This is a genomic window from Rhodococcus sp. NPDC057297, assembly GCF_042667435.1.
In the GTDB taxonomy this organism is placed as follows: Bacteria; Actinomycetota; Actinomycetes; order Mycobacteriales; family Mycobacteriaceae; genus Rhodococcoides.
Genome location: NZ_JBHUZE010000001.1, coordinates 423322 through 533338 on the forward strand (window position 1 = coordinate 423322; position 110017 = coordinate 533338).

Genomic DNA, 110017 nt, shown 5'->3' on the forward strand with positions numbered 1-110017 from the left:
GAGCGAACGTGCCGTTTGGTCCGTCTGACTGACTGGAGCTCACTTTCGCTCCGGGGCGGGGGCGGGGCGGTGCACGGCGGGGTGTTACGGGCGGAGTGGGGTGGAGTGGGCGGGTGCAGAATCGGGCGGAATGCGGCGAAACCGGGCTGACGCCTGGTTTTGTGAGTGTTCCCAGACACTGTGACGTGAATCACTGGTTTGTTCACTTCGCATTTACTCAACACGCCCGAGTTGTCAACTTGGGCGACACGCCGCGCAATAATTCATACACAGGACAGAAAGTTTATGTACACCCTTTGAGCTGGCGAAATGGTCGATATTCGGAAAGTTATACCCAGGTTATCCCCAGATGGTCAACACGGTTGTTCAGCACTATCCACATTCGATCCACAGTTTCATCCACAGCCTGTGTTGTGACGGGAAACGATTACGCCTAACGTCCCAGCAGCGTGTCTCCACCGGCAGAAGGGGTGACGCACGGAAGCGCCCGATCGCTGGTGCGCGTGCGGGATTCTTGTCGGTGGCGAGGGGTAGAAATTGTGTCGGTACGTAGTCGTGCGGTAGTCGGCTGCGAGGTTTCGTACGGGGAAAGGACGGTCGACTTCACGTGGCAGTTGTGGACGATCGAGGGCAATCGGACTACTCCTCCGAGCCGCCGCCCAGTGAAGCCCCGGGCGAAGATTTCGGTCGTCAACCCCCGCAGGACATGGCTGCGGAGCAGTCGGTGCTGGGCGGCATGCTCCTCAGCAAGGACGCCATCGCCGACGTGCTCGAGGTGCTGCGTCCCGGTGATTTCTACCGCCCGGCGCATCAGAGCGTGTACGACGCGATTCTCGACCTCTACAGCCGTGGAGAGCCCGCTGACCCGGTGACTGTCTCGGCGGAGCTGGATCGTCGCGGTGACCTGAAGCGGATCGGGGGTCCTCCGTACTTGATCACGCTCACGCAGACTGTTCCTACTGCAGCCAACGCCGGTTACTACGCGGAGATCGTGGCCGAGAAGTCGATCCTGCGCAGGCTCGTGCAGGCCGGCACTCGCATCGTGCAGTTCGGGTACGCGGGTTCGGACGGCCAGGACGTCGCCGAGGTCGTGGATCGTGCGCAGGCAGAGGTGTACGAGGTCACCGAGCGTCGTACCTCCGAGGACTTCCTCCCTCTGGAGGAGCTGCTGCAGCCGACGATGGACGAGATCGACTCCATCGCCAGTCGCGGCGGTATCTCCCTCGGTGTTCCCACCGGATTCGCCGAACTCGACGAAATCACGAACGGTCTTCACCCTGGTCAGATGATCATCGTCGCGGCGAGGCCTGGTGTGGGCAAATCGACCCTGAGTATGGATTTCATGCGGTCGTGCTCGATCAAGCACGGTATGCCCAGTGTCATTTTCTCGCTGGAGATGAGCCGCACCGAGATCGTGATGCGTCTGCTGTCGGCGGAGGCCAAGATCAAGCTCGGTGACATGCGTTCGGGAAAGATGACGGACGACGACTGGACCAAGCTTGCTCGACGGATGAGCGAGATCAGCGAGGCGCCGCTGTTCGTCGACGACTCCCCCAACCTGACGATGATGGAGATTCGCGCCAAAGCTCGGCGTCTGAAGCAGCGCAACGGTCTGAAGTTGATTGTCGTGGACTACCTTCAGCTGATGTCGTCGGGCAAGAAGGTCGAGTCGCGTCAGCAGGAAGTCTCGGACTTCTCCCGTCAGCTCAAACTTCTCGCGAAGGAACTCGAATGCCCGGTGGTTGCCGTGTGTCAGCTCAACCGTGGTCCTGAGCAGCGCACCGACAAGAAGCCGATGGTGTCCGACCTCCGTGAGTCCGGATCGCTCGAGCAGGACGCCGACATGGTGATCCTCCTGCACCGCCCCGACGCCATCGAGCGCGACGACCCCCGTGGCGGCGAGGCCGACCTCATTCTGGGTAAGCACCGTAACGGTCCGACGGCGACCATCACGGTGGCTCACCAGCTACACCTGTCGCGTTTCGTGGACATGGCGAGGGGCTGATCGCCGCGCTGGGTGTCTAGCTGGATGGGCCGTGGTGGCACACGAGCATCTGTGTGGCGCCCCGTTGGAACTCGTAGTCGACGTCTGCTGTGCGGCAGTGAATGTTTCGGTTGCGCAGTTCGTCGAGCATCTCGACGAGCCGAGGATAGGGCTCCGACGACCCGACCGGGACGAGCGGAAATATTCGCAGCTCGTGGGACGTGACTCGCATGAGTTCGACGATCGTGTCGAGGTGGAACGTGACGTCGAGGCTGTCGGCGTAGCTGAACAGTAGGTGGGAGCTGAGCACCAGATCGAAGCTGGCATCGCTGAACGGCAACGACGGTAGCCGCCCGGGAACGTACCGGCCGGGGTGTCGCTGTATATCGGCCGAAAACTGTTGCGCAGCGGTGTGTCTGGCGAGTCGGTGTTCGTCGGGTCCAGCGAAGAACGTCCATGCGTAGTGGTCGGCGTGCGCGAGTACGTATGCGTGCCCGCGATCAGTCTCGGACAGTGCAACGGACGCGAGTTCCTCCGGGTCGTCCGCGAAATACGCCACGTCGCAGGCTGTTACGTCGCCTCCGCGGTCGGTTGCCTCGCAGGTGAACCCGGAGGCGCCCGCAGGGCAGTCGAGGATGCGACGGGACAGATCGGAGTCGGTCAGGCCGAACATTGCACGATATTCGTCGAACGATCTGGCGGTCATCACTACGTCGAGGGTCATGGGGTGGTCCTCTCGGGATGGGGGCCACCTCGGGCGTCGACCACGAACGATGTACAGGTGAGAATCGTCGGCCGACATGAGGCGGCCGAAGGAGTGCACAGGTCAGGGCCGCGGGTTCAGGGCCGCCACCGAAGCTGTACGAACGTGATCACCTGATCAGTGAAACACATCAGCGCGTGAAAAGGCCCGACACGGATTGCCCGATACGCGGCCGAATCGGCGGGATCCCGTCGAACAGGCGAAGTATCGGGCAATCCATGCCGCTGCCCAGCCCCTGACCCCTATGCATCGACGGTGGCACGCCCTGACACTCGGGTTGCAATAGCGTCGGCGATGGCGTTTACCTCGGCGGCAAGGGTTTCGCGACTCTTGGTTTCGGATTCGTGGAGGAAGGTCGAGGATCCGAGTGTTGCGCCGACGTATTCGACGATGCCGCGCTCGATCTGGATGGCGAAGGCTTGGTCGATGCCGTGGCGCCCGAAGCTGTCGGCGTCGTCGGCTGCGACGGTGACGAGGTGCATGGTGAGTCGACCCAGTTTCTGGACGAACCCGGTGTCGGGGCTGTCGTCGAAGGCCCATCCGTTGATGAACACGCGGTCGATCCAGCCTTTCAGCTGAGCGGGCATGGACCACCAGTACATGGGGAAGACGAGGACGAGGTGGTCCGCACGGTCGACGCGGGCCTGCTCGGACGCTATATCGGCGCCCAGGGTTCCGGTTCCGCGGAAGAGGTCCAGGTCGGCCCGGGTGAAGCGGGGGTCGAAGTTCTCGGCGGCGAGGTCTGCGAACTCCACCGTGTCGCCCGCGTCGACGAGCGCGTCGATGGTCGAGCGTGCGACGTGGTGGGTGAGGGAGTTCGGGTCGGAATGGGAGACTACGACGAGGCTGCTCACGGAGATCCTTTCGTTGGGCGAAGAACGCTATGTACCAAAGGTAGGTTACTGTTGGTACATAGCGCAAGGAGGTGTGTGGATGGCTCGGACCAGGTTGTCGCGTGCCGAGAGGTACGACCAATTGATCGAGGTGTCGTGGGCGCTCGTCCGCGCAGAGGGCGCCGACGCCCTCACTCTCGGCCGGCTCGCGGAACGGGCGGGAGTTGCAAAACCCGTGGTGTACAGCCATTTTGCGTCCAGGGCAGTGCTGTTGGCCGCGCTCTTCCAGGAGTTCGACGACCGTCAGGCGGCCATGCTCGAGGAGTACCTCGACAACGCAGAAGCGACGCTCGACGGCCGGGCCGCGGCCATTGCCAACTCGTACGTCGGGTGCGCGCTCGCGCAGGGCCGTGAACTCACCGGAGTACTGGCTGCCCTGGAAGGATCTCCGGAGCTGGAACAGGTCAAACGCGCTGCAGACCAGGCTTATTCGCAACGATGCCGCGAGATTCTCGCCCCGTTCGTCCAGTCGTCGACGGGGGTGTCCGTACCCTCGATCACCGCGATTTTCGGCGCGGCAGAGGCGCTGTCTCGTGCGGCGGTGACGGGTGACCTGTCCCCGGATCAGGCCACGGGTGAACTGGCCGAGACCATCGTCGCTGTCGCCGGCAGGAGCGGGGCATAGAGCGGGTGGATTCCCGCGCTCGACGTGACATGCCGAGAAGCTTGTACTGTTGTCTCGGCGACGCGAACGTGAGGTGAGTGCACGTGAAGTGGAAGAAACGGCCCGGTGACGCAGGCATCGCTCTGGGCCCGAGCATCCCGATTCTTCGCATGTTCGACGACGCGGCTACGCGGGCGTTCTACATCGATTATCTGGGTTACGACGTGGAGTGGGAGCACAGGTTCGAGCCCGGGATGCCGTTGTACATGAGGGTTCGTCGTTCCGGTTCGGTGCTCGATCTGTCGGAGCATCATGGAGATGGAACACCGGGGACTGTCGTGTGGATTCCGGTTGAGGACATTCGGGCGTTCCATCGGCAGCTCGACGCCGCCGAGTATTCGTCGATGCGGCCGGGTCTGGACACCGATGCGCCGGGTGGGCCGACGGTGACCGTGATCGATCCGTCGTCGAACGTGCTGCGTTTCTGCCAAGTAGAGGACCCGGACGAGTACTTCGACCGGTGACACCGTTCACGGGTCGTAGCGTCGACGGCGCTGTTTGCGGGCAGGTACTTCCAGTGTCGGCATCGTTCGTAGCAGAAAACTCTCGAAGTGCGGTGTGGTGAAGACCGATTCGTTGTTCTTCGTGATGTGCAGCAGCCCTCTGTTCACCAGTCCCGCTCGCGTCTCCGCGCACTGCGCGACGGTGCGTTCGAGGGCTCGCGCGGTGTCGATCTCGGCGGGAGCATCAACGACGGCGCGCAGGTATGCGAGGTCCAATTCACCGACACGAGGGAGGTTTCGGCGGAAGAATGTCTTGTCCACGAACTTTTGGTATTCGGGGACGGCGGTCTCGACGTCGGCCTCCGTGACGGCGTCATTATTCTGCGCGTCCCAGACAACGAATCCGAGGGCGTGCAGCAACGCCGGAAATCTCCCGGTGATCGTCGACGCGGCCAGGACCGCTCCGTCCGTCCACGACCCTCCACTGCGCAGCGTCGCGGCGGCATCGGCGTCGGCGAGAGCACCGAGAACCGGGAATTCGAACAGGCGGTCCGCGCGCGATCGAACCTCGTCCACTGTCGGTCGGTTCGGCGGCTGCGCGCCCTCTGGTATCTCGTCGACGGGATCGGTGAGCCCTGCACCGACGACCGTGAGCGGCAGTTCGCGAAGGTAGCAACGATGGAACGCGTCGATCAGTGCGGAGAGCTGTGCCGAGGTGAGCCGCTGTAGCTCGTCGATCACGAAGACGATGCCTGTGTCGTGGGCACGCGCGGCCTCTCCCAGCGCCAGGAAGGTCGCCGTCGTGTCCGCGGCCAACTGCCCGGTGTCGGCTGCTCCGGGCGTCGTCTCGGTCCAATCCGCGGTGAGGGGACTGCTCGGTCCGAGCACGGAGGCAAACGAGCCGAGCACACCGGACGCTCTTTTGGCCTCCGATCCCCAGTGCCCGCGGGCGGACACGGCCAGCAGGGCACTGCGGCATTCGAAGGCCAGTTGTCGTCGGAATCCGTCGTCGTCCCGTCGGACCGCATCGATGTCGACGATCGCCCATCGTCTCGACCGCGCGATCGAGACGTACTCGCGGAGCAGTACGGTCTTACCGGTGCCGCGCATGCCGGTGATCAGCTGCGACCGTGCGGTGTGACCGCGTTCGAGGCCGTCGAGCAGAGAAATGAACGCCGACCGGTACTTTTCGCGTCCCGCCAGTTCCCTCGGCACCTCGCCCGACTCGGGTGTGTAGGGATTGTTCATAGGAAGAGTTATAGGGGCACTCGGCAGGTAAGTACATCGCTGCGAGAAACTCTGTGACATGCGAGAAAAGTGAGGTACCCCGGCCGCACGGATCGGTTATTGCACACTTCGGCACTTCGGTCTACTCTCGACGGTCTTCAACCGACGGATGGTGGCAGACCGCGCTGTCCCACTGCCGATCACCGAACGATCGGAACCCGCCATCCCTCACCGCCCACCAGGTTGGGTCCGACGCGGTTTGTCGGACCTCACAGTGCCCTGACCGGAGGTCACGAACATTTCCACGACGGTAGACGTCCGAACCGACGAACCATCGGTCGATGCGAGCCTCCCCGGAACACTGCAAGCGTGCTACTCGATCGAGTTGGACAAGTTCGTGTGGTGGGGCACGGACGCGCCCTCTCATGACGCCGCCGAGGCCGGACTACCTTCGGGAACTCCGGCGTCGTTGACCATCGCTTTGCCCGACGCCGCCGCCGAATCGGTGCACGCGCGGTCGGTTCCGGTTGCATTGGTGGACACGCAGGACGCGCTCACTGCGCTCACCACGTGGCGACCGGGAGATCACGCGAGTCGGTCGCTGCGGGTCTGGGCGCGGATAGCAGTGGTGGCCGCGGCTGGTGGGAACGTGGAGGGACTTGTCTCGTCGCTCCCGGTTGCAGGACACGCGGCGGTCGGTCTCGACACGACGACGATCTGGTCCGCGATGTCCACAGTCGACGCAGCGCTGCATCGGCGGCCGGGTGAGCCGACGCTTCTGCGGGCAGAACTCCGGCCCTACCAGCGGGCAGGCGTCGCGTGGATGAATGCCGTTGCAGCGAGCGGCGGCGGAATCCTGGCCGACGAGATGGGCCTGGGAAAGACTGTGCAGGCGATCGCGGTCTTCACACTGCGCTGCGCCGCGCCGCATCTGGTCGTGTGCCCGACCTCGTTGGTCGGCAACTGGGCTCGGGAACTGGCCAAGTTCGCGCCGGGTGTCGAGGTTCACGTTCATCACGGGCCGTCGAGGTTGCGGAGCCTCGCGCACGTTCGGTCGGGTTCCGTCGTGATCACCAGCTATCCGACGCTCCGGAGCGATGCGGAACTGCTCACGGAAGCAGGCTGGGACACAGTGGTTCTCGACGAGGCACAGCAGATCAAGAACTCCGATTCGCAACAGGCGCGCGCGGCCAGGAGGCTGCACGCGCAACTGCGCATCGCGATGACAGGTACTCCGGTGGAGAATCGACTCGACGAACTCTGGTCCCTGATGGCGTTCGCATCGCCCGACGTTCTGGGAGCACGCGCGCGCTTCCGTCGCCGCTTCGTCGTCTCCATCGAGCAGAAGCGGTCCGATGCCGCCGCCGGCCGGCTTCGGGAGCTCGTGGGGCCGCACATTCTGCGGCGACGCAAGGTCGATGTTGCACCCGAACTTCCTGCCAAGGTGATGAATTCGGTGGTCTGCACGCTCACCCAGGAGCAGGAGCGACTGTATCGGCGTCACCTCGACAGCTCGTTGACCGAAGGATTCGGGACGGGGATCGGACGCAGGGGACGGATCCTGACGTTGCTCACTCGCCTCAAGCAGATCTGCAATCATCCCGAGCTCGTCGACGGCACCGGCGCCGAAATCCAGGGCAGATCAGGCAAACTCGATCGGGTGACGGAGATGCTGTCGGAGATCGTCGACGACGGGCAGGCGGCGCTCGTGTTCACCCAGTATCGCGGTACCGGCGAGTTGTTGTCCCGTCATCTCGGTGACGAGGTCACCGGACATCCGGTGCCGTTCTTGCATGGCGGTCTGTCCACCGCGGCCCGCGAGACGATGGTCGACGACTTTCAATCGGGCGACGGCCCACCGATTCTGATCCTGAGTCTGCGCGCGGCCGGGTTCGGCCTCAACCTCACTCGTGCGTCCCACGTCGTTCATTTCGATCGCTGGTGGAACCCGGCCGTGGAGAGCCAGGCGAGCGATCGCGCCCACCGAATCGGGCAGACGCAGACCGTCACGGTGCACACGTTGCTCACCGAACGAACCCTCGAGCAGTCGATCGACGACATGCACGGACACAAGCGTGACCTCGCGGACATCGCGACCAGCGAAGCGGCGCTCGACATCGGTGGCGATCTGGCGAAACTGTCGGACGGTCAGCTTCGCGAGCTGCTCGAGATCGGAGCAGGCCGATGAGTGACGATCTCGGAGTCACTGCGTGGGGGCGTGACTGGGTACGGCTGGCGCAGCCGACGTCCATCACCCGACCGAATCCCGCGCTTCCTCGGGCTCGATCACTGGTCCGAAACGACAAGGTCGGCGACGTCGTCATCGCGGCCGGGTCGATCACGGCAACCGTGTTCGGGGCGCGTGACCAGCACGTCAGCCTGCACTGTCCAATCTGGGCGGACGACGCTGCGAAGTCTGCCCGAGCAGCGCTGCGCGGTCTACCCGCCGGCGACGTGCCGGATTCAGTCCACGCCGATTGGTCGAAGGCAGGCATGCCCGCCGGTCCGAGTCGTGACGAGCTGACCGCCGACTGCGACTGCCCGCAACGAACTCGTCCCTGTGTGCACGTGCTCGCGGTGTTCTTCGAGATTGCTCGACGCATGGACGAGCGCCCGGTGTCGGCGATCGAGTTGCGCGGGGTGAGTACCTCGCCCGACGCCGATGCGGCTCGGCTGCCGATCGACGGCCTCGACCCGGCGACCTTCTACGGGTAGGACAGCGCATCTACTCCGGCCACGGCAGAACCGTCAGATGCGGCCAGATCGACGTCCACCGGGCGGCCTTCGACTCGTAGACGTGCCGCATCGGAAGCAGCGGGTTCGGCCTGATCACCCCGGCGAACACGTCGTCGAATCCGTGCGGTGCATACACCGTCGTCGTTCCGTCGTTCTCGCTGCGTGCCCCGAAACAGCAGGTGGTGGACACGAAGTGGTCGATCCCGTCCTCCGTGCTTCGGAACGGCTTCACCGGTGCGCCGAAGCGATCTTCGTACCAGAGATGAACGCGGGCTTGGTTGCGGACCTCGACGTCGACTCCCAGATCGGCGAACAGAGTTTCCGCATGTCGAATGACGCGATCCTCTGATTCGTACGACAGGTCCGTGCCGTCGTAGTAGAGAAAGTCGTAATCGCGTATGCCGGCTCGAGGATCGGAGCCGGCGACGTGGTTCCAGACGGTCTGGAACAGGCCACCTGCCGTCAGATACCAGTCGGTGAGCCCGAGTTCTGGTCCACGCTCGAGGATCTCGACGACCACCGGATTGGTTTCGATTGCCGTCAGAAAGTCGTCACGCCCCATTCGTCCGATCGTGCCACAGCACCCGAGGTCGGGGTCGAGTCGTTCCGAAGGTGTACGGAATGTACATCGCAACGACGATGTGTGACGGCGCCTGCGTTCGTAGGGTGGAGTGCACATCACCGCTTCGACGAAAGGAACGTTCGATGTTGCTGGAACTCAGCGCGCAGGACGACACGGCCACCACGGTTTTCGGCCTCGGTTTCGGGGTTCTGATTCTGATCCTTGTCGTCGCGGCGTTCGCGTTGTTCGTCGCCGCCCTGGTCAGCATTCTGCAGTCGAAGAACTACACGACCGCGGGCAAAGCGATCTGGGTCCTGATCGTGCTGGCGTTCCCGTTTCTGGGGACGATCGTGTGGTTCGTCTGGGGTCGCGGTTCGAGTTTCACGACCGACCGTCCGCGGTAGAACGCATGGACTGCGCCGACGTGGCGTGCGACGCTGGTCTCATGCGTACGGGGCGGATCGCAGGGCGAGTCGTGTTGGTCGGCGCCGTGGCGGCAGGGTTGGCGACCGGCATCACTCCCCCCGTCGCGCAGGCTTGCACGTGTGCCTACGGCCTGTCTCAGGTGAGCGACCGTGTTCGACAGCACTCGTCTCCCGACGGCGCGGTCTTCGTCGGGGTGGCGACCGATGTCCGCGACGACGGCAGCACACTCACCTACAGCGTTCGGGTCAGCGAGATCTACGACGGCGACGTGGATGCCGACGCCGTGGTGTCGACGGCCGCGGAGTCGGCCGCGTGTGGCTCGACGCTGGCGGTTGGTGACGAATACATCTTCTTCGCCCAACGCGGTGAGTCGTCGCGGGATCGTTTGCAGGTCAACAGCTGTTCGGCCACGGCGCCGGGGACCGATCGTACGACGCGCGACGCTGCCGAGCGCTCCTACGGCACTCCGACCCTGCTGGAGGCCGATTCCCCTCCGATCGGTGCGACGCTGTGGCTCGGGGTCGCCGGAGTGGTCAGCGTGGTCGTTGCCGTCGGCGGGGTTCTTCTGCTGGGTAGGCGTCGATCCTGACCTTCGGTGAAGCGGGAGTGGAGGATGAAGTGGAAGAGAAGGGGATGTGATGACGCGATTCGGTGTTGTGCTGAGACCGGAGCTGCCGCCGGAGACCATCGTCGACGCGGCGCGTGCGGCCGACAAGGCGGGGGTGGACGAGATCTGGCTGTGGGAGGACTGTTTCTTCTCCGGGGGAATCTCGATGGCCGCAACTGTTCTCGCGGTGACGCCGCGGGTGAACGTCGGGATCGGAGTCCTGCCCACCCCGCTGCGGAACGTCGCGTCCACGGCGATGGAGGTCGCTGCTCTGGCTCGGCTGCACCCGGGACGGACGCGGGTCGGGCTCGGTCACGGTGTGCAGGATTGGATGGGCCAGGTCGGGGCGCGAGTGCAGTCCCCGCTGACTCTTCTTCGCGAGCAGATGACGGCACTGACTAGTCTGCTGGCAGGTGAGACGGTCGACGTTCGAGGCCGCTACGTCTCGTTGGACAACGTCCGCTTGGATTGGCCGCCGGCGGAGCCTCCGCCACTTCTGGTCGGTGCGACGGGACCGAAAACCCTTGCTGTGAGCGGCGAGACGAGCTGCGGGACGATCCTGACGAGTTCCACGACGCCGCAGCAGGTCCGCGACGCCATCGGCCACATCGGCGGTGGGCCGGGCCACGACATCGTCGTGTACGTGTCGGATCAGGTGGATGACCTCGACGAGTACGTCGAGGCCGGTGCGACCACTCTGGTCCTCGAACCAGGCCCGCAGACAACCGATCTGGACGGTGTGTTCCAGCGCGCCGTCCACCTCGCCTCCGGGGGACCTCCCCGGTGACGACGGTCGACGTGCAGAACGCACGAGTGCGGAACGTTCACCTCGACTTCGATCTGAGTATCGGCTTCGACGACGGTTCGGCGGTGGCGTTCAGTCAGCTCGACTTCGGTGGCACATCGTTCGACGAGGACAACCAGTTCGAGGGGCTGCGTGCACTGACGTCGCTGCTGACCGCGCAGTGCACGGTGTCCGAGTTGGCTGCGGACGGCACGCTGACGCTGCGGTTCGACGATGGAACTGCCGTCACCGCAGCCCCCCGGGAGGAAGTCGAGTCCTGGGAATACACGGCGCCGGACGGTGCGACGGTGCTGTGCCTTCCCGGCGGCATCATCGAGACGCTGGACGCGCCTGAAACGTCCGCCGCGCCTGCGTCACCGACCGGTTCACCGGCAATCGGCTCGACCGTCGTGCGTGTTTCGTCCGGTGAGCACGGTGGGATTCAATTCTCGGACGGTACTGTGCTGGCGACGAATGTGGATCTGGAGTCGGCCTATCTGATTCTGCGCGAGAGCGTCGTTCGGGTCGGGCGGGGTATCGAGCTGTCCTCGGGTCATGTTCTCTGACATCGGAGTCTCGGGTAGGCCGGCTCCGAGCGCTCAGGGTCGAACGATGAGCTGCTGCGCGTGGTGGGTGACATGACGATGGAAGTGCGCGACGGGAGCTGTCGGTCGGCGTCGACCCGTCGCCAGCCCGACCGATCGAGTGCGGTCACCGGTCAAGGGAACGGTCGTCACTCCGGCGACGGTGACCTCCGGTTTGGGTAGCAGCGCGACCCCGAGCCCGGCTCGTACGAGTGCCTCGATGGTGTCGATCTCACTGATCTCGAAGGGAACCTGCGGGACGAATCCGGCTTCCGCGCACCACGTGTCGAGCAGGGTGCGGAGCTGGAACGACGGTGGACTGGCCACGAAGGCTTCGTCGGCGAGATCCTCGACCGCGAGTGCCCGACGAGACGCCAACGGGTGTGTGGCCGCTACGTGGACGAAGATCTGCTGGCTGCCCAGCACCGTCACGTCCAGATCGTCGGGCGGAGGAATCATGACGGCGAGATCCAATCGGCCGTCGCGAATCATGTCCGCGAGGGCTTCGCCGTGTGCTTGCACCAGTCGAACCCTGACGCGGGGAGCGACTGCATGAAAGTCCGTCAGAAGGGCGGCCACCGAGCGGGATCCGAGCGTCAGAGGGAATCCGAACCCGACGACTCCGCTGTCCGGATCGGCGTCGGACCGCACTGCGGCGACAGCGTCGTCGAGTTCCCGCATCACATGGTGGGTGCGGTCGAACAACTCCCGGCCCGATGCGGTCAGAGTGACCCCGCGACCCACCGGTTGTATCAGCGCCAACCCGAGGATGCGCTCGAGGCTGTGCACCCTTCTGCTGACCGAGGATTGGGGCACGTCGAGCCGGGCGGCCGCGCGGGTGACGTGGCCTTCCGCGGCGACGGCGTCGAAGGCGGCGAGCAGGGGCGCTACGGACTCCGGGCGGTCGAACAAGTAGTCATCCATTTCCGGATGATAATTGCTCGAACTTCTCATTGGACGGAACGGTCCCGTCGCCGCCAGCATTGACGGCATGACATCACACGCGGAAATCCTGGACGTCGCGCTCGTCGGCGGCGGCGTCATGTCCACGACCCTCGGAACGCTGATCCAGAAGGTGCTGCCGGACAGGTCGATCGCGTTGTTCGAGCGACTCGACCGGCTGGCCGGCGAGAGCTCGGGTCCGTGGAACAACGCGGGTACCGGTCACGCAGGTCTCTGCGAACTCAACTACATGCCCGACGCCGACGACTCGTCCCGGACCGAGCAGATCGCGCGGCAGTTCGCGGTGTCGAGGGCATTCTGGGGCTCGCTGACGCGGAGCAGTGACCTCGATCCGTCGTTCCTGAACGCAGTGCCTCACATGGACGTGGTGTTCGGCGATGTCGATGCGGACTACCTGCGAGTCAGATGGGAGACGCTGAAGTCGAACCCCCTGTTCCAGGGTATGGAGTATTCCGAGGATCGTGATCGAATTCGCGGCTGGGCGCCGTTGCTCGTCGACGGTCGCGCGCCGGACGAGCGGATCGCGGCGACCTGGGACGCCGGTGGGACCGACATCGACTTCGGCGCGCTCACCGAATCGCTCGGCCGGACGATGGAGGCGAGCGGGTGCTTGATCCGCACCGGCCACGAGGTGACACGTCTGCGCCGCACGTCGGACGGTCTGTGGCATCTTTCGGGTCGAGTCCGGTCGACCGGGCGGGTGTTCGAGGTTCGCGCGCGGTTCGTGTTCGTCGGCGCCGGCGGTTACGCACTGCGTCTGTTGCAGAAGGCTCGTGTTCCCGAAATCCGCGGGTACGGAGTGTTTCCCTTCGGCGCCGAGTTCTTGTTCACCGATGCCCCGGAGGTCGTCGCGCGGCACGGTGTGAAGGTCTACGGTAAACCGTCGCTCGGTGCACCCCCGATGTCGTTGCCGCACTTGGACAGAAGGCATGTCGACGGCATGACGTCGCTCATGTTCGGACCGTACGCGACCTTCAGCACCCGCCTGCTGAAACACGGGCGCCTCCGCGATCTCTTCGGTACCGTCCGCCTTCGAAACCTTCCCGTTCTGTTGTCGGTCGGTATCCGCAACCTCCCCCTCGTCCGTTATCTCGTCGGGCAGGTTCTGGCGTCGTCGAAACGAAAGTTCGCTGAACTCGAAACGTTCTACCCCGACGCCGATCCCGCGCACTGGCGACTGATCCAGGCCGGTCAGCGAGCTCAGGTGATCAAGCCACGCAGCAGATTTCGCGGCGATCTGATGTTCGGCACGGAAATCGTCACCGGCGTTGGCGGATCGATCGCGGGCCTGCTCGGTGCCTCGCCCGGCGCGTCGGTTGCGCCCGCAGCGATGATCGAGGTGTTGACGAGATGTTTCGCCGACGATCGAACCGAGTGGCAGCCGCGGCTCGACGCGATGCTGGCTGCTCCCGTCCCACGGCATGACGCACTGCAGGAACAATCCGACAGGTATGGTTTTCGGTGACGAGTGTCGCCGGCGGTCTGGGATGAGGTGGTGGAAGCGGTGAAGAAGGTTGTCGCGCCTGTGCTGGTCGCTGTGGCTGCGATCGGCGGGTGTGCCGCGCCGCAGCCGGGCGACCCCAGTTGCAGCGACGCGGTGGCGTCGGATCTGCGTGTGACTGGGGAGACCGCTCCCGAGTGGGCCGACGAGTGGCTGTCGCAGGCGGGTGGTGCGCTCGGCGGAGGCTGGGTGGACCCGGAGGGCGACGTCTTCGCGCGGGTCTACTCGTGTGTCGGGTTGGACTCCATCTCATTCCGGGAGATCACCGGTGCAGGAAAGAAAGCAGAGCAACGTGATGTCCGGGTGGGAGTCGCCGACTACCTCTATCGCGCCGGTGATGTGAGCACCCCGGACGGTCGATACTCGGTCGACATCGCGGTGTCGCGGTCCGAGCCGGGCCCGGTTCGGTTCGGGGTCGCGTTCTCGCCGCATCAGACGGAACGGACGTACATCGACGTCTACTCCGGGGCGTTCGTCGTGCAGCAGATGCGCGAGTCCGGCATCCTGTGACACGGCGCGTCAGAGCGGTACCGGCGACGGCGCTGTATCGGCAAGTGCAGCAATGAGATCCCGCTGAATATCCGTCGGAGGGATGGACGAGTCGACCACCGCCGAGACGGGAAGTTTCAGCCTGCGCTGCGCTTCGGTGCGGAACACCAGCCCGGTCTTCGGAGTGCTCTCGGCCGTGCTCGCGTAGATGATGGACCAGCATTCAGGGTGGTTGAGCAGTTCAGCGCTTGCCGTGTGGTCCATGGCGATAGGTGGGCCGAAAGCCAGGCGTCGACCACTTCTTTTCATGGCTCCTTCGATCACCCGATGCAGCAGGATCTGCTCGCTACGCTTGGGTAGGAGCAAAGGGTACTGCGCGAGCTGCTCGAGTCGAGGATCCGGCCCGGATGCCAGCGGGTGACTGTCGGCGAGAACGACGACCAGGTTCTCCTTCCACAGTTCGGTGACTTCGAGACCGGAGCGCTCGACGTTGCCTCGGATCAAGGCCACCTGGCAGTCGCCCGACGTGACGGCTTCGATCTGTTCGGCGAATCGTTTCAGAACGAAATCGATCTCGGCTTCCGGATGCCGCTCGCGTACTTGGACGATCGCGGCGATTGCGTTGGCCGCGAACGTCATGTTGCCGGTCAGTCGCAACTGGTTCCGGCGCCTGGCCGTCAACGCGAGCGCGGACTGCTCGAGCTCGACCATGTGACGTGCGATGGACATCAATTGTGTTCCGACAACGGTCAATCGGACCGAGCGCGACGACCGTTCGAACAGTGACTCGCCCATCTCGCGTTCCAGTTTGCCGATCTGGAGGCTGATCGCCGACTGCGAGACGTAGCACCGTTCGGCGGCGCGCGAGAAGCTCAACTCCTCGCCCACGGCGAGGAAGTACTTCAGTTGCCGAAGTTCCACAGCGCTCCATTCATGAGTTTTACTCATCGATACTATTCCAAATTTCCCGTTGATAGACCACTGGCCGGGGCGTTTCATGGAGTGTGGTTGCTCGATTGGAAAGGAAAACCAGTGGATACGTACGAGGTCGTCATCGTTGGATCGGGATTCGGAGCGTTGGCTGCGGCCAAGTCTCTGGGCAAGGCCGGCGTGAAGTTCTCGCTCATCTCCAGCACGACGGAGCACCTGTTCCAACCGCTTCTCTACCAGGCCGCGACCGGCATGCTGTCGACGGGCGAGATCGCTCCACCCGTCCGGCGTATCCTCGCCCGCTACGAATCGGCCGACGTCCGGCTCGGCAAGGTCGTCGACGTCGACCCCGAGTTGCACCAGGTCACCTACATCGGGGCAGGCGGTAGCCACACCATCGGGTACGGCCGACTGATCGTGGCGACGGGTGCGACGCAGGCGTACTTCGGACGCGACGAATTCAAGGACCGCACCTTCGCGCTCAAGACCGTCGACGACGCCGTCGCCCTGCGCGAGCAGATCCTGAGCTGCTACGAGACTGCTCACCAGACTTCCGACCAGGAGGCGAGGAAGGAGCTGCTCAGCTTCGTCGTGGTCGGCGCCGGTGCCACCGGTGTGGAATTGGCCGGGCAGATCAGGGATCTCGCTCAGCGGTACTTCGCCGGATCCTTCCCGGACATCCATCCGGACGACGTGACGGTGACGCTCGTCGACGGCGTCAAGGACGTGTTGCCCGCATTCGGCGGCAAGCTCAGCACCTACGCCCGCGCGAAGTTGGAGAAGTCCGGCGTGGAGGTTGTCACCGGAGCCATGGTCACCGACATCGTCGACGACACGGTGACGGTTCAGGACGTGGACACGAAAACGTCGCGGACCATCGCCGCCAAGACCGTCATCTGGTCGGCCGGCGTGCAGGCCAGCGATCTGGCGGCCACCGTCGCCGAACGCACCGGCTGCGAGACCGACCGCGCCGGAAGGCTTCTCGTCCACGACGACCTGACCGTCGGTACGGCGAAGGACATCTACGCGATCGGCGACGTGACATCGTTGAACGGTCTGCCCGGTCAGTCGCCCGTCGCGATGCAGCAGGGCCGCCACGTCGCAAAGGTCATCACCGGAAAGACGGAAGCCGGAACCCCGTTCGCGTACACCGACAAGGGGAGCATGTCGATCGTCGGCCGGTTCAGTGCAGTGGTGCGGTTGTTCGGAAAGGTCGACATGTCCGGCCCCGTCGCGTGGGTCATTTGGTTGGCGGTGCACCTGATGTACATGGTGGGCTTCCGCAACCGCTACGTGGCCGTGGTGTCGTGGATGAGCTCGTACATCGGAGACAAGCGCCCGCACTTTCAGTACACGGACAAATCCGCCGTACTCACGCAGGCGAAACAGCACGAGGACCGCGAAGCAGCCTAGGAGCAAGGCCGATTGTTTTCACTCCACTGCGTACAGGGTGTTGCCGTCGATGTCGTCGAACTCGAACATCGGCGGCAGCCCCTCCCAGAGGAGAAGTTCGTTCACCTTCGCCCCGTGCCCGACGAGGTGGGCGTGCAGGGCTCCGGCGTCCCCTGTCACGAACCGCACGCCGGTATCGCGGCCCGCAGAGAACCCCGGGTACTCCTTCAGTAGCGCGATCTCGATACCGGGAGCGCTCATCTGCACCCAACGAGATCCGAGTTCCTCGATCACACGGTCCGCGGACTTCGTCAAACCCAGTGCGACGGAGTAGAACTCGATTGCTCGGTCTTGGTCGGCGACGGGTATCGCCACCATTCTCACTCCGGTGACATGTGCGTCGGTCATGGTTACCTCCAAGGTCGATGTCTGTTCCTATGCAGAGGTGGACTCGACGGCGCGCTGGAAATCATCGTGGTGCACGAGCGGGCTGTGAATGCGCCTCGGTTTCACAGCCGATGTAACTGCTTGTTCAGATAGGCACGGGTGGGAGGGTCCGCGGTGAGGGAGATGGCTTTTTCGTAGGCGGATCGGGCGGAGTCGATGTCACCCAGCTGAGCTTGCAGGTGAGCGCGTGCCGCCCAGGCGGGCTGGAATCGCTCGGTTCCGTTCGTTCGATCGAGCAGATGCAGTGCAGCGAGGGCGCCGTCGGTTTCGGCGGTGACGACGGCGAGTGCCACGGCGCTGCCGACTGTCGGTGCCGATGTCTGTAGTGCGGAATACAATTCGCGCAACGCGGTCCAGTCCGTTCGGCCGGTCTTTCGGCGGCCGCAGTGCACGGCGGAGGCAGCTGCTTCCAGTTGAAAACGCCCGAGTGCACTGGAGCCTGCAGCCACCAGGCGGTGCGCCGCGGCGAGGTGCTGCTCCCCGCGATGCAACAGGTCTGCGTCCCACAGTTGAAAGTCCTGCTCGGCCAACGGAACCAGTACCCCGTCTCGGCAGCGTGCCGGCATTCGTGCGGCGGACAGTCCGATCAACGCGGCAAGCCCGTGCGCCTCCGCGTCCTCCGGTAACACCGCGCACAGTGTCTCGGCGAGGTGCATTGCCTCACCGATCATGTTGTCCCGCACTTCGGATCCCGAGGTGTTCCAGTCGATCGCGAACGCACCGTACACGGCCTCGCGAATTGCGTCGATCCGTGCCGGCATGGCACTCCGATCGGGAAGTTCGAACGGGATGTGCGCATCCCGGATGCGCTTCTTCGCTCGGCCCAGGCGCGCCGCCATCGTCGAGCCGGGTAGTGCGAACGCCTGCGCGATGTCCTTGGCCGTGAACCCCAGCACGACGTCGAGCATCAGCGGTGTCCTGACCGCACGGTCGACGTCGGGGTGGGCACACACGGCCATCAGCTGAAGGCGCTTGTCCGGCAGTGCATCGACATCGATGTCGTCGAGACGCGATTCGGCGTGGACCACGGGATCGAGCGCTACCGAGGTTCGGTGTACCGCCGATTTCCAGACGTCCCGACGCTTGTTCCTGGCGGCGGTGAGGAGCCAGGCGTCGGGATCGGTGGGCACGCCGTCGCGGGGCCAGGTGGTCAGCGCCCGTTCCAGGGCGTCGGCGAGGGCATCTTCGGCGGCCACGATGTTGCCGTCCGCGGATGCGAGGAGGGCAAGGAGCCGGCCGTACGACGTGCGCACAGCATGTTCGGCCGACTCCTGCACTGCACTCATCGGTTGACCTCTCAGGTCCACGCGCCGTCGACGAACGAGGTGGCGGCCGCTCGAACTTCCAGCACTCCGTACTGCGCGCCGGGGCACCGTTCGGCCCACATGAGCGCGGCGTCCTCGTCGGGTACCTCGATCACGAAGACACCGCCGACGCCTTCCTTCGTATCCGCGAAGGGACCGTCCTGAACCTGCAGTTCGCCGGTGCGCAGGGACAGCGTTCTCGCGGACGAGCTGGATGTCAGAACTTCCGCGGCGACGAGCACACCGGCGGACTCGAGTGCGCGGCCGTACGCTCCGAACGCCTCCTGCATCTGGGCGATCGTCTCCTGGTCGAGGACGCCCTCCTCGGGCTCGGCATTGTTGAGGATCAAGGTGTAGCGCATGTTTCTCTCCTGGCGTCGATGTCCATTTTGTACCGGATCCTTCGTGGTTGTACGTAGACATGACGATCGAGGGTTGTCGAAATCGACACGTAAGAGAATCCGTACGCCGGCCTACCCGGCCTCCAGATCCCCGGCGAAGGCCTGGATGTCTGCGACGACGAGTTCGGGCACTTCGAGGGCGGCGAAGTGTCCACCACGAGGTTGGACCGTGTAGCGGACGACGTCGAAGAAGCGCTCCACGAATTCGCGCGGTGGCCGGCCGATGTCTCTGGGGAACAAAGCGATTGCCGTCGGAACGTGGATGACCTGGTCCCAGTCTGCAGTATCTGCCCAGTCTTCGGTACCTGCCCAGTCCTGATCGCCGCTGTCCTCGTCCCAGGCTGCACCTTCGCTGTACAAGCGCGTCGATGAGTGGATGGAGTTGCGTACCCAGTAGGTCATGACGTTGGTGATCAAGTCCTCGTCGCTCGGTAACGAGTCCGAGAGGCGACCGAAGTGGTCGACGATCCAGGCTGCGAGGCCGACCGGCGAGTCGCTGAGACCGTAGGCGAGAGTCAAGGGCCTCGACGACTGGATGGACACGTAGGCGGCGTCGTTCTCGCTCCAGGAGTCGAGCGCTTCCAGGAAGGTCTTCTCGTCATCGGTGACGGACTCTCGGTCGACCATGAACAGGTTGGGAAACGGAATGTCCGTGAGGTGCAATCCGAGTATCCGGTCCGGGTTCGCGCGCACCACTTCCTGGCCGACGACGCTGCCCCAGTCGCCACCGTGGACGAAGTACCGGTCGTACCCGAGGGTCTCCATCAGCGCGACGAGCGGTGCGGCCGTGGTCTCCGGGCCCGCGTCGCCGTCGGGCAGTTGTTCGGAGAACCCGAATCCGGGCAGGGATGGCACCACCACGTGGAACGCCGGCGCATCGGCGTTCACGGGGTTGCGCAATGCGTCGATGATCCCTACGTACTTGGCGAACGAGTCTGCCCAGCCGTGGAGCAGCAGTATCGGACGGGCGTCCGGACGATCCGATCGGGCGTGGACGAAATGCAGAGTGCCGTCGGCGAGATGGTGTGGGAACTCGTTCAGGCGTGCTTCGACGCTGCGCCAGTCGTACTCCTGCGCCCAGTAGGAGGTGAGGCGGCGCATCGTGTCGAGGTCGGTCCCCGTTTCCCATCCGGTGGCGCGGCCGTTCGGGAAGCGGGTTCGCGTCAGCCGGGCGGCGAGGTCGTCCAGGTCCGCTTGCGGTATGTCGATCGTGAAGTCGCTGATGTTCATGTAGCCCAAGCTAGAGCGGATTGCGGACATCTCCGGTCCGCAATCCTGAATCCCGGGTGCGTTGTTGAAATGTGAAAATGTCCAGTTCTGACGTGGACTCGTCACAATTGCAGGCCCGAATGCGTGAGTAGATGTCCCCGAATCCAACTCCAGATCCATGTTCAGGCACCCAAACATTCTCTCGGTCCGTTTGTTGCTCTATCGTGACCTTCTACGACAATGGCGGACGCCCCGGCCGCCCCGAACGTTTCGGAAGGTGAGAAGCGTATGGCAACGACGATGGTGTCCTCCGATTCGGCAGAGGGGCTGAGCTTGGGAGGGCGTCCGGCATCCCATCAACTTCGAGTCGCGCGGGACTCGACGCAGAAGATCATCGACCACGTCCTCGACACCACCCAGTGTCGTGAGCTGACCGGAAGGTCCGGCCGGACCGTCGTCGCCGAGGTGACCGCAGAATGCGTGGCGCTTGCGGCGGATGTACTGGACAGCGGCGTACAGCCGTCGTCCGAAGCGCTCGGCAGGCTGCGCCGGTCCGCGGGCAAGTGGGCTCGAATCGGCGTTCCGCTGGCCGCCATCCAGCATGCGTTCCACGAGGGGTTCTCGCGATGCCTTCGCATGATCGCCGGGCGCGCTGTGGACGGTGAGCACGGGGCGCTCGTCGACGGCGCAGTGCTGATGTTCGGACTTCTCGACGTGGTGTCCGAGGTGGTCTCCTCGGGGTATCTGGACGAATACAAGGCCGTGGCAGCGCAGGGTCAGGACCAGACGCAGGCATTGGTCACCGCCCTGCTCACCGGGGACCAGAGTGCCGCGTCCATCGCCGAGAGGCACGGCACCGAGCTCGCCGAGCGATACGAAGTCGTCGCGGTGCACTTTCCTCCGCACGCCGAGGAGGTAGGCGCCCCTGTCGCACGGGAGGCAGCGGCCACTCGCAAACTGCAGCGAATTCGATCCGCGCTTGCCGACTTCCACGCTGCCGAGCCGCCGTTGGCGATTCTCAGTGCGACCGGAGGGACGATCCTCGTGCCGGATCCGGTGGCAGGTGTCGTCGAATCCCTGATCACCCGGTTGACGGAGGCAGGTGGCGTTCCCGTGTCGGCCTCGGCGGCGGTGTCGGTGACATCGCGCATCGCGGCTGCTGCGGAGAATGCCTACGAGTTGCTCAGGCTGGTGCAGCGCTTGGACTATCGACCCGGCGTGTATCGAATCGCAGACTTGGCGTTGGAGTTCCAGATCGCTCGACCAGGTGTCGGCCGCCGACATCTCAAGAGGATGCTGGATCCGCTGCGCCGCGTACCGGATCTGCTGCCGACCCTTCAGGTGTTCGTCTCCACCGAGGCCAATCGTAAGAAGGCAGCGAAACAGCTTGTGGTACATCCGAACACCGTTGACTATCGGCTGAAGCGAATTCAGCAGATCACCGGAATCGATCCGATGAAGTCGTCCGGACTCCGATCGCTCCACGCTGCGTTGATCGCGGACTCGCTCGACCCGAAGAGAACGGTGTGATGGCGCCGGTCACGTCTCTGTCCGCTCGCGCCGCGCTCGTCGCGATCGACGACATGGTTCCGTGCTTCCAGCCGGTGGTCGCGTTGCGGAGCGGTGACGTCGTCGGAGTAGAGGCGCTCGCTCGGTGGCCGACGGTGGTCGGAGTCGATCCCGCGGAGGTGTTCGCTCTCGCCCGCACGCGTGGTGTGGTGTCGGACATCGACTTCGTTTGTCGTGCCGCGGCATTGAAGGAAGCACGCTCGGCAGATCTGCGGCGCGGACTGGCGCTGTACTTGAACTACGAGCCGTCGGGTATCACGGATATCGAACGAACCGAGGCACATCTCGACGCGTTGGAAGGCGACGGACGGGTGGTTCTCGAGATCACCGAACGCGGACTCGTCGGGGACGCAGACAGGCTTCGCTCGATGGTGACCTCGGCCCGACGGCGCGGATTCTCCATCGCTCTCGACGACGTCGGTGCCAACCGCGGCACTCTCGAAGCGCTGCCGATCGTCGAACCGGACATCGTGAAACTCGACGCGTCGGTGCTGCGTCGGCCCCGTGCGTTCGGAAGCATGCGCGCCCTGTCGGCCGTCCGACGGTACGTCGCGTCCACCGGTGCAGTGATCCTCGCGGAGGGCATCGAATCCGAGCGGGATCGAGCGCGGGCGCTCGGCCTCGGTGCGACGTTAGGGCAGGGCTGGTTGTTCGGCGCCGCTGCTGCGGGCGCCGATCTTCGGGCCCGATTCGGCTGACGCGCGGAAGACGACGTGAAGCCATCTCGCGTCGAACCGCCGCAGCACCGTCCGGCGGGCCAGCGCGACGAGTACTGCTGTGCCGGTGACGGCCATCCACGTGGGCATCGGGTAGAGCGCCAGGCGTTCCCCCAGACCGAATCCGAATGTCTGCGCCAGCATCAGGATCGCGCCGACGACACCGACGAGTGCACAGACTGCGGACCAGAGTGCCACCACTCGTCGCTCACGCCAGAAGTGCCAGGCGATCAACGCCAGAACCACGTGCCGAGCGATGAAGCCGGGCAGCACGGCGGCCCAGTGCAGGATGGTTCCGTCGTCGGCGGGAAAGAGTCCGGTTGCCGCGGTGCTGACCGCGATGATCACGGCGAGCGACAAGATGGCCTTCTTCACCCGTCCACTTCTGATGTGGCGATGCAGAAACAGTGCTCCGACGAGAGTCAGGACCCCCAGGGCAACGAACGCAGCGTTCATGACGTCGTGCAGGGGTGAGCAGGACCCGACGTGGCACGTCGTCACCCCGAGCGAGCTGATCGAGTTCTCCTCGAAGCTGTACGGGGTACTCCACGCTGCCGCGGTGAACACTTCCGCGAGCAAGTAGGCGAAGCACAGGACCCAGGCAATTCCTGCGGCAGCGTGATGGACGTCGTGGGTGGGTGTCGGTGAGGCGATAAGGAACTCTCTTCGTGGCGAGTCGGCGTTCGGTGAACGCTGTACGGACGATGGCGTGACTGTACGTGCCCAACCTGAGAGTGCAGCCCGAACGACGGCTCTTCTCGTCGACGCCTACCTGCCCAGAGCACCTGACCGATTCTCAGGATGCCCTCGCCCTCGATTACCTGGCCCGACGCGGCTGAATCAACACCTGGGTGTCCACCGAAAGTCCGGACATGGCACTGGCGCAGGTCTCGCGGAGTGCAGCGGCCGACGCGAGGAGATCTGCCGACGGTGCGCCCGCGTCGCTTGCGCGGGCAGAGATACGGAGCAGTCGGTGCTTTCCGGTGTCCACCACACGACCGCTGGCTGCATCCACCCCGGGTGACGAGGCCAGTGCTGCGGCAGCGTTCTGGGCGGCGGAGGTCAGATCCACCTTGGCGTCGTCGGTACCGATCAAAGAGGCGGCACGCCTGGGCCGGTGTGCCCACAGCCAGTACAACCCAGCGACGGATACGACGACCGTGGCGCCGGTGAGCGCCCACGGCCACCACGACGTGTCTGCCCACCCGGTGGGGTTCCACGACTCGACCGTCCGCCTGGCGTCGTGAACGAACTGTGGTAGCCGGTCGCGTTCCCACGCGGCCGCCGCCAGTCCGGCTGCGCCGAGAAGGATGCCGACCAGCGCGGTGACCAGACGGTCGACAGCGGCGGTACCGACACTGATCGACGAAGTTCGTGCCGGCGCTGTGCCCTTGGCGATCCACACCCCATCGGAACCCGACGGTCGGTGAGTTCGGCTGCGCGGCAACACCGCACAGATGACCAGGACGAGCCCGATCACCGCGGTGACGACGCCGATCGGCAGCATCGCGCCGAGTACGGTGACGCCCAGAACCCAGTCGATCGCAGGCGCGATCCATGGCGCACCGTCGACGAAACCGAATTCGATCGATGCGTCGCGACCGAGAACGACACCGACGACACAGAGGGCCAACGCGAGGACCACGGCGACTGCACTCGCGCGAGGCGCGGCCTTGGGCGATACCTGTGTGGTCATTCCACTCGCCTCCCTGAACTCGTGACCTTCTCCGGCGCGACGTAACGCATCACGACATCCACAGTGTCGACCTCCAGCCCACTGGATTTCCGAAGGTCGTCCGCCACGCTGGTTCGCACTCGCGCAGCGATCTCGGCGATGGGCGTCGGCCACCGCGTGGCGGCTTCGACCGTCGCCCTCACTTTTCCGTCTCGGACGGTTGCCTCAACGCGCGGCAGGGTTTTCGAGGTGAGACCACCGGTGACGCGTTCCACGCCGTCCACCCGGCTCGCCGTGATCTCGGCGATGCGGGTGACGGCGCGAACTCGTACCTCGAGGTGGCCTCGTTCGTCAGCGGTCATGGCGGCGGCCACGCGAGAACGCGTCGCGGCTCTGGAACATCGACACGTCCAGTTCGCCGTCGATGTAGCGACCGACGGCAAATCCGACGACCGCGAGGATCACGGCGAAGAGAAACCCGGTGAATCCGCCGGCAGCGGCCGCAATGGCCAACAGAAGTCCTACGAACAAGCCGATGGTGGACGTCGTCATGATGATGCTCCTGCTAGATGTCGAAGTAACGTTTGGACCGCAGCCGCCCTGCGGGCCCGAAGATCCTGCGGTAGTAGTGCTTCCACGTGCGCCGACGAATCGTGGTGGGTGCGCGAGAAAACCTGCGGTCGACGGCGGCGAGTTCGGCTGCGTACACAGCCGGGTCGCCGCCGACGTCCGGATGGTGCTTTCTCGCCACCGCGCGGCGGGCGGCGGTGTGCTCGGCCGAACGGCTCATGCGTGAGTGGACCGCATCATCAGCGGATTACGTCCTCGACCGTGACGTGAACCGGTCCGTCGGCCACAGCGGCTACGGCCGTTCGGATCGCGTCGGCAGTGGCCGGAATCGGGCTGCCCTGACGCAAGATCACGTGCACGTCGACGCTTCCGTCCTCACGGATCCGAACGCCGGAAACGCGCCTGCCCGGCAGGTATGTCGCGGCTTCACCGAACATACCGCCGTGCAGACCCGCGACACCCGCCGTCGCGGTCACCGCGTCGGCGATGACTTCCGAGACGTCGGGTGCGCCCATATCGGGTCCTGATGTCACTGAACTCGCGTCCCGGACACTTCCTGCCCGGACTCGTCGTCACCCTCGTCGAGAAAGACGTCGTGCACGACGATGTTGACCTCGGTGACCTCGAGGCCCGTCATCCGCTCCACGGCGGTGATGACGTTGCGACGGATGCCCGACGCCAGATCTGCGATCGACACTCCGTACTCAGCGACGATGTCGATGTCGACGGCTGCCTGACGCTCGCCGACCTCGACCGACACACCCTGCGACTGGTTGACGCGTGCACCTGGGATGCGCTCGCGGAGTGCACCGATGGCGCGGGAGGTGCCGCCGCCGACGTCGTGCACGCCCTGGACCTCGCGGGTGGCGATACCGGCGATCTTCGATACGACGGTGTCGGCGATGGTGGTGCGTCCGGTGGTGCTGACCAGTGCGGACGTTGTGGTCGCGCTCTTGGCAGCCGTTCCGGATGCGGCTTCTGTCGACTTGTCCAGCGTCTGGGTGCTCATGTTCTGTCCTCTCGCGAATCGATTGTGACGCCAAGTAGGTCGTAGCGAAATCGGAAAAGCGCACGTCTGAAAATAGTGGCGTGCATCACACTTGTGAATCGCTGGTAGAACGGTGTCGAATGCATCTCGTCCAGGTGGGCACACGCGGCACGAGCACTTCGAGGACGGGGGCACAGATGGCGGACACGCTCCGATGACCGACGAGCTGCCTGGCCGCGTCATGTCCGACGGCGGGCCACTGTCCGACCACGTGCTCGTCAGCAACGCGGCTCTGGGTGACACCGACGCCTTCGAGCTGATCGTCGCCAGGTACGGACCGGAGATGTTCCGCTACGCCCGCAACATGCTCTCCGATCACGGGGCCGCCGAGGAGGTGGTCCAGGACGCCTTCGTCGCAGCGTGGAAGGGATTGGATACGTTCAGGGGCGACTCGAAACTACGGACGTGGTTGTTCTCGATGGTCTCGCACAAGGTCGTCGATCATCGGCGCAAGCGTGCGGTCGCACCTGCCGAGGACTGGGTGTTCGAGCGCCGAAGCACCGATGCACGCGCGGATCCCGAGGTCAGTGCCACCAATGACGACTTCATGGCGGATCTGGGGCGTGCTCTGGCCGAACTGCCCTACCGGCAGCGAGCATGCTGGCTGCTGCGAGAAGTGGAGGGGATGACACATCCGGAAATCGGGCAGATCATGACATTGTCGGCAAGCGCGGTACGCGGTCACCTGGTTCGCGCCCGAGCAACGTTGAGTGAAAGGTTGGCGGCATGGCAGTGATGCAGCTATGACGTCGGAACCGGACGACTGGGTGTTGCAGCGGGCGGCGCGGGAGCTGCGGGAGGCGCCGGAGGAGCCGCGCTGGTTCGATATCAGCAACTCCATCATCTCCAAGGTCCGTGCGACGACCCGTCGGACGTGGCCGGTGGATGCGCAGTTCCCCACGTCGCCGGAAGGCCGTGGATCCGACACACTGCGCGTCAGCGATCACGTCGTGCGTACCGCGGTGCTGAGGGCGCTGTCCGGAGTTCACGGGTGTCAGCCGACCGAGATCGCCGTGCATACCGACGGGCACGTGTGCACCGGGGTATCGCTCTCGGTGGTCGGTGCATACGACAGCGACCTCCAAGCCGTCGGAAACGACCTGGCGCGCATCGCCATGTCGATCGTGGCCGAGATCCTCGGTGTGTCGCTGACGCGTGACGACGTCGACGTGCACGTCGACGACATCGAGATTCGGCCGTGACCCGTCGGCTCACGGTTCGACGAGCGGCATCGAGTTGGATTGCTGCAGTGGTGGTTCCGTGTGCCGCGGCAGGACTCATCGAAGTGCTGGGAGCCGATTTCGACTCGAGTGGAATCAGTGCGCTGTTCTTCGTCGTCGTCCTGTGCGTCGCCCTTCTCGGGGGCGTCGTGCCCGCAGCATTGTCGGCCCTGATCTCCGGGTTCCTGCTCAACTACTTCTTCACCGAACCCCGCTACAGCCTCACGATCGCCGAGCCCGAGAACTTCCTCGTCACCGTGGTGCTGCTGGTCGTCGCAGTGGCGGTGGCCGTCCTGGTCGATCTCGCTGCTCGACGCGCCCAGCAGGCCAGTCGCGCCACAGCTCTGGCCGAGGCGGACGCACTGCGCCGGGCGCTCCTCTCTGCCGTCAGTCACGATCTGCGCACCCCGCTCGCCGCCGTCAAAGCCGCGTCGTCGTCGCTCCGCAGCACCGATGTGGAGTTCTCGGCCGAGGACACCGCCGAACTGATCGCGACCATCGACGAGTCGGCGGATCAGCTGACGTCTCTGGTGGAGAACCTGCTGGATTCTTCCCGGTTGCAGGCAGGTGTGGTACGGCCCGCCCTCGCACCGGTCTACGTCGAGGATGCAGTGCAGCGAGCGTTGATCGGACTGGAGGCCGATCCGTCGTCGACCGTCACCGACGTCGGCAGCGCATGTGTACTCGCCGACGCAGGCCTGCTCGAGCGTGTACTGGCCAACCTCGTGAGCAATGCCGTCCGGCACGCTCCCGGTAGTACGGTGTTCATCCGTGCAACGGAGAGCGGAGGCGAGACGACGATCACCGTCGCAGACAACGGTCCAGGTGTCACTCGAGCTGCCCGGCAGACGATGTTCGACGCCTTCCAGCGACTCGGGGACACCGACAACAGCGCAGGCGTCGGCCTCGGCCTGTCCGTCGTACGCGGATTCGTCGAGGCGATGGGCGGCCACGTCCGCGCCCTCGACACCCCGGGCGGAGGGTTGACGGTGGCCGTGCAGCTCATGTCCCCGGAACCGACGGTGTCCTCGGAACCGACGGTGTCCCCGGAACCGACGGTGTCCTCGGAACTGAGGGCGTCGGGTGCTCGGCCCGTTCCGTCGCAGAGCTCGGAGGGCGCGCAGTGACCGAATCGCCGAGTATTCGCATCCTCGTGGTCGAGGACGAACCCCAGATCGTTCGCGCGTTGCGCATCAACTTGAAAGTGCGTGGATACGACGTCGTGGCCGCGGCGTCGGGAGCCGAGGCGCTCCGTCTGGCGGCGGATTTTCACCCCGAGGTGGTACTCCTGGATCTCGGTCTGCCGGATTTCGACGGTGTCGAGGTCATCGGGGGTCTGCGCGGATGGACCGACGTTCCGATCGTCGTGCTCTCGGCGAGAACGGATTCCGCCGACACGGTGGATGCACTGGACGCCGGGGCCGACGACTTCGTCACCAAACCGTTCGAGATGGACGTGCTGTTGGCGCGGTTGCGGGCGGCCTTGCGTCGCGGCCCGAGGGCGGTGGAAGACGCGGTGGTGGAGACGGATTCGTTCACCGTCGACCTGTCCTCGAAGACCGTCACCCGCGGCGGGGACGTCGTCCATCTGACGCGCACCGAGTGGGGAGTGCTGGAGCTGCTGGCCCGCAACCGCGGAAAGCTGGTGTCCCAGCGCGAGATCCTGAAGACCGTGTGGGGTCCGAAGCACGAACGTGAGACGCACTATCTGCGAATCTATCTCGCCCAGCTACGTCAGAAGCTCGAGGACGATCCGTCCCGTCCGCGGCACTTGCTGACCGAAACCGGGATGGGATACCGACTGAAATAGCGGGTGCTGGGGTGCTGGGGTGCTGGGGTGCCTGGGTGTTACTGAACGGGCACGGACGACGATGCGGGGCCGCTGCCCTGCTTCAGCCAGTGCTGCAGCGGAGCAGGCCGCCCGTACAGGTACCCCTGGGCGAACCGGCAGTGCAGTGCCTCGATGGCGCGGGCCTGATGCTCGGTCTCGACGCCCTCCGCGACGATGGAGACGGGTAGTGCTCGCGCCATAGCGGCGATTGCCGACACCAGCGAGCCACCCGAGGCATCGGTCCCGATCTCGGCGATGAACGAGCGGTCGATCTTCAGCAGTGCAATGGGCAGTTCACGAAGGCGACTGAGCGAGGAGTAACCGACTCCGAAGTCGTCCAACACGATCAGCACATCCAGCGCAGCGAGGCGGTCGAGGATCTTCTTCGCGGCGAACACGTCGTCGATCAACGCCGTCTCGGTGACCTCCAGCGCCAGATCGGATCCCTGCAATCCGAGTTCGGCCAACAACTGTCCGACGAGTACCGGCAGTGACTCGTCGCGTAGCTGTACGGGTGAGATGTTGACGGACATCGTGACGTCCTGGCCCTGCGCACGCAGCTCGGCCAGGTCCGTGAGGGCGGTACGAAGGACGGCCGCACCGATCTCACCGATGAGGTCGGTCGATTCGGCAATGGCCACGAACTCGCCAGGTCCGCGCAGTCTTCCACCGTGCTGCCACCGCACCAGAGCCTCGTAGACGACGGTAGCGCGGGTCGAGGTCATCACGATCGGCTGGTAGTAGACCACCAACTCTCCGCGCCGGACGGCGCCGCGCAGAGCGGTCGCCGTCTCGATCGCGGCCGTGGACGACGCCCGTAGGGACTCGTCGAAGTATGCGATGCGGGACGCGCCTTGCGACTTGGCGTGATACATCGCGGTGTCGGCCTCGCGAATGAGGTCGTCGAGACGATGCGCCCGGTTGGTGGTCGCGGCGATGCCGACCGACGCGGTGATGTACGCGCTGGCGGCACTGAGAACGAACGGCTCGGCGATTCGGTCGACTATCGACTTCGCCAGCGCTTCCATTTCGGGTCGAGTGCAGCGGCCGATCACGATGAATTCGTCACCCGCGTAGCGCACCACGGTATCGACCGAGCGGACCGTGGATCGGATTCGGTGCGCTGTCGCCGCGATCATTTCGTCTCCGACGCGATGCCCGTACGAGTCGTTGACGACCTTGAAGTTGTCGAGGTCGACGAACAGGATGAAAATTCTGCCCGGCTCGTCCCGCGCCCCGAGGCGCTCGAACTCGTCGGGCAGCATCGTGCGATTGGGTAGGCCGGTCAGCGCGTCGTGCGCCGCGCGATACCTGGCGTCGTCCTCGCTGCGTTCCATCAGGCTCATGGCGCGTTCGCCGCGGAGGAAGCTGCCGATGAGGATGGCCGAGAGCAGTGTGGAGCGAACCGCGAGATCGGCGGTGGACAACGACGTTCCGAGGACAGGGATTGCCGCGCACACCAACAGCATGACGAAGAGGAACGCGGACCGACGCCGATGACGGGGTGTCGCACGCTGACGCTGAGCCATCGTGGCCATCTGCGGGTGCAGCGCCGCGAGTCCGAGCGAGACGTAGCCGACGAGGTAGATGCCGTCGAGCAGGCCAGGTGACAGCGGTGACGCCCGAGACAGGAAGTGCGCGTAGGCGATGTCGCCGACGAACACCGACAGCAACGCGAGCATCAGCAACCGCAGTGAGGTGTTGCCGCGCTTGGACGACATCAACAGATACGCAGTCAGCGTGATCATGCCTGCGTCGATGGCCGGGTAGATGCCGTTGAGAACGGCGAGGGCAGTGTCCATCTCGCTGTCGAGAAGGGGTGAGATCAGCAGGACCCACGACAGGAACAACCCACCGATTGCGGTCAACGTCGCGTCGATCAGCGGCGTCACGTCGTCGCGGGAGCGGCGTTCGAGAATCCACCGGGCCAGTGCGACACCGATCAACACGTACCCGCCGAGCATGAACGTGTTCGACAGCGCCGTCACGCCCGAGGGGTAGATACTCGGGTCCCCGCGGAGGCTGACGCCCACCAGAAACAGGATCGCGGTCCCGAACAGGCACCACCAGGAGGTGGCGTCGGATGGCCTGTGTCTGCGGATGCCGACGCCGATCGCGAGGATGGCTCCAATGGCGAACGTGCCGAGAACCATCGACCGGACCGACGCGTCACCGACGAGGAACAGAACGGCGCCGACGGCGAGAACACTCGCCGCACCGACGAACTTCGGTGCCCCGGCAAGCGTTCGATGCATCGACGGCGCCTTCGTGTTCATCGAAGGCCCCCTCACCTGCTGCTGTAGTCCACGAACCGGCTGTCAAGTTCGCCCTGACGGGAAGATTACTGTAGGACCCCTCCACTGTGCTGGGAACCTCGTCACGAGTCCTGCGTCGGTGTGCGATGAGTTCTCGGATCGGTACGGGTCTGCTCTGTCGAAGCAAGGCGACCCTGGTCCTTGCGTACAGGCAGGAGTCACCCATGACCACGTCGATTTCAGGTATTTCTGCTCGGTCGCTGTCGCGGCCGCGAGCAGTGTTGTTCTCCGTGGTGCTCGCTCTGGTGCTCAATCTCGTTCTCTGGGTGATCGGGCTGGCAGCGGGCGGAAATTTCGAGCTGACCGACGCCGGAACCACCATGGCGGTCGCACCGGGCGGAGTCGTCATGTTGACGGTCGTGCCCATGGTCGTGGGAATGGGCGTCGCCGCCCTCGTGTCCCTGAAGTGGCTTCCCGTCGTTCGCATCGCACAGGTCGTCGGAGTCGTCGCACCGTTGGGCACCATCGCGATGACCGTCGCCGCCGACTTCGACGCGGCCAGCACGATCACCCTCGCACTCATGCACGTCGTGATCGCGGTGGTCGTGCCGCTGGGTCTGGAAGCCCTGCGCCGGGGAGCCGTCGGGAGTGGGCAGTCCAGATGAACGCGTAAAATCGGACACCATGAGTGCATCGGACGGCGCAGGATCGCAGGACGACGCCCCATCACAGGACGTCCCTGGGCAGGTTCGGGCCATGGTCGGGCAGAGCTACCGAATCGACGATGTGTACGAGGTCGGCAAGGCCAAGGTCTCGGAGTTCGCGAACGCGGTACAGAATTTCCATCCCGCGCACTTCGACCAGGACGAGGCGACGGCTCTCGGCCACAGCAGCCTCGTCGCGCCGCCGACCTTCATGTCGCTCATCGCGTTCGTGGCGCAGCGACGGATGTTCGAGGAAACGTTCAGTTGCTACGCGATGCCTCAGATCCTCCAGGTGGATCAGCGATTCACCTTTCACCGGCCGCTGCTGGCCGGGGATCGGTTGAGCTGCGAAGTGTCACTGGTGTCGGCGCGGCGGGCCGTGGGTGCGGATCTGATGGTCGTGGAGAACGAGATCTTCGACCAGCGCGATCAACCGGTGCTCACGGCGGCGACGACGATCGCCGCGTCCACGGACATCCAGGCACCGGAGGACTTCATGAGCGCCGTCGAGCAGATCATGATGGCCGGAACGGCTCCGGTGGCATGAGCAGCGGCTCGCCTACTCCTGATCTGCCGGAGCCGGAGGCCATGCGTGGTCGCTGGGCGTTGTGTGCGGCCCTCACGGCGGCGCAGGGTTGGCCGGACCACTGCCACGCTCGCCCCGACAGCAGTGCAGCGCCCGGTGCAACGTGGCACTACGACGACGGCGGGGGCAACTGGGCGGCACTGAGGATCGCGGCACTGAGGATCGCCGACGCGTCCGCTTCGGTGTCGAGTGAGATCTCGCGGGCAGTTCTGGTGGGGTACGACCACGAGTACAGCGAAACGTACTTCGGTGCAGCCGCCGAGTACTTCGGTGAACCCGAGACGGACCTCCTGCGCGGGTTACCTGCCTGGACGGGCGACGTGGTCGCCGACTACATCGCGGACATTCAGCGGTCGGGCATGTGGCTCGGGTTCGTCTACGTATTCGATAATGGCCGGTGGTCACGCGCCGCGTACAGCGCTCCCGACGGTTTCGCGATGTTGAATCTGCCGCCCGTCAGTGCGGAGGCGACGACCGAGCATCTGGCGGAGTTCCTGAACGGCATCGCGGGCGACCAGGGTGTCGCCGAGGGAGTCGACGCGACGGCGGTGGCCGCCGCGGTGGCTGCGGGTCCGGCGGTCACGTCGGAGCAGCTGCGGGCGATGTTCGGGGCACGTCAGGTCGACATCGAGGCGGGCGTCGCTGCTGCGCGGCTGTTCGCCTGAGATCGTCAACTGGGGGTTGACGAGGCTCGGTCGTCAACTTATGGTTGACGCATGGTCGAATCAACGAAAGTTCAAGTCCCTGTCCGCCTCGACGATCTGATCGACGCCATCAAGAAAGTGCACGACGACGAGCTCGAGCAACTGTCCGACGCGGTCGTCGCGGCCGATTCCCTCGGCGATCTGGCCGACCACCTGATCGGTCACTTCGTCGATCAGGCGCGCCGGTCGGGTGCGTCGTGGACCGAGATCGGCCAGAGCATGGGCGTGTCCAAGCAGGCCGCGCAGAAGCGATTCGTTCCGAAGGGGCCGGGCGGATCCGATTCCGCGATGGACGCCTCCGAGGGCTTCAAGAGGTTCACGCCTCGGGCCAAGAACGTCGTTGTCGCGTCCCAGAACGAGGCTCACGCCGCGGGCAGTGCCGAGATCGCTCCTGCCCACCTCCTTCTCGGCATGCTGACCGAGAAGGAGTCGATCGGCACTCGATTCCTGTTGTCCGACGGCCGGACCGAACAGCAGGTGCGCGACGCCGCGCAGGCGTTGCTTCCCGCGTCGGAAGGCGAGTCGCCTGCACTGATCCCCTATGACGCAGGCTCGAAGAAGGTTCTCGAACTCACCTTCCGTGAGGCACTGCGTCTGGGGCACAACTACGTCGGGACCGAGCACGTGTTGCTGGCAATGCTCGAGTTCGAGAACGGCGAGGGTCTGCTCACCGACCTCGGCCTGGAGAAGAATGCCGTCGAGGAGCAGTTGGTGGCGGCTCTCGGCTCGCTCTGAGCGCCAGGCCTCTGTCCTCTGTTCCGAGGGCTCTGCCTGGTCAGTCCTTTCGGCTCACGAAGCAGGCGCCGGCGGCGATGAGTGCGCTGACGAACATGGCGATGACCATGGGAACGGCGGTCTCCTCGCCGCCCAGGCCGACAAGTGGCGAAATGAGTGCGGCCAGACCGAATTGGAGTGCACCCAGCACAGCCGAGCCGGTGCCGGCGAGATGCGGAACCTGTGCGACGGCAAGGCTCGTCGCGTTGGCGAAGACGAAGCCCTCGGCCACGAGTGTGAGGAACAGCAAGAGGAGCGTCGGCCACAGGCTGATTCCGACCATGACGAGAACGAGTAGCAGTGTGGTCGTGACAACGAGTACGCCGATCCCAGCGGTCATCATGCGGTGCAGGGAAATTCGGTCGGCGAGCTTCGCGGTGATCGCACTTCCGACCATGAGTCCGAGTGCGTTCACGGCGAATGCCGCCGAGTACTGGCCCGCCGACAGGCCGAGCATGTTCTGCAGTACGAACGGTGACGCAGAGATGTATGCGAACATCACGCTGAAGGCGAAGGCGAACGTCAATGTGTAGGCAACGTATCGGCGGTTCTTCACGACGGATCCCATACCGCTGATCATGTGGGCGAGGCCTCCATCACGGCGGTTCTCGCGGTCCAGTGACTCGGGGACCAGCGCGATGGCACACAGGAGCATCACTGCAGTCAGGCCCGCAATGATCCAGAAGACGCCGCGCCATCCGAGGGAGTCGACGACGGCGCCGCCGATGAGTGGTGCGATGACCGGGGCAACGCCGCCGATGATCATCATCAGCCCGAACAGCTTGGCGGCGTGGCTTCCTTCGGTGCGGTCGGCGATGATCGCCCTCGACAGCACGACGCCCGCCGCTCCGGCGAGGCCTTGGACGAACCTGGCGGCGATCAAGAACTCGACCGACGGTGCGAGGGCGGAGGCGATGCCTGCGACGAGGCACACGGCGGCTCCGACGACCAGCGGGACTCGTCGGCCGAGTTTGTCCGACAGGGGTCCGATGATCAGCTGGCCGATGGCGAGGCCGATGAGAAAGGTGGTCAGCGTGAGCTGAATGCTGCTGGCGGAGGTGTTCAGATCGGCTGCCATAGCCGGGAACCCGGGGAGGTACATGTCGGTCGCGAGCGGTGGTACGGCGGTGAGCAGTGCGAGGACGCCGATGAGTACGGCGTTCGGTGCTGCAGTCCGGGAGGGCGTGGTGGTAGTCATCGACTAGGACAATAGCTTATATATTTATATGTATTATGTCGGTGTGACGGACACGACCGGACCTGCAAGCCTCGCCTCGGTGCTGCACGACCTGAGTTGGATCATTCAACGCGGGGATCGCGTGGAAGGGCTCGACATCGAACCGTTGCCTGCACCGGAGGTGACCGTGCTCAAGCACATCGACAGGCATGCGGGCATCGGAGTCTCGGCGCTGGCAGACATGTTGGCGATGCAGCCCTCCAACGTCAGTGCCGCGGTCCGCACCCTCGTCGAGCGTGGTCTAGTGGTCAAGAGTCCGTCGCCGGCGGACCGACGTGTCACGCAACTGAACGTCACCGATCGAATGCGGCGCCACCGAACCCGCATCGAAGCGGCATGGTCGGCACGGATCACCGGAGCTCTGGGGCGACTGCCGGACGAGTCCGCCGCGCAACTCGTCTCGGCAGCGCCGGCCCTGATACTGCTGATGAACGAGTTGCGCGACCGCGCTTAGCGTGCGGCGCCGGTCGAGTCGTCCGGGCCGGCGGGCAGGCGAGTGTCCTCCTCGATGAGGCTTGCGACTACACCGCCCGCCGCGCGGACGCCCGCTGCGGCAGAACCGATCACGTTCTCCATGGGGGCTGCGACGTTGCCCGCGGCGTAGACGCCGGCAACCGACGTCGCGCCGGTCTGATCCGTCGCCACGAACGACGCCCCGGCGGGTACGTCGCCCATCATCATGTCGGTGACCTCCAGTCCGAGGCTCACCAGAACGCCGGCGTTGGCGGTGAACGTCGGCTTGGTCACCACTGCGTCCACCGGAACCACCGAACCGGTGGTCAGCTGAACGCCTACGAGCGCATCGTTCTCGACGGCGATCTTCTGCACGGCGTCCGATATCACCGCGACACCGCGTGCAGCGAGTTTCTTCGATTCGTCTGCGGTGGGCACGAATTCGCGGGTGAAGAGCACCACGTCGTCGACCCACTGCCGCCACATCAGTGCCTGATGAACGCCGAAGGGGCTGCCGATGATGCCGACCTTCTTGTCGCGCACCTCCCAGCCGTGGCAGAACGGGCAATGCAGAACTTCACGCCCCCACCGCTCGACGAGACCGCCGATGTCGGGAAGTTCGTCCGTCAGGCCTGTCGTCACGAGCAGGCGTCGGGCGGTGAGAGTGACGCCGTCGGCGAGTTCGACGGTGAAGTGGTCTCCGTGCGCAGCCGCCTTCACCGCCGTGCCCGCCTTGATTTCTGCGCCGTATCCCTGAGCTTCCTCGCGTCCGCGTGCCAGGAGTTCGAGAGGCGGAATCCCCTCCAGCCCTAGGTAGTTGTGGGCGTGGTCGGCAGGTGCGTTGCGTGGTGAGCCCGCGTCCACGACGAGAACTCGTAGGCGCGCACGTCCGAGCGTCACCGCCGCTGCAAGTCCGGCCGGGCCGCCGCCGACGATGATGACGTCATGGTCGAGGTGTGTAGTCATGCGACCACTGTGGCCCACCCGCAGCCGCATGGCAAGTAGGTTTGCCGATTCGGCAAAATGAGCTTCCTCGAGAGCAGCAGCCTTGACCTCGAGTTCAGTTGAGGTTGCACCGTGGAGGCATGCACACGACATACGACGAACTGGCCGGTTTGATGACGCGCATGACCGGTGACGAAAAGCACGACGCGAGCGCGACGTCCACGCTCGATGTCATCTGGGTTCTGTATTCGACGATCCTGCGCACAGACCCCTCGAACCCTTCCGATCCGAGGCGGGACCGGCTCCTGGTCTCGAAAGGCCATGGGCCAATGGCCTATTACGCTGTTCTCGCGTCGGCGGGATTTCTCACCGAAGAACAACTCGACGGGTTCGGACGGTTCGACTCCCCTCTCGGCTATCACCCGGACCGCACTCTTGTGCCAGGCGTGGAGATCTCCTCGGGTTCGTTGGGTCACGGCCTCGGACTGGCTACCGGCACGGCGACGACGTTGGCGCTCCGAGGTTCCGACGCGCGCGTGATCGTGCTCGTCGGCGACGCGGAGCTGGACGAGGGAAGCAACGCCGAGGCGATCCAGTACGCGGGCCGCGCTGCGTTGGGAAATCTGACCGTCGTCGTCATCGACAACCGATCGGCCGGCCTGGGCTGGCCAGGCGGAATCGGAGCGCGGTTCGCAGTCGAGGGATGGGCCGCCGAGGACGTCGACGGTCGTGACCACGACGCGCTGCACCACGCATTCTCCAGACGGTTCGCAGTGCCCAATGTTGTTGTTGCACATACCGAGAGCAAGGAGTGAGAATGCTGGACACAACGGCGAGGACGAACACGATCACCGACCAGCGTGAGCGTTTCTACCGGACGATCCCGGACCTGCTGGCTGCGGACGACAGACGCCTGCTCGTGCTGGCCGAGATCGGGGCGGGATACATCGCACCCCACGTCACCGATGCAGTGCGAAATCGTGTCGTCAACGTGGGAATACGAGAACAGCTGATGATCTCGTTCGCGGGAGGGGCAGCGCTGGCGGGTATGCGCCCGATCGTGCACACGTTCCCACCGTTCCTGGTGGAACGGCCGTTCGAACAGGTGAAGCTCGACCTCGGTCATCAAGGCATCGGGGCGGTGCTCGTCAGTGCAGGGGGCTCGTATTCGATGGCTGCCGGCGGCGAGACTCACTTCGGGCACCGTGACGTGGCGCTGCTCGACACCCTGGACGGCTGGCGAGTGCACGTACCCGGAAACGCCGACGAAGCCGAGAGCGCGTTGCGCTCGGCGATGGACGGCGACGAACGGGTCTACATCCGATTGGACGGCACATCCAATGCGCGGCCGTACGCTGAGCATCCCGGTCTGACGGTTCTGCAGCGAGGGCGTCGCGGCACGGTCGTTACCGTGGGGCCGACGGCCGACAACGTACTTGCCGCCGTGCGTGATCGAGATGTGACCGTTCTCTACACCGAACGCGTCAGGCCGTTCGACAGAGAAGGGCTCCGCACTCACCTCGCCGGAAACAGCGTCGCGATCGTCGAGCCGTACCTCGCTGGTACCTCGGCTCGCGAGGTTGCGCTGGCGTTGGGGGACGTACCGCACCGGCAACTCGGTATCGGCGTCGGCGAGCGGGAACTCCGCAAATACGGAACGCCGGCCGAGCACGAGCGCGCGCACGGACTCGACGTCACGGGTATTCGGGCGTCGCTCGAAGCCTTCTTTGGATTCTGAGTCGGTTTGGACCGTCCCAACCGAGTCGATCGACGGTGAAACCGCAGCTCAGCCGACTGGCTACGACTTGAAGACCCCGCTGGGGTGAGGTTGACTCGAGGCCGGAACCGCAGGAGTCACGGACCGCAGGGATCGAAATTGGGGGGATACATGAGGAGAGGACAGCACTCGCACCGGCGAGGTGACGTAGTGGTGGCCGCACGCAATCTGGGCAAGCGTGCATGGTGCAGCGGGGTACCGGCTGGAACCGTCGGGGTGGTGGTCGACATCGACTGGCTCGGGGATCTGCGCGTGGAATTCGACATCGCCGGAGATTGGCTCTCCGGTCGATGCGTCGTCGAAAAGGTCGTGACCGACAGTGACGTGCACCTGCTCAGGCCTGCCGAGCATCGGCTGACCGGAACCTGAGGGTCATCGACACACAGGGATCATTCGGTGACACACAGGGATCATTCGGTGTCGGTGGCGGGGCCGTCGTGGGTCGCGCCGCCTTCACCGGACCAATCCCCGGACTCCTCGCCTGCAGCGGGGTCGGACTGAACGTCGTCGTCGGCGCCAGCCGGCGACGTATCGGTATCGGTCGTGGCGGGATCGGGGTGCTTGTTCGTTTCACTCATGCGGCCGGGTTACCCCGAGCGCGGGATCTCAACCCGCGATGATCTCGCGAAGACGCTCGGTGTCCTGCGAGGTCCAGCCCTCGGGCTGAAGGATCTCGGCCCACAGGTCGACGGCGTCCTCGCCGTAATTGTGGCCGTATCCCTGCGGAACGTCGGTGGAGAACACCATGTCGAACGTCGTCTGCCAGAAGGTGACGAACGGGAACCATCGAACGCCGGGGTCGACGTCGACTCCTCGGGGCTCGCGCAGCCAGTCCGGTTGATGCAGAAGCAGATCCGGCGACCACCACGTGATGGGATCCGACGCGTGCTGCCAGTACACCACACGAGGTTCGGCCCAAGGAGTGCCGATGTCGAGGTCGCTCGGTCTGCCCGCGAACCGGACGTAGCGGCCGTCCGATATCACCGGGAGGATCTCGCGTGAACCCGCGTCGCGGTTCGCCGTCGTCTCCGCCCACTGCTTGGTGAAGTTGGGGTTGCCGACCCACAGAGCACCGTCGGTGCGCGCCACCATGTCCCGTGCGCCACCGAAGGCGTCCTGCCCGCCGTACGCGCCCAGGCTCTCTCCGAATGCCACCAGTTCGGGCCGCGTGCCCTCGGGACGCTCGAGGATGGCGTCGTACACCTTGTCGAACAGTGCGCGTCCTGCTTCACGCGGTGAATCACGATCTGCGAGAAACGCTATGGGGCTGGGCAGGAACGAGTACTGCATCGACGCGATCGCCGTGTCCCCGCCGTTCATGTACTCGAACGATCCGGCGACGGCTTCGTTGACCCAACCGCGTCCGGTGGTGGTGGCCACGGCGACGACGGCCCGGTCGAACGCATCGGTACGTTCCAGTTCCGCGACGACGCGGTCGGCGGCCTCGTCGATCGAATCGGCCTCCGCAGCCCCGACATACGCCCGGATCGGCGTGAGAGCATCTGCGCCGGTGAACGATTCGATCTGCTCGGCAGTCGGGCCGGAGGCGACGAAGCGCCTCCCCTCCATTCCGAGGGAGTCCCAGTCTTCGTACGAGTCCGGTGATCCCGATTTCTCCATCGCGGCAGGCTGCTCGACGCCGGGGTGGCTACCTTCGTCGGCCAGTTTCGACGAGCTGGCAATGGTCGCGATGAGAACGTTGTTCACCGCCCCGTTGACGACGAACAGCGTCAGGATCGTGACGACGGCGATTCCGATTGCCTTCGCCGCGGGGATCGGTACGAACCGCGTGCACAGAACAGCCAACCGACGTGCGCACCAACGGAGTCCGCGGGCGGCGAGAAGCAGGAGAACGGCAACGACTACCGCGACGAGAAGTACTGCGATGTACAGGATTCGGCCCGGGCCTTCGTCGTCGACCTCGACGAGCCGTCGCACGATCTGCTGCCACCATGATCCGAGTACCAGAAAAAGTGGGACGACGATCGCGGTGAACACGACGAGGGCCCACCAGCCGTACCGTTTCGTCGCGTCGGACCATCGAGGACGAATCCCGCACCGATGCACCAGCCACACCACGGCGCAGCCGACGCCGTATCCCGTGGCGATGCTGATGCCCGACGCCACGCCCTGTAGATACCAGGCGCGCGGCAGCAGGGACGGGGTCATCGAGAAGGCGAAGAACACGACGCCGAGGAACAGTGCGGCCGGTTCGAGTCGCGAGCTGAACAGCCGCAGCGAGTGCATCGTCACATAGTAGATCCGTAGGCGCGGAACGGTGCTGTTTGTCAGTCAGGGCATTTCTGGACCGCACCGGGGTCTGCCGCGCCCGGTTACTCCAGCGCCAATATGTGTTCGCGTGCGCCGATGTGTTCGAAGTACCGGCGTGCGGAGCGCACGACCGCCGCGTGGGCATCGTCGGTGATGATCCGGTCCCACCATGCGCCGTACAGGGATTCGAAGCTGTAGGGAGCGACCATCTTCACAGCGCGCAGGATGGTGTCCGGGTGCTCGGGGATCAAGTTGGGATAGCTGTACATGAAGCCGACCCACCGGCGGTCGGCAACCACGGTGAAGATGTCGCCTGCGCAGAGCGCTCCGCGCCCGTCGACACCGTCGGCCCAGTGCATGACCGTTCCGCCGTCGAAGTGGACGCCTGCACGGAGGAGGGTGCGGCCGGGCAGGATTTCCGTGCGCTCACCGGACCACAGGACGACGTTGTCGGTCCGCGTCAGCCAACGGGCGTCACGTTCGTGAACGTAGATCGGGGCGTCGTCGAAGGCTCGGGACCATTCGACCATCGAGCTGTAGTAGTGCGGATGCGATAGCGCGATCGCGGAGATGCCGCCCAACTCGGCGACTCGGGCGACGGCGGCGTCGTCGATGTAGGTCACCGAATCCCACATTACGGTCCCGCCGTGGCCGGGGACGAGGAGTGCACGCTGTCCGATGGCGAGTGCGGGGGAGGTCGCGAGTCCCCACAGACCCGGAATTTCCTCACGGATCTCGACGCTGTGGCCCTGCTCCCGAAGTTTCGCGAGCGATGTCCACCGCTGGCCGTCGTAGCCGATGTACTGGCGCTCGTCCTCGCAGATGATGCATGCGGCGGGCCGATCGTCGCGGCCTGCGGAGTCACGGTCGTACTGGACTCCGCAGGTCACGCAGATCGGAAGCCGATTATTCATGACGGACAACTGGAGAAAGCCCTGTCAGAGGAGAGCGGGCTGTCAGAGACCGAAGGGGAGAACGCCCGGCTGCAACTCGAAGCCGCTGCTTCCGGCGGACGCGGTGCCGATGCCGCCGAGGATCAGGTTGATGAAGTTCGTGATCATAGGTGTCTCGTCTTTCGTATGTATTCCAGGTGAACCCGGTCGAGGGTACCGGCCGAATGCAGGCCCGACCAGGTACACAGGCCTTTCGGCACTGGGAGCTTCCTGTGAATCGGCATCCGTGTTCTCCTGGGATGCATGGCGCACACCCGATCACGCAGGCAGTTCCTCGTCATCGCAGGCTCGGCGGCTCTCGCGGTCTCCTGTGGCGCGGACCCCTCCCCCGACTCCGCGGGATCTGGGCAGCCGAACTCCTCCGAGCAACAGCCGGCCGGCCTCGAGGAGCAGTTCGCAGCGCTCGAGCAGCGATTCGACGCGCGGCTGGGAGTGTTCGCCGTCGACCTGGATTCGGAGGTGACCACGACGTATCGGGCGGACGAGCGATTCGCATTCTGCTCGACCTTCAAGGTCTATGCGGCCGGCGCCGTACTCGCCGCCGCAGACGCCGGCACGTTGTCGCTGACCGAGACACGCGTCGTCGAAGCCGAGGACAAGGTGCCGGGATCGGCGATCGACTGGGAGGCCGGCCAGGCGGTGACGCTGGAACAGCTGTGCGCGGCCGCACTGACCCGCAGCGACAACACCGCAGGCAACTTGTTGATCGACGCGGTCGGCGGGACCGGCGAGCTGACGGCGTTCGCGCGTTCCCTCGGTGACGGGCAGTTCCGTCTGGACCGCATCGAACCCGACCTGAACACCGCCCTGCCCGGCGACGACCGTGACACCACGACCCCGGCCGGCCTCGCCGCGGGATATCGGTCCCTGCTCACCGGCGGGCCGCTGTCGAACTCGTCGAGGGCCACGCTCCTGGACTGGATGGCGGGCACGCAGACGTCGGACACCCGATTCCGAGCCGGAGTTCCAGCCGGCTGGACGACGGCGGACAAGACAGGCACCGGGTCCTACGGAGTCTCCAACGACGCCGGTCTTCTCCTCGCAGCCGACGGGCGGCGGATTCTCGCGGTCGTGCTGTCGAGAACGGCGAGCGACGATCCCGACGCCGCGGCCATGAACGAGTTGGTCGCGGACGCCGTCCGGGAAATCGTCGCGCGGGAGTAACGTCGTCCACTATGCGGCGCGCAGCACCGGGGATTCCTGTATCCACCGGGTTCACTGCTGCACTCGTCCTGGGCGCGGTGAGCATGCTGGCCGCCTGCTCCACCGAATCCCCCAACGCTCCCGAATCTCCCGCCGCTCCCGAGTCTTCTGGGCTCCAAGCGCCTCGGCCGACGGTCTCCGAAGGCACGGATATCGACTACGTGGCACTGGGCGATTCGGCAGCATCGGGGCCGTTGATTCCACGATCGACGGGGACACCCGGGTGCCTGCAGTCCGACTCCAACTATCCGCATGTCCTCGCCGGTCTCGTCGGTGCGGCGTCGTTCACGGACGTCTCCTGCTCCGGGGCGCGGTCGGAGAACATCGTCACCGATCAGCAACAGACCAACAGTGGGCCGATCCCGCTGCAGATCGAGGCATTGTCTCCCGAGACGGATCTGGTGACCGTCACCATCGGCGGAAACGACGTCGATCTCGTCGGGCAGGCCCGAGGGTGTGTCAACTTCTCCCCCGAGCCGGACGGCACGTCGTGCGCAGATGCGCTGACCGCCGGAGGCACCGATGTGCTTGCCGACGCCGTCGCCGCGGCCGCTCCTCGATGGGGTGAGGTGTTCGACGCGATCGGCGAGAGGGCGCCGAACGCGCAGGTGGTCGTCGTCGGATACGGAACGTACGTTCGTCCCGGTGGGTGTTACGGAACGCAGGCGGTGTGGGCCCGCGATGCGGATTATCTGCAGGCGAGCGTCGACCGGATGAACGACGCACTGGCCCAGCAGGCAACCGAGCACGGTGCTCGGTTCGTCGACGTTCGTCCGGTCAGCGTCGGACACGATGCATGTGCCGCACCTGCGGAGAGGTACCTCGAAGGTGTCGTTCCGGCGAATCCCGCAGCGCCACTGCATCCGACTGCCGCGGGAATGGCGGCATTCGCCCGGGTCGTCGCGGATTCGATCGATCTCTAGCTGAGTGCGCCCGACGGGGGGTGCACCGAATCAGCTGTCCGAAGAGTGAGCGGGCCAGGATCGTAGAACTGGACCGATACATCGGCGTCCGTCGGTGACACTGTTGAAGGCATGGTGTCCACGGCAGCTGTGCTGGGTGTCTTCGCCGTCGCTCTGGCGATGGTGCTGACTCCCGGCCCCAACATGGTGTATCTGTTGTCGCGCAGCATCTCTCAGGGGCGCAGTGCTGGACTGGTGTCCTTGGGCGGCGTCGCGCTGGGGTTGGTGGTGTACGTGATCGCCACCAATCTCGGCCTCGCTGCCGTGTTCGCGGCGGTCCCGACGCTGTACCTCGCGATCAAGATCGCCGGTGCGTGTTACCTGCTGTGGTTGGCTGTCTCGGCGGTGCGAGGTGCGACGAAGGTGTTCGAAGTCGAAGGCGTGCACCGGGATTCGAACCGAAGACTGTTCACGATGGGGCTGTTCACCAACCTGCTCAACCCCAAGATGGCCGTCATGTACATCTCGGTCATTCCACAGTTCGTCGATCCCGCAGCGGGTTCGGTGTTCCTGCAGGGCGTCACCCTGGGCGGGGTGCAGATTGCCGTCGCGGTGACCGTCAATGCGCTGATCGTTGTCGGTGCCGGATCCATCGCCCGGTTCCTGTCGCTACGTCCGACCTGGATGAGGGTGCAGCGCTACGTCATGGGAACGGTGTTGGGCCTGTTGGCTGTTCGGCTCGCGACCGACGGAAGCCGCCCGGCTCCTGCGTGAGCGTCGCTTGTCCGGATCCTGACGTTCGCGCATCATGTCCGACGCGGCGGGCCCGGCGACGAAGTGAGCTTTGCTCTCGGCAAGAGTGCGTCCGGTGCGTCGATCGACGAAGACCGGGTCGATGGTTTCTCCGTCGGCGTCGACGAGAACGACCTCTCGGTCCTCGTGTTCGATGTGTTCGTTGCCCCACGCGTACAACGCGACGATGACCGAGCTGAGTTCACGGCTGCGCTCGGTGGCGACGTACTCGAATCGCGGTGGCCGATCACTGTACCGACGACGCTCGAGCAACCCGGATTCGACGAGCGATTTCAGCCTGCGGGTCAACATGTTCGGTGCGATGCCGAGGTTGTGCTCGAACTCGTCGAACCGGGTGAAGCCGTCGAGGGCGTCGCGCAGAATCAGGAGCGTCCACCACTCGCCGACCTGTTCGAGCGCGGACGCGATAGGACACCCCATCGTGTCGAAAGCGTTGCGCTGCATAGGTTGTGCCTCGGCCTTACCTCGGAGGGATGACCAGCAGTGAGCTCGTGCCGGTAGCGACGAGCTTACCGTCCTTGTCCACGATCGAACCTTCGGCGAAGATCACGCGGGAGCCCCGCTTGGTGACCGTTCCCGTCCCGATCAGCGGACCGGAGGTGTCGAGAATGTTCCTGAGGTAGCTGACGTTCAGATCGATCGAGGTGTAGCCGACGCCTGCGGGGAGCGTCGTGTGCGCGGCGCAGCCCACGAGTGTGTCCAGAAAGGTGCAGGCCAACCCGCCGTGCACGGTACCGATGGGGTTGTAGTGCGCCTCGGACGGTGTGCACTCGAAGACGACCTTGCCGTCGCTCACCTCGACGGGAGCGAACTGCATGAGGACAGCAATCGGCGGTGGTGGCAGTTCACCGGACGCCACCGCCTGCATGACTTCCGATCCGCTCAGCTTCGATGCCTGACGCAGCACCTCGCGGGGGCTGACCCAGGAGAAAGTCTGCGAACGCTGGTGTTCCTCGGTGAGCATGGCTACCCCTCGCAGCTAGTAACTTGCATGATGCAAGTCAGTATGCGCCTCCGCTCCTTCACGCGCAATGTGACCCCGAATCGCACGAAGGTGGATCGAACCGGCGAGGGGCCGACCAGCTGGTCGGCAACGGATGATTAGGCTGATCGACGGACACTCCCATTCCGCAATCACGAGGCCGCAATCATGAGGACAGGACCATGAGTTCGAAGTCGCGTAACCCGAAGGCGCGTCGACCGTCGGTGGCGCGCATGGGCACCGCCGAGGCTGGGGAGTACCGAATCGACACCGGGACAGCGACACTCGTGCGCGATTCCCTGTCCGCCGACGGGTGGACGCTGGAAGTGAACGGTGTACCCAGCTCGCACATCGACGCCCTGGATCCTCAGAGGCTCGATTTCGAGTACATGAGGTGGATCGCGTCTCTCGTCGAGCATCACGGTTTTTCCAGCCCGTCTCTTTCGCGCTCCTCGAACGGCAAGCTGCGTGCCCTCCATCTCGGCGGTGGCGCGTGCACCCTCGCCCGGTACTTCTCGTCGGTGTATCCCGATGCGCGGCAAGTGGTCGTCGAGTTGGACGGCAAGCTCGCGGAGTTGGTACGCGACTGGTTCGATCTACCTCGTGCGCCGTTACTCCGCATCCGGGTGGGCGAGGCCCGGGCCGTCACCGAAACCTTGTCCGAGAACAGCCGTGATCTCGTCGTACGAGATGTGTTCGCCGGTGCGGTGACTCCCCGGCCACTGACCACCCGGCAGTTCACCGAGCATGTCCGACGGGTTCTGTCCCCCGGCGGACTGTACGTGGTCAACTGTGGCGACACCCGGGACTTGACGATGGCCAAGCGCGAGGCCGCGACCATCGGCGAGATTTTTCCCCACACCTCGATCATCGCCGATCCTGCGATGCTCAAGGGCCGTCGTTACGGCAACGTCGTGATCGCGGGCAGCGACATCCCGCTCGGCGATGATCCCGGGCTCGCCCGGGAGTTACTCGGCGGCGGAGTCCCCGCTCAGGTCTGGACGGACGAGCGCGTGCGGGCGTTCTGCCGCGATGCCAAACCGCTGTCGGACGACGAGGCATAGGCTGGAACAGTCGGTACCAGTATTCATCCCGACAACTGCACCGGCGAACACCCGAAGAAACAAGAGGAGATTCACCATGACCTTGGTTGCCCTGCTCGACGTGAAACTGAAGCCCGAAGCGCTCGACGAGGGCAAGCGGGTTCTCGGCCGGGTGCTGGCCGAGACTCGGGCGTTCGACGGGTGCCTCGGAGTGGACGTGCTCGTCGACTCCGACGACGAGACCCACTGGATCGCTTACGAGCGTTGGGAATCGGCGGAGGCAGACGCGAAGTACCGTGAGTTCAGGGCTGGACCGGGCAAGACCACCGAGTTGGGCGCGCTGCTGGCCGCCGCGCCAGGGCTGACCAAGTACACGGTGTCGGACATCTAGCTGGTTACCGGACGGCCGGTGTAGAAACCTTGCACCATGTCGACGTCCAGTTCGACGGCGACGCGCAGTTCTTCTTCGGTCTCGACGCCCTCCATGATCAGGGTTGCTCCGACCTCGTGCGCGAACGACGCCAAAGCTGCTGCTGCGGCTCGTCGCGTCGGGTCGGAGTCGATCCCGTGGACCAGGGTGTAGTCGATCTTCAGTGTGTCCGGTTTGAGTTCGACGACTTGCCTGAGGCCGGAAAATCCTGCGCCGACATCGTCTATCGAAATCCGAACGCCCGCCGCACGTAGTCCTTCGACCGATCGGGCGATGGCCCGGTAGTCCTCGACCCGTTCGTGTTCTGTGATCTCGAGGTAGAGCACCCGAGAGTGGATGTGAGGGCGTAATCGCGCCAGTAGATCCGTCGAGCGGATGGTGGAGGCGGACGCGTTGAGGGAGAGAAATGCCGATTCCGGCAGCACGTGCATCGTATTCAACGCACCGTCGATCGCCGCGAGTTCGAGCTGTGGTCCGACACCGGCCGCCGTGGCGTCCTTGAACCACATCAGCGGTGAGCCGTGGCCGAACGGAAAGCGCGAGAGCGCTTCGTATCCCACGACGGCCGTGGTGACGGTGTCGCAGATCGGCTGGAACACGACAGTCGGGCCGCCGTCGGCGATGAGATTTTCGACGCGATCACGCACGAGCAGCGGGTCGTGCGACCGGCGTGGATCGCCGTCGAAGTTGTCCTGCTTGTTCCGATACAGCTCGATGTCCGCCAGCGCGATCAATTTACGTACGAGAGTGCCGGTGGCGTCGCCTCGAATGATCGTGTCTCCGGCGGACCCGACGCTGGTCGTGAAGGGCGGGCCGCTGAACGATTGTTCCAATGCGGAGCGCACCCGCTGCTCGGCGTCGTCGACCTCGGTCCGAGTGCCGATGTGCACGCACACGAACTCGTCTCCTCCGAGTCGCGACACCACCGAGTCCGTGGATGGGTCGTTTCTGCCGGCTCCCCTTCCGGCCGACGCCGCCTGCTGCAACCGGTCCGCGACCTCCACGAGGACGGCGTCGCCGGTGGGATGCCCGTAGCGGTCGTTGATGGCCTTGAACCGGTCGATGTCGACGACCACGACGCCGATCGCCCGAGACTCGACCTTGGTGCCTGCACGGGCGTAGTTCAGTTGGTCGACCATGTCGAACAGTCCGCGGCGGTTCCACAGCCCGGTCAACGAGTCGCGTAGACCGACCTGAGCGCGCTGACGCAGGAAGCGGATGTACGGACGCAGAGCGAACGGTGTGATGAACAGGGATCCGATCGTGACCGCGCGTGAGGCGACCGACCACGGTTCTGCTCCGTGTCGGACGGCCATCACGGCGAGAAACAGCAGAACGACCGTGGCGAAAGTCAGGTGCGCGGTGAGCACTCGGGGCGATGTGCCGACGATGCCGAACAGCGCGACGATGGAGAACATGACGCACCCGGGCATGGCGACGAACGGGGATTCGTGCGAGAGAAGTACGAAGACGATTCCGGTGTCCGCCCACAGAACGTACGCGTTGGCTGTCTTTCGGCTGGGCCACCTGCCGAGGAACCAGGCAAGCGCAACAGGAACCGTCGACGCCGACGCGAGTGCCACCATCACCGACTGCACGGTGTCGAACTGCCCCGACGGAATCATCAACAGCCCGGCGAGGCCGAAGCATGCGGTGAGGAGACCGATGAGTCTTCGACCCCAGGATTCACCCTCGGGAGCCTCGGCGACCGGTACGTCCGCTTCGTAGGTGTTGAGGCCGTACCGAATCGGGACCCGGGCGTGCGACCGAGCGGTCTGCGATCCGGAACTCGACTCGGCGACACCCTCCACAGCCTGGGGACCTCTCGTTCACTCGACGCATACCGAGCCTGCGTCGAGTGAAGCAGGCGTACTCCGTACGTTCGAGGGCCCCCGCCCCGCCGAACCGACCTGGTCGAACCGTACCAGCGAGGAGGTTATGGGACGGGGTTTCGGGGCAGTCGGATGCTAGTCGGTACCGGACTCGATGGCTGCGTGGTCCAGAGCCTCCGAATTGATCTGATCGGAGTTTCCGCCGGCGGAAATGGCTGCTGCGCCACCCGCCGGGACCTGGCCGACGAGATCCTCGAATGCCGTGACCTGGTGCTGCGCTGCGTACTGCTCGAGCTTGCTGCGTGAATCCGCGATGTCGAGGTTGCGCATGGTCAGCTGTCCGATGCGATCACCGGGGAAGAACGCCTGGTCCTTCGCGCGCTCCATCGACAGCTTCTCGGGGTGGTAGCTGAAGTTCGACCCCTGGGTGTCGAGGATCGTGAAGTCCTGGCCGCGACGCAGACGTACGGTGACGCTTCCGCTGACGACGTTGCCGACCCACCGCTGCAGGCCTTCGCGCAGCATCAGGGCCTGTGGGTCGAACCAGCGGCCCTCGTACAGCAACCGACCGAGTCGACGGCCCTCGTTGTGGTACGACGCGACGGTGTCCTCGTTGTGGACCGCGTTGATCAGGCGCTCGTAGGTGATGTGCAGCAGCGCCATGCCCGGTGCCTCGTAGATGCCACGGCTCTTGGCTTCGATGATGCGGTTCTCGATCTGATCGGACATGCCGAGCCCGTGACGTCCGCCGATGGTGTTCGCTTCCATCACCAGGTCGACGGCGCTGTCGAAGCGCTTGCCGTTGATCGCGACGGGACGGCCACGCTCGAACTCGACGGTGACGTCCTCGGTGTCGATGGCGACCTCGGGGTCCCAGAAGCGGACACCCATGATGGGGTTGACGATTTCGAGCGACGTGTCGAGGTATTCGAGACTCTTCGCCTCGTGCGTCGCGCCCCAGATGTTGGCGTCGGTGGAGTACGCCTTCTCCGCGGAGTCACGGTAGGGCAGGTTGTGTTCGGTGAGCCAGACCGACATTTCCTGACGGCCGCCGAGCTCGGTCACGAACGCCTTGTCCAGCCACGGCTTGTAGATCCGCAGTTCCGGGTTGGCGAGCAGACCGTAGCGGTAGAACCGCTCGATGTCGTTGCCCTTGTAGGTGGAACCGTCGCCCCAGATGGAGACGCCGTCTTCCTGCATCGCGCGAACCAGCAGTGTGCCGGTGACGGCGCGGCCGAGAGGTGTGGTGTTGAAGTAGGTCTGCCCTGACGAGCGAATGTGGAAGGCGCCGCACGTCAGCGCGGCCAGACCCTCTTCCACGAGCGGTTCGCGGCAGTCGACGAGGCGAGCCTGCTCGGCACCGTAGGCGCGGCCGCGTGCGGGAACGTCGGACAGATCCGGTTCGTCGTACTGGCCGATATCGGCGGTGTACGCGTACGGGACAGCGCCGTGTTCACGCATCCACGCCACGGCGACGGACGTGTCCAGGCCGCCGGAGAATGCGATGCCGATGCGCTCACCGACGGGAAGTTCATGCAGTACCTTCGTCACGCGAGCATGGTATCTGCTCGATCAGCCCAGGTTGAAAACGGTACGAGCGAGAGTCGAACCGTTCACCTGAATCTCGAGCACGTGCTCACCCGGGTAGTACCGGCGAGTGCTGATGGGCCGGAACGAATGTGACCGCGTGAGAACTGCGGGCGAACCAGGTGCGAGCGTCCGCGTGGTCAATTTGAAGACCTTGGGACTGCGCGTGCCGTTTGCTCGGACGTGATGAAGGACGTAGTCGACGGCGACCGCCAGCTCCGACGTCGACGCGAGCTCGAAGGAGAACGTCATCTCACCGCCGCTGACGACGTCCTTCGGGGTCACCGTCAGACCATGCACCGTGACGCCGTCGGGCCGCGCGAAACCGAGCAGCGCCAAGGCGTCGGGATTGCCCTTCTTGACCAGGGTGCGCAGCGCGTGTCGTACGAGTCGCGGGGTGTTGTCGTCCGGCGCCTCGGTCCAGCGGCGTGCGGTCGTGACGACGAGCGCCGGGGCCGTGCGGCTCAGATCGTTGAGGTGGTTGGCTACCGATCGGCGCACGTACTCGGACTCGTCGCGGTACAGCGCGTCCAGAATCGGGACGGTCGCGTCGGGTCGCGCGGTGAGTGCTGTGACCCGCCTTGCCCACGGCAGGAACGGACGGGTGCCCTCGGTGGCGAGCCGGCGGACATGCTCGTCCTCGTGTGAGGTCCACGTCTGGGCGGTCTGGAGCGTGCGGTCCAGATTCGCGTCCATGAAGGTCCTGATGGCGAACTCGGACGTCAGACGCGGGGTGAGGTCGGCGAGGAGGGCCAAGCCGGAATCGAACGTCGCAATGTCTGCCGTCTCCGGTGCTTCTTTTTCCGGACCGGAAGTGGTGGCCCTGACGGCGACGGCCTCGGTGACGGGCCAGATCATCCATCCGGTGAAGGTGCTCTTCTTCAGCGCAGTGCGGATCTTCGTCTCGAACGGCGCGTAGGCCGCCGGCAGTTCCTCGAGGAGGGCGTCGCGGACGACGCGGGTACGGTCGCTCAGGCTCAGTCCGTCGAATTCCCTGGTGGTGGCCAGTGTCGTGGGCATTCGCCCGCCGAGGTGCCGGACCAGATCGGTAACGACTCCGGCGCCGAGAAGCTCGTCGGCAGTGGGCATGTCACACCATGTCCTTCTTCGTGAGCCAGCGCAGAGTCGGCCACCCACAGAAGACCGGCAGCCAACACGTGAGCACGCGATAGAGCAGCACCGACGGGACAGCGACGCTCGCGGGGAGTCCGAACGCTGCGAGCCCGCCGATCAGGGCGGCCTCGACGGCGCCGACGCCACCGGGTGTGGGCGCTGCCGATGCGAGGGTTCCGCCGATCATCGTCACGACGGTGACGGTGACGAAGGTGGTGCCGCCGCCGAACGCTTCGACGCTCGCCCACAAGGCCAGTGCGGCGCCCAGAGTGGTTGCCGCACAGCCAAGGATGATGATCGCGAATCGTGTGGGGTCCTTGGCCAGATCTCCGAGTTCGCCGAACACCTCTTTCAGCTGCGGGCGCACGGCATTGCGCAGCCAGCGCCGAAGCGTCGGGACGAACAGGACGGTGCCGAGGATGCCGAGGACGACGCCCGCGATCAGGTACAGCACCGTCGGGTCCGGTACGAAGTGCGCCAGGTCGGCCGATGTGCCGGCGGCGACGGAGAAGAAGACGAGCAACGAGACGTGCGTGATCACCTGGACCGATTGCTGCAGTGCCACAGCGGCGGTCGCACGTACCGCGCCGAGGCCGCCCTTCTGCAGAAAGCGGACGCTCAGCGCGAGGCCGCCGACCCCGGCAGGTGTCGTCGTCGCGGCGAAGGTGTTGGCCACCTGCATGATCGTGAGGTTCCGAAAGCTGACGAGTCCGGATGCGCACGCCCACAGTGCCGCGGCTGCACCGACGTACGTCAGCGCCGACACTGCGAGTCCCAGCAGAGCCCACCACCAGTTGGCGGTCTGCAACTCAGTGACGAAGGTAGGGACGGCGCTGATGAACGGGTAGGCGACGTACACGAGACCGATCAGTAGGACCAGTTGGATGATCTGGTTCCTGGTGAAGCGAGTGACCTGCTCGGTGGCGATCTTCTCCGTGCCGGTCTGCTTCACGACTTCGTCGCGTACCGACTTCATGATGCCCTTGCCGTCGGGGACGGACTCGAGCACGCGCGTCGGGATCGCGGTCTTGGTCAACCGTCCGGCTGCGGTGACGACGATGTCCTCACCGAGAGTGTCGACGGCGATCCGGACTGCCCGCTCCTCGCCGAAGAGCGCGGATGTCGAGATCAGAAGTTGCGCGACGTCGGACTGCATCTGCGCGTCCGACGCGCCCAGCTCGGCGTTGGAGAACCCGCCGAACAGGGCCTTGCCGTCGTCGTTGCGGAGCTCGGCGCTGCGCAGATCGCCGTGAGAGATCTGAACCTCGTGCAGCGTCTGGAGTCCGTTCCAGATGCTCGACGCCAACTCGTCGGGTGAGGTTTCGTCGACGGGGACGCCACGGGGTGCGCTGTGGGCGTACAGGGCCCAGCCTCGGTCGAGTGCCGACACGGCGAGAGGCCTGCTGCTGGCGACGCCGAGGTCACCGATGGCGATGCCCATCAGTGCTCGGTGTTCGACGGCTCGGCGCATCGACGCGTGCAGTGGCGCGCTCTCGCTGTTACGGAACGACAGCCATCGCCACACCTGCCGGAGAGCTCCCCCACTGCGTTGATTCTGCCCGTACATCTCGACGAAGATCTCGGGCTCCGGTCCTTCGGCCGCCGCGGAGAGAACCAATGGGCCTGGCCCCGCAGGCTTCAGTACTTCCAACGAGATGACCGTGTGACCGCGTTTGGCGAGGAGCCGGACGGCGGCGTCGAGCGGAACCTCGAGCGCGGGTGTGCCGACGACGAGAACGATCAGTGCGCCGACCAACCACCCGACGGACAGGCCGAGCATCGACCGAGCCGGCACGACGGTACTGACGAACAGGTGGATCGGCACGAAGGCAAGCAGCAGGAACCACCACACCCGACGCCACCGCGCGGGTAGCCACGGGCCGGAGACCGTGAGGACGGCAGCAAGCATCGCGATCCAACGGGAGTCGTCGAGAAACTGAGACAGGAAGGTGTCGAGACGGTCCGGCACGTCGAGGTGCCAGTCCGGGGTCGAGATACCGGTTCCGGTGATGGACAGGGACAGGACCGCGATGAGTCCCGCCGCCGCATACCCCGCGAGCAGCTTCCATTTCCGTCCCGCGATCAACCCGATGAGAATGCCGAACGGCAGCGCCAGAATCGCGACGCCGTAGAGAAGGTAGACCAGGTTGGACTGATCGGGGCTCAGTACACCCAGGATGTTCGACACCGAAATCTCGAGCGCGTCCCACTGATTGCGGGTGATGAGCGAGCCTGCAACGACCGTCGCGAGCAGCACCATGGACAGCACTACACGCAGAATGTCGCTGGTCCGTCGGACGAGCGGTTGCAACAGACTCCCGGTGACCGGAATGTCCCGCCCGTCGACTCGCACGTGCGCCAACTTACCGTGACGCCGACGTCCTCCGGACGAGGTGTCGTCACGGTTGGCCACGCAAGAGCACCGGTAGTTCAGGCGCGGCGGGTCGAGCGCACGGACACCACGAGGGCCGCGATTACCGCGACGACGCCGATGCCCTGCAACCCGGGAGAGTCGTCGGCCCCGCCCAGGACGATGCAGGCACCGCCGAGTGCGGCGAGAAGAATCATCGCGACAACTACTGCCGTTGTCGATGCACGTCGAGCGCTGCGCGATTCACTCATCGACCCACTCCAGCAGATCGCCGGGCTGACATTCGAGCGCTCGGCACATGGCGTCCAACGTCGTGAATCGAACGGCCTTCGCCCGGCCGTTCTTGAGCACCGCGACATTCGCGGGGGTGAGGCCAATTTTTTCTGCGAACTCACCGACACTCATCTTTCGTTTGGCCAACTGCACGTCGATACGGACGATGATCGGCATCAGATCACCGCGTCCATGTCGATGCGCAGGTCGGTGGCCTGTCGTAACAACGCGCGCATGACCACCATCAACAGTGCAGCGACCGCGATGATCACCACCATCAGGAAGAGCAGCAGCGGCAGGCCGGGATCGGTCGCGCGGAACCCGACATACAGGAACACCCCCACCAGCACGGTCCAGGCTGCGACGATCGCCCACATGATCACGTCGACCCAGACGAGGGACGCTCGGCTGAAAATCCTGTTTCCTTGGACCATGCTGAGGAGTTTCCAGGTGGAAATCACCACGGCTTGAATACACACCACCAAGAAGATGGACACGATCGTCAACGGCCACCGCAGGTAGGCGATGTCGGGTGATTCTTGCGCCATGTGGGCGAACTGCCCGGGCAACGACATCACTTGGAACAGAACGAGGACCGCGAAAAGAACTGCCAGAAACACGCGGAGCGCTGCGAACGTCAGCCGATACCGAATTGTCATCCATCGAATATCGGTGACTATCTATCGATTGTCAATAGGTAGGGAGTTGTCAGTAGGCGAGTCGACGCATCAGCTCGTTACGAACAGCCGGCCATTCGGACTCGACGATGGAGAACACGACGGTGTCGCGCAGGGAGCCGTCGGGCATGCGTTGGTGGTTGCGCAGGACGCCGTCCTGCTTGGCGCCGAGCCGTGCGATGGCGGTGCGTGATTGCAGATTCATCCAGTGGGTACGGAATTCGACTGCGATGCAGTGCATTTCCTCGAACGCATGAGTGAGCAGCAGCAGCTTGCTCGCGGTGTTGGTTCCGGTGCGATGAGCGGAGGCAGCGTTCCAGGTGGACCCGATCTCCAGTCGACGGTTCGCGGCGTCGGCATTCATGTACGTCGTCATGCCGATGATCTGCCCCGTGTCGTTACGGCGCACCGTGAACGGCAGCATCGACTGGGCGTCGAGCAGGCCGAGCCGCCGGTCGATCTCGGCGGCCATGTTCTCCGGCCTGGGCACCGAGGTGTACCAGAGATTCCAGAGTTCACCGTCGCGAACGGCGTCGGAGAGTCCTTCGAGGTGGTCGTGGCTCAGTGGTTCGAGCGTCACGACGTCGTTGGTCAACGTCACCGGCTGCAGGAAAGTCACGCGGCCGACGATACGTCAGCGCGCTTCTGCGAGCGGGTGAGCAGCACTACCGCAGCGGCTGTCACCGCGACCAGCAGCGCAAGGACGACCACGACATCATGGAATGCCGCCGCGTACTCGTGCGGATGGCCGGGAATCCCGGCCGCGGTGGCGTCGGCGACGGGGTTGTCGGGCATCGAGGCCTTGACGAACGCGGTCAGCGTCCACGCGTATCCGGCGACGAGCAGAGCCTCGCCTCCGATGCGGAACAGGTTGAGGACGCCCGCAGCCGTGCCGGTCTGCCCCGGGGGAACCGCCGCGAGAGCTTCTCCGTCGACCGAACCGATGGGCAGACCGAACCCCAGGCCGACGGCCACCATCGGCACCACGATCCACCACAGGGAAGCGTCGGGCCGCAGCGCGAGCATCCCGAGATCGCCCAGAACGAGAGCGGCGAGGCTGACGCTGATGACCGTCTTCGGCGTAACCGACCCTGTCGTGATCAGCTTGGCCACGACGGCAGGTGCAAGCAGAACGGGGACGGTCATCGTCAGCATGAACAGTCCCGCGGACGTCGGATCCATCGATGTGATGCCGCTGAGTGCATTCGGCAGGTAGGTCAGGAGGGTGACGAATCCGATCGCGCCCGCGACGGGCACCAGGCACAGGCCGAGGAAGGTGCGGTTGCGCAGGAGGCCGACGTCGAGAATCGGGGCCGAGCCCACGCGTTCGGGTCGGACGCGTGGCAGTACGACTGTCCCCGCCAGCGCGACGATCAGCACCGCTGCCTGCACGAGAAAGACTCCCCGCCAGCCGATTCCGCCGACGAGGAAGCCGGAGATCGTGGGGCCGAGCGCAAGTCCGAGGCCGTTGACTGTGCCGAACGCGGCGAAAGCCGTTGCGCGGTCGGCGCCGGTGTAGAGATGCGACAGGATCGATGTCGATCCGACGAGCACGGCCGCGGCGCCGATTCCGGCGAGAACCCGGGCGGCGTCGAGGATCTCCAACGAGGGAACGGCGGCGCTCACGATGCCGGCCAGGCCGGTCAGTGCGACACCGAGCCGAAACGAGATGTGGTGCCCGATGCGGTCCGACACTGCGCCCCACACGACCGTGAACAGCGCGAAAGCGAGGTTGAACCCGTTGACGACCCACTGCAGTGGACCGGGGGCGTCGCCGAGGTCGCGCGCGATGTCCGGTAGTGCGATGGCCGTTCCCGCGATCGACATGGGTACGACGAATTGCGCCGCGAGAACGACGACGAGAGTGTTCTTGGATTGCATCGGCTCCCCCTAGGTACGATGATTGCCGTACCAGAGAAGCAGAAACAAAGGTACGACGCAAGCCGTACCTATTCAGGGGAGTGGGACCATGGACGCGAACGGGCACCCCGAGGTGTCGGAGATGGAACTGGGCAAAGTCATGTCCGCGTTGGCAGATCCATTGCGGAGGAAGGTGATCACCGAGCTGGTCGGCGACGACGACGGTGCCGAGCGAACGTGTATGTCGTTCGAGTTGGGCGTCACAAAATCGACTCTGACGCACCATTTTCGGGTTCTGCGCGAATCCGGGTTGGTGTTCCAGGTCGATCGGGGCAACAGCCGAAAGGTCACGCTGCGCAGGCCGGAACTGAACGAGCGTTTCCCCGGCCTGCTGGACCTCATCGCCAACGAGTCGCCGTAAATTTGGTAGCACCGCGCGGCGCCACGCGTTAGCGTCGTCGACATGCACATCGCGATGATCGGCACGACGGCGCCGAGCCACATCTACCCCTCTCTCGGCCTGATCGCAGAGTTGGTGCGCCGCGGGCATCGGGTCACGTACGCCGTCGGGGAACAACTGGCCGGACTGGTCGAACCCCTTGGAGTGGAGGTGGTTTCGTTCACCTCCGTCCTCCCTCAGGGTGAGGACGACTGGCCGGACGACCCGGCGTCGGCGATGCACGTGTTCCTGGACGAGGCGCTGGAATCCTTCGCCGGATTGACGGCGTTCTACGACGGGGACCGCCCGGATCTGTTCCTGTACGACATCGGCGGTCTGGCGGCACCGGTGTTGGGTCGTCGGTACGACGTCAAGGCCGTCCAACTCTCGCCCGCGATGGTCGCATGGGACGGATACGAGGACGATCTGTCCGAGATGCTCGGTCCACTACGAGCATCCGAGACGGGGCAGAAGTACCACGCCGCGTACTCGACATGGCTCACCGACAACGATATTCACGTCGACGCCTGGGATTGGATCTCCCATCCCGAACACGTTCTGTCGCTGATTCCGCGTGCGATGCAGCCCAATGCGGACCGTGTGCCGGACCGGGTGCGGTTCGTCGGCCCGTGTCTCGATGCCGGGCGTCTTGCCGAGACAGGCTGGACTGCCCCGAATGCGCGCGTCCTCTACGTCTCGTTCGGTACGGGGTTCAACGAGCGGCCGGAGTTCTACCGCACCTGCATCGAGGCGTTCGGCGGAACGGACTGGCATGTGGTGATCTCCATCGGAAACCGTGTCGACGTAACGGAATTAGGGGACGTGCCGTCGAACATCGAGATCCATGCGCGCGTTCCGCAGCTCGCGGTCCTGCGTGCCGCGTCCGTGTTCGTCACTCACGCAGGAATGGGCGGCTGCACCGAGGCACTGTGGTTCGAAGTTCCCACGGTCGCCATCCCGCAGGCAGTCGATCAGTTCGGTAACGCGTCACTGCTCGAGGAACTCGGCGTCGGCGTCCAGCTCCAGAACGACGAGGTGACGGTGCAATCGCTGCGCGACGCCGTCGGGAAGGTCGCAGATTCCGCGGACATGCGCCGACGCCTCGCCGACATCGGTGCCGATGTCCGCGGATGCGGTGGGATCGACAAGGCGGCCGATGCGGTGGTGAGCGCAGCGAGGTGACTCTACTGCTCGCGTCTAGTCGAGGGCGCTGACGCTCATGCCGTAGGGCAGGAAACGCACCTTTCTCGTCGGGTCGGTGTTGTCCTTGTGTGCTCGCAGAGCGTCGAGTTCGGTGGCGAACACCTGGTCGATGGCAGCACCGTCGTCGGAGACGGTGTAGATGGTCCAGACGCCGTCGCCTTTGTCGCCGGTGGTCTCGGGCTCCGGAGTGGGCTTCCTCGTCGGCGCTGCGGCCTCACCGAAGAACGCACCCCATGGCCCGATCGCACCGGATTGGCCGATGATCTTGCCGACCTGGCCGACGACGTCTCGCAGTCCGTCGCTCGCTTCCTTGGCGAAGCGATCGAAGTCTTCGGGGTCGATGTTGAACGGTCCGTTGTTGGTCATGTCTCCAGTGTGCGCTCACTGCCGGGCGGCGCGCACGTGGCTGGGGGGGTTGGTGACCGAATGAGTCATTCGGTCACTCGGGGGCTGGGTGCGCGGGTTGCAGCGGGTGCGCGGGTTGCAACCCGCGCGTGTACTGGAAGGTGCGCGTTCGGTGGGTGCAGGTGACCGAATGAGTCGTTCGGTCACTCGAGGGGGCCCCGAACTACTGCTGAAGCCGTGCACCGATCGTGTTGTGCAGGGCCCGGAGACTGTTCTGACCGAGGGTGACGGTCTGCGACTCGATGTGGCGCAGTAGGTGGCCGTCGTCGAGGACTTTTTCGCTGGACTGGATCAGGACGGTGCCTGCGCCGGTGAAGTCGAACTGGCGTTCTTCACCACTGTTCGCGCCGAGGAATCCGCGCGCTGCGCCCAGAAAGTTCTGCATCCAGCCTGCGTCGAAGTGATGCGATGGCGACGGGCAGTCGGCCCATCCGACGAGCGCTTCCGGGTCGATACGTAGTGGAGGTTCGGCGAACATGACCTGCCCGTTCGACGACGCCAGGAACTTGCCCGTTCCGAGGAGAGTCAGAAATCCGGGAACGATGGACTGCTTCAGATCGAGCGTCGGTTCGAACGCCAGAAGGTTCGACGCTCGGATGGTCAGATTGCCGTTGTCGAGGTCGTAGGAGTTGATGTTGAAGCCGCGGTCGCCGAGGATCAGCTTGCCCTGACCCTGTGCGAGCACCCAGTCGTTCGAGTACAGCGGCGAGGAGAATCGCGCGGCGACGATGGCAGGCATCGACGTCTGGCCGAGTGGTTCGAAGCGCACGTTGCCGTAGTAGGCGATCATCGCGCCCTTCGACGTGAACCAGGGCTGGCCGGCGAGTTCGACGCAGAAGGCATAGTCGTTGCCGGGGACGTTGTCGTTGACCGGGAGCGTGTGGGGGTTGTGGATCTCGAGGCTCATGTCAGCTCCTAGAATTTCTGCTCGGAGGCCTGGACCCAGACGGTGCCGAAGCCCGTCATCTTCAACTGGACGGCCTCGCCGCTGCCTTTACCGACTGCGTCACGCCATCCGACGTTGGCGGAGATGTCGACGGTGATGTTGCCGATGTGACAGACGTACGCCTGGGGATCGACCACCACCTGGGGGTGCTCCGGCCCGACCTGCAGTGGAATGGCCCCGCCGTGAGACAGAACGGCAACGCTGCCCTGCCCGGTCAGCTGCGTGGTGAACAAACCCTGGCCGGTCATCGCGCCTCGCACAGCTCCGCGCACACCGCCCTGAGAGGTGAGCGCGACGATCGAGCTCTGGAGGTAACCGTCGTGCACCAGCAGGCGGTCCGCTTCGACGGTCAGCATCGACGACCCGTCGAGGTGGATCACTTCGACGTACAGGCCCGCGTGGCCGTAGAAGACCTCACCCTGGCCTTCGGCCGCCATCATCGCGACGTGCTCGCCGGACATCATCCTCCCCGCCATACCCGCCACGCCACCCATGGACGGCATGGCACCCGCCGATCCACCCATCGAGTGCGGGATGAAATGGACGTCGCCGGTGTAGTAGAGCATGGAACCCTTGCGCGCCAACACGTTCTGGCCCGGTGCGAGGGTCGACTTGACGACTTTGCTGTTGACGAGTTCCAGCGGCATGTCAGCGCTCCTCGGGCTGGATATAGACGACGCCGTGACCGTCGAAACGCAGCGAGAAGGCTTCGCCGCTGCCGCCTCCGATGGCGGATCGCCAGGTCACGTCCGTCACGAAGCTCTGGTTCAGCTGCCCGCGGTGGGCGACGAACGCGTCGGGATCGACGACGAGCGGGTACTGCGGGTCGACGGCCAGCGCGATGAGCGGCCCGCCCGCCGACAGCAGTGCGACCTGGCCGGTTCCGCTGACCACCGTCGTGAACAGTCCTTGGCCCGACGACGCTCCGCGGAGGCCGGAGAACTTGACCTCGGTCTTCAGCTGGCCGGTGAGAGCCAGTAGCTGCGACGCTTCGACGTGCATGGAGTCACCGGCGATGTCGACGATGGTGACGTCCTGGGCGTCGACGGCGAAGTAGACGGTGCCTTTACCGGAAACCTCCATCAGAGAGAGGGATTCGCCCGTCACCTTCTGCTTGAGCGCAGCGCGCAGACCTCCACCACCGCCCATTCCGGCGTTCTTGAAGGCGACGTCGCCCTCGTACGCGACCATCGATCCGGTGATCGCGCGCAGCGAGTCACCGTTCAGATTCGCGACGAGCACTCGGTGCCCGTTCAAAGTCAGCTGAGCCACGGGGGAACTATGCCACGCGCAGTTCCCCCGTGCCAGCTTTACCCGACGAGCGGCTTCAGGGTTTTACCTGCAAGTTCGACGACGCCGGGCTCGTGTCCATTGGTGACCAGATTGATGATGATTCCGTCGATACCTCGGTCGAGAACGCGCTTCTGGATCTGCCCGGCGATGTCGTCGGGAGTGCCGCAGAAGATGCGATCGGTGGCGGCCGCGGCATCGTCGTCGGACAGGTTGGATACGTCGACACCGGTGGAGAGCAGGTAGTCGTTCCTCAGCTTCACTGCCTTGTCGCCGTCCTCGTCGATGATGACGAAGGCGAGGAAGCTGGTTTCGAGATCCTTGGGATCGCGGTCCACCTCTTCGCAGCGCGCTTCGACGGCTGCGACCTTGCGGGGCAATTCGCTTGCGTTGCAGATGATGTTGAGGTGATCCGCGAACTGCGCCGCGAGACCGAACGTCTTCTTCTCGCCGCCGCCGCCGAGCATGATGGGCAGATCGTCGCGGATGCGAGGCTCGTTGATCGCGTTCTCGACCTGGTACCAGAGGCCGTCGAACGTCGGTCGCTGACCGCGAAGCATGGGCTCGATGATCTGCAGAGCTTCGTCGAGACGCTCGAAACGGTCCGTGAACGTGCCGAACTCGAGTCCGAAGCTGGTGTGCTCCAGTTCGAACCAGCCCGCACCGATGCCGAGGATCGCGCGTCCGCCGCTGACGACGTCGAGCGTGGTGACGGTCTTGGCGAGTATTGCCGGGTTCCGGTAGGTGTTGCCGGTGACGAGGGCCGACAGCTGGATGGTCTCCGTGGCAGTGGCCAGCCCCGAGAGGGCGGAGTACGCCTCGAGCATCGGCTCGTCCGGCTTGCCGATTCCGGGGAGTTGGTAGAAGTGGTCCATGACGAACGCGGTGTCGAATCCCGCGGCTTCTGCCTCGCGCGCCTGCGCGATGACCGTGGGGAACAGTTCCTTGACGGAACCTTCGTAGCTGAAATTGGGCATCTGGTAACCGAGACGAATAGTCACGTACTGAACGCTACTCCCGTCGGTGACGTATGCCACCTGGACGAGTTGACTATGTAAAGCTATAGTCAGGCTAGCTACGGTAAACTAAAGTCAGTCGAAGGGGTCTTGCCATGTCACACACATTCGGCCGCGACGCAGTCATCGTCGAGGCGGTCCGTACTCCGGTCGGTAAAGGCAAGGCCAGCGGGGCGCTGCACGGTGTGCATCCAGCCGATCTGCTGGCGCACAGCCTCCGGGCCGTCGTCGAACGAAGCGGGATCGACCCGGCGATGATCGACGACGTCATCACCGGGGCGGTCACGCAGGTGGACGAACAAGCCTTCAACATCGCTCGGACGGCACTGCTGGCTGCCGGTTACCCCGAGTCCGTGCCCGGCACCACGGTGGACCGCCAATGTGGGAGCAGTCAGCAGGCCGTGCATTTCGCCGCGCAGGGTGTCATGTCCGGTGCGTACGACATCGTCGTAGCGGCGGGCGTCGAATCCATGGGACGTGTGCCCATGGGTTCCAACATCAGGCCGGGTTCCAACATCAGGCCGGGTTCCGATCCGCGAGGTGTCGGATTCACCGAACGGTACTCCGAAGGCCTTGTGGCGCAGGGGCACAGTGCCGAGCTGATCGCAGCGAAGTGGGGATTGGACCGGACCGCTCAGGACGAGTTCGCGTTGAACAGTCATGCCAAGGCCTACGCCGCCGCCACCGGAGGCAGGTTCGCGAAAGAGCTGGCACCCCTGGCGGAGTTGGATCACGACGAGATCATCCGTAGCGGCGGAACGTTGGAATCGATGGCCGGTTTACGGCCGGCATTCGTCGATCATGCGGTGGGAGAACGCTTCCCGCAGATCGACTGGTCCGTCACCGCGGGCAACAGTAGTCCGCTCAGCGACGGCAGCGCCGCTCTGCTGATCACGACGAGCGAGATCGCCACGCGCTTGGGGTTGAAGCCCCTCGCGCGCCTGCACAGCGTCGCTGTCGTCGGATCCGATCCGTTGTACATGCTCACCGGCGTCGTTCCAGCGACCGAGAAAGTGTTGAAGCGGGCGGGCCTGAGCCTGGCCGACATCGATCTGTTCGAGGTGAACGAGGCCTTCGCTTCGGTGGTCCTGGCATGGCAGAAGGAAACCGGTGCAGACCCGTCCAGGGTGAACGTCAACGGTGGAGCCATCGCGATCGGCCACCCGCTCGGGGCAAGCGGAGCACGAATCATGACGACGTTGGTCAACGCCATGGAGCAGAACGACGCCCGATTCGGTCTGCAGACGATGTGCGAAGCAGGCGGGCTCGCGAACGCGACGATTCTGGAACGGGTCTGAAGCAGGTTTTCGCTGCAGAACACGTGCATCGGGTGAACAATCGGACCATGCCGACACTCGAACTCACAGGACCACCGTTCTCCGGATTCGCCGTCGACGACATGGAGGCAGCCCGGGCGTTCTACGCGGACACGCTCGGGCTGACCGTCGAGACAGGTGAGATGGGCATGCTCCACCTTCGCCTGAGCGACGCCGTCGAGATTCTGATCTACCCGCGGGAGCGGCACGAGCCCGCGCCGTACACCATTCTCAACTTTCCGGTCGCGGACATCGACGCCGCCGTCGACGCGTTGACGGCCGAAGGGGTTGTGTTCCAGCAGTATCCGGACATGGGAACCGACGAGAAGGGGATCTTCCGCCACGGCGGCCCGCTGATCGCCTGGTTCACCGACCCGTCCGGCAACGTTCTGTCCGTGTTGCAGGCTTGAACACTGCGGGTTCGGGTCAGGCGGTGGGAGTTCCCAGCTCGAGCGTGACCGGTTGCTCCTGACGAATACCCTGCTCGGTCACCCACTCGAGACGTATCGTCTCCCCCGGCCTGCGCCCGATCATCTCCGCCGACATGTCCTTCGAGGATCGAACAGGTCTGCCGTCGACGGAGACGATCACATCACCGCCTAGCAGGCCGGTTCTCATTGCCGGAGAGTCGTTCTGGACAGACGTGACCGCAGCTCCCTGCGACGGGCCCGCCGAACGGAAAGCTGACACATCTCGTATCGACACCCCGAGATACGGCGTCGGGCCGACGTGGACAGTCCCACCCGAGCGCCCGGTCCGCACCTGTTCGACTACGGCCATCGCGTCGTCGATCGGGATGGCGTACGCCTCCGGAGCTTGCGTGGCTCTGGCCTCGTCCGACAGCCCGGCCGCATCCACTCCGATGACGCTTCCCCACGCGTCGACGAGCGGTCCGCCCGAGTCGCCGGCGCGAACGTCGGCGTCGATCTGAATCATCCCGGTCAGCTCGTTGCTGGTTCCGTCGACCGAGTTCTGCGCGGTGACAACCCGATCCAGTGCGACGATTCTCCCCGGCGCCGGGACGAGAACTCCGCCGCCTGCCGCATTTCCGACGGCGGTCACCGCGTCACCGACCGCGAGGTCCGCCGAGGACCCGATGGGCGCCGGCGGAAGATCCGACGCGGTCGCCAACTCCAGTACCGCAAGGTCACGGGACTTGTCGTAACCCAGCACCGAGGCGTCGTAGATCAGGCCGTTGCCCATGTGCACGGCCGTCACGTCCGTCGCCTGCTCGACGACGTGGAAGTTCGTCAGAACCAGTCCGTCCGCGCCGACGACGAATCCCGTTCCAGCCACTCCGTACGTGCCGAACTCCGCGGAGATCGTGACCACCGTCGGATCCACCCGGGCGGACAGCTCCTCGGGTGTGAGCGGGGGCCCCGCGGGCGCTGGTGGTGGCGCCGGAGGTAGGGCAACCGGAGGCTGAACAGTGTCGAACCCGCCCGGCGACAGCCGGGGTGCCAGCGCCGTCGCCGCGAGCGTCAGCACCACCACGGTCGCCGCCCGGCCTGCTGCCTGCATAGCCTCCGATTATGACCGTCCGGCGACGAAAATGCGGCGACCTGGCACACCTCTTACAGACCTAGCACTCTTTCTGCGGACCTGGCACGCCTTCTATCCATCGATTTCGCGTGCCAACCTCACAAAAAAGGTGCTAGCTCCCCAACTCCGCTATCGCGCGCTGACGGCTCGGGGAACGTCGGCGCGGAGGGTGAAGTCGGTGACGAATTCTCCGTCCTCGGGGACGAATCGGCGTCGGGGATCGTAGTTCTCCACGTCGAACCGATCCAGCGCAGGTGAATGTGTCGTGACGGCCATCTTTCCGCCGTCGACGTCGAATTGCAGGAGGCGTTGGAAGCCTGTGGCGCGTTCGCCGTCGACCTCGAAGTATTGGTAGTCCGCGAGGAGTTGGACGACGGTGCGGCCGGTGTCGTCGACCTCTCGATCGACGACGGTAGCTTGCCCGTCGACGTGCCCCGAGAGCACGAGGAACACCGATTCGTAGGGCTTCACGAGGCGGTTCCAGATCTGCTGACCCGAGCTGGCACCGATGTCGCCGAAGGCCATCAGTTTCTTCTCGCCGCCTTCGTCCAGGTAGTAGTGGGTGCCGATCACGACGTTCCGATCCGGATGATCGTCGAGAACCTGCTCGGCCCACTTCATGACCTTCTCGGGCGGGTTGTATCCGATGTAGAGCATCAGGAACTTCGCGCCTGCGATGTCGATCAGGTCGTAGTGTGCCGAATTGTCCTCGGCCGTGAACGAATCACCCCACCACGGCTGATCCCGGTATCGCTGAGGGCCGAAGTATTCGTTGTACAGAGCGTGGTTCTGCTCGTGCATTCCGGGCACCAGTTTGCCCGCGACATTCCACAGGTTGTCGTGGTTGCCGGGGAGAACGCCGTGTGGAACACCTGCATCCTCCAGTCGCTTCATGGACTCGCTGGCAGCCTCGAATTCGATGCGCGACTGCGTATCCGGACGGCCGGGGCTGATCCAGCTCTGGATGATGTCCCCCGTGTGCATGCTGTAGTCGATGCCGTACTTCTCGGCATTGTCGACGGTCCACTGCGTCATGTCGTCGTAGACGGTCGGATTGTCCCGCGAGATGTACTGAGTGTCACTGATGTGTTGCAGCGCGAAGTCGTAGGTGCCCGGCTCGGCGAAAGCTCCGTCGGGAGAGGCATTGTCGTCGGCGAAGGATCGATCGACGCGGGGGCTGTCGATGATCATCACCTCGACGTCACCGTCGATTCCCGTCACGGGCGCCGCGAGAGTGATGTCGCCCCCGCTGGTGGCGGGACGGGCGACGGCAACGGCCTGGCCCCAGGAGTCCGACCCGGGTGTGCGCACATGCATTGCAAGATCGTTGGTGTTGACGGAGGTGCCGTTCCACGTGAGCACAGCGGACTCCACTCCGGGGGCGAACGAGGCGGTGTAGCGAAGATACGGGAACTCGTCCCACGCCGATGTGTGGGAGGCGGAGCCCGAGGACTCCTCGACGCTCGCGGTGCCGTCGCCGACGCCGGCGACCATGTCTGCAGACAGCGCCTCCGGAACGGAGGTGAGTCCGAGTGCGGGTACCGCCGTGGCGGGTGCCTGCGACCGGATCTCACTGGGGTCGGCCACGGCGTCGGCGCCGACGAGAGCACACGCGAGCAGGAGAGATCCGATGGTCGGGGCGGCCTTCACTCTGTCCAGGCTACCGACGCTCGGGAGTGGGTGTCGGTAGCGAGAGTGACGGGCCGATCACGGACCGAACGTCACGTTCGCTGAGGTAACGCCTCGGCAGCACGAGTCAGCCGGGTGGCGGCGTCGCGAACGCGTTCGATCTTCCGGTCCAGGGCCTCGCCTTCGAATGCTTCGACTCGTCCGCCGATGCTGATGGATGCCACGACGGCTCCTCCTCGTCCGAGGATCGGCGCGGCGACGGCGGCGACGCCGGTCAGGTAGTCGGAATTGCTCACGGAGTATCCGGCGGTTCTGACGGCGTCGAGGTGCTCGCGCAGGCGGGTGGCGTCGGTGACGGTGTGTTCGGTGAATGCATGCAGATCACTTTGTATCCACTTGTCACGCAACGTGTCCGAGTTGGCGAGCATGACGATGGGGCCTGCAGCGGCGTGGTAGGGCAGCACCGAGCCGATGTTGATGCCCGCGACCACCAACGGATTGTTCCCCTCGAGCCGATCGATGCACACGGCACCTTCCTCGGCGGGAACCATCAGGTAGGCGGTGTCCCCGAATGCGTCGGCGAGTTGGGTCATGTACGGCCGCGCTGCCGTTCGGATGTCCAGGTTCACCAATGCCGCCGAGCCGATTTCGAACACCGGCATCGCGACGCGGTACGCCCCGTCCGCCGTCCGGTCGACCCACCCAGCGTGAACGAGGGTGGTCATCAAGCGATGCACCGTCGTCTTGTTCATCTCGCTCGCCGCGGTGAGATCCCCGAGAGTCCAGACCGGGCGGGAGGCGTCGAAATGCTCCAGCAGAGTGCATGCCTTGAGGACGGCTCCGACGATGTCCCGTCCCGCCTGGGTGTCGGACTGGAAGGGCGCAGCCACTGGGTACTCGCTTTCGGGGGTAGTCCGTGATCGGTCTGGCCATCATACGAACCGGCGTCTTCGGGATGCCGTGTTGACATGTGACCCGGACCACTCTAGCTTCGTATCACGAAATACGGAACTCATTCCGCTATACGGAACGGACTAGTGATGACGGCTTCGACGCCCACCCTCAAGGACCTCACCAACGCCGGACTCGTCTACGCCCCCGGGGTGTGGGACGGTCTGACGGCCAAGCTCGCCGAACAGGCCGGATTCGACGCACTGTGCGCGTCGGGATTCGCGGTGTCCGCTGCCCTCGGACTCCCCGACGCCGAGCTGTACACCATGACGGAGAACCTTCAGGCCATCAGGACCATCCGGGAAACCTCGAAGCTTCCCCTGGTCGCGGACATCGACACCGGTTACGGCAACGCCGTCAACGCCGCCCGGACGGCAACGAAGTTCGTCGACGCAGGCGTGCAGGGAATGTTCATGGAAGACCAGGTGTCTCCCAAGTCCTGCCCTATCTGCGTCGGCGACCCGGTGGCACTTGTCGACGTCGAAGAGGCGACGGGCAAGATCCGTGCCGTGCGAGACTCGACGCCCGACACGGTGCTGCTCATCGCGCGCACCGATGCCCGGGGCGACGACGCGATCCGTCGTGCGCAGGCATACGTCGAGGCGGGCGCGGACATGATCATGCCCGTCACCAAGACCTTCGAGACCATCGAGGAATGGGAGCGTTGCCACGACGAGGTAGGCGTTCCGCTGATGGCCACGTTGACGGCGTCGACCTGGACCGAACGCGATTTCACTCCGGAAGTGCTGGAGCGCATCGGAGTTCGGCTTGCACTCTTGCCGACGCAGGTTCTCATGGCGGCAACCGGCGCCGCACGGACGGCACTGCGGCGCCTCGCCGGGGGCGAAGCTCCCGCCGCGGTCAGCGCCGACGCACTGTCGCATCACGATTTCGTCGACCTCATCGGCTTCTCCGACGTCGAAGCCAAACAGCGCAAATACCTCCCCGAGGCTGCCAAATGAGTCCCCACCCGACGAGTCCCCACCCGACGAGTCCCCACCCGACGAGTCCCCACCCGACGAGTCCCGGCTACACCATGACCGAGAAAATTCTAGCCCGCACCTGCGACAGCGAGACGGTACGCGCGGGTGAGAATCACGCGGTCCGTCCGGCCCGCATGATCGCCTACGACTTCCCCGGTTACACCGACGTGATGTTCCGTCAGATGCGGGAGGACTTCGGCATCACTGAGCTCGAGGATCCGAGTCGGTACGTCGTGTTCATCGACCACATGTTGACGAAGAACAACGACAAAGAAGCCGAGGTCCACAAGGTCACGCGTGATTGGTGCGAGTTCTACGGAATCGAACTGCACGAAGGCCGCGGCATCGGCCACCAGCTGACGGCCGAACTGGGACTGGCGATTCCCGGCGACTTCCTCGTTCATTTCGACGGCCACATCAGCGGCGTCGGAGCGTTCGGTGCGCTCGGGTGGGGAATCCGACGCGACCTCATCGAGGCATGGGTGACCGGGAAGGTGTACGTCGACATTCCGGCCACCACACGTTTCGATCTCGTCGGTGAATTCTCCCCGGGCGTGGACAGCAGAGACCTCGTCCACACCATCATCGATCTCGTCGGGGCCGACGGATGCGCGCACCAGGTCATGGAATTCGGCGGACCGGGCGCTCGGTCGATGAAGATCGATCACCGTCAAGGACTGTGCGGCATGGCAATGTTCACCGGTGCAGTGTCCGCGGTGTTCGAGCCGGACGAGACCTCGCTGGCGTACGCGAACACGGTTGCGCGCCAGGCCTTCGAGCCGGTTCACCCCGACGACGATGCCGTGTACGCGGCCCGGCACACCATCGACCTGTCGGAGGTCGTCCCCCGCGTCGTTCAACCAGGCTCGGCCCGTGCAGCCAACACCAAGACCGCGAAGGAGGTCTCCGGGACGCCGATCACCAAGGCGTTCATCGGTTCCTGTGCGAGTGGGCGCATCGAAGACCTGCGCGCCGCGGCCCTGGTGCTCGACGGCAACACCATCGCCCCCGGTGTCGAGTTGAACGTCGTCCCGACCTCGCAGCAGGTACACGAGCAGGCCGAGCGCGAGGGGATTCTGGACGTACTCCGCTCCGCAGGCGCCACCATCGCGGTGTCGAGTTGCGACTTCTGCTTCGGCTACCAGAAGCCGCTCCAAGCAGGTGAGAACTGTATTTCCACAGGAGTTCTCAACATCTCCGGTCGGATGGGTAGTTCCGACGCGAACATCTACATGGGATCGCCGTACACGGTTGCGGCGAGTGCTCTGGCCGGAACCGTTCGAGAATGGAGTTCATGACGTGAGTGCCTATCCACCACCACCCGACGTCATCGAGGGACGCATCGCCTGGATCTTCGGCGACGACTTCGACATCGACCTCGTCGTCGGGGTCTCCAACATCAAGTCCTACGACCCTGACCACCTGAGGTCCGTGTGCATGCACGCCTACGACCCTGGGTTCGTCGACCGAGTTCGGCAGGGAGACATCATCGTCGGCGGTCGCAACTTCGGATACGGTCACCCGCACTACCCGCCGATGGTCGCGCTGCGCAACGCCGGAATCGCGGCGATCGTCGCCGAGTCGTTCTCGCCCGGATTCTGGCGAGGCGAGACGTTCAACGGGATGCCGCTCATCACCGTTCCCGGAGTGTCCACCGCCGTGGCGACGGGTGATTCCGTGACCCTGGACTGGCGCTCCGCGACGCTCCGCACCGACGACGGAACCGAACTCGTCGGCTCGCCCCCCAACCCCAGGACCGTCGCCGTCATCGAAGCCGGCGGATCCTACGAACTCCTCATCGCCGAGCACCAACTCACACAGCAGTCACTCGTACAGCAGTCACTCGCACAGCAAGGACAGCCGACATGACCAATGCGCCGCACCCATCCACGAGGACCGACGTGGCCAGTCCGGGTAAGTCGAACACCACTGCCAGACGGGCCGCGATCGCCGGTGGCGTCGGAACTCTGATCGAGTACTACGACTTCGCGGTGTACGGATTCCTCGCCGTCGTCATCGCTCCGCTCTTCTTCCCGTCCACCAGCCCAGGAGTGTCGATCCTGGCAACACTCGCAGTGTTCGGCGTCGCCTACGTCGCCCGTCCCCTCGGCGGCATCTTCTTCGGCCGCCTCGGCGATCGGCGTGGCCGGCGATCGGCTCTGGTCATCACCGTCGTCTGCATGGGCATCGCGTGCGGCATCCTCGGACTGCTTCCGACGCACTCGTCCGTCGGCTACCTCGCTCCGGTTCTGCTGGTGATCATCCGCCTGGCTCAGGGGTTCTCGGCCGGGGGTGAGATCGGCGGCGCCGCAACGTACATCGCCGAGTCCGCGCCGCCGAACCGTCGGGGATTCTTCGGATCGTTCACGCCGATCGGCTCGACACTCGGATTCGCCGTCGCCGCAGCGGTTGTCGGTCTGGTCGCCCTCGTCACCACCGACGAGCAGATGTCGTCCTGGGGATGGCGAATTCCGTTCCTTCTCGCTCTGCCACTCGCCGTCGTCTGCCTGCGTGTCAGGTTGAAGCTCGAGGACAGCCCCGAATTCGAGGAGATGGCCGAGAAGAACCAGGTCACCAAGAGCCCGTTGTCCGATGTGGTGAAGCGCAACCCGTGGTCGGTGCTTCGTGTCGTCGGCATCGCCATCGCGATGAACGGATCCGGCTACATCGGCCTGACCTACTTCAGTGTGTACCTCATCAACGATCTCGGCTTCTCCAAGGACTCGGTGTACTGGACATCGGCCATCAGTATTGCGTTGGCCTGCGCCACGTTCCCGCTCAGCGGCATGTTGACCGACAGATTCGGCCGCAAACCCGTGCTGCTGGCCGGTTACGTCGCGTACATCGTGATTGCATTGCCCGCGTTCATGATCCTGGGTGCCACAGCGAGCATCGTCGTCGTCGGAATCGTGTACTTCGTCTACATGGTGCTCAACGGCGTCGTCCAGGTGCCCGCGTTTCCGCTGTTCACCGAACTCTTCCCGAGGTCCGTTCGTTACACCGGAGTCTCGCTCGGATTCAACATCGGCACCATCGCCGCCGGCGGAACAGCTCCGTACGTCGCCGCGCAGCTCGTCGAATCGACCGGCAACGCCATGTCCCCCGCGTACTGGGTCATGGGTGTCTGCGCAATCGGTGTCGCCACGGTTCTCACCATCCGCGAAACCGGAAAGACCGCCCTGCCGGTCTGATGCGGTGAGTGCATACTGATTCGCATGACGCGACGGGTACCGGGCACATCGAAGCCGACGGTCAGGGTCGGCATCTCGGGTTGGACGTACGCGCCGTGGCGGGGTGACTTCTATCCGAAAGGCCTGGCACACCGCCGAGAGTTGGAGTACGCGTCGGAACGGCTGTCCTCCATCGAGATCAACGGAACGTTCTACGCAATGCAGAAGCCGGCGAGCTTCGTGAAGTGGCGTGAGGAGACGCCGGAGGACTTCGTGTTCTCCGTCAAGGGCGGGCGGTACATCACCCACATCAAGAGGCTCGTCGGCGTCGAATCCGCTCTCGCCAACTTCTACTCGACGGGTGTGTTGAGCTTGGGACCGAAACTCGGTCCATTTCTGTGGCAGTTGCCGCCCAACCTACAGTTCGACGCCGGTGCGCTGGCCGCGTTCTTCGATCTACTACCCCGCACGACCACGGAGGCCGTGGCCCTCGCGGGCCTGCGGGACGACAAGCTGCCCGACGACAGGGTCAGTCTCGCAATCGACGGTGACCGCCCCTTGCGTCACGCACTCGAGGTGCGGCACGACAGCTTCCGATCCGACGAGGCTGTCGAGCTGTTGCGAGAGAAGGACGTTGCGTTCGTCGTCGCCGACACCGCCGGACGCTACCCGTTCGTCGACACGCCGACGTCGGACTTCGTGTACATCCGCTTGCACGGCGACGAGGAACTGTATGCGAGCGGTTACGACGATGCAGCCCTGGACAAGTGGGCTCATCGCATCGAAGAGTGGACAGGCGCGGGCCGAGACGTCTTCGCGTACTTCGACAACGACGTCAAAGGATTCGCTCCATTCGATGCGATGAGGCTGCGTGAACGTATCTGACTACTCGAACTCCATTCGAACCGAGCTGGCGCAGAAGTGCAGAAGCAGTACGAATCCGTTGATCGACACGACGATCGGGGCCCACACGAACACGGTCATCATCGGGCTGAGACCGTCCACGACCACCACCCAGACGGCAATCACCGTCGTGAACAGCGTGCAGAGCGCAACGTGCGTCGCGAGCATCCATCGGCCCAGGAAGAAGCCGACGAACATCCCGATCTCGATGAAGAACGCAGTCTTGGCCAGGGTGATCGCAGGTGGTGTGCTCGAGGAGAAGACCGCGACGAAGATTGCGATATCCGATCCGATGACGAATACGAAGGCCGGGCCGATGCGAGGCCACGGCGACACCCACCACCACACCGCGGCGGCGAAGGCGAACAACATGGACGCCCACGTGACAGCTACTCCGGTCGTGGTGGCGGGGGCGTAACCGGACGCAAGTTCCAACGCCGGGATGATGGCCATGCTCAGGGTCGCGAACGCCAGCACACGTTTGACGATCGTCGTGATCGCCAGTGACGCCATCGCATCGACGACCCACTCGTATCGCTCTTCCAGCGTGTCGCCGGCTGCCGACATCCCGATCCCCCGATTTCGTTCGGTCCCCCGATCGGAGTCTGACACATCGCGAGGGGGTGCTACGGCGAAACCGGTTCGATATCAGACCTTTACGTCTGCCGTTCTGTGACGTGTCACAGTGATCGGGTGCCGTCGAGCATGGCCATCAACAGTTCGCGGGGCAGAGCCAACGGCGGCATCGAGTTGAGGTGGATGGCGTCGTCGGATTTGTCGTTCTTGAACTCGGCCACCTCGTCGTGCAGCCGCTCCATCGTGACGTCGAGCCGGTTGGCACTGTCGGCGGCCTCGGTGAGCTCGTCCAACAACGGTGCCGGGATGGTCCCGGAGTACTTGTAGAAGATCTTGTGTTCGAGGCTCGCCCAGAAATCCATCGCGATGGTACGAATCTGCAGCTCTACCGGCACCGGTTGAATGCGGTCGCTCATGAACACCGGAATTTCGACAATGAGGTGAAGGCTTTTGTAGCCATTGGGTTTCGGCGTGGCGATGTAGTCCTTGATCTCGAGTACACGCACGTCGGTCTGGCTGCCGATCATGTCCGCGATGCGGTACGTGTCGGAGATGAAGCTGCACGTGATGCGAATACCCGCGATGTCGACGATGTTCGACCGGATGTCGTCGAGGGTCAGCGGGCAGTTCTTTCGTCGAGCCTTGGTGATGATGCTCTCGGGGGTCTTGAGCCGTGAACCTACGTGTTCGATCGGACTGTAGCGATGGATATGGGTGAACTCCTCCTTCAAGATGTTGATCTTGGTCATGAGTTCGTCGATGCCGAACTTGTACCCCATCATGAATCGAGTGAAGTCGTTCCGGAGCCGGTCGAAATCCGGCACCGCCTGGGGTTCCTCGCCCGTGGCATCGCGTTCCATGCCCTCGATTGTCCCTTACCGGGCCAGGGAGCCTAGGTGCGGTGGCTTCCGCGTGAGTCGAAGCTCGCGTCCGCGCATCTCGGGCCGAGGGGAGGGCTGAAGGTGACATCTCCGCAGGTGCGGCACGCGTGGGTTCGATGGTGCCCTCGGCCGCAGGAACACGCCCTCGACCCGACCAGTACGGTCCGTGGGCCGAGGGCGTGACCGCGAGCGCACCTGCACGGTGCGTTCTCGACCCATCGATCGCCCAATCGATGGAGGGTCCCGCTGCCGTCATCACCCTCCGCTGTCGTCATGCGCCGCCGCGTTCTTTCCGGGTGAATCCATGCTTGCCACCGCCTGCTCGACGTTTGGACCGTCCGGAGCCGGGGGACTCCAGGACGGCCCGTTCAGGGTAACACGCATTCGAACATACGTTCCCATTGAACTCGACGATGTTGTGCCATAATCTGAAATTACGAAATTACGGAATAACAGAGGGGTCACGATGCGTCGAACCATTGCTGTATCCGCAAGCTGCCTCGCTCTACTCGTGGCGACGGGGTGCACGTCCACGTCCGGTACCGACAGTGCGCCGGAGCCGGACGAGTGCACGCCGGTGACGTCGACGGATCTGAACACCGAGGACGGGTGGTTGGGTCTGATCGGTCAGGCGCCGGAGTCCGTGAGCCTGCTGGTCGACGACGGCAGTGGACGCACCGTCGAGCATCGCGCAGAGGAGCAGCAGCCGCTGGCGTCGGCCGTGAAAGTGGTCCACCTCGGCGCCTATGCTCGCGCGGTCGCCGCAGGTGAACTGGACCCGGACGAGCAAGTGCCGCTACTGGATTGGGAACGATGGTACGTACCGGGAACGGACGGCGGCGCGCACCCGGCGGCACTCGAACGGCTGGGGATCGCAAACGACGGCACCAGCGCGACCGATCTTGCCGGCACCGTTCGGCTGGACGACATCGTTTCCGCGATGATCCAGGAAAGCGACAATGCCGCGCCGGACTACCTGCGCTATCGGCTGGGTGACGACGCGCTCACGCGTGCTGCCGCGGCCGGAGGGTGGGAGAACTTTCAGGCTCCGACACTCGTGACGCAGACGCTGTCGTTGTTCGATCCCGCGTTGGGCGACGGTGACACGTGGGCAACGGCAGAGAGGTGGGCCTTCGATCAGCAGTTTCGCGTGGACGTGAGCGCAGGCCTCGAAGTGCCGTCGTACGATCAGCAGGTCGACGGGGTGCAGGAGCGGTCGGCGCAGGGATCGGCTGCCGAACTCGCCGGGTTCTATCGCGCGATCGCCGACGGAAGTTTCGGTGACGGTGGCGATGTCGCACTGCGGCAGCTCGAACACCGACCCGCGCCCGACGGTGCCGCCGGAATCGGGTTCAAAGGAGGCAACCTGCCGGGTGTCCTGACGCAAGCATTCGAGCTACGGCGGGACGACGGCACGGTTGCGACGGCGGTGTGGCTGATCGACTCGTTGCCTGCCGATCGGTACGAGGTAGCTCTCGCGGGCATCGGGAACCAGCAGACGCTGATCGTCGACGCGCTGCGCTCGCCGTCGGGCTTCGACCGAATTGCCTGCGCAGTGTGAGCGGGGAGTTCGAGGCCAGGCTCGCCGAGTTGGAGGCCCGGGTCGCGGAGCTGGAACGCCGCGACGTCGGTGCTCCGACAGAGAAAGCTGCCCCGACGGGCGGTGAGATCGCGTACCGCGGCGACGTCCATCTTCACGGAGACGTGACATGGGACATCGGGTATTCCCCCGACGGGATCCTGGACCTCTCGGTCGCACGCACGACGGATGTTCTTGCGGCGCTGGGTCATCCCGTCCGATTGCAGATCGTGAAAGTGCTCCTGCGGGGACCGGCCAATGCATCGGAACTGCAGGAGGCCGTCGGGCTCGGGTCGACGGGGCAGGTCTACCACCACCTCAAGGTGTTGGGCTCGGCCCACATCGTCGAACAGCATGGCAGAGGTGAGTACCGAGTCGGAGCGAAGAAGGTCGTGCCTCTGCTCGTGTCGATGCTCGCCGCCGCGGACATTTCGGGCGAACTGGGTACCTGACCGCGTCGAGCGATGAGTGTCGAGCGATGAGTTTCGGAGCCGGGCGGTGTCGGTACAGGCACACACCCGCCCGCGAGCATCGGAGAAGACAATGTCCTCGAACAACACGCAGACCGAGAACGTGACACCGACCGTCCCGTCCGGCTCCCGCACTGCCGCACGCGCCGGTTGGGTGCTGACGGCACTCCTCGCGATCTTCCTGATCTTCGACGGAGTGACCAAGTTGATCAATGTGCAGCAAGTGCGGGCTGCGACGGTCGACCTCGGTCTACGCGAGGAGATGACGCCTGTCATCGGTGTCGTTCTGTTGGTCAGCCTTGCTCTGTTCCTGGTGCCGCGCACGGCCTTTCTCGGCGCGGTACTGCTCACCGGTTACCTCGGCGGCGCGGTTCTGACCAATTGGCGGGTCGACAAACCACTGTTCAGCACGGTGCTGTTCGCGGTGTACGTCGGCGTCGCGGTATGGGCGGCGCTCTACCTCCGCGACCCCAAGGTGCGTCAGGTCATGCCGTTCGTGCGTTGAGGCTCGGTCGATCGAACGGAACCGACCGCAGGTGACACGGTTCGGAGCTACTGGGCTGCGTATCCGCCGTCGACGAGGTGGTAGCTGCCGGTGATGAAGCCTGCGGCGTCGCTGGCGAGGAAGGCAACGAGGCTGGAAACCTCCTCGGAGGTGCCGAGACGACCGAGAGCGTGCTTGGCTTCCAACGCCTTTCGGGCATCTTCGTCCATGTTGGCAACGAGGAGCGGCGTACGGATGAAGCCGGGGCCGACTGCGTTGACGCGAACGCCCTGTGCGCCGTACTCGAGCGCAGCGTTCTTCGTCAGACCGAGCAGGCCGTGCTTGGATGCGACGTAGCTGGCGGAGTTGGCAATTCCGACGCTGCCGAGGACCGATGCCATGTTGACGATGGATCCACCGCCTGCTGCGGCGATGGCCGGGATCTGGGCCTTCATTCCGTAGAACACCGCATTGAGGTTGACCTCGATGACCTTGCGCCAGCTGTCCACCGACACGTCGCCGACGGGGAGAGGCTCGCCTCCGATGCCTGCGTTGTTGACGGCGATGCGAAGCGGGGCGAGTTCACCGGCCGCGGCGACCATGGCCTTCACGTCGTCCAGGTCCGCAACGTTGCCGACGAACGCTGCCGCGGTGCCTCCGGCTGCAGTGATCTCGTCGGTGACGGCCTTGGCGTGGTCTCCGTCGAGATCGGCGACCAGCACCGATGCACCGTTCGCCGCCAACTCCAGTGCAACCGCGCGGCCGATTCCGGAGCCTGCTCCGGTGACGATCGCCGAGCGATCTCCTACGTCGTACGTGGCCATGACAACCTATCTCCTCGTGAATCGAAACTCAGTGGTAGTTGAACCTAGAACTACCTTTCTGTAAAGGTACAATAGTTACGCCGGCTTACTTATTCCGGGTTGCGGCTGATGTGAGCTGCCGAAAGTTCTCGCCAAGTGGCGACCAAGTGCGGTGGGCGACGCTGTCGACCATGAACATCACACCTTCGCTCCTGTACAGGCTGAGCGGTATCGCCGTCGTCGTCGCCTTCGTCTTCAACTTGATCGGTGGAACACTGCATCCGGTCGTCGGCGGATGGGCGCATTCGGTGGAAGCGCTCAGCGAACCCTTCAACCCGTACGCGCAGTACTTGCTGCTGATCGGGACGCTGCTGCAATTCCTCGGGCTGCCCGCCGTCTACGTCTGGGTGTCCAGAAAGACGGGACTGCTCGGACTGATCGGCTTCGCTCTCTACTTCTTCGGTGGGATGCTCGTGATCCTCCCGCATCTGACCGTCGAAGCATTCGTCTCGGTGCCGATAGCCGCCAAGCACGAGACCGCTCATTTCCTCGTCCCGACGGACGATTCGCTGTTCGCCGATCCGGCATTCCAGAACCTGCAGTTGTTCGCGGGCCTGGTCTTCATGGTGAGCATGCTGATCATCGGAATCGCGCTACTGAAGTCTCGTGCGGTACCGCTGTGGATCGGTGCGGTGATGACGCTCGGCGGACTGATTCTCCTGACGCCGATCCCTCAGGCTCCGGTTCTGTCCGGGCTCGTCATCGAGATCCCCCGGGGCCTGGCCATCGCAGCAATCGGAGTCCTGATGATCAAAGGCAACAGCTCAGGAGCGGACACACGCAGTCTGCAGACGAGTTCACGAGTCGACGTAGCGACCCGATGACGTAGCTACCCGATGACGTAGCTGCCCGATGACGTAGCTGCCCGATGGCGAAGTGACTCGAGGAGGGCATCGGAACGCGCTCGGAGCTCCTCGGCGGCGGCGGTGTCGCCGAGGGCTTCGGCCGTTGCCGCAAGGGCGGAGTCGACCGTGCCCGCGTAGAAGGCGCCCGAGTCGAACCCCGCGATTCGACCCGAGAACGGTGAGAGCTCGTCGTGCAGTTTCGTGGCCGCCTCCAGGTCACCGAGCCTCGCTGCGGCGCGGGCCGCGTGGGCGGTCATGCCGAGCCAGTAGTAATCCCTGTCGTACGGCTCCGCGTCGAGCCAGAGTTCGCGTGCCCTGTGCTTCTCGCCCGAGTCGAGCAATGCCACGATCAGCGGGTACCGGACGCTCTGGGGGCGCATGTTCTCGATGGCGCTCAGCTCGTCGACCATCGGTGCCAGATCGCCCAGATACGTTGCCACGCCCAGTCGTCCGATCATGGTGATCAGATGGGCGATCGCGCTGCCGCCGGCGACCATCTGGGCCGCTGCCTCGGAGTATCCGCGCAGCGCACTGTCGGTGCGGCCGGAGGCGATGTCGCAGGCGGCTCGGTAGATCCGGACGACGCCCAGCATCTCACCCAGCTGCTGCCCGCTGGCGTGGATGATGACGGCGGCGGCGCTCGCATCTGCTTCATCCAGTTCCGTTGCGGCACAATGAGACAAGAATGCATAGTAGTGACCGAGTGATTGATAGGCCGGGTCGGCTACCGCCGCACGCAGCAGTTCCTCGCTCGTCGGGGACAGAGTGTGTGCCAGATCAGGCCCGAGGGTTGCGTAACCGTAGGCATTGAGTGCCCGGCACAGTACGGCGTCGTTCTGGGACAGTCGGGCGTGACGCACCGCATCCGACGCCGCGGCGACAGTGTCGGCGACATCGTTGCCCTCTATCTCGAACACGAGCGTGCTCAGCAACAGTGCGCGATCAGCCGCGCCGATGTCGGCATCCAGCAACAACGCTCGAACGGGGTCGACGATGGACGCATCGACGGCGACATCGGGCCGGATGGACCACACGACCGGCGCGGACCAGGACGTGAGAGCGTCGATCGACCGGCGACGCCCGAGGTGCGTTGTGGTCCCCGGTGCCGACGCGATGTCCACCGCTCGGCGCCGTCGACGTCGCGCCGACGCCGTATCGCCTGCCCGCGCCAACGACCCGACATAGGGAATCAGGATGTCCAGCAGGTCCGTCGCGGACCCGTCGACGGCGCTCTCGTGCAGTTCGACGGCGGAGCTCCACAGTACGAGCGCCTCTCGGTGCGAACCGAATGCTGCAGCCCGCCTGGCCGCGTCCACGACGAAGGGCACGAGCGTGAGTGCTGTTGTGGGAGTGGCGGACAGTGCAGCATGGTGAGCGAGAAGTGCGGGATCGTGTGGTGTTCGGGCTGCGAGGACTTGTAGTGCTTTGCCGTGGAACCGCGTGCGTCGCATCAGCGGCAGTTCCGTGTACAGCGTGTCGCGGACGAGCGCATGAGTGAAACGTACTCGCTCCGAGTCGGTCTCGGTGAGAAGGCCGGCAAGGACTGCCGGCTCCAGTGCGTCGAGCAACTCGTCCTCGGTCCTGTCGCTCATTGCGGAGAGCACGGAAAGATCGACGTCGCGGCCGAGAACCGATGCGCGCCTGAGTGTCAGCACGCTGTTCTCGGGAAGTCTGGTGATGCGCCGCCGGAGGACTTCACCGATCTCCACCGGAATCGAGGAGCGCGCCGCGGCTGCACCTTCCGACACGATCAACCGAGCGAACTCACGGACGAACAGTGGATTGCCGTCCGTTCTTTCGGTGAGCACGTCGAGTACGTCCGCGTCCATGTCCGTGTAGCCGGATTGCTTCGCGACTTCCGTTACCCCACCGAGAGTCAACCCGGTCAAGCGCATCTTGGTCGACGGAGTGCCCGCCGTTGCTGCCCATACCGTGTCCAGCTCGGCCGATACCTCGGAGGTTCGGTACGTCGCGACGACGAGCACCCGCGCACCCCTCGGAGCGAGAATCAGGTGCCGGAGCAACTGCATGGTCAGCTCGTCCGCTCGGTGGCAATCGTCGAAGACGAGTACGAGCGGTGCAGTTCCCGCGAGACGGGTCAGATAGCCGATGAGAGCCCGTGCCAGCCAGAATGTCTCGACGGCGACATCATCGGAGGCCGAGGCGGGATCCAGTATCTGCCGCAGCTCTGCGGGGACTGGCGCCTGCGACCGAAGGGACGCGAGAATTTCGGACCACGGCCAGCCCGGCGGTGTCCCGTCGACCTCCGGGCATGACCCCCATGCCGCTGTCCATCCGCGGGCGGCCAAGTGGTGCGCGATGGTGTCGGCAAGTGTCGACTTGCCCTGGCCCGGCTCGCCTCCCAGCCAGACGATGTCGAACGAGCCGTGTTCGACACCGCGGGCAGCATCGAGGACGACCTGCGTCTCCCTCGGTCTGCAGTTCACCACCGGGGCCTTGGGCGCGGGCGCATGGAACGACACACGGGCAGTAGCGGCGTCGACCACGTGCGGTGCATCGAGCGCGGGATCCTGGGCAAGTATGTCGCGTTCCAGTGTGCGCAACTCGGGGCCGGGGTCGATGCCCAGTTCGTCGGACAGGTATCTCCTCGCCCGGCTCAGGGTATCGAGGGCGTCGACCTGTCGCCCTGCGCGGTACTGCGCCAGAGCGAGGATGTGGACGGGGCGCTCACGTCCTGGACTGTCGGCGACGTGCCTCCCGAGATCGGCGATGACGGCCGTGGGTGCCGCACCGAGATTCAGCAGCGTATGCGCCCGTTCTTCGACTGCCGTGCTTCGTAGTTCGTCGAGACGTGCGATCTCCACTGCAGCCCAGTGCATGTCTGCGAGACCCTGATACGGGCTACCCGACCACGATGCGAGCGCACGATCGAACATTCCGAGCCGAGATGTCGGGTCGCTCTCGCGTATGCCGCCGACGACCAGGGATTCGAAATGCCAGACATCGACCTGCTCGGTCGGAAGGACCAGCCTGTATCCCGGCGCGGAGCTGACCAGAACCGTCGCCGGCGTGCGAGGCCTGCGGTCGGGCTCGAGGGTCCTGCGAAGATTCGACACGTGAACTTGCAGGGCTGCCAGCGCTTTGGGGGGAGGTTCACCCGACCACAGATCCTCGATCAACAGATCCGTCGACACCACCGAACCTCTGGCGAGGACGAGTCGCGCCAGTACTGCGCGTCGGCCGGGGCCGGCGAGGTCGATGTCGCGCTCGTCGAGGCGCGCACGCATCGGACCCAGCACGCCGATCGTCAGCGTGTGGGTGGGCACGAGACTCATGTCGCGGAAGTCAACGCAGCCGGTTCCCGACGGGCAGCTGGTTCGTCAGCCGATTCGCTGGCCGTAGACGTGCTCGACGGCAAGCTTCAACAGCACGCGGCGGTCGGACACCATGACGGACCGGTACTCGTCCCAATCGGGGTGCTCCCCGGCGGCGGCTCGGTAGTAGTCGACCAGGGCATCGACTTCGGGGCTCGACACGTCGGTTCCCGGCCCGATGAGCGTTCCGGTCCCGTCCACCGTGGCCCACGACCTGCCGTCGGCGCTGGTGACCTCGATGGACACCCGAGCATCGCGCCGGATGTTCTTGGTCTTCGCGCGGCCGTCGGTCATCGACACGTAGACGATTCCGGCGTCGCGGTCGTAGTACGGCGTCACCGGCGACAGCTGCGGCCTACCGTCGGACTTGATGGTCGCGAGGACGCCGAGACGTGCCTCGGCCACCAGATCGTGCGGATCGAAGCGGCGCGACTCGGAACTGTCTGAACTCATGACTCCCCCTCGAGTAGTGGCTCGGTCGACTACCCCACGTTATGCGCCCGACGCCGATCCCGCCTCCGCCCGCGCCGCCAGGAATGCTTCCGGGTCGATGAGGTCGGCCTGGCCCACGATGGAGCCCAGGTCCGCGATGCGCTCGATCCCGGTGAGCACCATTTCCTCCTCGACGGTGCCCTCGGCGTAACCGTAGTAGCACGTCGACGTCGTGTGCTCGTGGTCCTTGTCGATGCGGTTGGCTCGGCCTTCGATCTGACGAATCTCGATCGGTGTCCATCGTGGATCGTGAATCAAGGTCACACGCGGCGCCGACGTCGACACCGTCCGTTCCGGAAGCAACAGCTCGTTCGAGTGCAGGTTGATCGCACTCGTCGTGGTCGAGATGATCACGCGGGCGGCGCCGGTCTGGAAGCGTCGGATCTCGTGCTCCTGGTCCTGACTGCTCATGCTGCCGTCGACGACGGCGGCATCCTGGCCTTCGTCGCGCAGCGCCTCTGCGAGGCCCGCGACCGACTCGCGGTAGAACATGGAGACGAACACCTGGTTGCCGTCGCGAATCCACGCGCGAACCTGATCGGCCGTCGACGGGATCCGCAGGTAGGAGCATTTCTGACGGAACCGCAGTGCCGCAGCCCTCGTGCTCGGATTCTTCTGCAGCACACGCTTACCGCCGACGGACTTCCACAGAGGTAGGCCGAGCTCCTTGCGGTAGTCCACCCATGCCGAGTTGTACAGGCGTTTCTGCGCGGCAGTGAGTTCCTGGCCGAGCGGCTCACGCGGCGTCGGGGGCGAGGGGCGCGAGATCGACCACGGCACAGCACCTCCGGAGAGCCACCGGTGAATGGTGTCGATGTCGCGCGTACGCTGCGCGGCGTCCTCCGGTTCCCACCGCCACGTCTTCAATCCGGTGGTCGCCTTGCCCTCCTTCAGTGCGAAGCCCTGCTCGATCAGGAATTCGGCCCACTTGGTGGTCACGCCGTACCCGAGGACCTCCTCGTCGCCGACGATGGGACCGGCCGCCCGGCTCTGTTCGATCGCGCGAGCCATGTACGCGAAGTGCATCGGCTGGTACCCCGGTGTCGCGGACATCCACACGACCGCACGCGCGGCCTCTTGATACCGCCACAGAATCTGCGACTGCTGCGACTCGATGTTCATCAACGCGTGCGACTCGTCGGCGATGACGACGTCGATGTCGAAACGCAACTCGCCCAACGTGATCGTGCGTTTATTCTGAGTCTTCTTGCGCTTGCCCAGGTCCGTGTCCTCGGGGACCGTCAACAACTTCTTGGTGGACTGATACGTCACCAGCAGCCAACGCTTGCGATCCGCGGGATCGAGATCTGCCTCGGTATCGGCGATGGTCCGTCGCCAGCCAGGAAGCGCGCCCTTGGGTGCGACGACCAGAACCGTGCCGATGTCCGGAGCCGAGCCTGCCTGCCGAACGGCTTCGCAGACGGCGAGAGTCTTACCGAGACCCGTCGAGTCCATCTGCGCGAAGTACGGGAACCCAGCGTTCATCGCGCCCAGCTGCCGGCGCACCGACTCGAGTTGCGTCTCGCGAGGCGTCAACGACCGTTCGTGGACGACCTCCGGTCTCCACTCTTCGTTCGCGTCGTCCTCCACCCACCGCTGCAGGCTGTACGGCATGGACTCGAACGAGGCCAACCCGTCGGGCAGATCGGTTCCGTAATACGCGAACACGCGAGGACCCGGATACCAGCGGGCGCCCGACGCCGATGCCAATGCGCGATCCTCGAACGGGACGTCCAGTACCCAGACGCGCTCGCCTGGATCGGGGAGCGGCAGATCGGGCGACGCCGTCTTGCGGACCGGCTTCCTGCGTGTGGTGGTGCGCTTCTTCGCGGTGGTGGTTCCCGACGACCCCTTGAACTTACGTGCGGCAGCGCTCTTGCCCGCGCCGACCGTGCGGGCAGTGGTGGAAGCGGGTTTGCGTCGACGTGGTGGCACGGAGAACAACCGTAGAGCACCGGACCGACACGGCAGTACCGGTACAGAGGACAGTCCGTTCGGCACCGTGTCATAGCCTCGTGCTCCATGACGATCGATTCTCGACAGGATTCCGCGACCGACAAGCGTGCAGTCGTTCTCGTGCACGATCGTGACCCGGCGCTGGGCTGTCGCAATATCGGCACGCTCGCGCCCGAGTTGGAGAGTCGCGGATACCGACTCGACGTCCATTCCTTCGACTACGGGCACGCCGATACCCCGCCTTCGCTGGACGACGCCGGGATGGTGGTCGTCATGGGATCGCCGGACGCTGCGTACGGAGAGTCGTCGTGGATCGGCCCGGAGATCGACTACCTCGAGCGTGCCATCGAGAAGGACGTACCGATTCTGGGTGTCTGTTTCGGTGGGCAGTTGCTCGCTCGAATCCTGGGAGGGACCGTCACGCGGTCGCAGTTCCCCGAGCACGGCCTGACCGAGACCATCTCGGTGTGCCCGGACCTGATCGGGCCCGGACCGTGGATGGAGTATCACGACGACACCTTCGTCGCACCGGACACCGCGACGGTGATCGCGAGCAACAGTGCCGGCCAGCAGGCCTTCGTGCACGGCAGGCACCTGGGACTGCAATTCCACCCCGAGATCGACGTCGACGTCTTCGACTCCTGGGCCGACGCGTGGGTGCGTGACGGTATCGAGCAGGACCAGGACATGGTCGACGCCATCAGGAAGGACCTGGTGGAGAACGAAGCCGACCTGCGCGCACGCTGCGCCGCGCTGCTCGACGGGTGGATTTCACGCTGTGCACTCCCCGCCTCCCACTACGGTGGGGAGCATGAACTTCAGTGACCACCAGATCGGCATCTATGCCCAGGGCATGTTCACCGATCAGAAGCCGAAGATCACGACCAACCTCGCGAAACTCGAGGATCAGGCTGCCGCGAGGCTGACGCCCGAGGCGCTGGGGTACATCGTCGCCAGCGCCGGTAGTGGTTCGACGGCCCGTGCCAATCGAGAAGCGTTCGACCGGTGGCGCATTGCACCGCGAATGTTGCGTAGCTCGGCCGAACGGGATCACTCGGTCACGGTGCTGGGCACGGAGCTTCCCGCGCCCTTGTTGATCGCACCGGTGGGCATTCAGACTCTCGCCCATCCCGACGGTGAGCTCGCCACCGCACGAGCCGCAGCGGCGCTCGGCGTTCCGTACATCCACTCGACGCAGGCGTCGCACTCGTTCGAGCAAGTGGCGGAAGCCGGTGGCGACGCACCGCGGTGGTACCAGTTGTACTGGCCCACGGATGAATCGGTGCTCCTGAGTTTCCTGGACAGGGCGAAGGCCACCGGATTCACGACGCTCGTGCTCACCCTGGACACGACTCTGCTGGGATGGCGTCCGGCGGACCTCGACCGCGGTTACCTCCCGTTTCTCGCGAACCTCGGCATCGAGAACTACCTCACCGATCCGGCGTTCAAGGCCGGGCTGGAGCAGCCTGTGGAGACCAATCCCATTGCTGCGGCAATGCACTGGGCGAAGATGTTCCCCAATCCGGGGCTGAACTGGGGTCAACTGAAGTTCCTTCGGGATCACTGGGACGGTCCGATCGTCCTCAAGGGGATCTGCACCGTCGGCGACGCGAGGTCGGCCGTCGAGCACGGAGTCGACGGCATCGTGGTGTCCAATCACGGTGGACGCCAGATCGACGGCGCGCGAGCATCGTTGGACGCACTGCCTGCCATCGTCGACGCCGTCGGTGATCAGGTGACGGTGTTGTTCGATTCCGGGGTGCGCACGGGGGCCGACATGGCCAAGGCGCTTGCGCTCGGAGCGGACGCGGTGTTGCTCGGCCGGCCGTTCCTGTACGGCCTTGCACTCGGCGGGCAGGAGGGTGTGGAGCACGTACTGCGCTGCATTCTGGCCGAATTCGATCTGGTCACCAGCTTGTCCGGGCACACCGGTGCCGCCGAACTCGGCCGGGAATCCGTGGTGCGCGCATGAGTCCGTCCTGGGTCGAGCACGCAATCTGGTGGCATGTCTATCCTCTCGGATTCGCCGGTGCGCCGGTACGAGAGTGGGACGGAACCTCCTTGGCCGACGAGCATCGGTTGCTCAAGGTGGTCGAATGGCTCGACTACGCACTGGAACTCGGAGCATCCGGCATCGCACTCGGTCCCATCTTCGCCTCGGAAGGCCACGGGTACGAGACCGTCGACCACCTGCGCGTCGATGCGCGGCTCGGTACCGACGAGGACTTCGACACCGTGATCGACCAGGCGCACAGCCGGGGGATGAAGGTCATGCTCGACGGTGTCTTCAATCATGTAGGACAGAGCTTTCCACGGTTCCGGAGTGCTCTTGCCGGGGACTCCGACGCGGCATCCTGGTTTCATCTCGACGCCTCCGGGCGTCACCGCAACTTCGAAGGTCACGACGAGCTCGTCGCGCTCGACCACAGCAGTGCCGCAGTGCAGGACTACGTCGTCGACGTCATGCAACACTGGCTCGGCCGCGGCGCCGATGGGTGGCGTCTGGACGCGGCGTACGCTGTGCCGCCGGAGTTCTGGGCGACCGTACTACCTCGGGTACGGGAACGGTTCCCCGACGCGTACTTCCTCGGCGAGGTCATCCACGGTGACTACGCACAGATCGTGCAGCGGAGCTCGCTGGACTCGGTGACCCAGTACGAGCTGTGGAAGGCGACGTGGAGTGCAATCGCGGAGCAGAACTTCTTCGAGCTCTCGCACGCCCTCGGGCGCCACAACGAGTGGCTCGACACCTTCGTGCCCGCCACGTTCGTGGGCAACCACGACGTCAATCGCATCGCCAGCACCATCTCCGACGAACGGCATCTCCCCCACGCGCTCGTCACGCTGTTCACCACTGGTGGAACACCGATGATCTATTACGGCGACGAGCAGGGCTTCCGCGGCGTCAAGGAGGAACGCGTCGGCGGCGACGACGATGTCCGTCCCGAATTCCCCATGACTCGTGAGCAACTCGATCCGGCGGGATGGTCGACGTTCCACCTGCACCAGGAACTGATCGGACTACGTCGACGCGCCCCGTGGCTGCACACTGCGAAAACCGAGACCGTCGAGCTGGCCAACACCGCGATGCTCTATCGGGTCCACAGTGGAAACAACGCACTGCACGTCGCACTGAATCTCGGCGACGATACCGTCGACTACCGCATTTCCGGCGAAGTCCTGGCAGGTGCTGCGTCCGTGGACGGCGGACGGACGACGGTGCCGGCACACGGATGGGCGGTCATCGGCTAGCTCGATCGTAGGATGATCTATCACTCTCTAGAGATTTCGTTAGATCACCGTAGAAGGAGTGATAGACGGTAGTGCCCAGCGAAGGGGCTACAGTGTGCAGTCGACACGGGGTGCCGCACCGATGCGGCTGAGAACACACCCGTCGAACCTGATCTGGTCAGCACCAGCGGCAGGCGTGGAGCCTGCGGAATGCCCCGGTATTCCTAGGGATGTCAGCGCGGTCGGTCGTTGGTGCCGAGCATCCGTGCATCCTCACGTTCGTGGTGTCCACCGAGCGAGAGGCACAAGTATGAACTTCGATCGTCAGACCGTCGTTGTCACCGGAGCCGGACGGGGCCTGGGAACTGCAGTGGCCCGCGCGTTCGCTGCGCAGGGAGCACACGTCGTCGTCAACTATCGTCGTAGCCGCGAGGCTGCGGAGGCACTGGCGTCGGAGATCGGTGGTGTGGCCGTCGCTGCCGACGTCACCGATCCCGCCCAGGTCGACGCCCTGTTCACCGCAGCCGAGCAGCATTTCGGCACGTCGGTGACCACCGTCGTCAACAATGCTCTCGCCGATTTCTCGTTCGACGGTGACGCGCGCAGCAAGGCGGACACCATCTCCTGGGCCCAGTTCGACGCCCAGTTCCAGGGCGCAGTGCGCGGTGCTCTGAACACGACTCAGCGCGCGGTGCCGGGTATGCGGGCCGCCGGATCGGGCCGGATCGTCAACGTCGGCACCAACCTGTTTCAGAACCCCGTGGTGCCTTACCACGACTACACGGCATCGAAGGCCGCTCTTCTGTCGCTGACCAGGACGCTTGCGGCCGACCTCGGCGGCGACGGCATCACCGTCAACATGGTGTCCGGCGGCCTGTTGCGCACCACCGACGCGAGCGCCGCGACGCCGGAGGAGGTCTTCGACTTCATCGCCGCCTCCACTCCATTGAAACGTGTGGTGACGCCCGAGGAGTTCGCCGATGCGTTGCTGTTCTTCGCATCGCCGTGGTCCCGTTCGGTGACCGGCCAGAATCTCGTCGTGGACGGTGGATTGGTCAAGGACTGATGATGCATCTGAACGCCTTCCTGTACAACTGCGGTCACCACAGCGCCGCCTGGCGACATCCGCGTTCGCGCGTCGAGGACCTGGGCGATATCGGGTACTACGAGAAGCTCGCACGGACGGCGGAGCGCGGCAAACTCGACGCGGTGTTCTTCGCCGACGGCCACTCGGTGCGTGACCCGGCAGGAGCGGGAACTTGGTTTCTGGAACCGATCACCGCCCTGACGGCGATGGCGCGGGTGACGACGCACATCGGTCTGGTGACCACGGTGTCCACCACGTTCTACACACCGTTCCACGCCGCGCGGCTGCTCGCCTCCCTCGACCACATCAGCGGCGGACGTGCCGGATGGAACGTCGTCACCTCGATGTTCGACGCCGAAGCGCGCAATCACGGCTTCGACGAGATCCCGCCTCGGGGTGAGAGATACGCGCGTGCCGAGGAGTTCGTCGACGTCGCCCTCGCTCTGTGGGACACGTGGGACGCCGATGCTCTCGTACTCGACCGTGGCGGCATGTACGCCGATCCGGACAAGGTGAATCGGATAGACCACTCGGGCAAGCATTTCCGGGTCGACGGTCCGCTGACGGTCCCTCGTTCACCGCAGGGCCGGCCGGTGCTGTTCCAGGCAGGTGCGTCGGGGCAGGGCCGGGATCTGGCCGCCCGCTACGCCGAGGCGATCTATGCAGTCGCCTACGATATCGAATCCGGCGCGGCGTATTACGCGGATGTGAAGGCTCGGATCCGCAGTGCTGGACGGGAACCCTCGTCCGTCGGCGTCATGCCCGGCCTCGTGACCTACGTCGGATCGACCACGGCCGAGGCGAGAGCGAAGAAGGACGAGCTCGACGCCTTGTTGCCGGTGGAGCAGTCGTTGAGACAACTGAGCATGTTCGTCGAACAAGACTGCAGTGCGTGGGAACTCGATGCTCCTGTCCCTTCATTGCCTCCCATCGAGGAATTCACCGGGCCCCACGGACGGTACGAGACCATCCTTCGGATCATCGCGAAAGACTCTCCGACCGTCGGTGAGCTGCTCGGCACGCTCGCCGCGGGCGGCGGCCATGCGACGATGATCGGCACTCCCGAGTCCATCGCCGACGAGATCGAGGCCTGGATCGACGGCGGTGCAGCGGACGGCTTCAACCTGATGCCCCCGCTGTATCCGGACGGTTTGGATGACTTCGTCGACCACGTAGTACCTGTCCTGCAGTCGCGGGGGCTCTTTCGTCGGGACTACACCTCCAACACGCTGCGTGGTCACCTCGTCTGATCGGGACGTGTATTCACGAGCGGACCGAAGACTGCGCGATCGACGAAGTCGACGAGCGCATCGAGTCCATGCGACGGTTCGCCCGTCCATCGGCGTGCGAACGACTCGGCGGCGCCGGCCACGAGCTGCGCCGTCACCGCGGGCGACGCCGGCAGCTCGACGCCGTCGCTCTCGAATCCGCGCAGTCTGTCGACCCACGGCTCGAACTGCAGGATGGTGAATTCTTCGACACGGGAGGAGAGTTCGTCGCTGACGAGGGCTGCGTCGCGGAGCGCGTCGATGACTGTTCGATTCTCGCCGAAGATCCGCCAGAACACCTCGAGGTGGGGACGCATGGTTCGCGCGGTTCGTGCGACCGGATCCTGCGCGGCGACTATCGCGTCGGCTTCCTCGCCGAGTCGTTCGGCGAGGGCGAGCAGTAGTGCGTCCTTGCTGTCGAAGTGGTTGTAGAACGACCCCGTCGACCGGCCGGCCTCGCGCGTGATGTCGGTGATCTTGGCCGCGAGGTATCCCGTCCGCGCGAACACGACACGCGCGGCGTCCTCGAGTTCTGTGCGGGTTCGGGCGGCCTGAAGCTCGCGTGAGGTGGTCGGCACATGCGCCCTTTCGATTGACAGTGACGTATGTAGCGTACAGACTGAATCCATATTCAGTGAATACTGATTCAGTCACCCGGGCGAGGGTGCGGACGATGGGTGGAGGCATGTCGTGAAAGCAGCAGTTCTGACCGAGTACGGGGTTCCCAGGTTCGCCGATCACGAGGACCCGACGGGTGCGGAGGGCATCGAGCTGCTTCGGGTGGAAGCGGCCACGATCAACGCCGTCGATATTGCCATCGCCTCGGGCGGGCACTATCTGAGCCCGCGAACCCTGCCCGTGATCGCAGGCATCGAAGGTGGTGGCGTCACCGCCGACGGACGTCGGGTGTACTTCTCCCTGCCGCGGGCTCCGTTCGGTTCGATGGCCGAGTTCGCGCCCGTACCCGTGGGCAACCTGATCGACATTCCGGACACCCTGGACTTCGGAACCGCCGCGACCTTGGGAAACGCAGGCCTGGCGGGAAGTATGCCGCTCGTCGAGGGTGCGCACCTGAAGGCAGGCGAGAGCGTCGTGATCCTGGGCGGCACCGGCGTGGTCGGGCGCATCGCCGTGCAGGCTGCGTGCTTGCTCGGCGCCGGGTCCATCACGGTCGTCGGACGCGACCGGCAGGCATTGGAGGCGACGCTGGAACTCGGCGCCACAGGAGTGGTCGCCGCCGGCTCGCCCGAAGACGACCTGACGGCAGCGATCCGCGACGCGTCCGGAGGCGTCGACGTGATCCTCGATTACACCTGGGGCACTGTGGCGCTCGCCGCGCTTCGGGCGGGAAACCGAGGCGTGCGGTCCATTCAGATCGGCGATCGAGCCGGAGCCGACATCACGATCCCGGCGCAGCTCATGAGGGCACTGGGAGCGACAGTCGCCGGGTTCATGCCGATTCATCACGGGCCGCAAGCAGTGGCCGACGCCTACCGCCGGGTCAGTGACTGGGCAGCCGAAGGCAAGCTTCGGATCGAGTACGAGGAAGTTCCGCTGTCCGACGTCGAGAAGGCATGGAGCCGAGCATCATCGGTGCGGCACAAGCTGGTTCTCGCGCCCTGAGATGTTCTTCTGTTGACGGGCGTTTGTCAGCGGCCCAGCCCGGCGATGTATGTCTTGGTGAGTTCCGCGATGTCGCGCGCATGGGAGATGGGCGACCAGTGGCCTGCTGGAATGTCGTTGCGAGTCAAGTTCTTCACCCACTTGCCGGTGTCGGCGTAGTGGTACGGACGCACGGCGACGTCTTCGGTGTTCACGATCAGTTGGACGGGGATGTCCACGTAACGTTCCCGCGGCTTCGTCAGTCGCGGAATGATGTTGGCACGGTAGAGGTTGGTGCCGTTGGTCGCATCGGACCACAGGGTCGAATTCTGTGTCACCAGAGCAGGATCGACACCTGAGAACTCCTGCAGGAATGCGGGCCATCCTTTGGCGAACTGGCGCTTGATTCGTAGCGTCGACAGCCCGGGGATGTGGAACGTGACCGTGTACCAGGAGGCGCGCACCTGTGCGAGGACGTGACGGATGCCCTCCACGGTGGGTTTCGCGAGGCGTGAGCGGGACCATTTGCCGAGGTGGTCGAGGTTGGGACCGGAAATGGACGTGTAGGAGGCGATGCGGTCGATCGCGTGTGGCTCCGCCGCCGCTTCCCAGGCTTGGACTGCGCCCCAGTCGTGCGCGAGGACGTGGACTTTCCGGTCCGGGCTGACGGCGTCGATCACGGCGTAGAAGTCGGAGGCGAGGTTGCGGAGCCGGTATGCCGATTGCTCCTGGGGAATCGTGCTCTCCCCTGCTCCGCGTACGTCGTAGGACACGACTCGATAATCGTCGGCGAGGAGCGGGACGATGTGGCTCCACAACTCGTGTGTGTCGGGCCAGCCGTGAACCAGCACGATCGTCTCACCGTCCGGGTTGCCGGTTTCGAACACGGCGAGGTGCATGCCCTCGTTGACTACGATTCTGCGGTCCATGGCGGTGCTCATTCACTCGACTTTAGTATGAATCCGGGTTACATGTACACGAACTGTCGGTCCTGCCTGCGAGAATCGACCGGTGATCGAGAACTCCGACTGGCCGCCGACCGTACGCGCGATCGCCGCCGCAACCGATGACGCAATCACCGCGGCACGCGCCCGCTCGAAGAGCGACTTCGACGACGCCGTCGGCAGCCTCGATTCCGAGGATCGAGCTCAGGTCGCCTCGATCCACGCCGAGATGGTGCGTTCGCTACTCGAAGAACTGCATCCCGACGGTCTCACCGGGGAGGATGTCCAGGATGCGTTGACCAGTGCGGTCCGGGCGTCGGCCGAGTGGTACGAGGATCTCGACGTTCCCGGCTTCGTCGAGGTGCTGACGGGGGCGCTCGGCGTCGCCGATCACATGCAGGAGGCCGCGGAACAACGGCCGTTTCCCCGGCCGGAGCACGCAATCCTGATCATCACGGACCTGCTGATCAGGCGAAAGGTCGCAGCCCAGGGCTACATCCATCGCGCGGTCGGCGAGATTCGGCGAGCCCAGACTATGGAGATGCCGTAGCGCTTTCTACATTTCTCTAGTATCCACGGAAGAAACCCGTAGAAGGCGATAGCGAGCGTTGCTATCGCCCTCTACGCATATCTAGCGCGCAGACGATAGAGGTGTAGAACCATCCAGAGACAGTCGTGCAGCCCTGCATCGGCTGTGCAGTAGGTTGGCTGCGCCGATGACGGCCCTGATCGACGATTCGACGCTGTCGCGCTCGATGGCCATCGCCCACTCGCGTCGACCGTCGAGGTCGCACCGGACGAAGGTCGCCGTCGATCCGTTCGGAAGCTGATGCAGGCTCAGTGGCTGCTGGTGGAACGCGGTGATCTCGAGGTGGATGCCTGCGTCGTAGAGCATCGACGTCAACGCGTCGATCGGGCCGTAGCTGGTTGCCGTCGCAGAGTGAATGGAGTCGCCGATGCCGAAGGTTGCATCGAAGGTCTTCCGGCCGCCTCGCGCGTCGGATGCTTGCCATGTGCCCAGGCGGATCGGACCCGAGGCGCCGCTGTACTCGGCGCGGAACGCCGACCAGCTCATGGCCTGCGCCGAGGCGTTCAGCTCGCGCGGGACAACGCCGCCGAAGCGCGCGGCGAAGGACTCGCTGGGAGATGTCGGGGCGAAAGAAGCGGAGGTGAGAGCGTTCATAGGAGTGGTCTTTCCGAATGTGAAGGAAGGACCGAGATGGGTAGCACAACGACCCGCAGCGGGGGTCGGTCCGAATCAGACCCCGCTACGGCGGTGTACTACGAGAAGCTTCTTCACGAGAGTCAAGGTACTCCCGCCTGCCCATGCAGAGCAACAATTCGGTCGTCTAACGGCGTCTAGTGCGCAGCCGATAGTGCCCGATACTGTGCGATGAAGTCGCTAGGTCTCGATAACACTCTCTAGGACACGACCTAGATGTGCCCATAAAGTCCAATCCCACTTGTTACTTTGGCCCCATGGACCCCGTGCGTAACCCCTACGCTCCCGGCGCAGGTCAGCGTCCGCCCGAACTTGCAGGGCGAAAGAAGCAACTCGACGCCTTCGACGTCGTACTCGAGCGCATCACCCGTGGCCGTCCGGAGCGAAGCGTCGTACTGACGGGTCTGCGCGGCGTCGGGAAGACGGTGCTGCTGAACCACCTGCGATCGGCGGCCGTCGCGCGAGGATGGGGAACCGGAAAGATCGAAGCGCGGCCGGACCAGGAGCTGCGACGGCCACTGTCGTCGGCGCTGCACATGGCCGTCCGAGGAATCGCTGCGTCGCACCGGGATCCTGAGCGCGTCGACGAATTTCTCGGTGTGCTCAAGGCGTTCGCGCTCCGAGCGTCGGCGGACAAGGGCATGCGCGAGCGTTGGCAGCCCGGCATCGACGTTCCGGCGAAGACCGGACGCGCCGACTCGGGTGACATCGAGATCGACTTGGTCGAACTGCTGCTCGACGCGTCGGCGCTCGCCGGGGATGTCGGAGTAGGTATCGCCATCTTCATCGACGAGATGCAGGATCTCGGGCCTGCGGACATCTCGGCCCTGTGCGCGGCCTGCCACGAGCTGAGCCAGGACGCGGCGCCGCTGATCATCGTCGGCGCAGGGTTGCCGCATCTGCCTGCAGTCCTGTCCGCGTCGAAGAGCTATTCGGAGAGGCTGTTCAGCTATCACCGCATCGGCAGGCTCGAACGGACCGCGGCAGATCTTGCGTTGATCGCGCCGGCGGATCGCGAAGACGTCGAGTTCACCACCGAGGCACTCGACGCGCTGTACGACGCTGCGGACGGATACCCGTACTTCGTGCAGGCGTACGGCAAGGCGACGTGGGATCTCGCGGCCGAATCACCGATCACCGCCGAGGACGTCCGTGTCGCAGCACCGACTGCGGAGGAAGAGCTCGCGGTCGGATTCTTCGGTTCGCGGTACGAGCGGGCAACCCCAGCGGAGCGCGAGTACATGCGGGCAATGGCCGATCTTTCGGGCGACGATGCCTCGGTGCCGACGTCCGCGGTGGCCACCGAACTGGGCCGCAAGCCCGCGTCGTTGTCCCCCGCACGGGACGGGCTCATCAAAAAGGGGCTGATCTACTCCGCCGAGCGGGGAACCATCGCCTTCACGGTCCCCCACTTCGGGCGATACCTGCGGGCGCAGACGGACGACTAGGGCGCTCCGCGCTCACAAGGAATTGATGCGCGACATGTCCCCGTCGTAATAGTCGATCAACCTCTGATCCATCACCTTCCGCCACAGCGGAGGCACGAGTGCACAGAAGATCATCACCGCATACCCGGCCGGGAGCTGCGGTGAATCGTCCATGCTGCGCAGGGATTGGTACCGCCGCACCGGGTTGGCGTGGTGGTCGCTGTGCCGCTGGAGGTGGTACAGAAACAGGTTGCTCCACAGGTGATCGCTGTTCCAGCTGTGGGTGTGATTGGTGCGCTCGTACCGCCCGCGCTTGGTCTTCTGCCGCAGAAGCCCGTAATGCTCCAGGTAGTTCGCGGCCTCGAAGAGAATTACCGCGATCACAGCCTGCAGCACCAGGTACGGGGCCACGATCCAGCCGAAGCTTGCGATCAGAGCCGCGAACAACACGACCGAGATGGCCGCCGCGTTGAACAGGTGATTGTGGGCGGTCCAGCGTGATTTGCCGATGCGATGAAGCCGGCGCTGCTCGAGCTCCCACGCGGAGACGATGCCGCCGATCATGCTCCGCGGAAGAAACCTCCAGAAGCTCTCGCCGTACTTGGCCGACGCAGGATCCTCCGGCGTCGCCACGCGCACGTGGTGCCCATGGTTGTGCTCGACGTAGAAGTGCCCGTAGAACGACTGCGCCAATGTCACCTTGGACAACCAGCGCTCGACGTTCTCACGTTTGTGGCCCAGTTCGTGCGCGGCGTTGATGCCGACTCCGCCGACGATTCCGATGGTGATCGCCAATCCGACACGCTCCGGAACTCCGAGAGGTCCGTGCGCCCACAGGTAGCAGGCCAGGACCAGCCCGGCGTATTGCAGCGGGATCAGCAGATACAGGCACCAGCGGTAGTACTTGTCCTTTTCGAGCGCCTCGGCGGCTTCGACGGGCGGGTTACGACGGTCTACGCCGGAGAAGGCGTCGACGAGCGGGATGACGATGCCCATGATCACCAGGCCCAGCAGCCAGAACGCGCCGGGGCCGAGCCAACTGACCAGGCCCCAGGCCATGAACGGGCTGAGCGGGATCACCAGGCCGAGTGGCCACAGGTATCTCTTGGGATCGCGCCACGTGAGCGGCACGCTCGGAGTCTGCTGGGTCATGAGGGTCGCATACCCCCTCTCGGAAAATCGACCGCAAGAAATTTACTCTGACTAAAGGTAACAGTTATTTTCGGGCAAAGGCCCTCACCATTGTCGTTCGAACCAGCCACGTGATCGGATGGGCACACAGACCCGACGTGAGGAGCACCACTGTGGACAGAGCCGAGTTCTCGCTCGTTGGCCGGCACGGGACCGAGATCGTCTACGACGTCTGGACGCCCGATGCCGAGATTACCGGGCTGGTCGTGCTGTCCCACGGACTGGGTGAGCATGCCCGACGCTACGACCACGTTGCCGCCGTGCTCGGCGACCTCGGCCTGATCGTGTACGCGATCGACCACCGAGGGCACGGGCGGTCGGGTGGCAAACGGCTCGAGTCCAAGAACTGGTCGGATTACGTGAGCGACCTGCACGAACTGTTCCGCATCGCCCGCACCGCGCACCCGAACACCAAGACATTCCTGCTCGGGCACAGCATGGGCGGCGCTATCGCGCTGTCCTACGCACTCGAGCATCAAGCCGAGCTCGACGGTCTCATGCTGTCCGGCCCGGCAGTGGTGCTCGGTGACGGAACACCCAAGATCCTCGTGCCGATCGGAAAGCTACTCGGCAGAATCGCGCCTTCCGTTCCGGTTCAGGCACTCGACTCGGCCGACGTCTCGCGCGACCCCGCCGTCGTCGCCGCGTACGACGCGGATCCCCTCGTGCATCACGGGAAAGTTCCTGCCGGGCTGGCCAGCCACCTCGTCGGCGCGATGGAAAGTTTCCCGGCTGCCCTGCCGTCGTTGACGCTGCCGGTGCTGCTGCAGCACGGCAGCGAGGACAAACTCGCCGACGTGGCAGGCAGCCGGATGATCGCCGAGAGAGCCGGCTCCACCGACCTCACCCTCGAGGTGTACGACGGCTTGTTCCATGAGGTCTTCAACGAACCCGAACGTGAGCAGGTCCTCGACGATCTGGTCGCGTGGCTCGCTCCGCGTGTGAATCGGCAGCCTCGCTCCGCGGGTGAATCGACACCGAGGTAGTAGGTTCTGTGCCTGGGGCTCGAAGAACGTAGCCGGGGATGTTCGTATCGAAGGGGATGAATGTGTCGCGCACAGCGTTGGTTCTCGGCGGCGGTGGGGTCGCCGGAATCGCATGGCAGACGGGCCTGCTTCACGGACTGGCCCACGCCGGTGTCGACGTGACCGGCCCCGACTGGTCGGACATGCTGCTCGGCACTTCGGCGGGAGCGGCCGTCGCAGCCCAGGTCAGCAGTGGAGTGTCGCTCGCAGACCTCTACGACAGGCAGGTTCGGCCCGAACTGCAGATCGACGAGCCACGTCCGAATGTGTCGATCGACTCGCTGAACGAGTTGCTCGACGCGGCCGCCGAGCGGGCAGCAGGCGACCGACAGCGCTTCGCCCGCTACGTCGGCACTGCCGCTCTCGCGGCGTCGACACCGTCCGAAGCGGAGCGACGTGCGGTGATCGCACACAGGCTGCCCTCGCACGAGTGGCCGGATCGCGATCTCAGGGTCGTGGCGGTGGACGCGGAATCGGGCCGACATCGAGTTCTGAATCGCGATTCCGGAGTGCGATTGGTCGACGCCGTCGCAGCCAGTTGCGCCATCCCGGGAATGTGGCCGCCGATGACGATAGGCGTGCATCGCTACATCGACGGCGGCGTCCGATCCAGCGAAAATGCCGACCTCGCAGTCGGTTTCGCGAAAGTCCTGATCCTGCAGGTCGGCGTCGTCGATGCCGGGCAGGATCCATCGGCGGCCGAGCGCGAACGCTTGATCGCGGGAGGTTCGAGCGTCGAGGTCATCCGGCCCGACGCCGACACGCTGTCGGCGATCGGACCCGATCCCACCGACCCGGCTGTACGTTCTGCAGCCGCCGAGGCGGGCTTCCGGCAGGGCAGTGCGGTCAGCGAGGCGCTTCGCGGTTTCAAGCAGGCCTGACCTTCGGTTCAGTCGGTTCGGCTCACGCCTCGTGCAGTCCGAAGAGGGTTGCGCCGTTGTGGTAGCAGACATCTCGAACCCAGTCGTCGCTCAGATCCAATCGACGGACGGCCTCGAGCGCATCGAGATACGGGTACGGGATGTTGGGAAAGTCGCTTCCGAACATGATGCGATCCTGCAGATCCAGCAGACGCGATCTGTCGGCGACCGGAAACGGCCATGCCGATTCGGAGAAATCGGTGAAGGACATCGTGGTGTCCAGCCGTACCTCCTGGTGAAGCGTCGCGATATCGAGGAATTCGGTGTACTCGGGCATGCCCATGTGCGCAATGATCAACGGTAGGCGCGGAAATCGTCGGAGCAGTCCGGCGATCGGTTCCGGTCCCGTGTGGTCACCGGGTGCGGGGCCGGAACCGCAGTGGATGACGACGGGTACCGCCGCATCCTCGATGGCGCCCCACACCGGATCCAGCAGGGGATCGCCCGGTGCATAGTTCCCTACCTGGATGTGCGACTTGAAGATTCGAGTCCCGGAGGTAATCGCGTCGGCGACGTACCGCCCCGCGTCGGGCTCGGGGTAGAACGTTGCCGTCCGAAGGCAATCCGGTGTGCGTTGCGCGAAATCTGCACCCCATGAATTCAGCCACGCGGCCATCCCTGGCTTGTGCGGATAGATCATCGACGTGAAACCGCGTACGCCGAACTCGCGCAACCGGTCCAGGCGCGCCTCCTCGTCCTCGCGGTAGGTGATCGGCCAGTCCATGCCCACGAGAGGTCCCGCACTGTCGAAGTACGCCCACACCTTGTCCATGACGTTCTTCGGCATGAAGTGGGTGTGGACGTCGAACAGGCCCGGCAGTTCGAGCTCCCGCCAGAACGCTCTGACCTGGTCTGCTTCGGTCGAGCTCGGTTCGGTCGAGCTCGGTTCAGTCGAGCTCGGTTCAGTGGGCGACATGTCCGTCGAACCAGTCGAGAGTGCGGACCCAGGCGTCGGCGGCGGCGTCAGGGTTGTAGACCGCGGGCCGGTCGTTGCAGTTGAAACCGTGTTCGCCTTCTGCGTAGCGAGTTATCTCGGTCGACACCGGCGCAGCTGCTGCTGCGGCACGCAGTTGTTCGACCTGTTCGACGGGAATGCCGGTGTCCAGGTCGCCGAAGAATCCGTGCCACGGTGTCTGGAGTGCGTCGGCGACCGACAGCATTGTCGGATAACCGAAGCGGGCTTTGTCGATACCGCCGCCGTAGTAGGTGGCGGCTGCGCCGAGCGTGCGTCGAACAGCGGTGTGGAAGGCAACCGATCCGCCCATGCAGAACCCGATGATCGCGGACTGGGCCGGTTCGAACCCGCGGGCGGCGATGTCGCCGAGGGCCGCGTCGACGTCGGCATCGACCTCGGTGGCCTGCAGTGCGCCGATGGACGCCATCGCCGAATCCATGTCGGTGTACTCGTGAATCTGCTTGTCCTGGCGGTGGAAGAGATGGGGCGCGACCGCTACCCAGCCGGCGTCGGCGAGGCGCCGGCAGATGTCGACGATGTGGGTGGTCACGCCGAAGGCTTCCTGGACGACGACGATGCCTCCGCGCGCCGGTCCGGACGGTGTTTCGACGGTGAGGGGGGTACTCATGAGTCGATTCGATCACATCGACTTGTACGGTGGGATCGAGGTACGTAGATCGTCGGCATTCCCCCTGGCAGCAGATCTTCCGAGAGGACAGCACATGCGCGCGGTACACATCACGAGTCTCGACGGCCCGGAATCGGTGCAGATCGTCGACGTCGACGAACCCACGGTTCGCGACGACGCGTTGGTGATCGACGTGGAGGCGGCAGGCGTCGCGTACCCGGATGCGTTGCTGACCAGGGGTCTGTATCAGTACAAGCCGGAGCTACCGTTCGTACCCGGCAGCGAGATCGCCGGGATCGTGCGCTCGGCGCCGGAGGGATCGGGTTTCGCCCCTGGCGACCGCGTCGCCGCGCTGACCGGGCTGTCCGACGGCATGGCGGAGGTCGCCGTCGTCTCGCCCGACACCGTGTTCCCACTTCCCGACGCCGTGTCGCTCACGGCAGGAGCGGGTTTGCTCTTCAACGACCTCACGGTGCACTTCGCGCTCCGCGAACGCGGGCGGTTGGCCGAGGGCGAGACCGTGCTGGTGCACGGCGCCGCGGGCGGTATCGGGACCTCCGCGCTGCGATTGGCGCCGATACTCGGTGCGTCGCGCGTGATCGCGGTCGTCAGCACCGAGGCGAAAGGTGAGATCGCGAAGGCTGCAGGCGCCACCGACGTCGTGCTCATCTCGGACGCCGACGGGACAGGGTGGAAAGACGCTGTCAAGAAGTTGACCGACGGCAGAGGCGTCGACATCGTGGTCGATCCGGTCGGTGGTGACCGATTCACCGACAGCATCAGAAGCCTGGCACCGGCGGGACGCATCCTGGTCCTCGGTTTCACGGGTGGCGAGATCCCGACCGTGAAGGTGAATCGCCTGTTGCTCAACAACGTCGACGTCGTCGGTGTCGGGTGGGGCGCATGGTGGAGGACACGGCCGGGGTACCTCGCGACTCAGTGGGCGGAGCTGGAACCGCTTCTGGCGTCGGGAGAACTGACTGCCCCGGAGCCGACGGTGTTCTCGATCGACAAAGCATCCGATGCCATTTCGTCACTCGAAAATCGCACCGCCGCAGGCAAAGTGGTTCTCCAACTGAAGTAGCCGAGAGTTCCACCCGGTTCAGTCGGGGAGTTCCACCCGTTTCAGTCGGGCAGTTCCACTCCGCGTGCTGTGGACAGCGCAGCGATTTCCGCGGGAAAGACGTTCTTGAAGACGAACGGATCGGTTCCGAGTGCCCAGTTCGGAGCCAATTCGATCGCGTACCGCTCGAAGTATCCGAGTTGCTTGCCGACGAGGATGAGTTCCTCGGGACTCGACGTTCGGTACTGCTTGCCCATTCCGACAAGAGCCTTGATGAAGTCGGTCAGGCTGAAGTGCGCCAACGTGTCCGACAGCATCGGCGCGAACACGGCCTGAAGGATGAGTCCGACCTCGGCGTCGGTGCCGACGTCATCGGTGACGATCCCGAGGCGCTTGACGCTGCCCGCGAGACGGGTGAAATCGCCGTCGACGACGGTGGCGTGGAACAGGTCCTGCAGGAGCATTCGCCACTGTTCGTCGAGTTCGCCCATCACACCGAAGTCGAGGAAGGACACGCGTCCGTCGTCGAGCACCCAGACGTTGCCCGCATGGACGTCACCGTGGAAGAGGCCGTGCAGCACAAGCGCTTCCATCCACACCTTCGCGGCTCGCCGGACGACGAGTTCCGACGCGTCGCCCGGCGTGCACTGGTCGAGCGGTGAACCGTGCATTCGTTCCATGCAGATCACGCGGCTGCCGCAGTATTCGGCGAACACCTCCGGCGCGGTGACGTACTCGTTGTCGCCGAACGCGGAGATCGATTCGCGGAAGCGCGCTTGCCTGCGCGCTTCGACCACACTGTCCAACTCGGCGAACGTGGCGGCGTGGAGGTCGACGATGATCGCGGATGCGTTGGCGGTCTTGAAGAACACGATGAACTTTTCGAGCGCCCGGGCGAAGATGTAGGCGATGCGTAGGTCCACCTTCATGCGGTGGTAGATGCCCCGGCGCTGGACCTTCATGATCACTTCGCGGCCGTCGCGCAGGACACACAGATGGACTTGTGCAACCGACGCGGAGGACAGCGGGACGTCGTCGAAGCGGCTGAACAACTCCGCTGTCGGCCGTCCCAGATCGGACTCGATGGTGGCGCGGGCCTGTGCACCCGGGTAGGGCGGGACCTCGTCGAGACATCGAAGACAAGTGTCGGCGAGGACCTTGGGGAACAGTCCGGGGGACGAGCCCATCAACTGCCCGACCTTGACGAACGTCGGTCCCAGGACGAAGAAGGCGTCGACGACGCCCTCCGAGGCGTGAAGCGGCCAGCCGCGACGCGGGGCGAGCGCCCACTTTCCGACAGCCAGGATTTGATAGAACACCAGGACCGCGCCGATGACGAGCAGGCGCAGAAATTCGCGAACTCCGAACTCGCGCAGCGGTGGAGCAGGTCTGGTGGTGATGGGTCCGGTGGTCATCGCGCCATCTCCAGCGAGCCCGTGCCGAGCGCGGCGGTCTCCAGGCGGGACATGAGCCGCTCGAAGCTACGGGTGTCGCCGGACGTGCGGGAGAGCACCAACGCTCCCTGAATCCCAGCGACGATCTCCTCCGCCAATCCTCGGGCGTCGTCACCGTGTCCGAGTTGCCGCAGCACCGGCGTCAGCGCGTCGATCCAATCGCTGAAGTATCTGGCGACGCGGGAGCCGAACAGTGCACGCTCCTCACCGAGCGAGAACGCCGCGAACAAGCAGACCCGACGGCCCGACTGGAAGTATTTCGAGGTCTGCGCGAACATGTCGTGGGAGCGCGCGCGGGCGTCCGTCGCGGCACGCAGCGGCGCGAACACGTTGCTCTGGAACCACCGCTCGACCTCGTCGAGAACTGCCTCCGCCATCTCGGTCTTTCCGCGGGGGAAGAAGTGATACAAGCTGCCCTTGCCGAGCCCGGTTCGCTTGCTGATCACCGACAGCGAAGACCCGTTCCAGCCCAGGTCTCCGAAGACACCTGCCAGGACGGGCACCACGTCCCGCCTGTCGGCGGTCGTTCGGGGCGGTGTCGTTCGTGACGCTGTCGTTCGTGACGCTGCTGTTCGTGATGCTGCTGTTCGTGGCACAGTTGCTCCTCGAGGGGGTGCTCCCGCGCCGCGCTGCGTGGGAACGACCCCGACTGTACCTACCGGTACAGACCGCTCACCCGGACCCCTTGGTTCCGGATCGTTCGTACAGGGAGAGAGTCATCGGAACACGGAGTACCGCCTGGGCTCGCGGCGGCTCGGTAGGTCGACGAGGCCGCATCGCCGGTGCTCTGTTCGGCGTCGCCGGTGTGCAATATCTGCTCGCGGAGGCGGCGACAGCTCTCCGGTTCGACGGCTACAGCCCATTGCAGGACACCGTCAGCGAGCTCGGGGTGCCGCAGGTGTCCGAGTGGCACGGACTGATGAACGCCTCGTTCTGCGTGTCCGCGGCGTCGGTGCTCGCGGCGGGACTCGTCGCGGCTCCCCTGCTGACGAGGGGACGGGCGCAGCTGATGCGTGGCAGTGTCCTCGCCTACGCGGTCGGGAGCGTGCTGGTTGCCGTGGTGCACACGGGCGAGGGCAACCTGCACACCCTCGGGGCGGTTCTGGCCATCGGCGCGGGAAACGTCATCGCCCTCACTGTCGGTTCTGCACGGACTGTCGGGTCGGCGCGGACTGTCGGTTCCGATGCGACGAGATTCCCGCGCTGGTACTCGCGCGCTTCCGTCGGGTTGGGGACGGTGGGGTTCGCGGCGTCGGCGTTGCTCCTCACGGGTATCGGGCCGGTCGGCGCGGTGGAGCGTGTCTCGATCTACACCTTCGTGGCGTGGGAGCTCATGACCGCGGCGACAGTGTGGAGACGGCGACGGTGGACGGAGCCGATTTCTGCCGACAGCAGAATCGGTTCGGAAGATCGAGCGGAGGGTCCGTACAGCTCCTAGCCTGGCTGCATGGCAGACGAACGAGCTATCGCGAAGGTTCTTCCGCTGCGCCCCGGCGCAGGTCGTACGCCGCCTGGTCCCGAACCGTTGGTCCGTGAGGGTATGGGCCGGGTTCTGCGACGGATCCGCACGGAGCAGGGCCGCACCTTGCAGGAGGTCTCGTCCGAGGCTCGGGTGTCGATGCCCTACCTCTCCGAGGTCGAGCGGGGACGGAAGGAAGCGTCGTCCGAGGTGCTCTCGGCTCTGTGCGGCGCGCTGGAGATCGCCCCGTCTCGCCTGCTGATGTTGACCGGGCGAGAACTCGCTGGAACGAACTCCGTCCAACGAGTCTCGCGCGGTCCCGCTCCCGTCACCATGCTCGCCGCCTGACGGAAGCCGGCGAAGTCGGTGAACTTGTCTGCAGCGCGGTCAGTTCCGATTGGTCGCGATCAGGTCGGCCAACCCGTATTCGACTGCTTCGGTGGCGGTGTAGATCCGATCGCGGTCGGTGTCCAGCCGTAGTGTCTCGGGTTTCTGACCGGTGTGATGGGCGAGTATCTTCTCCATCTCCGAGCGCACGCGCACTATCTCGTCGCGTTGCAGTGTGAGATCGGAGATGGTTCCCTCACCTCCACCCGACGGCTGGTGCAGCAGAATCCTGGCGTGGTTCAGCATGATTCGCTTACCTGGTGCTCCCGACGCCATCAGCACGCCCGCGGCCGACGCTGCCTGCCCGACGCAGAAGGTGGACACGTCGGGTTTGATGTATTCCATCGTGTCGTAGATGGCGGTCATCGCAGTGAACGATCCGCCGGGTGAATTGATGTACAAGCTGATGTCGGCGTCGGGGTTGTCCGATTCGAGATGGAAGAGCTGCGCGATGACGACGTTCGCGACGCCGTCGTCGATCTCGGTTCCGAGGAAGATGACGCGTTCGGACAGGAGTCGGCTGTAGATGTCGTAGGCGCGCTCGCCGCTGTGAGTCCGTTCGACGACGGTGGGGATCGTGTACTGGCTCATGATTGCTCGACTCCCAGTCCTACCTTGTGGTGCGGTGCCGATGGTCGTATGTCGTCGAGGGTGGTGACGATGTGGTCGATCAGGCCGTAGTCCCGAGCCTGCTGGGCCGTGAACCAACGGTCGCGTTCGCTGTCTGCCGTTACCGTGGACACGTCGTGGCCGGAGTGTTCGGCATTGAGGCTGTGCATCAATGCTTTCGTGTATTCGAGGTTCTGCGCCTGGATCTCGATGTCGACGGCGGTACCGCGGATGCCTGCGGACGGCTGGTGCATCATCACGCGGGCGTGCGGGAGGCTGTAGCGTTTTCCCTTGGTTCCCGCGGTGAGCAGGAACTGGCCCATGCTGGCTGCGAAACCCATTGCGAGGGTGGATACGTCGTTGGGTATGAGTCGCATGGTGTCCATGATCGCGAGGCCTGCGCTCACCGAACCTCCAGGCGAGTTGATGTAGAGGCTGATGTCGCGGCGAGAGTCGTTGGCGGACAACAGGAGCAGCTGAGCGCAGATCCGGCCGGCGATGGCGTCGTCGACGGCGGCTCCCAGTACGACGATGCGTTGATCGAGCAGTCGGGACGCCAGTTGGTCGTCGAACGGTGACACCGCGGCGGTGTCGCGTTCGTTCATGGTGGTGTACATGTGCATTCCTCACTCGTGAGTGTCGTCGGTCCCCATCAGGCTGCGCGGTGGGTCGGCGGGAAGGAAGGATTCTCTGCTCCGAGCAGAGATCGCTGCGGGCGTAATGCGTCTGACCAGGCGATTGGGTGTTCGGGCCCGTGGAGAGGTACGGTAGTGAAGCACCCGACGCGGGGTGGAGCAGCTCGGTAGCTCGCTGGGCTCATAACCCAGAGGTCGCAGGTTCAAATCCTGTCCCCGCTACTGAAAGAAGAACCCCCGGAAAGCATTGCTTCCCGGGGGTTCTTCCTTGTGTGCTGAATGCGCTATTGCAGGCGAAACCGAACGATGTCGCTGACGTTGTCGATGGCGTCGGTCAGGGCCTGCAATCGATCCGACGCGCCGAGAGCTTCCAGGACGTCCTGGCGGTCGGACTGGCCCATGGGAACCTGTGCAGCGAGGCGGAACAGGCGCTCCCCCGACGCGGCGGGAAGCTCCGCGAACTCGGGATCGTCCGGCGGCGTCGAGCCTTCTGCTTCGGCGAGGGTGCCGATCAGGCGATACAGCGCCCTGATCTGCTCCTGGAGTTCGGCGAACTCGGATTCGGTGACCGAATCCTCGGGATGATCGGGCCACGGCCGCACGTCGGCACGAGGGTACGGGTCGTCCTCGAGCCAGGCGTCGACTCGGATTCGTTCCCCTCCTACGCATTCCACAAGGAATCGGCCGTCGCCGATGTCCTGGTGCGCGACGATGTGCGCCCTGGTGGCGACATCGTGCCGAACGTCTCCGCCCCCGGCCTCGTGGCCACGGGCGATGAGCACCACCCCGAAGCTCGGGTCCTCGGTAGCGAGGCAGTCTCGCAGCATCTCCTGGTAGCGCGGTTCGAAGATGTGCAGAGGAAGCGGCTCACCCGGGAGCAGAACGCTTCCCAGGGGAAACATCGGAATTACTGCCACGGGTCAGTCCGACGAGGCCGGCCGCGTCGACTGCGGAATCGGTGCGAGCTCGGACACCGCTGCCGCGCCGAGGAACTGGTCGAGCACCCGGAAGAACAGATCGGGCTCGTCCAGCTGTGGGAAATGTCCTGCATCGGAGAAGATCTCGACGCGCGAGTTCGGAACCTCGCGTCGGATGTTGTCCGCGTGCGACGCCGGAATCATGCGATCCTTCCCGCCCCAGACCAGGAGCGAGGGCAGCGATTCGAACTTCTCGAAATGCTGTTTGGCGCTGACGGTTTGACCGCGCGGACCGACGACGGCGCGAGTCGACGCCAGGAAAGCGGAGCGGGAGCCGTGGTCCGCCACCGTCTTGAACGCACGCCATGTCTCGGTGGTGCTCTTACCGGGGCGCACCGGCAACCCCCATTTGCCGAGCTGAGTCACCACGTTCTCGGTGTTCTTACGAACCCAGTCCGACGCCAACACCGGCAGCACCAGTTCGCTGCCCGGCAGAGTCGCAGCCTTCAGGAACAAACTGACTTCGCGTCCCAGGCCGCCACTGCTGACGAGGGCGATCCGCTCCATGCGCTCGGGGAACAGATAGACGGTCTGCATGACGATTCCGCCGCCGAGCGAATGCCCCACCATCGGTGCCGAACGAATGTCGAGGTGGTCCAGTAGATCGCGGATGGTCGCCGAGTGCGCACTGAGCGAATAGTCGCCGGGTGGCTTGTCCGAGTCGCCATGGCCGAACAGGTCCGGTGCGATGACGCGGTACTTCTCCGACAGTCGCTCGATCTGACCTGCCCAGGACTCGTGCGAGCCCAGAAGACCGTGGACGAGGACCACAGGTGGACCGTCCCCGGCGTCGACGTATCGCAGGGTGTCCCGGTGGAACTCGACCGACTCGAGCTCGTAAGGCGACGTTCGGTCTGGCATCGATCCTCCTCGCGCAGTGTCTCTGGTCGTTCCGCCGGCTCCACTCCTGCCGACTTGGGTCGTTCCGCCGGCTCCACTCCTGCCGTCTTCGGTCAATCCGCCGGCGGCTTCGATGCCCAACGTACGCGGATCAGCGTCCTCGGGATAGTCGATGCCCCGGTGAGCTGCGATGGACGCCGTAAGTGGACGAGTGCTGGCTCGACGAGAGGAGTGTCGTCGAGCCGGGTCGAGGTGCTGCACTAGTGGATGATTCCCTCGGTTGCTCGGCGTAGCTCGTGGTCGAGGATTCGAGCGACATCCTCGGCGACCGGTTCGCGGACCATGTCGACGTGGCGTCCGTCGACGTGCGTGATGGACAACTCGCCGGTGGCTATCGCGGCCCACGACCTGCGATCGTCCGTGTTCTCCGCGGTGACGATGACGCTGACCGGACCGTTCCATGCTTTCGGACGATGGAAGCGCAGAGCGAGCGATCCGATCGCCGCGAACGCCAGCCACCTCTCGGTGGTCGAATATCGTGCGATGCCTGCAGTGGCCACGCGCGCTGCGATACCGACGCGGGTTGCGACAGTGATCTTGGGCGACGACGCCGCACCTACACCCGCCGGTGCAGCCTCGAGCGCGCTTCCGCCGGGTAAACGGTCGAGCAGGTGGCGGTACAGGCGGGGGTCGAGGAGAGTCAGTCGCGCGACGGATCTGCCGCCGGCCCGAAGCTGGTGAGCCATCTCGAGTGCGATCCATCCGCCGAGCGAGTGCCCGGCGAGAAGGTACGGGCCCGACGGCTGGATTCGCGTGATCTCTCGTACGTAGGTGCGTGCTGCTGCGCGGATGGTGCGGTCGGGAAGTGCCCGCGTGTCCATTCCCTTGGCCTGGATCACGTAGACGGGGCGGTTCGGGTCGAGGCGCCGAGCGAGCGCGGCCAGACCGACGGCGGGCACTCCGCCACCTGCGACGATGAACAGAGGCGTGAGCGAACCCGTGGTGCGGAGTGGCACTGCGATCGACTCGGCTCTCGAACGGGCCGAGTTGTCGTCGATCGACGCGAGCTTGGTGTCCACGATCGAGGCCAGACGGCGGACGCTCATGGCCCCGACCAGTTCCTCCGCCGACAGCACGATGTGGAAGGCGCGCGCGACCCCCACCGAGATCTGAGTCAGCGCAAGCGACGTAGCGCCCATGGCGGTGAAGTCGGTGTGGGACCCGATGTCGTCGATCCCGTCGACTTCGTCCCGGAGGGCGTCGTGGACGATGTTGGCGATCCACATTTCCGTCGCACCGCGCGGCGCATCCGACGCCGTGGCGGACGCGACGTCCGCGACCTGCTCCGGCAGGCGCTGTCGGTCCACTTTGCCGCGTTCGTTGCGTTCGATCGTGAGTGTGCGCGTGATGTTCCGGGGAACCATCCACGTGGGGAGTTGGTCCTGAATGCCCGCTCGGACGTAGGCACTGTCCCGTGTGTCGCTGACGAAGAACGCATCGAGGTGGGGTTCGCCGTCGATCGAGCGGGCCACGATTGCCACGTCCCGGACACCGTCGACTCCGCGGATGGCTGCTTCCACCTCGGCGGGCTCGACGAGGTATCCGCGGATCTTGACGGCGTCGTCGGCTCGGCCGAGCAGGTGCAGCTGCCCGAGCTCGTCGAATCGGCCGAGATCGCCGGTTGCGTAGCGCATGAGCGGCCCGTCGCTGGCGAAGTGTGATTCCGTCAGATCGGGGAGGCCGAGGTAACCGTCGGACAGGCATTCCGCGGAGACGCGGATCTCCCCGGCCACTCCGGCCGGTGCGAGCGTGCCCGCCTGGTCGACGACGTCGACGATCTTGCCCTTCGGGAGGGTCGTCGCGGTGAGGAAGCCCGACGGCAGGGGGCGGTCCGATCGGTACTCGCCGTACGCCACGCCGCCTGCTTCCGTGGTTGCGTACCAGTTGACGAAGGTGGCGCCGCTGCCGAGTGCGCTACGGAATCCGATGACGTCCCGCGAGTGCAGGGCTTCGCCGTAGGTGGTCACGACGCGCAGCGACGGCACGGCGTTGTCCGGGACCGGGACGATGGCGTCGGACGGGATCTCCTCTGCTCCCGCTCGGAAGCTCCGCACCAGCGAGGGGGAGCAGTGCAGTGTTGTCAGCGAGGAGCGTTCGATCCATTCGGTCAAGGTGGTGGGCAGGACGGTGCGTGGGTCCGTGCAGTAGACCGTCGCACCGCTGAGGATGCCGGCGAACAACGTGTTCAGGCCCGCACCGAAACTGACCGGCAGCGCATTGCCGACGCGATCGCGGGAGGACAGGCCGAGTGCGGAGCTGACCTCGTACGCCTTGGTCAGGCACATGCGATGACTCAGCAGCACACCTTTGGCGGCACCGGTGGAGCCCGAGGTGTAGGCGATCAATGCCGTCCGGCTGCCGGTGAGAGTGGGTAGCGGCATCGCGGAATCCTGCGTGTTCGCGAGGTCCGCCTGGTCGAGGCGGAGTGCCGCTGCCGACTCGACGATGCGGTCCGCGCGGTTGGCCGGCAAGTTGGAATCCAACGGGACCAGCGCGTGGCCCGACGCCATCACCGCGAGCATCGTGGCGATCGACTCCGACGTGGAGGCGGCTTCCACGGCGATCGGGCGAGGGTCGTCACCCGCGAGCTGGGCGATCTTTCTCGCCGACGCATAGGTGCGGTGCAGGAGTTCGTCGAACGTGACCGCCCCGTCCTCGGTGTGGACGGCGACGGCGTCGGGCACCGCGTGGGCGACCTCGCAGAGTCGGTCGAGAAGGGTGTCCCTGGTGCCGGGTTTGCACAGCGGTGCAAGCGGCGCGTGGGTTGGCGCTTCCAGCTTGTGCACCGACATGGTTGCTCCTCGAGTACGGCGTCCCTTGCGATCGCTCTACCGGGAAACCGACCCGAAAACAATCGTAAAGTCTGTTTTACTCCATACAAGGTAACCCTGCGGTCCTTTTGGCTGCAACTTCTTCGTTCGATCGACCGACGAGGCCGCCACGACCCGACTCATGGTTCCGTGATTGCCTCCAGCGGTCGGGTGCGGGCGGCGCGCACCGCGGGCCAGAGTGCCGCGAGGACTCCGACGACGGCCGAGCCGAACAGCATGGCCACTATCTGGCCCCACGGAACGGT

Annotated in this window: 118 protein-coding genes, 1 tRNA gene, 1 pseudogene and 1 riboswitch (1 of these 121 cut by a window edge); of the genes and pseudogenes, 58 read left to right on the forward strand and 62 right to left on the reverse strand. The window is 64.9% G+C overall.

The features are described from left to right. Positions 1-607: 607 nt before the first annotated feature. Positions 608-2005, forward strand: a complete 1398-nt coding sequence (gene dnaB / locus ACFULT_RS01910; RefSeq protein WP_027498586.1) for a replicative DNA helicase — start codon at positions 608-610, stop codon at positions 2003-2005. Positions 2006-2021: 16 nt separating this feature from the next. On the opposite strand, the gene ACFULT_RS01915 is transcribed toward dnaB, so the two are convergent. Together ACFULT_RS01915 and ACFULT_RS01920 are read right to left on the reverse strand one after the other, a co-directional pair. After that, positions 2022-2708 carry a hypothetical protein gene (locus ACFULT_RS01915; RefSeq protein ID WP_378480463.1) on the reverse strand — a complete coding sequence of 229 codons (687 nt, stop codon included), beginning with the start codon at positions 2706-2708 and terminating at the stop codon, positions 2022-2024. 281 nt (positions 2709-2989) lie between these two features. Then, a complete protein-coding gene (locus tag ACFULT_RS01920; RefSeq protein WP_378480464.1) occupies positions 2990-3601 on the reverse strand; it encodes an NAD(P)H-dependent oxidoreductase in 612 nt (203 codons plus the stop codon). A 79-nt stretch (positions 3602-3680) separates the two neighbouring features. Here ACFULT_RS01920 and ACFULT_RS01925 point away from each other — a divergent pair, with 79 nt between their 5' ends. Then, positions 3681-4265 (forward strand): TetR/AcrR family transcriptional regulator, encoded by a 585-nt coding sequence (locus ACFULT_RS01925; RefSeq protein WP_037109774.1) that lies wholly within the window; start codon positions 3681-3683, stop codon positions 4263-4265. An 83-nt stretch (positions 4266-4348) separates the two neighbouring features. Continuing rightward, a complete protein-coding gene (locus ACFULT_RS01930) occupies positions 4349-4768 on the forward strand; it encodes a glyoxalase superfamily protein (RefSeq protein WP_230595546.1) in 420 nt (139 codons plus the stop codon). Positions 4769-4774: 6 nt separating this feature from the next. On the opposite strand, the gene ACFULT_RS01935 is transcribed toward ACFULT_RS01930, so the two are convergent. Then, positions 4775-5995 carry an ATP-binding protein gene (locus ACFULT_RS01935; protein WP_378480465.1) on the reverse strand — a complete coding sequence of 407 codons (1221 nt, stop codon included), beginning with the start codon at positions 5993-5995 and terminating at the stop codon, positions 4775-4777. Between the two features lie 364 nt (positions 5996-6359). Here ACFULT_RS01935 and ACFULT_RS01940 point away from each other — a divergent pair, with 364 nt between their 5' ends. Both ACFULT_RS01940 and ACFULT_RS01945 read left to right on the forward strand, forming a co-directional pair. Beyond that, positions 6360-8162: a DEAD/DEAH box helicase gene (locus tag ACFULT_RS01940; RefSeq protein ID WP_378480466.1), complete on the forward strand. Its 1803-nt coding sequence runs from the start codon at positions 6360-6362 to the stop codon at positions 8160-8162. Continuing rightward, a complete protein-coding gene (locus ACFULT_RS01945) occupies positions 8159-8689 on the forward strand; it encodes an SWIM zinc finger family protein (protein ID WP_037109764.1) in 531 nt (176 codons plus the stop codon). The genes ACFULT_RS01940 and ACFULT_RS01945 overlap by 4 nt, the downstream gene beginning before the upstream one ends. Positions 8690-8699: 10 nt before the next feature. On the opposite strand, the gene ACFULT_RS01950 is transcribed toward ACFULT_RS01945, so the two are convergent. Further along, positions 8700-9272 (reverse strand): nucleotidyltransferase family protein, encoded by a 573-nt coding sequence (locus tag ACFULT_RS01950; protein WP_019665172.1) that lies wholly within the window; start codon positions 9270-9272, stop codon positions 8700-8702. Between the two features lie 143 nt (positions 9273-9415). On the opposite strand from ACFULT_RS01950, the gene ACFULT_RS01955 reads away from it, so the two are divergent. Genes ACFULT_RS01955 through ACFULT_RS01970 form a run of 4 tightly spaced genes read left to right on the forward strand, consistent with a single transcriptional unit; the run spans position 9416 to position 11655 of the window. Beyond that, entirely contained in the window at positions 9416-9676 is a 261-nt protein-coding gene (locus ACFULT_RS01955; RefSeq protein ID WP_019665173.1) for a PLD nuclease N-terminal domain-containing protein, read from the forward strand. Between the two features lie 41 nt (positions 9677-9717). After that, positions 9718-10287 (forward strand): hypothetical protein, encoded by a 570-nt coding sequence (locus tag ACFULT_RS01960; protein WP_378480467.1) that lies wholly within the window; start codon positions 9718-9720, stop codon positions 10285-10287. Positions 10288-10336: 49 nt separating this feature from the next. Then, a complete protein-coding gene (locus ACFULT_RS01965) occupies positions 10337-11092 on the forward strand; it encodes an LLM class flavin-dependent oxidoreductase (protein ID WP_378480468.1) in 756 nt (251 codons plus the stop codon). Next, a complete protein-coding gene (locus ACFULT_RS01970; RefSeq protein ID WP_378480469.1) occupies positions 11089-11655 on the forward strand; it encodes a DUF6188 family protein in 567 nt (188 codons plus the stop codon). Before ACFULT_RS01965 ends, ACFULT_RS01970 begins: the two co-directional genes overlap by 4 nt. Positions 11656-11688: 33 nt before the next feature. Here the strand turns inward: ACFULT_RS01970 and ACFULT_RS01975 are convergent, their stop codons facing one another. Next, entirely contained in the window at positions 11689-12597 is a 909-nt protein-coding gene (locus ACFULT_RS01975) for a LysR family transcriptional regulator (RefSeq protein ID WP_378480470.1), read from the reverse strand. 67 nt (positions 12598-12664) lie between these two features. Between ACFULT_RS01975 and ACFULT_RS01980 the strand changes: the two genes are divergently transcribed. Next, positions 12665-14101, forward strand: coding sequence for a malate:quinone oxidoreductase (locus tag ACFULT_RS01980; protein WP_378480471.1), 1437 nt, complete (start codon positions 12665-12667; stop codon positions 14099-14101). 39 nt (positions 14102-14140) lie between these two features. Further along, entirely contained in the window at positions 14141-14647 is a 507-nt protein-coding gene (locus ACFULT_RS01985) for a hypothetical protein (RefSeq protein ID WP_241483752.1), read from the forward strand. A gap of 9 nt (positions 14648-14656) precedes the next feature. Here ACFULT_RS01985 and ACFULT_RS01990 read toward each other — a convergent pair whose 3' ends face one another. Then, positions 14657-15574: a LysR family transcriptional regulator gene (locus ACFULT_RS01990; protein WP_230595542.1), complete on the reverse strand. Its 918-nt coding sequence runs from the start codon at positions 15572-15574 to the stop codon at positions 14657-14659. A gap of 84 nt (positions 15575-15658) precedes the next feature. Here ACFULT_RS01990 and ACFULT_RS01995 point away from each other — a divergent pair, with 84 nt between their 5' ends. Further along, positions 15659-16969, forward strand: coding sequence for an NAD(P)/FAD-dependent oxidoreductase (locus ACFULT_RS01995; protein ID WP_378480472.1), 1311 nt, complete (start codon positions 15659-15661; stop codon positions 16967-16969). Positions 16970-16987: 18 nt separating this feature from the next. Here the strand turns inward: ACFULT_RS01995 and ACFULT_RS02000 are convergent, their stop codons facing one another. From ACFULT_RS02000 to ACFULT_RS02015, 4 genes are all read right to left on the reverse strand, one after another. Further along, positions 16988-17356: a VOC family protein gene (locus tag ACFULT_RS02000; RefSeq protein WP_037109747.1), complete on the reverse strand. Its 369-nt coding sequence runs from the start codon at positions 17354-17356 to the stop codon at positions 16988-16990. 101 nt (positions 17357-17457) lie between these two features. Next, complete coding sequence (locus ACFULT_RS02005; RefSeq protein WP_378480473.1) at positions 17458-18681, reverse strand: RNA polymerase sigma factor; 1224 nt, start codon at positions 18679-18681, stop codon at positions 17458-17460. Positions 18682-18692: 11 nt separating this feature from the next. Continuing rightward, a complete protein-coding gene (locus ACFULT_RS02010; protein ID WP_020110410.1) occupies positions 18693-19061 on the reverse strand; it encodes a YciI family protein in 369 nt (122 codons plus the stop codon). A gap of 111 nt (positions 19062-19172) precedes the next feature. Beyond that, positions 19173-20330 carry an epoxide hydrolase family protein gene (locus tag ACFULT_RS02015; RefSeq protein ID WP_378480474.1) on the reverse strand — a complete coding sequence of 386 codons (1158 nt, stop codon included), beginning with the start codon at positions 20328-20330 and terminating at the stop codon, positions 19173-19175. Between the two features lie 267 nt (positions 20331-20597). Between ACFULT_RS02015 and ACFULT_RS02020 the strand changes: the two genes are divergently transcribed. Next, positions 20598-21839: a PucR family transcriptional regulator gene (locus tag ACFULT_RS02020; RefSeq protein WP_378480475.1), complete on the forward strand. Its 1242-nt coding sequence runs from the start codon at positions 20598-20600 to the stop codon at positions 21837-21839. Next, positions 21839-22576, forward strand: a complete 738-nt coding sequence (locus ACFULT_RS02025) for an EAL domain-containing protein (RefSeq protein ID WP_037109738.1) — start codon at positions 21839-21841, stop codon at positions 22574-22576. The genes ACFULT_RS02020 and ACFULT_RS02025 overlap by 1 nt, the downstream gene beginning before the upstream one ends. Here ACFULT_RS02025 and ACFULT_RS02030 read toward each other — a convergent pair. The 7 genes from ACFULT_RS02030 to ACFULT_RS02060 form a co-directional block, all read right to left on the reverse strand. After that, a complete protein-coding gene (locus ACFULT_RS02030) occupies positions 22511-23173 on the reverse strand; it encodes a DUF998 domain-containing protein (protein ID WP_052059253.1) in 663 nt (220 codons plus the stop codon). The genes ACFULT_RS02025 and ACFULT_RS02030 overlap by 66 nt on opposite strands. A gap of 238 nt (positions 23174-23411) precedes the next feature. Next, positions 23412-24290 (reverse strand): hypothetical protein, encoded by an 879-nt coding sequence (locus ACFULT_RS02035; RefSeq protein WP_037109736.1) that lies wholly within the window; start codon positions 24288-24290, stop codon positions 23412-23414. After that, positions 24287-24631, reverse strand: a complete 345-nt coding sequence (locus ACFULT_RS02040; RefSeq protein ID WP_378480476.1) for an Asp23/Gls24 family envelope stress response protein — start codon at positions 24629-24631, stop codon at positions 24287-24289. The genes ACFULT_RS02035 and ACFULT_RS02040 overlap by 4 nt, the downstream gene beginning before the upstream one ends. Beyond that, positions 24621-24821, reverse strand: coding sequence for a DUF2273 domain-containing protein (locus tag ACFULT_RS02045; protein WP_037109731.1), 201 nt, complete (start codon positions 24819-24821; stop codon positions 24621-24623). Before ACFULT_RS02045 ends, ACFULT_RS02040 begins: the two co-directional genes overlap by 11 nt. A 13-nt stretch (positions 24822-24834) precedes the next feature. Then, positions 24835-25059 carry a hypothetical protein gene (locus ACFULT_RS02050; protein WP_037109727.1) on the reverse strand — a complete coding sequence of 75 codons (225 nt, stop codon included), beginning with the start codon at positions 25057-25059 and terminating at the stop codon, positions 24835-24837. Positions 25060-25078: 19 nt separating this feature from the next. Next, positions 25079-25354, reverse strand: coding sequence for an Asp23/Gls24 family envelope stress response protein (locus ACFULT_RS02055; protein ID WP_037109724.1), 276 nt, complete (start codon positions 25352-25354; stop codon positions 25079-25081). A 14-nt stretch (positions 25355-25368) separates the two neighbouring features. Next, the gene (locus ACFULT_RS02060) at positions 25369-25848 is read right to left on the reverse strand and encodes an Asp23/Gls24 family envelope stress response protein (RefSeq protein ID WP_037109721.1); all 480 of its coding nucleotides are present in this window, start codon (positions 25846-25848) and stop codon (positions 25369-25371) included. 193 nt (positions 25849-26041) lie between these two features. Between ACFULT_RS02060 and ACFULT_RS02065 the strand changes: the two genes are divergently transcribed. The 4 genes and pseudogenes from ACFULT_RS02065 to ACFULT_RS02080 all read left to right on the forward strand — a co-directional run bounded on the left by ACFULT_RS02065 (position 26042) and on the right by ACFULT_RS02080 (position 28917). Further along, entirely contained in the window at positions 26042-26623 is a 582-nt protein-coding gene (locus ACFULT_RS02065; protein WP_037109719.1) for an RNA polymerase sigma factor, read from the forward strand. A gap of 7 nt (positions 26624-26630) precedes the next feature. Continuing rightward, a complete protein-coding gene (locus tag ACFULT_RS02070; RefSeq protein ID WP_037109716.1) occupies positions 26631-27089 on the forward strand; it encodes a hypothetical protein in 459 nt (152 codons plus the stop codon). Positions 27090-27106: 17 nt separating this feature from the next. Further along, a pseudogene (locus tag ACFULT_RS02075) lies at positions 27107-28147 on the forward strand (ATP-binding protein); the annotation flags it as partial. 83 nt (positions 28148-28230) lie between these two features. Next, positions 28231-28917 (forward strand): response regulator, encoded by a 687-nt coding sequence (locus ACFULT_RS02080; protein WP_037109714.1) that lies wholly within the window; start codon positions 28231-28233, stop codon positions 28915-28917. A gap of 38 nt (positions 28918-28955) precedes the next feature. On the opposite strand, the gene ACFULT_RS02085 is transcribed toward ACFULT_RS02080, so the two are convergent. Continuing rightward, a complete protein-coding gene (locus ACFULT_RS02085; RefSeq protein ID WP_037109711.1) occupies positions 28956-31214 on the reverse strand; it encodes a bifunctional diguanylate cyclase/phosphodiesterase in 2259 nt (752 codons plus the stop codon). A 203-nt stretch (positions 31215-31417) separates the two neighbouring features. Between ACFULT_RS02085 and ACFULT_RS02090 the strand changes: the two genes are divergently transcribed. The 4 genes from ACFULT_RS02090 to ACFULT_RS02105 are packed head-to-tail and all read left to right on the forward strand — an operon-like array spanning position 31418 to position 33922. Continuing rightward, complete coding sequence (locus tag ACFULT_RS02090; protein WP_037110074.1) at positions 31418-31858, forward strand: DUF6069 family protein; 441 nt, start codon at positions 31418-31420, stop codon at positions 31856-31858. 19 nt (positions 31859-31877) lie between these two features. After that, positions 31878-32444, forward strand: coding sequence for a MaoC family dehydratase N-terminal domain-containing protein (locus ACFULT_RS02095; protein WP_037109707.1), 567 nt, complete (start codon positions 31878-31880; stop codon positions 32442-32444). Further along, positions 32441-33148, forward strand: a complete 708-nt coding sequence (locus ACFULT_RS02100; RefSeq protein WP_037109703.1) for a hypothetical protein — start codon at positions 32441-32443, stop codon at positions 33146-33148. Before ACFULT_RS02095 ends, ACFULT_RS02100 begins: the two co-directional genes overlap by 4 nt. 51 nt (positions 33149-33199) lie before the next feature. Continuing rightward, the gene (locus ACFULT_RS02105; protein ID WP_037109699.1) at positions 33200-33922 is read left to right on the forward strand and encodes a Clp protease N-terminal domain-containing protein; all 723 of its coding nucleotides are present in this window, start codon (positions 33200-33202) and stop codon (positions 33920-33922) included. A gap of 40 nt (positions 33923-33962) precedes the next feature. On the opposite strand, the gene ACFULT_RS02110 is transcribed toward ACFULT_RS02105, so the two are convergent. After that, entirely contained in the window at positions 33963-35159 is a 1197-nt protein-coding gene (locus tag ACFULT_RS02110; protein ID WP_037109697.1) for a multidrug effflux MFS transporter, read from the reverse strand. 43 nt (positions 35160-35202) lie between these two features. Between ACFULT_RS02110 and ACFULT_RS02115 the strand changes: the two genes are divergently transcribed. Continuing rightward, positions 35203-35652: a MarR family winged helix-turn-helix transcriptional regulator gene (locus tag ACFULT_RS02115; RefSeq protein ID WP_241483751.1), complete on the forward strand. Its 450-nt coding sequence runs from the start codon at positions 35203-35205 to the stop codon at positions 35650-35652. On the opposite strand, the gene ACFULT_RS02120 is transcribed toward ACFULT_RS02115, so the two are convergent. After that, positions 35649-36617 carry an NAD(P)/FAD-dependent oxidoreductase gene (locus ACFULT_RS02120; RefSeq protein WP_037110072.1) on the reverse strand — a complete coding sequence of 323 codons (969 nt, stop codon included), beginning with the start codon at positions 36615-36617 and terminating at the stop codon, positions 35649-35651. The genes ACFULT_RS02115 and ACFULT_RS02120 overlap by 4 nt on opposite strands. Positions 36618-36736: 119 nt before the next feature. Here ACFULT_RS02120 and ACFULT_RS02125 point away from each other — a divergent pair, with 119 nt between their 5' ends. The 3 genes from ACFULT_RS02125 to ACFULT_RS02135 all read left to right on the forward strand — a co-directional run bounded on the left by ACFULT_RS02125 (position 36737) and on the right by ACFULT_RS02135 (position 38742). Continuing rightward, positions 36737-37411, forward strand: a complete 675-nt coding sequence (locus tag ACFULT_RS02125; protein ID WP_378480477.1) for a thiamine pyrophosphate-dependent enzyme — start codon at positions 36737-36739, stop codon at positions 37409-37411. Between the two features lie 2 nt (positions 37412-37413). Next, positions 37414-38334, forward strand: coding sequence for a transketolase family protein (locus ACFULT_RS02130; protein WP_378480478.1), 921 nt, complete (start codon positions 37414-37416; stop codon positions 38332-38334). Positions 38335-38526: 192 nt separating this feature from the next. Then, positions 38527-38742, forward strand: a complete 216-nt coding sequence (locus tag ACFULT_RS02135; RefSeq protein ID WP_230595540.1) for a hypothetical protein — start codon at positions 38527-38529, stop codon at positions 38740-38742. A gap of 41 nt (positions 38743-38783) precedes the next feature. On the opposite strand, the gene ACFULT_RS02140 is transcribed toward ACFULT_RS02135, so the two are convergent. From ACFULT_RS02140 to ACFULT_RS02150, 3 genes are all read right to left on the reverse strand, one after another. Next, positions 38784-38951, reverse strand: coding sequence for a hypothetical protein (locus ACFULT_RS02140; RefSeq protein ID WP_170945195.1), 168 nt, complete (start codon positions 38949-38951; stop codon positions 38784-38786). A gap of 28 nt (positions 38952-38979) precedes the next feature. After that, positions 38980-40620 (reverse strand): alpha/beta hydrolase, encoded by a 1641-nt coding sequence (locus ACFULT_RS02145; RefSeq protein WP_378480479.1) that lies wholly within the window; start codon positions 40618-40620, stop codon positions 38980-38982. A gap of 86 nt (positions 40621-40706) precedes the next feature. Beyond that, complete coding sequence (locus ACFULT_RS02150; protein ID WP_255122776.1) at positions 40707-41558, reverse strand: MBL fold metallo-hydrolase; 852 nt, start codon at positions 41556-41558, stop codon at positions 40707-40709. A 282-nt stretch (positions 41559-41840) separates the two neighbouring features. On the opposite strand from ACFULT_RS02150, the gene bla reads away from it, so the two are divergent. The 3 genes from bla to ACFULT_RS02165 all read left to right on the forward strand — a co-directional run bounded on the left by bla (position 41841) and on the right by ACFULT_RS02165 (position 44476). Further along, positions 41841-42761: a class A beta-lactamase gene (gene bla, locus ACFULT_RS02155; RefSeq protein WP_094720043.1), complete on the forward strand. Its 921-nt coding sequence runs from the start codon at positions 41841-41843 to the stop codon at positions 42759-42761. 11 nt (positions 42762-42772) lie between these two features. Continuing rightward, complete coding sequence (locus tag ACFULT_RS02160; protein WP_094720042.1) at positions 42773-43723, forward strand: SGNH/GDSL hydrolase family protein; 951 nt, start codon at positions 42773-42775, stop codon at positions 43721-43723. Between the two features lie 111 nt (positions 43724-43834). After that, positions 43835-44476: a LysE family translocator gene (locus ACFULT_RS02165; RefSeq protein WP_378480480.1), complete on the forward strand. Its 642-nt coding sequence runs from the start codon at positions 43835-43837 to the stop codon at positions 44474-44476. Here ACFULT_RS02165 and ACFULT_RS02170 read toward each other — a convergent pair. Further along, positions 44372-44959: a winged helix-turn-helix transcriptional regulator gene (locus tag ACFULT_RS02170; protein ID WP_378480481.1), complete on the reverse strand. Its 588-nt coding sequence runs from the start codon at positions 44957-44959 to the stop codon at positions 44372-44374. The two genes, ACFULT_RS02165 and ACFULT_RS02170, sit on opposite strands and share 105 nt — an antisense overlap. Positions 44960-44975: 16 nt before the next feature. Further along, positions 44976-45479 carry a PaaI family thioesterase gene (locus tag ACFULT_RS02175; RefSeq protein ID WP_378480482.1) on the reverse strand — a complete coding sequence of 168 codons (504 nt, stop codon included), beginning with the start codon at positions 45477-45479 and terminating at the stop codon, positions 44976-44978. 200 nt (positions 45480-45679) lie between these two features. On the opposite strand from ACFULT_RS02175, the gene ACFULT_RS02180 reads away from it, so the two are divergent. Both ACFULT_RS02180 and ACFULT_RS02185 read left to right on the forward strand, forming a co-directional pair. Next, the gene (locus ACFULT_RS02180) at positions 45680-46561 is read left to right on the forward strand and encodes a spermidine synthase (protein ID WP_037109668.1); all 882 of its coding nucleotides are present in this window, start codon (positions 45680-45682) and stop codon (positions 46559-46561) included. Positions 46562-46637: 76 nt separating this feature from the next. After that, positions 46638-46931, forward strand: a complete 294-nt coding sequence (locus ACFULT_RS02185; protein WP_037109665.1) for a putative quinol monooxygenase — start codon at positions 46638-46640, stop codon at positions 46929-46931. Here the strand turns inward: ACFULT_RS02185 and ACFULT_RS02190 are convergent. The 9 genes from ACFULT_RS02190 to ACFULT_RS02230 form a co-directional block, all read right to left on the reverse strand. Further along, a complete protein-coding gene (locus ACFULT_RS02190; RefSeq protein ID WP_037109663.1) occupies positions 46928-48781 on the reverse strand; it encodes a bifunctional diguanylate cyclase/phosphodiesterase in 1854 nt (617 codons plus the stop codon). The two genes, ACFULT_RS02185 and ACFULT_RS02190, sit on opposite strands and share 4 nt — an antisense overlap. Before the next feature lie 156 nt (positions 48782-48937). Continuing rightward, positions 48938-50353: an argininosuccinate synthase gene (gene argG / locus ACFULT_RS02195; protein ID WP_037109661.1), complete on the reverse strand. Its 1416-nt coding sequence runs from the start codon at positions 50351-50353 to the stop codon at positions 48938-48940. A 21-nt stretch (positions 50354-50374) separates the two neighbouring features. After that, on the reverse strand, positions 50375-51478 hold the full coding sequence (locus ACFULT_RS02200; protein WP_378480483.1) for a DNA alkylation repair protein: 1104 nt from the start codon (positions 51476-51478) through the stop codon (positions 50375-50377). 1 nt (position 51479) lies between these two features. Then, positions 51480-53855: a lysylphosphatidylglycerol synthase transmembrane domain-containing protein gene (locus ACFULT_RS02205; RefSeq protein ID WP_037109656.1), complete on the reverse strand. Its 2376-nt coding sequence runs from the start codon at positions 53853-53855 to the stop codon at positions 51480-51482. 77 nt (positions 53856-53932) lie between these two features. Beyond that, positions 53933-54124: a hypothetical protein gene (locus tag ACFULT_RS02210; RefSeq protein WP_378480484.1), complete on the reverse strand. Its 192-nt coding sequence runs from the start codon at positions 54122-54124 to the stop codon at positions 53933-53935. After that, on the reverse strand, positions 54117-54323 hold the full coding sequence (locus ACFULT_RS02215) for a helix-turn-helix domain-containing protein (RefSeq protein ID WP_378480485.1): 207 nt from the start codon (positions 54321-54323) through the stop codon (positions 54117-54119). Before ACFULT_RS02215 ends, ACFULT_RS02210 begins: the two co-directional genes overlap by 8 nt. Beyond that, complete coding sequence (locus ACFULT_RS02220) at positions 54323-54805, reverse strand: DUF2975 domain-containing protein (protein ID WP_378480486.1); 483 nt, start codon at positions 54803-54805, stop codon at positions 54323-54325. Before ACFULT_RS02220 ends, ACFULT_RS02215 begins: the two co-directional genes overlap by 1 nt. Positions 54806-54854: 49 nt before the next feature. Continuing rightward, entirely contained in the window at positions 54855-55442 is a 588-nt protein-coding gene (locus ACFULT_RS02225; RefSeq protein WP_378480487.1) for a GNAT family N-acetyltransferase, read from the reverse strand. Next, positions 55439-56704: an MFS transporter gene (locus tag ACFULT_RS02230; RefSeq protein ID WP_378480488.1), complete on the reverse strand. Its 1266-nt coding sequence runs from the start codon at positions 56702-56704 to the stop codon at positions 55439-55441. The genes ACFULT_RS02225 and ACFULT_RS02230 overlap by 4 nt, the downstream gene beginning before the upstream one ends. A gap of 88 nt (positions 56705-56792) precedes the next feature. Between ACFULT_RS02230 and ACFULT_RS02235 the strand changes: the two genes are divergently transcribed. Then, positions 56793-57104, forward strand: a complete 312-nt coding sequence (locus ACFULT_RS02235) for a helix-turn-helix transcriptional regulator (protein ID WP_037109648.1) — start codon at positions 56793-56795, stop codon at positions 57102-57104. Between the two features lie 42 nt (positions 57105-57146). Continuing rightward, complete coding sequence (locus ACFULT_RS02240; RefSeq protein WP_378480489.1) at positions 57147-58304, forward strand: macrolide family glycosyltransferase; 1158 nt, start codon at positions 57147-57149, stop codon at positions 58302-58304. Positions 58305-58319: 15 nt separating this feature from the next. Here ACFULT_RS02240 and ACFULT_RS02245 read toward each other — a convergent pair whose 3' ends face one another. From ACFULT_RS02245 to ACFULT_RS02265, 5 genes are all read right to left on the reverse strand, one after another. Next, positions 58320-58691 carry a hypothetical protein gene (locus tag ACFULT_RS02245; RefSeq protein ID WP_094720034.1) on the reverse strand — a complete coding sequence of 124 codons (372 nt, stop codon included), beginning with the start codon at positions 58689-58691 and terminating at the stop codon, positions 58320-58322. A 202-nt stretch (positions 58692-58893) separates the two neighbouring features. Then, positions 58894-59637, reverse strand: coding sequence for an AIM24 family protein (locus ACFULT_RS02250; RefSeq protein ID WP_037109640.1), 744 nt, complete (start codon positions 59635-59637; stop codon positions 58894-58896). 8 nt (positions 59638-59645) lie between these two features. After that, entirely contained in the window at positions 59646-60323 is a 678-nt protein-coding gene (locus tag ACFULT_RS02255; protein ID WP_378480490.1) for an AIM24 family protein, read from the reverse strand. 1 nt (position 60324) lies between these two features. Next, positions 60325-60933: an AIM24 family protein gene (locus tag ACFULT_RS02260; RefSeq protein ID WP_170945210.1), complete on the reverse strand. Its 609-nt coding sequence runs from the start codon at positions 60931-60933 to the stop codon at positions 60325-60327. Positions 60934-60986: 53 nt separating this feature from the next. Further along, a complete protein-coding gene (locus ACFULT_RS02265) occupies positions 60987-61967 on the reverse strand; it encodes an LLM class F420-dependent oxidoreductase (protein ID WP_170945193.1) in 981 nt (326 codons plus the stop codon). A 110-nt stretch (positions 61968-62077) separates the two neighbouring features. Here ACFULT_RS02265 and ACFULT_RS02270 point away from each other — a divergent pair, with 110 nt between their 5' ends. Then, entirely contained in the window at positions 62078-63280 is a 1203-nt protein-coding gene (locus ACFULT_RS02270) for a thiolase family protein (protein ID WP_378480491.1), read from the forward strand. 47 nt (positions 63281-63327) lie between these two features. Next, positions 63328-63708 carry a VOC family protein gene (locus ACFULT_RS02275; RefSeq protein ID WP_037109630.1) on the forward strand — a complete coding sequence of 127 codons (381 nt, stop codon included), beginning with the start codon at positions 63328-63330 and terminating at the stop codon, positions 63706-63708. Positions 63709-63724: 16 nt separating this feature from the next. Here ACFULT_RS02275 and ACFULT_RS02280 read toward each other — a convergent pair whose 3' ends face one another. From ACFULT_RS02280 to ACFULT_RS02290, 3 genes are all read right to left on the reverse strand, one after another. Further along, complete coding sequence (locus ACFULT_RS02280) at positions 63725-64819, reverse strand: S1C family serine protease (protein ID WP_378480492.1); 1095 nt, start codon at positions 64817-64819, stop codon at positions 63725-63727. 150 nt (positions 64820-64969) lie between these two features. Further along, a complete protein-coding gene (locus tag ACFULT_RS02285) occupies positions 64970-66490 on the reverse strand; it encodes a metallophosphoesterase (RefSeq protein ID WP_378480493.1) in 1521 nt (506 codons plus the stop codon). A 71-nt stretch (positions 66491-66561) separates the two neighbouring features. Further along, positions 66562-67359, reverse strand: a complete 798-nt coding sequence (locus tag ACFULT_RS02290; protein ID WP_094720027.1) for an IclR family transcriptional regulator — start codon at positions 67357-67359, stop codon at positions 66562-66564. A gap of 150 nt (positions 67360-67509) precedes the next feature. Here ACFULT_RS02290 and ACFULT_RS02295 point away from each other — a divergent pair, with 150 nt between their 5' ends. The 5 genes from ACFULT_RS02295 (at position 67510) to ACFULT_RS02315 (ending at position 72458) form a co-directional block, all read left to right on the forward strand. Continuing rightward, entirely contained in the window at positions 67510-68382 is an 873-nt protein-coding gene (locus tag ACFULT_RS02295) for an oxaloacetate decarboxylase (protein WP_094720104.1), read from the forward strand. 74 nt (positions 68383-68456) lie between these two features. Further along, positions 68457-69701, forward strand: a complete 1245-nt coding sequence (locus ACFULT_RS02300) for an aconitase family protein (RefSeq protein WP_378480494.1) — start codon at positions 68457-68459, stop codon at positions 69699-69701. A 1-nt stretch (position 69702) separates the two neighbouring features. Next, on the forward strand, positions 69703-70272 hold the full coding sequence (locus ACFULT_RS02305; protein ID WP_037109621.1) for a 3-isopropylmalate dehydratase: 570 nt from the start codon (positions 69703-69705) through the stop codon (positions 70270-70272). Beyond that, positions 70269-71594 carry an MFS transporter gene (locus tag ACFULT_RS02310; RefSeq protein ID WP_037109618.1) on the forward strand — a complete coding sequence of 442 codons (1326 nt, stop codon included), beginning with the start codon at positions 70269-70271 and terminating at the stop codon, positions 71592-71594. The genes ACFULT_RS02305 and ACFULT_RS02310 overlap by 4 nt, the downstream gene beginning before the upstream one ends. Before the next feature lie 24 nt (positions 71595-71618). Beyond that, complete coding sequence (locus ACFULT_RS02315) at positions 71619-72458, forward strand: DUF72 domain-containing protein (RefSeq protein WP_094720024.1); 840 nt, start codon at positions 71619-71621, stop codon at positions 72456-72458. On the opposite strand, the gene ACFULT_RS02320 is transcribed toward ACFULT_RS02315, so the two are convergent. Both ACFULT_RS02320 and ACFULT_RS02325 read right to left on the reverse strand, forming a co-directional pair. After that, complete coding sequence (locus ACFULT_RS02320) at positions 72459-73043, reverse strand: giguanylate cyclase (protein WP_094720023.1); 585 nt, start codon at positions 73041-73043, stop codon at positions 72459-72461. It abuts the gene before it with no gap. 113 nt (positions 73044-73156) lie between these two features. Further along, a complete protein-coding gene (locus ACFULT_RS02325) occupies positions 73157-73912 on the reverse strand; it encodes a GTP pyrophosphokinase family protein (RefSeq protein WP_037109610.1) in 756 nt (251 codons plus the stop codon). A 487-nt stretch (positions 73913-74399) separates the two neighbouring features. Here ACFULT_RS02325 and ACFULT_RS02330 point away from each other — a divergent pair, with 487 nt between their 5' ends. The 3 genes from ACFULT_RS02330 to ACFULT_RS02340 all read left to right on the forward strand — a co-directional run bounded on the left by ACFULT_RS02330 (position 74400) and on the right by ACFULT_RS02340 (position 76487). Further along, complete coding sequence (locus ACFULT_RS02330; RefSeq protein WP_378480495.1) at positions 74400-75494, forward strand: serine hydrolase; 1095 nt, start codon at positions 74400-74402, stop codon at positions 75492-75494. Continuing rightward, positions 75491-75964, forward strand: a complete 474-nt coding sequence (locus ACFULT_RS02335; RefSeq protein WP_094720021.1) for a helix-turn-helix transcriptional regulator — start codon at positions 75491-75493, stop codon at positions 75962-75964. The genes ACFULT_RS02330 and ACFULT_RS02335 overlap by 4 nt, the downstream gene beginning before the upstream one ends. Positions 75965-76055: 91 nt before the next feature. Next, complete coding sequence (locus tag ACFULT_RS02340) at positions 76056-76487, forward strand: DoxX family protein (protein WP_378480496.1); 432 nt, start codon at positions 76056-76058, stop codon at positions 76485-76487. 47 nt (positions 76488-76534) lie between these two features. On the opposite strand, the gene ACFULT_RS02345 is transcribed toward ACFULT_RS02340, so the two are convergent. Continuing rightward, positions 76535-77290 (reverse strand): SDR family NAD(P)-dependent oxidoreductase, encoded by a 756-nt coding sequence (locus tag ACFULT_RS02345; protein ID WP_037109601.1) that lies wholly within the window; start codon positions 77288-77290, stop codon positions 76535-76537. A 170-nt stretch (positions 77291-77460) separates the two neighbouring features. Between ACFULT_RS02345 and ACFULT_RS02350 the strand changes: the two genes are divergently transcribed. Continuing rightward, positions 77461-78153, forward strand: coding sequence for a hypothetical protein (locus ACFULT_RS02350; RefSeq protein WP_249300100.1), 693 nt, complete (start codon positions 77461-77463; stop codon positions 78151-78153). Between the two features lie 5 nt (positions 78154-78158). On the opposite strand, the gene ACFULT_RS02355 is transcribed toward ACFULT_RS02350, so the two are convergent. Genes ACFULT_RS02355 through ACFULT_RS02365 form a run of 3 tightly spaced genes read right to left on the reverse strand, consistent with a single transcriptional unit; the run spans position 78159 to position 83936 of the window. After that, complete coding sequence (locus tag ACFULT_RS02355) at positions 78159-81470, reverse strand: BTAD domain-containing putative transcriptional regulator (protein WP_378480497.1); 3312 nt, start codon at positions 81468-81470, stop codon at positions 78159-78161. 45 nt (positions 81471-81515) lie between these two features. Then, positions 81516-81962, reverse strand: a complete 447-nt coding sequence (locus ACFULT_RS02360) for a PPOX class F420-dependent oxidoreductase (RefSeq protein WP_037109597.1) — start codon at positions 81960-81962, stop codon at positions 81516-81518. A gap of 39 nt (positions 81963-82001) precedes the next feature. Then, positions 82002-83936 carry a helicase-related protein gene (locus tag ACFULT_RS02365; protein ID WP_378480498.1) on the reverse strand — a complete coding sequence of 645 codons (1935 nt, stop codon included), beginning with the start codon at positions 83934-83936 and terminating at the stop codon, positions 82002-82004. Positions 83937-84023: 87 nt separating this feature from the next. On the opposite strand from ACFULT_RS02365, the gene ACFULT_RS02370 reads away from it, so the two are divergent. From ACFULT_RS02370 to ACFULT_RS02390, 5 genes are all read left to right on the forward strand, one after another. Beyond that, the gene (locus tag ACFULT_RS02370; RefSeq protein WP_378480499.1) at positions 84024-84782 is read left to right on the forward strand and encodes a type 1 glutamine amidotransferase; all 759 of its coding nucleotides are present in this window, start codon (positions 84024-84026) and stop codon (positions 84780-84782) included. After that, positions 84769-85929, forward strand: a complete 1161-nt coding sequence (locus ACFULT_RS02375; protein WP_378480500.1) for an alpha-hydroxy-acid oxidizing protein — start codon at positions 84769-84771, stop codon at positions 85927-85929. The genes ACFULT_RS02370 and ACFULT_RS02375 overlap by 14 nt, the downstream gene beginning before the upstream one ends. Further along, complete coding sequence (locus ACFULT_RS02380; RefSeq protein WP_378480501.1) at positions 85926-87209, forward strand: alpha-amylase family glycosyl hydrolase; 1284 nt, start codon at positions 85926-85928, stop codon at positions 87207-87209. Before ACFULT_RS02375 ends, ACFULT_RS02380 begins: the two co-directional genes overlap by 4 nt. A 96-nt stretch (positions 87210-87305) precedes the next feature. Then, a riboswitch (TPP riboswitch) is annotated at positions 87306-87400 on the forward strand. Positions 87401-87498: 98 nt separating this feature from the next. Further along, positions 87499-88254, forward strand: a complete 756-nt coding sequence (locus tag ACFULT_RS02385) for a 3-oxoacyl-ACP reductase (protein ID WP_378480502.1) — start codon at positions 87499-87501, stop codon at positions 88252-88254. Then, complete coding sequence (locus ACFULT_RS02390) at positions 88254-89525, forward strand: LLM class flavin-dependent oxidoreductase (RefSeq protein ID WP_378480503.1); 1272 nt, start codon at positions 88254-88256, stop codon at positions 89523-89525. Before ACFULT_RS02385 ends, ACFULT_RS02390 begins: the two co-directional genes overlap by 1 nt. On the opposite strand, the gene ACFULT_RS02395 is transcribed toward ACFULT_RS02390, so the two are convergent. Next, positions 89513-90121 carry a TetR/AcrR family transcriptional regulator gene (locus ACFULT_RS02395; RefSeq protein ID WP_378480504.1) on the reverse strand — a complete coding sequence of 203 codons (609 nt, stop codon included), beginning with the start codon at positions 90119-90121 and terminating at the stop codon, positions 89513-89515. The genes ACFULT_RS02390 and ACFULT_RS02395 overlap by 13 nt on opposite strands. A 112-nt stretch (positions 90122-90233) precedes the next feature. Between ACFULT_RS02395 and ACFULT_RS02400 the strand changes: the two genes are divergently transcribed. Further along, positions 90234-91166 carry a zinc-binding alcohol dehydrogenase family protein gene (locus ACFULT_RS02400; protein WP_378480505.1) on the forward strand — a complete coding sequence of 311 codons (933 nt, stop codon included), beginning with the start codon at positions 90234-90236 and terminating at the stop codon, positions 91164-91166. A gap of 26 nt (positions 91167-91192) precedes the next feature. Here the strand turns inward: ACFULT_RS02400 and ACFULT_RS02405 are convergent, their stop codons facing one another. Further along, positions 91193-92086 carry an alpha/beta fold hydrolase gene (locus ACFULT_RS02405; RefSeq protein ID WP_037109575.1) on the reverse strand — a complete coding sequence of 298 codons (894 nt, stop codon included), beginning with the start codon at positions 92084-92086 and terminating at the stop codon, positions 91193-91195. 70 nt (positions 92087-92156) lie between these two features. Between ACFULT_RS02405 and ACFULT_RS02410 the strand changes: the two genes are divergently transcribed. Continuing rightward, entirely contained in the window at positions 92157-92639 is a 483-nt protein-coding gene (locus ACFULT_RS02410; RefSeq protein WP_094720012.1) for a hypothetical protein, read from the forward strand. Positions 92640-92720: 81 nt separating this feature from the next. On the opposite strand, the gene ACFULT_RS02415 is transcribed toward ACFULT_RS02410, so the two are convergent. Then, on the reverse strand, positions 92721-93272 hold the full coding sequence (locus ACFULT_RS02415) for an alpha-isopropylmalate synthase regulatory domain-containing protein (protein WP_378480506.1): 552 nt from the start codon (positions 93270-93272) through the stop codon (positions 92721-92723). 296 nt (positions 93273-93568) lie between these two features. On the opposite strand from ACFULT_RS02415, the gene ACFULT_RS02420 reads away from it, so the two are divergent. Continuing rightward, positions 93569-94759: an ATP-binding protein gene (locus ACFULT_RS02420; RefSeq protein WP_020112464.1), complete on the forward strand. Its 1191-nt coding sequence runs from the start codon at positions 93569-93571 to the stop codon at positions 94757-94759. Positions 94760-94771: 12 nt separating this feature from the next. On the opposite strand, the gene ACFULT_RS02425 is transcribed toward ACFULT_RS02420, so the two are convergent. Further along, positions 94772-95890, reverse strand: coding sequence for an alkane 1-monooxygenase (locus tag ACFULT_RS02425; protein ID WP_378480507.1), 1119 nt, complete (start codon positions 95888-95890; stop codon positions 94772-94774). Between the two features lie 152 nt (positions 95891-96042). On the opposite strand from ACFULT_RS02425, the gene ACFULT_RS02430 reads away from it, so the two are divergent. Then, complete coding sequence (locus ACFULT_RS02430; RefSeq protein ID WP_378480508.1) at positions 96043-96915, forward strand: alpha/beta hydrolase; 873 nt, start codon at positions 96043-96045, stop codon at positions 96913-96915. Positions 96916-96971: 56 nt separating this feature from the next. Further along, a complete protein-coding gene (locus ACFULT_RS02435) occupies positions 96972-97835 on the forward strand; it encodes a patatin-like phospholipase family protein (RefSeq protein ID WP_378480894.1) in 864 nt (287 codons plus the stop codon). 22 nt (positions 97836-97857) lie between these two features. On the opposite strand, the gene ACFULT_RS02440 is transcribed toward ACFULT_RS02435, so the two are convergent. Next, a complete protein-coding gene (locus ACFULT_RS02440) occupies positions 97858-98790 on the reverse strand; it encodes an amidohydrolase family protein (protein ID WP_378480509.1) in 933 nt (310 codons plus the stop codon). Continuing rightward, positions 98777-99457, reverse strand: coding sequence for a dienelactone hydrolase family protein (locus ACFULT_RS02445; RefSeq protein WP_037109562.1), 681 nt, complete (start codon positions 99455-99457; stop codon positions 98777-98779). Before ACFULT_RS02445 ends, ACFULT_RS02440 begins: the two co-directional genes overlap by 14 nt. A 94-nt stretch (positions 99458-99551) precedes the next feature. On the opposite strand from ACFULT_RS02445, the gene ACFULT_RS02450 reads away from it, so the two are divergent. Further along, positions 99552-100541, forward strand: a complete 990-nt coding sequence (locus ACFULT_RS02450; RefSeq protein ID WP_037110052.1) for an NADPH:quinone oxidoreductase family protein — start codon at positions 99552-99554, stop codon at positions 100539-100541. 41 nt (positions 100542-100582) lie between these two features. Here the strand turns inward: ACFULT_RS02450 and ACFULT_RS02455 are convergent, their stop codons facing one another. Both ACFULT_RS02455 and ACFULT_RS02460 read right to left on the reverse strand, forming a co-directional pair. After that, entirely contained in the window at positions 100583-101935 is a 1353-nt protein-coding gene (locus tag ACFULT_RS02455; protein WP_378480510.1) for an ABC1 kinase family protein, read from the reverse strand. Then, positions 101932-102480 (reverse strand): TetR/AcrR family transcriptional regulator, encoded by a 549-nt coding sequence (locus ACFULT_RS02460; protein ID WP_037109557.1) that lies wholly within the window; start codon positions 102478-102480, stop codon positions 101932-101934. Before ACFULT_RS02460 ends, ACFULT_RS02455 begins: the two co-directional genes overlap by 4 nt. 38 nt (positions 102481-102518) lie before the next feature. On the opposite strand from ACFULT_RS02460, the gene ACFULT_RS02465 reads away from it, so the two are divergent. Both ACFULT_RS02465 and ACFULT_RS02470 read left to right on the forward strand, forming a co-directional pair. After that, entirely contained in the window at positions 102519-103412 is an 894-nt protein-coding gene (locus ACFULT_RS02465) for a DUF998 domain-containing protein (protein ID WP_378480511.1), read from the forward strand. Positions 103413-103421: 9 nt separating this feature from the next. Further along, positions 103422-103781, forward strand: coding sequence for a helix-turn-helix domain-containing protein (locus ACFULT_RS02470; RefSeq protein ID WP_037109555.1), 360 nt, complete (start codon positions 103422-103424; stop codon positions 103779-103781). Between the two features lie 39 nt (positions 103782-103820). Here the strand turns inward: ACFULT_RS02470 and ACFULT_RS02475 are convergent, their stop codons facing one another. Together ACFULT_RS02475 and ACFULT_RS02480 are read right to left on the reverse strand one after the other, a co-directional pair. Continuing rightward, positions 103821-104411 (reverse strand): ClpP family protease, encoded by a 591-nt coding sequence (locus ACFULT_RS02475; protein WP_037109552.1) that lies wholly within the window; start codon positions 104409-104411, stop codon positions 103821-103823. After that, positions 104408-105052, reverse strand: a complete 645-nt coding sequence (locus tag ACFULT_RS02480) for a ClpP family protease (RefSeq protein WP_037109549.1) — start codon at positions 105050-105052, stop codon at positions 104408-104410. Before ACFULT_RS02480 ends, ACFULT_RS02475 begins: the two co-directional genes overlap by 4 nt. A gap of 160 nt (positions 105053-105212) precedes the next feature. Between ACFULT_RS02480 and ACFULT_RS02485 the strand changes: the two genes are divergently transcribed. After that, a tRNA-Met gene (locus ACFULT_RS02485) sits at positions 105213-105286 on the forward strand. 62 nt (positions 105287-105348) lie between these two features. On the opposite strand, the gene ACFULT_RS02490 is transcribed toward ACFULT_RS02485, so the two are convergent. From ACFULT_RS02490 to ACFULT_RS02505, 4 genes are all read right to left on the reverse strand, one after another. Beyond that, positions 105349-105981 carry an LON peptidase substrate-binding domain-containing protein gene (locus ACFULT_RS02490; protein ID WP_378480512.1) on the reverse strand — a complete coding sequence of 211 codons (633 nt, stop codon included), beginning with the start codon at positions 105979-105981 and terminating at the stop codon, positions 105349-105351. A 3-nt stretch (positions 105982-105984) separates the two neighbouring features. Beyond that, positions 105985-106902, reverse strand: coding sequence for an alpha/beta fold hydrolase (locus ACFULT_RS02495; RefSeq protein ID WP_378480513.1), 918 nt, complete (start codon positions 106900-106902; stop codon positions 105985-105987). A gap of 239 nt (positions 106903-107141) precedes the next feature. Then, on the reverse strand, positions 107142-109733 hold the full coding sequence (locus tag ACFULT_RS02500; RefSeq protein ID WP_378480514.1) for an alpha/beta fold hydrolase: 2592 nt from the start codon (positions 109731-109733) through the stop codon (positions 107142-107144). Positions 109734-109891: 158 nt separating this feature from the next. After that, positions 109892-110017: the 3' portion of an ABC transporter permease gene (locus tag ACFULT_RS02505; protein WP_378480895.1), read on the reverse strand. 2382 nt of this gene lie beyond the right edge of the window; only the last 126 of its 2508 coding nucleotides appear in the window; its start codon lies beyond the right edge, outside the window — the gene reads right to left on this strand; its stop codon occupies positions 109892-109894.

Coding starts and splice junctions, on each gene's coding strand:
- ACFULT_RS01915 (WP_378480463.1), bottom strand. CDS start 2,708: ATGACCCTCGACGTAGTGATGACCGCCAGATCGTTCGACGAATATCGT.
- ACFULT_RS01925 (WP_037109774.1), top strand. CDS start 3,681: ATGGCTCGGACCAGGTTGTCGCGTGCCGAGAGGTACGACCAATTGATC.
- ACFULT_RS01935 (WP_378480465.1), bottom strand. CDS start 5,995: ATGAACAATCCCTACACACCCGAGTCGGGCGAGGTGCCGAGGGAACTG.
- ACFULT_RS01945 (WP_037109764.1), top strand. CDS start 8,159: ATGAGTGACGATCTCGGAGTCACTGCGTGGGGGCGTGACTGGGTACGG.
- ACFULT_RS01950 (WP_019665172.1), bottom strand. CDS start 9,272: ATGGGGCGTGACGACTTTCTGACGGCAATCGAAACCAATCCGGTGGTC.
- ACFULT_RS01955 (WP_019665173.1), top strand. CDS start 9,416: ATGTTGCTGGAACTCAGCGCGCAGGACGACACGGCCACCACGGTTTTC.
- ACFULT_RS01960 (WP_378480467.1), top strand. CDS start 9,718: ATGCGTACGGGGCGGATCGCAGGGCGAGTCGTGTTGGTCGGCGCCGTG.
- ACFULT_RS01965 (WP_378480468.1), top strand. CDS start 10,337: ATGACGCGATTCGGTGTTGTGCTGAGACCGGAGCTGCCGCCGGAGACC.
- ACFULT_RS01975 (WP_378480470.1), bottom strand. CDS start 12,597: ATGGATGACTACTTGTTCGACCGCCCGGAGTCCGTAGCGCCCCTGCTC.
- ACFULT_RS01980 (WP_378480471.1), top strand. CDS start 12,665: ATGACATCACACGCGGAAATCCTGGACGTCGCGCTCGTCGGCGGCGGC.
- ACFULT_RS01990 (WP_230595542.1), bottom strand. CDS start 15,574: ATGAGTAAAACTCATGAATGGAGCGCTGTGGAACTTCGGCAACTGAAG.
- ACFULT_RS02000 (WP_037109747.1), bottom strand. CDS start 17,356: ATGACCGACGCACATGTCACCGGAGTGAGAATGGTGGCGATACCCGTC.
- ACFULT_RS02005 (WP_378480473.1), bottom strand. CDS start 18,681: ATGAGTGCAGTGCAGGAGTCGGCCGAACATGCTGTGCGCACGTCGTAC.
- ACFULT_RS02010 (WP_020110410.1), bottom strand. CDS start 19,061: ATGCGCTACACCTTGATCCTCAACAATGCCGAGCCCGAGGAGGGCGTC.
- ACFULT_RS02015 (WP_378480474.1), bottom strand. CDS start 20,330: ATGAACATCAGCGACTTCACGATCGACATACCGCAAGCGGACCTGGAC.
- ACFULT_RS02020 (WP_378480475.1), top strand. CDS start 20,598: ATGGCAACGACGATGGTGTCCTCCGATTCGGCAGAGGGGCTGAGCTTG.
- ACFULT_RS02025 (WP_037109738.1), top strand. CDS start 21,839: ATGGCGCCGGTCACGTCTCTGTCCGCTCGCGCCGCGCTCGTCGCGATC.
- ACFULT_RS02035 (WP_037109736.1), bottom strand. CDS start 24,290: ATGACCACACAGGTATCGCCCAAGGCCGCGCCTCGCGCGAGTGCAGTC.
- ACFULT_RS02040 (WP_378480476.1), bottom strand. CDS start 24,631: ATGACCGCTGACGAACGAGGCCACCTCGAGGTACGAGTTCGCGCCGTC.
- ACFULT_RS02045 (WP_037109731.1), bottom strand. CDS start 24,821: ATGACGACGTCCACCATCGGCTTGTTCGTAGGACTTCTGTTGGCCATT.
- ACFULT_RS02050 (WP_037109727.1), bottom strand. CDS start 25,059: ATGAGCCGTTCGGCCGAGCACACCGCCGCCCGCCGCGCGGTGGCGAGA.
- ACFULT_RS02055 (WP_037109724.1), bottom strand. CDS start 25,354: ATGGGCGCACCCGACGTCTCGGAAGTCATCGCCGACGCGGTGACCGCG.
- ACFULT_RS02060 (WP_037109721.1), bottom strand. CDS start 25,848: ATGAGCACCCAGACGCTGGACAAGTCGACAGAAGCCGCATCCGGAACG.
- ACFULT_RS02065 (WP_037109719.1), top strand. CDS start 26,042: ATGACCGACGAGCTGCCTGGCCGCGTCATGTCCGACGGCGGGCCACTG.
- ACFULT_RS02070 (WP_037109716.1), top strand. CDS start 26,631: ATGACGTCGGAACCGGACGACTGGGTGTTGCAGCGGGCGGCGCGGGAG.
- ACFULT_RS02085 (WP_037109711.1), bottom strand. CDS start 31,214: ATGAACACGAAGGCGCCGTCGATGCATCGAACGCTTGCCGGGGCACCG.
- ACFULT_RS02090 (WP_037110074.1), top strand. CDS start 31,418: ATGACCACGTCGATTTCAGGTATTTCTGCTCGGTCGCTGTCGCGGCCG.
- ACFULT_RS02095 (WP_037109707.1), top strand. CDS start 31,878: ATGAGTGCATCGGACGGCGCAGGATCGCAGGACGACGCCCCATCACAG.
- ACFULT_RS02100 (WP_037109703.1), top strand. CDS start 32,441: ATGAGCAGCGGCTCGCCTACTCCTGATCTGCCGGAGCCGGAGGCCATG.
- ACFULT_RS02105 (WP_037109699.1), top strand. CDS start 33,200: ATGGTCGAATCAACGAAAGTTCAAGTCCCTGTCCGCCTCGACGATCTG.
- ACFULT_RS02110 (WP_037109697.1), bottom strand. CDS start 35,159: ATGACTACCACCACGCCCTCCCGGACTGCAGCACCGAACGCCGTACTC.
- ACFULT_RS02120 (WP_037110072.1), bottom strand. CDS start 36,617: ATGACTACACACCTCGACCATGACGTCATCATCGTCGGCGGCGGCCCG.
- ACFULT_RS02125 (WP_378480477.1), top strand. CDS start 36,737: ATGCACACGACATACGACGAACTGGCCGGTTTGATGACGCGCATGACC.
- ACFULT_RS02130 (WP_378480478.1), top strand. CDS start 37,414: ATGCTGGACACAACGGCGAGGACGAACACGATCACCGACCAGCGTGAG.
- ACFULT_RS02140 (WP_170945195.1), bottom strand. CDS start 38,951: ATGAGTGAAACGAACAAGCACCCCGATCCCGCCACGACCGATACCGAT.
- ACFULT_RS02145 (WP_378480479.1), bottom strand. CDS start 40,620: ATGCACTCGCTGCGGCTGTTCAGCTCGCGACTCGAACCGGCCGCACTG.
- ACFULT_RS02150 (WP_255122776.1), bottom strand. CDS start 41,558: ATGAATAATCGGCTTCCGATCTGCGTGACCTGCGGAGTCCAGTACGAC.
- bla (WP_094720043.1), top strand. CDS start 41,841: ATGGCGCACACCCGATCACGCAGGCAGTTCCTCGTCATCGCAGGCTCG.
- ACFULT_RS02160 (WP_094720042.1), top strand. CDS start 42,773: ATGCGGCGCGCAGCACCGGGGATTCCTGTATCCACCGGGTTCACTGCT.
- ACFULT_RS02165 (WP_378480480.1), top strand. CDS start 43,835: ATGGTGTCCACGGCAGCTGTGCTGGGTGTCTTCGCCGTCGCTCTGGCG.
- ACFULT_RS02170 (WP_378480481.1), bottom strand. CDS start 44,959: ATGCAGCGCAACGCTTTCGACACGATGGGGTGTCCTATCGCGTCCGCG.
- ACFULT_RS02175 (WP_378480482.1), bottom strand. CDS start 45,479: ATGCTCACCGAGGAACACCAGCGTTCGCAGACTTTCTCCTGGGTCAGC.
- ACFULT_RS02180 (WP_037109668.1), top strand. CDS start 45,680: ATGAGTTCGAAGTCGCGTAACCCGAAGGCGCGTCGACCGTCGGTGGCG.
- ACFULT_RS02185 (WP_037109665.1), top strand. CDS start 46,638: ATGACCTTGGTTGCCCTGCTCGACGTGAAACTGAAGCCCGAAGCGCTC.
- ACFULT_RS02200 (WP_378480483.1), bottom strand. CDS start 51,478: ATGCCCACTGCCGACGAGCTTCTCGGCGCCGGAGTCGTTACCGATCTG.
- ACFULT_RS02210 (WP_378480484.1), bottom strand. CDS start 54,124: ATGAGTGAATCGCGCAGCGCTCGACGTGCATCGACAACGGCAGTAGTT.
- ACFULT_RS02215 (WP_378480485.1), bottom strand. CDS start 54,323: ATGCCGATCATCGTCCGTATCGACGTGCAGTTGGCCAAACGAAAGATG.
- ACFULT_RS02220 (WP_378480486.1), bottom strand. CDS start 54,805: ATGACAATTCGGTATCGGCTGACGTTCGCAGCGCTCCGCGTGTTTCTG.
- ACFULT_RS02230 (WP_378480488.1), bottom strand. CDS start 56,704: ATGCAATCCAAGAACACTCTCGTCGTCGTTCTCGCGGCGCAATTCGTC.
- ACFULT_RS02235 (WP_037109648.1), top strand. CDS start 56,793: ATGGACGCGAACGGGCACCCCGAGGTGTCGGAGATGGAACTGGGCAAA.
- ACFULT_RS02240 (WP_378480489.1), top strand. CDS start 57,147: ATGCACATCGCGATGATCGGCACGACGGCGCCGAGCCACATCTACCCC.
- ACFULT_RS02245 (WP_094720034.1), bottom strand. CDS start 58,691: ATGACCAACAACGGACCGTTCAACATCGACCCCGAAGACTTCGATCGC.
- ACFULT_RS02250 (WP_037109640.1), bottom strand. CDS start 59,637: ATGAGCCTCGAGATCCACAACCCCCACACGCTCCCGGTCAACGACAAC.
- ACFULT_RS02255 (WP_378480490.1), bottom strand. CDS start 60,323: ATGCCGCTGGAACTCGTCAACAGCAAAGTCGTCAAGTCGACCCTCGCA.
- ACFULT_RS02270 (WP_378480491.1), top strand. CDS start 62,078: ATGTCACACACATTCGGCCGCGACGCAGTCATCGTCGAGGCGGTCCGT.
- ACFULT_RS02275 (WP_037109630.1), top strand. CDS start 63,328: ATGCCGACACTCGAACTCACAGGACCACCGTTCTCCGGATTCGCCGTC.
- ACFULT_RS02280 (WP_378480492.1), bottom strand. CDS start 64,819: ATGCAGGCAGCAGGCCGGGCGGCGACCGTGGTGGTGCTGACGCTCGCG.
- ACFULT_RS02295 (WP_094720104.1), top strand. CDS start 67,510: ATGACGGCTTCGACGCCCACCCTCAAGGACCTCACCAACGCCGGACTC.
- ACFULT_RS02300 (WP_378480494.1), top strand. CDS start 68,457: ATGACCGAGAAAATTCTAGCCCGCACCTGCGACAGCGAGACGGTACGC.
- ACFULT_RS02310 (WP_037109618.1), top strand. CDS start 70,269: ATGACCAATGCGCCGCACCCATCCACGAGGACCGACGTGGCCAGTCCG.
- ACFULT_RS02315 (WP_094720024.1), top strand. CDS start 71,619: ATGACGCGACGGGTACCGGGCACATCGAAGCCGACGGTCAGGGTCGGC.
- ACFULT_RS02320 (WP_094720023.1), bottom strand. CDS start 73,043: ATGTCGGCAGCCGGCGACACGCTGGAAGAGCGATACGAGTGGGTCGTC.
- ACFULT_RS02325 (WP_037109610.1), bottom strand. CDS start 73,912: ATGGAACGCGATGCCACGGGCGAGGAACCCCAGGCGGTGCCGGATTTC.
- ACFULT_RS02330 (WP_378480495.1), top strand. CDS start 74,400: ATGCGTCGAACCATTGCTGTATCCGCAAGCTGCCTCGCTCTACTCGTG.
- ACFULT_RS02340 (WP_378480496.1), top strand. CDS start 76,056: ATGTCCTCGAACAACACGCAGACCGAGAACGTGACACCGACCGTCCCG.
- ACFULT_RS02345 (WP_037109601.1), bottom strand. CDS start 77,290: ATGGCCACGTACGACGTAGGAGATCGCTCGGCGATCGTCACCGGAGCA.
- ACFULT_RS02350 (WP_249300100.1), top strand. CDS start 77,461: ATGAACATCACACCTTCGCTCCTGTACAGGCTGAGCGGTATCGCCGTC.
- ACFULT_RS02355 (WP_378480497.1), bottom strand. CDS start 81,470: ATGAGTCTCGTGCCCACCCACACGCTGACGATCGGCGTGCTGGGTCCG.
- ACFULT_RS02360 (WP_037109597.1), bottom strand. CDS start 81,962: ATGAGTTCAGACAGTTCCGAGTCGCGCCGCTTCGATCCGCACGATCTG.
- ACFULT_RS02370 (WP_378480499.1), top strand. CDS start 84,024: ATGACGATCGATTCTCGACAGGATTCCGCGACCGACAAGCGTGCAGTC.
- ACFULT_RS02375 (WP_378480500.1), top strand. CDS start 84,769: ATGAACTTCAGTGACCACCAGATCGGCATCTATGCCCAGGGCATGTTC.
- ACFULT_RS02380 (WP_378480501.1), top strand. CDS start 85,926: ATGAGTCCGTCCTGGGTCGAGCACGCAATCTGGTGGCATGTCTATCCT.
- ACFULT_RS02385 (WP_378480502.1), top strand. CDS start 87,499: ATGAACTTCGATCGTCAGACCGTCGTTGTCACCGGAGCCGGACGGGGC.
- ACFULT_RS02390 (WP_378480503.1), top strand. CDS start 88,254: ATGATGCATCTGAACGCCTTCCTGTACAACTGCGGTCACCACAGCGCC.
- ACFULT_RS02405 (WP_037109575.1), bottom strand. CDS start 92,086: ATGAGCACCGCCATGGACCGCAGAATCGTAGTCAACGAGGGCATGCAC.
- ACFULT_RS02415 (WP_378480506.1), bottom strand. CDS start 93,272: ATGAACGCTCTCACCTCCGCTTCTTTCGCCCCGACATCTCCCAGCGAG.
- ACFULT_RS02420 (WP_020112464.1), top strand. CDS start 93,569: ATGGACCCCGTGCGTAACCCCTACGCTCCCGGCGCAGGTCAGCGTCCG.
- ACFULT_RS02425 (WP_378480507.1), bottom strand. CDS start 95,890: ATGACCCAGCAGACTCCGAGCGTGCCGCTCACGTGGCGCGATCCCAAG.
- ACFULT_RS02435 (WP_378480894.1), top strand. CDS start 96,972: ATGAATGTGTCGCGCACAGCGTTGGTTCTCGGCGGCGGTGGGGTCGCC.
- ACFULT_RS02440 (WP_378480509.1), bottom strand. CDS start 98,790: ATGTCGCCCACTGAACCGAGCTCGACTGAACCGAGCTCGACCGAACCG.
- ACFULT_RS02445 (WP_037109562.1), bottom strand. CDS start 99,457: ATGAGTACCCCCCTCACCGTCGAAACACCGTCCGGACCGGCGCGCGGA.
- ACFULT_RS02450 (WP_037110052.1), top strand. CDS start 99,552: ATGCGCGCGGTACACATCACGAGTCTCGACGGCCCGGAATCGGTGCAG.
- ACFULT_RS02455 (WP_378480510.1), bottom strand. CDS start 101,935: ATGACCACCGGACCCATCACCACCAGACCTGCTCCACCGCTGCGCGAG.
- ACFULT_RS02470 (WP_037109555.1), top strand. CDS start 103,422: ATGGCAGACGAACGAGCTATCGCGAAGGTTCTTCCGCTGCGCCCCGGC.
- ACFULT_RS02475 (WP_037109552.1), bottom strand. CDS start 104,411: ATGAGCCAGTACACGATCCCCACCGTCGTCGAACGGACTCACAGCGGC.
- ACFULT_RS02480 (WP_037109549.1), bottom strand. CDS start 105,052: ATGCACATGTACACCACCATGAACGAACGCGACACCGCCGCGGTGTCA.
- ACFULT_RS02495 (WP_378480513.1), bottom strand. CDS start 106,902: ATGCCAGACCGAACGTCGCCTTACGAGCTCGAGTCGGTCGAGTTCCAC.
- ACFULT_RS02500 (WP_378480514.1), bottom strand. CDS start 109,733: ATGTCGGTGCACAAGCTGGAAGCGCCAACCCACGCGCCGCTTGCACCG.